The 115343-nt window shown below is 71.6% G+C and carries 109 protein-coding genes and 1 pseudogene (1 of these 110 running past the window's edge); 91 read left to right on the top strand and 19 right to left on the bottom strand.

Annotated features, from left to right (window positions below; all coding sequences use genetic code 11):
- Window positions 1–1859, top strand: partial view of a SpoIIE family protein phosphatase gene (locus tag ACIPXC_RS16920; RefSeq protein ID WP_401618295.1) — the 3' portion only. The gene continues 763 nt to the left of window position 1, outside the view; 1859 of the gene's 2622 nt are visible here — the last part of the coding sequence; its start codon lies beyond the left edge, outside the window; it ends in the stop codon at window positions 1857–1859.
- A gap of 479 nt (window positions 1860–2338) precedes the next feature.
- On the opposite strand, the gene ACIPXC_RS16915 is transcribed toward ACIPXC_RS16920, so the two are convergent.
- Window positions 2339–4003, bottom strand: a complete 1665-nt coding sequence (locus ACIPXC_RS16915) for a hypothetical protein (protein ID WP_401618215.1) — start codon at window positions 4001–4003, stop codon at window positions 2339–2341.
- A gap of 147 nt (window positions 4004–4150) precedes the next feature.
- Complete coding sequence (locus ACIPXC_RS16910) at window positions 4151–6346, bottom strand: elongation factor G-like protein EF-G2 (protein ID WP_401618212.1); 2196 nt, start codon at window positions 6344–6346, stop codon at window positions 4151–4153.
- Window positions 6347–6659: 313 nt separating this feature from the next.
- On the opposite strand from ACIPXC_RS16910, the gene pgsA reads away from it, so the two are divergent.
- The 15 genes from pgsA to ACIPXC_RS16835 all read left to right on the top strand — a co-directional run bounded on the left by pgsA (window position 6660) and on the right by ACIPXC_RS16835 (window position 22049).
- Window positions 6660–7322, top strand: a complete 663-nt coding sequence (gene pgsA / locus ACIPXC_RS16905; RefSeq protein ID WP_401618209.1) for a phosphatidylinositol phosphate synthase — start codon at window positions 6660–6662, stop codon at window positions 7320–7322.
- Window positions 7322–8227, top strand: coding sequence for a phosphatidylinositol mannoside acyltransferase (locus ACIPXC_RS16900; protein WP_401618206.1), 906 nt, complete (start codon window positions 7322–7324; stop codon window positions 8225–8227). The genes pgsA and ACIPXC_RS16900 overlap by 1 nt, the downstream gene beginning before the upstream one ends.
- The gene (locus ACIPXC_RS16895; protein ID WP_401618203.1) at window positions 8224–9387 is read left to right on the top strand and encodes a glycosyltransferase family 4 protein; all 1164 of its coding nucleotides are present in this window, start codon (window positions 8224–8226) and stop codon (window positions 9385–9387) included. The genes ACIPXC_RS16900 and ACIPXC_RS16895 overlap by 4 nt, the downstream gene beginning before the upstream one ends.
- 369 nt (window positions 9388–9756) lie before the next feature.
- Window positions 9757–10299: a membrane protein gene (locus ACIPXC_RS16890; protein ID WP_030965176.1), complete on the top strand. Its 543-nt coding sequence runs from the start codon at window positions 9757–9759 to the stop codon at window positions 10297–10299.
- A 158-nt stretch (window positions 10300–10457) separates the two neighbouring features.
- On the top strand, window positions 10458–11375 hold the full coding sequence (gene pdxS / locus ACIPXC_RS16885; protein ID WP_030656154.1) for a pyridoxal 5'-phosphate synthase lyase subunit PdxS: 918 nt from the start codon (window positions 10458–10460) through the stop codon (window positions 11373–11375).
- A gap of 7 nt (window positions 11376–11382) precedes the next feature.
- The gene (pdxT, locus tag ACIPXC_RS16880) at window positions 11383–11976 is read left to right on the top strand and encodes a pyridoxal 5'-phosphate synthase glutaminase subunit PdxT (protein ID WP_183067594.1); all 594 of its coding nucleotides are present in this window, start codon (window positions 11383–11385) and stop codon (window positions 11974–11976) included.
- 57 nt (window positions 11977–12033) lie between these two features.
- The gene (locus ACIPXC_RS16875) at window positions 12034–12786 is read left to right on the top strand and encodes a YebC/PmpR family DNA-binding transcriptional regulator (protein WP_046780386.1); all 753 of its coding nucleotides are present in this window, start codon (window positions 12034–12036) and stop codon (window positions 12784–12786) included.
- A 169-nt stretch (window positions 12787–12955) separates the two neighbouring features.
- Window positions 12956–13486, top strand: a complete 531-nt coding sequence (ruvC, locus tag ACIPXC_RS16870) for a crossover junction endodeoxyribonuclease RuvC (protein ID WP_401618197.1) — start codon at window positions 12956–12958, stop codon at window positions 13484–13486.
- Window positions 13483–14106: a Holliday junction branch migration protein RuvA gene (gene ruvA, locus ACIPXC_RS16865; RefSeq protein ID WP_401618194.1), complete on the top strand. Its 624-nt coding sequence runs from the start codon at window positions 13483–13485 to the stop codon at window positions 14104–14106. Before ruvC ends, ruvA begins: the two co-directional genes overlap by 4 nt.
- A 69-nt stretch (window positions 14107–14175) precedes the next feature.
- A complete protein-coding gene (gene ruvB, locus ACIPXC_RS16860) occupies window positions 14176–15249 on the top strand; it encodes a Holliday junction branch migration DNA helicase RuvB (RefSeq protein ID WP_401618191.1) in 1074 nt (357 codons plus the stop codon).
- 165 nt (window positions 15250–15414) lie between these two features.
- On the top strand, window positions 15415–15858 hold the full coding sequence (gene yajC / locus ACIPXC_RS16855) for a preprotein translocase subunit YajC (RefSeq protein ID WP_401618188.1): 444 nt from the start codon (window positions 15415–15417) through the stop codon (window positions 15856–15858).
- A 152-nt stretch (window positions 15859–16010) separates the two neighbouring features.
- Complete coding sequence (gene secD, locus ACIPXC_RS16850; protein ID WP_401618185.1) at window positions 16011–17789, top strand: protein translocase subunit SecD; 1779 nt, start codon at window positions 16011–16013, stop codon at window positions 17787–17789.
- 3 nt (window positions 17790–17792) lie between these two features.
- On the top strand, window positions 17793–18851 hold the full coding sequence (gene secF, locus ACIPXC_RS16845) for a protein translocase subunit SecF (RefSeq protein WP_401618182.1): 1059 nt from the start codon (window positions 17793–17795) through the stop codon (window positions 18849–18851).
- On the top strand, window positions 18848–19402 hold the full coding sequence (locus ACIPXC_RS16840; RefSeq protein ID WP_401618179.1) for an adenine phosphoribosyltransferase: 555 nt from the start codon (window positions 18848–18850) through the stop codon (window positions 19400–19402). The genes secF and ACIPXC_RS16840 overlap by 4 nt, the downstream gene beginning before the upstream one ends.
- A gap of 193 nt (window positions 19403–19595) precedes the next feature.
- Complete coding sequence (locus ACIPXC_RS16835; RefSeq protein ID WP_401618176.1) at window positions 19596–22049, top strand: RelA/SpoT family protein; 2454 nt, start codon at window positions 19596–19598, stop codon at window positions 22047–22049.
- Between the two features lie 76 nt (window positions 22050–22125).
- Here ACIPXC_RS16835 and ACIPXC_RS16830 read toward each other — a convergent pair whose 3' ends face one another.
- Complete coding sequence (locus ACIPXC_RS16830) at window positions 22126–23355, bottom strand: DUF349 domain-containing protein (protein WP_401618173.1); 1230 nt, start codon at window positions 23353–23355, stop codon at window positions 22126–22128.
- A 190-nt stretch (window positions 23356–23545) separates the two neighbouring features.
- Window positions 23546–24331 (bottom strand): peptidylprolyl isomerase, encoded by a 786-nt coding sequence (locus ACIPXC_RS16825; protein ID WP_401618170.1) that lies wholly within the window; start codon window positions 24329–24331, stop codon window positions 23546–23548.
- 153 nt (window positions 24332–24484) lie between these two features.
- On the opposite strand from ACIPXC_RS16825, the gene ACIPXC_RS16820 reads away from it, so the two are divergent.
- From ACIPXC_RS16820 to ACIPXC_RS16800, 5 genes are all read left to right on the top strand, one after another.
- Window positions 24485–25213 carry an MBL fold metallo-hydrolase gene (locus ACIPXC_RS16820; protein ID WP_401618167.1) on the top strand — a complete coding sequence of 243 codons (729 nt, stop codon included), beginning with the start codon at window positions 24485–24487 and terminating at the stop codon, window positions 25211–25213.
- A gap of 10 nt (window positions 25214–25223) precedes the next feature.
- On the top strand, window positions 25224–26483 hold the full coding sequence (hisS, locus tag ACIPXC_RS16815; RefSeq protein WP_401618164.1) for a histidine--tRNA ligase: 1260 nt from the start codon (window positions 25224–25226) through the stop codon (window positions 26481–26483).
- 113 nt (window positions 26484–26596) lie between these two features.
- A complete protein-coding gene (locus tag ACIPXC_RS16810; RefSeq protein ID WP_401618161.1) occupies window positions 26597–27214 on the top strand; it encodes a vitamin K epoxide reductase family protein in 618 nt (205 codons plus the stop codon).
- A gap of 70 nt (window positions 27215–27284) precedes the next feature.
- Window positions 27285–28643: a replication-associated recombination protein A gene (locus tag ACIPXC_RS16805; protein ID WP_401618158.1), complete on the top strand. Its 1359-nt coding sequence runs from the start codon at window positions 27285–27287 to the stop codon at window positions 28641–28643.
- Window positions 28644–28676: 33 nt separating this feature from the next.
- A complete protein-coding gene (locus tag ACIPXC_RS16800) occupies window positions 28677–28940 on the top strand; it encodes a hypothetical protein (RefSeq protein WP_401618155.1) in 264 nt (87 codons plus the stop codon).
- A 46-nt stretch (window positions 28941–28986) separates the two neighbouring features.
- Here the strand turns inward: ACIPXC_RS16800 and ACIPXC_RS16795 are convergent, their stop codons facing one another.
- Window positions 28987–29712 carry a DUF2470 domain-containing protein gene (locus ACIPXC_RS16795; protein ID WP_401618292.1) on the bottom strand — a complete coding sequence of 242 codons (726 nt, stop codon included), beginning with the start codon at window positions 29710–29712 and terminating at the stop codon, window positions 28987–28989.
- 241 nt (window positions 29713–29953) lie between these two features.
- Between ACIPXC_RS16795 and rpsD the strand changes: the two genes are divergently transcribed.
- Window positions 29954–30565: a 30S ribosomal protein S4 gene (gene rpsD, locus ACIPXC_RS16790; RefSeq protein WP_030026606.1), complete on the top strand. Its 612-nt coding sequence runs from the start codon at window positions 29954–29956 to the stop codon at window positions 30563–30565.
- Between the two features lie 86 nt (window positions 30566–30651).
- Here the strand turns inward: rpsD and ACIPXC_RS16785 are convergent, their stop codons facing one another.
- Window positions 30652–32895, bottom strand: coding sequence for an ATP-binding protein (locus ACIPXC_RS16785; RefSeq protein WP_401618152.1), 2244 nt, complete (start codon window positions 32893–32895; stop codon window positions 30652–30654).
- A 161-nt stretch (window positions 32896–33056) separates the two neighbouring features.
- Here ACIPXC_RS16785 and ACIPXC_RS16780 point away from each other — a divergent pair, with 161 nt between their 5' ends.
- From ACIPXC_RS16780 to nusB, 15 genes are all read left to right on the top strand, one after another.
- Window positions 33057–33497, top strand: coding sequence for a DUF948 domain-containing protein (locus ACIPXC_RS16780; RefSeq protein ID WP_401618150.1), 441 nt, complete (start codon window positions 33057–33059; stop codon window positions 33495–33497).
- Window positions 33498–33505: 8 nt separating this feature from the next.
- Window positions 33506–33850, top strand: a complete 345-nt coding sequence (locus tag ACIPXC_RS16775; protein ID WP_401618148.1) for a DUF6167 family protein — start codon at window positions 33506–33508, stop codon at window positions 33848–33850.
- The gene (alaS, locus tag ACIPXC_RS16770) at window positions 33850–36519 is read left to right on the top strand and encodes an alanine--tRNA ligase (RefSeq protein ID WP_401618145.1); all 2670 of its coding nucleotides are present in this window, start codon (window positions 33850–33852) and stop codon (window positions 36517–36519) included. The genes ACIPXC_RS16775 and alaS overlap by 1 nt, the downstream gene beginning before the upstream one ends.
- A 2-nt stretch (window positions 36520–36521) precedes the next feature.
- Window positions 36522–36992, top strand: a complete 471-nt coding sequence (gene ruvX / locus ACIPXC_RS16765) for a Holliday junction resolvase RuvX (protein WP_030028999.1) — start codon at window positions 36522–36524, stop codon at window positions 36990–36992.
- Between the two features lie 128 nt (window positions 36993–37120).
- On the top strand, window positions 37121–38875 hold the full coding sequence (mltG, locus tag ACIPXC_RS16760; RefSeq protein WP_401618142.1) for an endolytic transglycosylase MltG: 1755 nt from the start codon (window positions 37121–37123) through the stop codon (window positions 38873–38875).
- A gap of 6 nt (window positions 38876–38881) precedes the next feature.
- A complete protein-coding gene (locus ACIPXC_RS16755; protein ID WP_401618139.1) occupies window positions 38882–39709 on the top strand; it encodes a shikimate dehydrogenase in 828 nt (275 codons plus the stop codon).
- 113 nt (window positions 39710–39822) lie between these two features.
- The gene (locus tag ACIPXC_RS16750) at window positions 39823–40014 is read left to right on the top strand and encodes a hypothetical protein (RefSeq protein WP_401618136.1); all 192 of its coding nucleotides are present in this window, start codon (window positions 39823–39825) and stop codon (window positions 40012–40014) included.
- 133 nt (window positions 40015–40147) lie between these two features.
- Window positions 40148–41332 carry a chorismate synthase gene (aroC, locus tag ACIPXC_RS16745; RefSeq protein ID WP_401618133.1) on the top strand — a complete coding sequence of 395 codons (1185 nt, stop codon included), beginning with the start codon at window positions 40148–40150 and terminating at the stop codon, window positions 41330–41332.
- Complete coding sequence (locus ACIPXC_RS16740; RefSeq protein WP_401618130.1) at window positions 41329–41847, top strand: shikimate kinase; 519 nt, start codon at window positions 41329–41331, stop codon at window positions 41845–41847. The genes aroC and ACIPXC_RS16740 overlap by 4 nt, the downstream gene beginning before the upstream one ends.
- Complete coding sequence (gene aroB, locus ACIPXC_RS16735) at window positions 41844–42935, top strand: 3-dehydroquinate synthase (RefSeq protein WP_401618128.1); 1092 nt, start codon at window positions 41844–41846, stop codon at window positions 42933–42935. The genes ACIPXC_RS16740 and aroB overlap by 4 nt, the downstream gene beginning before the upstream one ends.
- Window positions 42932–43372, top strand: coding sequence for a type II 3-dehydroquinate dehydratase (aroQ, locus tag ACIPXC_RS16730; RefSeq protein WP_401618125.1), 441 nt, complete (start codon window positions 42932–42934; stop codon window positions 43370–43372). The genes aroB and aroQ overlap by 4 nt, the downstream gene beginning before the upstream one ends.
- Window positions 43373–43465: 93 nt before the next feature.
- On the top strand, window positions 43466–44236 hold the full coding sequence (locus ACIPXC_RS16725; RefSeq protein ID WP_401618122.1) for an AAA family ATPase: 771 nt from the start codon (window positions 43466–43468) through the stop codon (window positions 44234–44236).
- A 171-nt stretch (window positions 44237–44407) separates the two neighbouring features.
- Window positions 44408–45514 (top strand): aminopeptidase P family protein, encoded by a 1107-nt coding sequence (locus ACIPXC_RS16720; protein WP_401618119.1) that lies wholly within the window; start codon window positions 44408–44410, stop codon window positions 45512–45514.
- A 59-nt stretch (window positions 45515–45573) separates the two neighbouring features.
- Window positions 45574–46140: an elongation factor P gene (gene efp / locus ACIPXC_RS16715; RefSeq protein ID WP_030026187.1), complete on the top strand. Its 567-nt coding sequence runs from the start codon at window positions 45574–45576 to the stop codon at window positions 46138–46140.
- A gap of 2 nt (window positions 46141–46142) precedes the next feature.
- Window positions 46143–46577, top strand: coding sequence for a transcription antitermination factor NusB (nusB, locus tag ACIPXC_RS16710; RefSeq protein ID WP_030965741.1), 435 nt, complete (start codon window positions 46143–46145; stop codon window positions 46575–46577).
- Window positions 46578–46774: 197 nt separating this feature from the next.
- Here nusB and bldD read toward each other — a convergent pair whose 3' ends face one another.
- Window positions 46775–47275 (bottom strand): transcriptional regulator BldD, encoded by a 501-nt coding sequence (gene bldD / locus ACIPXC_RS16705; RefSeq protein WP_401618115.1) that lies wholly within the window; start codon window positions 47273–47275, stop codon window positions 46775–46777.
- A gap of 287 nt (window positions 47276–47562) precedes the next feature.
- On the opposite strand from bldD, the gene pyrR reads away from it, so the two are divergent.
- The 14 genes from pyrR (at window position 47563) to ACIPXC_RS16635 (ending at window position 64190) form a co-directional block, all read left to right on the top strand.
- A complete protein-coding gene (gene pyrR, locus ACIPXC_RS16700; RefSeq protein ID WP_386461697.1) occupies window positions 47563–48138 on the top strand; it encodes a bifunctional pyr operon transcriptional regulator/uracil phosphoribosyltransferase PyrR in 576 nt (191 codons plus the stop codon).
- Between the two features lie 129 nt (window positions 48139–48267).
- Entirely contained in the window at window positions 48268–49257 is a 990-nt protein-coding gene (locus ACIPXC_RS16695; RefSeq protein ID WP_401618112.1) for an aspartate carbamoyltransferase catalytic subunit, read from the top strand.
- A 2-nt stretch (window positions 49258–49259) separates the two neighbouring features.
- Window positions 49260–50546: a dihydroorotase gene (locus tag ACIPXC_RS16690; RefSeq protein WP_401618109.1), complete on the top strand. Its 1287-nt coding sequence runs from the start codon at window positions 49260–49262 to the stop codon at window positions 50544–50546.
- Window positions 50543–51124 carry a hypothetical protein gene (locus tag ACIPXC_RS16685; RefSeq protein WP_392575875.1) on the top strand — a complete coding sequence of 194 codons (582 nt, stop codon included), beginning with the start codon at window positions 50543–50545 and terminating at the stop codon, window positions 51122–51124. The genes ACIPXC_RS16690 and ACIPXC_RS16685 overlap by 4 nt, the downstream gene beginning before the upstream one ends.
- Window positions 51121–52269 carry a glutamine-hydrolyzing carbamoyl-phosphate synthase small subunit gene (gene carA, locus ACIPXC_RS16680; protein WP_401618106.1) on the top strand — a complete coding sequence of 383 codons (1149 nt, stop codon included), beginning with the start codon at window positions 51121–51123 and terminating at the stop codon, window positions 52267–52269. Before ACIPXC_RS16685 ends, carA begins: the two co-directional genes overlap by 4 nt.
- The gene (gene carB / locus ACIPXC_RS16675; RefSeq protein ID WP_401618103.1) at window positions 52262–55570 is read left to right on the top strand and encodes a carbamoyl-phosphate synthase large subunit; all 3309 of its coding nucleotides are present in this window, start codon (window positions 52262–52264) and stop codon (window positions 55568–55570) included. The genes carA and carB overlap by 8 nt, the downstream gene beginning before the upstream one ends.
- An 89-nt stretch (window positions 55571–55659) precedes the next feature.
- Window positions 55660–56784, top strand: coding sequence for a quinone-dependent dihydroorotate dehydrogenase (locus ACIPXC_RS16670; protein ID WP_401618100.1), 1125 nt, complete (start codon window positions 55660–55662; stop codon window positions 56782–56784).
- Window positions 56781–57620: an orotidine-5'-phosphate decarboxylase gene (gene pyrF, locus ACIPXC_RS16665; RefSeq protein WP_401618098.1), complete on the top strand. Its 840-nt coding sequence runs from the start codon at window positions 56781–56783 to the stop codon at window positions 57618–57620. Before ACIPXC_RS16670 ends, pyrF begins: the two co-directional genes overlap by 4 nt.
- Window positions 57621–57947: 327 nt before the next feature.
- Window positions 57948–58271, top strand: coding sequence for an integration host factor (locus ACIPXC_RS16660; protein ID WP_030008746.1), 324 nt, complete (start codon window positions 57948–57950; stop codon window positions 58269–58271).
- A 61-nt stretch (window positions 58272–58332) separates the two neighbouring features.
- Window positions 58333–58896, top strand: a complete 564-nt coding sequence (gene gmk / locus ACIPXC_RS16655) for a guanylate kinase (protein ID WP_386461703.1) — start codon at window positions 58333–58335, stop codon at window positions 58894–58896.
- A gap of 74 nt (window positions 58897–58970) precedes the next feature.
- Entirely contained in the window at window positions 58971–59243 is a 273-nt protein-coding gene (gene rpoZ / locus ACIPXC_RS16650; protein ID WP_004948662.1) for a DNA-directed RNA polymerase subunit omega, read from the top strand.
- A 129-nt stretch (window positions 59244–59372) separates the two neighbouring features.
- A complete protein-coding gene (gene coaBC, locus ACIPXC_RS16645; protein WP_401618094.1) occupies window positions 59373–60587 on the top strand; it encodes a bifunctional phosphopantothenoylcysteine decarboxylase/phosphopantothenate--cysteine ligase CoaBC in 1215 nt (404 codons plus the stop codon).
- A 197-nt stretch (window positions 60588–60784) separates the two neighbouring features.
- On the top strand, window positions 60785–61993 hold the full coding sequence (metK, locus tag ACIPXC_RS16640; RefSeq protein WP_401618091.1) for a methionine adenosyltransferase: 1209 nt from the start codon (window positions 60785–60787) through the stop codon (window positions 61991–61993).
- 67 nt (window positions 61994–62060) lie between these two features.
- A complete protein-coding gene (locus ACIPXC_RS16635) occupies window positions 62061–64190 on the top strand; it encodes a primosomal protein N' (RefSeq protein WP_401618088.1) in 2130 nt (709 codons plus the stop codon).
- A 148-nt stretch (window positions 64191–64338) separates the two neighbouring features.
- On the opposite strand, the gene ACIPXC_RS16630 is transcribed toward ACIPXC_RS16635, so the two are convergent.
- Window positions 64339–64893: a hypothetical protein gene (locus tag ACIPXC_RS16630; protein ID WP_401618085.1), complete on the bottom strand. Its 555-nt coding sequence runs from the start codon at window positions 64891–64893 to the stop codon at window positions 64339–64341.
- Between the two features lie 251 nt (window positions 64894–65144).
- Between ACIPXC_RS16630 and fmt the strand changes: the two genes are divergently transcribed.
- The 10 genes and pseudogenes from fmt to ACIPXC_RS16580 all read left to right on the top strand — a co-directional run bounded on the left by fmt (window position 65145) and on the right by ACIPXC_RS16580 (window position 73317).
- Window positions 65145–66089 (top strand): methionyl-tRNA formyltransferase, encoded by a 945-nt coding sequence (gene fmt / locus ACIPXC_RS16625; protein WP_401618082.1) that lies wholly within the window; start codon window positions 65145–65147, stop codon window positions 66087–66089.
- 114 nt (window positions 66090–66203) lie between these two features.
- Complete coding sequence (locus tag ACIPXC_RS16620; RefSeq protein WP_401618079.1) at window positions 66204–67679, top strand: RsmB/NOP family class I SAM-dependent RNA methyltransferase; 1476 nt, start codon at window positions 66204–66206, stop codon at window positions 67677–67679.
- A gap of 400 nt (window positions 67680–68079) precedes the next feature.
- Window positions 68080–68448: a DUF6507 family protein gene (locus ACIPXC_RS16615; RefSeq protein WP_401618288.1), complete on the top strand. Its 369-nt coding sequence runs from the start codon at window positions 68080–68082 to the stop codon at window positions 68446–68448.
- Window positions 68445–68777 carry a hypothetical protein gene (locus ACIPXC_RS16610; protein WP_401618077.1) on the top strand — a complete coding sequence of 111 codons (333 nt, stop codon included), beginning with the start codon at window positions 68445–68447 and terminating at the stop codon, window positions 68775–68777. Before ACIPXC_RS16615 ends, ACIPXC_RS16610 begins: the two co-directional genes overlap by 4 nt.
- Before the next feature lie 339 nt (window positions 68778–69116).
- Window positions 69117–69814: pseudogene (locus ACIPXC_RS16605) on the top strand (DUF6177 family protein).
- Between the two features lie 292 nt (window positions 69815–70106).
- The gene (gene rpe, locus ACIPXC_RS16600) at window positions 70107–70793 is read left to right on the top strand and encodes a ribulose-phosphate 3-epimerase (protein WP_401618074.1); all 687 of its coding nucleotides are present in this window, start codon (window positions 70107–70109) and stop codon (window positions 70791–70793) included.
- A 105-nt stretch (window positions 70794–70898) separates the two neighbouring features.
- Window positions 70899–71948 (top strand): sugar-binding transcriptional regulator, encoded by a 1050-nt coding sequence (locus ACIPXC_RS16595; RefSeq protein ID WP_401618071.1) that lies wholly within the window; start codon window positions 70899–70901, stop codon window positions 71946–71948.
- A gap of 127 nt (window positions 71949–72075) precedes the next feature.
- Window positions 72076–72297, top strand: coding sequence for a CarD family transcriptional regulator (locus ACIPXC_RS16590; protein ID WP_386461718.1), 222 nt, complete (start codon window positions 72076–72078; stop codon window positions 72295–72297).
- 49 nt (window positions 72298–72346) lie between these two features.
- A complete protein-coding gene (locus ACIPXC_RS16585) occupies window positions 72347–72832 on the top strand; it encodes a ribonuclease domain-containing protein (RefSeq protein WP_401618068.1) in 486 nt (161 codons plus the stop codon).
- Window positions 72829–73317: a barstar family protein gene (locus ACIPXC_RS16580; protein ID WP_401618065.1), complete on the top strand. Its 489-nt coding sequence runs from the start codon at window positions 72829–72831 to the stop codon at window positions 73315–73317. The genes ACIPXC_RS16585 and ACIPXC_RS16580 overlap by 4 nt, the downstream gene beginning before the upstream one ends.
- Window positions 73318–73415: 98 nt before the next feature.
- On the opposite strand, the gene ACIPXC_RS16575 is transcribed toward ACIPXC_RS16580, so the two are convergent.
- The 5 genes from ACIPXC_RS16575 to ACIPXC_RS16555 all read right to left on the bottom strand — a co-directional run bounded on the left by ACIPXC_RS16575 (window position 73416) and on the right by ACIPXC_RS16555 (window position 76879).
- Window positions 73416–73886: a group II truncated hemoglobin gene (locus tag ACIPXC_RS16575; protein ID WP_401618062.1), complete on the bottom strand. Its 471-nt coding sequence runs from the start codon at window positions 73884–73886 to the stop codon at window positions 73416–73418.
- On the bottom strand, window positions 73883–74212 hold the full coding sequence (locus ACIPXC_RS16570; protein ID WP_401618059.1) for a putative quinol monooxygenase: 330 nt from the start codon (window positions 74210–74212) through the stop codon (window positions 73883–73885). The genes ACIPXC_RS16575 and ACIPXC_RS16570 overlap by 4 nt, the downstream gene beginning before the upstream one ends.
- Window positions 74213–74284: 72 nt before the next feature.
- Entirely contained in the window at window positions 74285–74794 is a 510-nt protein-coding gene (locus ACIPXC_RS16565; protein ID WP_401618056.1) for a hypothetical protein, read from the bottom strand.
- A 55-nt stretch (window positions 74795–74849) separates the two neighbouring features.
- A complete protein-coding gene (locus ACIPXC_RS16560) occupies window positions 74850–76583 on the bottom strand; it encodes an FAD-dependent oxidoreductase (protein ID WP_401618053.1) in 1734 nt (577 codons plus the stop codon).
- Window positions 76580–76879 carry a UBP-type zinc finger domain-containing protein gene (locus tag ACIPXC_RS16555; RefSeq protein ID WP_401618051.1) on the bottom strand — a complete coding sequence of 100 codons (300 nt, stop codon included), beginning with the start codon at window positions 76877–76879 and terminating at the stop codon, window positions 76580–76582. Before ACIPXC_RS16555 ends, ACIPXC_RS16560 begins: the two co-directional genes overlap by 4 nt.
- Window positions 76880–77140: 261 nt before the next feature.
- Between ACIPXC_RS16555 and ACIPXC_RS16550 the strand changes: the two genes are divergently transcribed.
- The 28 genes from ACIPXC_RS16550 (at window position 77141) to ACIPXC_RS16415 (ending at window position 105910) form a co-directional block, all read left to right on the top strand.
- Entirely contained in the window at window positions 77141–77965 is an 825-nt protein-coding gene (locus ACIPXC_RS16550; RefSeq protein ID WP_030964488.1) for a type 1 glutamine amidotransferase domain-containing protein, read from the top strand.
- Window positions 77966–78007: 42 nt separating this feature from the next.
- Window positions 78008–79648, top strand: coding sequence for a thiamine pyrophosphate-binding protein (locus ACIPXC_RS16545; protein ID WP_401618047.1), 1641 nt, complete (start codon window positions 78008–78010; stop codon window positions 79646–79648).
- A gap of 75 nt (window positions 79649–79723) precedes the next feature.
- Complete coding sequence (locus tag ACIPXC_RS16540; RefSeq protein WP_401618044.1) at window positions 79724–80158, top strand: nuclear transport factor 2 family protein; 435 nt, start codon at window positions 79724–79726, stop codon at window positions 80156–80158.
- A gap of 40 nt (window positions 80159–80198) precedes the next feature.
- Window positions 80199–80654, top strand: a complete 456-nt coding sequence (locus ACIPXC_RS16535; RefSeq protein ID WP_030964493.1) for a nuclear transport factor 2 family protein — start codon at window positions 80199–80201, stop codon at window positions 80652–80654.
- Window positions 80655–80670: 16 nt separating this feature from the next.
- Window positions 80671–81042, top strand: a complete 372-nt coding sequence (locus ACIPXC_RS16530) for a nuclear transport factor 2 family protein (RefSeq protein WP_401618041.1) — start codon at window positions 80671–80673, stop codon at window positions 81040–81042.
- Window positions 81043–81052: 10 nt separating this feature from the next.
- Window positions 81053–82672 carry a GMC family oxidoreductase gene (locus ACIPXC_RS16525; RefSeq protein ID WP_401618038.1) on the top strand — a complete coding sequence of 540 codons (1620 nt, stop codon included), beginning with the start codon at window positions 81053–81055 and terminating at the stop codon, window positions 82670–82672.
- Entirely contained in the window at window positions 82665–83303 is a 639-nt protein-coding gene (locus ACIPXC_RS16520) for a DJ-1/PfpI family protein (RefSeq protein ID WP_401618035.1), read from the top strand. Before ACIPXC_RS16525 ends, ACIPXC_RS16520 begins: the two co-directional genes overlap by 8 nt.
- A complete protein-coding gene (locus ACIPXC_RS16515) occupies window positions 83303–83749 on the top strand; it encodes a VOC family protein (RefSeq protein WP_401618032.1) in 447 nt (148 codons plus the stop codon). The genes ACIPXC_RS16520 and ACIPXC_RS16515 overlap by 1 nt, the downstream gene beginning before the upstream one ends.
- Window position 83750: 1 nt before the next feature.
- On the top strand, window positions 83751–85574 hold the full coding sequence (locus ACIPXC_RS16510; RefSeq protein ID WP_401618029.1) for an AGE family epimerase/isomerase: 1824 nt from the start codon (window positions 83751–83753) through the stop codon (window positions 85572–85574).
- A gap of 37 nt (window positions 85575–85611) precedes the next feature.
- Complete coding sequence (locus ACIPXC_RS16505; protein WP_401618027.1) at window positions 85612–85956, top strand: STAS domain-containing protein; 345 nt, start codon at window positions 85612–85614, stop codon at window positions 85954–85956.
- Window positions 85953–88100: a glycogen debranching protein GlgX gene (gene glgX, locus ACIPXC_RS16500; RefSeq protein ID WP_401618024.1), complete on the top strand. Its 2148-nt coding sequence runs from the start codon at window positions 85953–85955 to the stop codon at window positions 88098–88100. The genes ACIPXC_RS16505 and glgX overlap by 4 nt, the downstream gene beginning before the upstream one ends.
- A 16-nt stretch (window positions 88101–88116) precedes the next feature.
- The gene (locus ACIPXC_RS16495; RefSeq protein ID WP_030964503.1) at window positions 88117–88428 is read left to right on the top strand and encodes an STAS domain-containing protein; all 312 of its coding nucleotides are present in this window, start codon (window positions 88117–88119) and stop codon (window positions 88426–88428) included.
- On the top strand, window positions 88425–88898 hold the full coding sequence (locus ACIPXC_RS16490) for an ATP-binding protein (protein WP_401618021.1): 474 nt from the start codon (window positions 88425–88427) through the stop codon (window positions 88896–88898). The genes ACIPXC_RS16495 and ACIPXC_RS16490 overlap by 4 nt, the downstream gene beginning before the upstream one ends.
- On the top strand, window positions 88880–90139 hold the full coding sequence (locus ACIPXC_RS16485; protein ID WP_401618018.1) for a PP2C family protein-serine/threonine phosphatase: 1260 nt from the start codon (window positions 88880–88882) through the stop codon (window positions 90137–90139). The genes ACIPXC_RS16490 and ACIPXC_RS16485 overlap by 19 nt, the downstream gene beginning before the upstream one ends.
- Entirely contained in the window at window positions 90140–90883 is a 744-nt protein-coding gene (locus ACIPXC_RS16480) for an AAA family ATPase (protein ID WP_401618015.1), read from the top strand. It begins immediately after the preceding gene.
- Window positions 90884–90952: 69 nt separating this feature from the next.
- Window positions 90953–91693, top strand: a complete 741-nt coding sequence (locus ACIPXC_RS16475) for a type 1 glutamine amidotransferase domain-containing protein (RefSeq protein ID WP_401618012.1) — start codon at window positions 90953–90955, stop codon at window positions 91691–91693.
- 70 nt (window positions 91694–91763) lie between these two features.
- Entirely contained in the window at window positions 91764–93248 is a 1485-nt protein-coding gene (locus ACIPXC_RS16470) for an aldehyde dehydrogenase family protein (protein WP_400740913.1), read from the top strand.
- A 31-nt stretch (window positions 93249–93279) separates the two neighbouring features.
- Complete coding sequence (locus ACIPXC_RS16465; RefSeq protein WP_401618009.1) at window positions 93280–93894, top strand: NADPH-dependent F420 reductase; 615 nt, start codon at window positions 93280–93282, stop codon at window positions 93892–93894.
- Window positions 93891–94403 (top strand): (2Fe-2S)-binding protein, encoded by a 513-nt coding sequence (locus ACIPXC_RS16460; protein WP_401618285.1) that lies wholly within the window; start codon window positions 93891–93893, stop codon window positions 94401–94403. Before ACIPXC_RS16465 ends, ACIPXC_RS16460 begins: the two co-directional genes overlap by 4 nt.
- Window positions 94404–94408: 5 nt before the next feature.
- Complete coding sequence (locus ACIPXC_RS16455; protein WP_401618006.1) at window positions 94409–96814, top strand: xanthine dehydrogenase family protein molybdopterin-binding subunit; 2406 nt, start codon at window positions 94409–94411, stop codon at window positions 96812–96814.
- A complete protein-coding gene (locus tag ACIPXC_RS16450) occupies window positions 96811–97644 on the top strand; it encodes an FAD binding domain-containing protein (RefSeq protein ID WP_401618003.1) in 834 nt (277 codons plus the stop codon). Before ACIPXC_RS16455 ends, ACIPXC_RS16450 begins: the two co-directional genes overlap by 4 nt.
- Before the next feature lie 90 nt (window positions 97645–97734).
- Window positions 97735–98955: an MFS transporter gene (locus ACIPXC_RS16445; protein WP_401618001.1), complete on the top strand. Its 1221-nt coding sequence runs from the start codon at window positions 97735–97737 to the stop codon at window positions 98953–98955.
- The gene (locus ACIPXC_RS16440; protein WP_401617998.1) at window positions 98952–100481 is read left to right on the top strand and encodes an ATP-binding protein; all 1530 of its coding nucleotides are present in this window, start codon (window positions 98952–98954) and stop codon (window positions 100479–100481) included. The genes ACIPXC_RS16445 and ACIPXC_RS16440 overlap by 4 nt, the downstream gene beginning before the upstream one ends.
- 12 nt (window positions 100482–100493) lie before the next feature.
- Window positions 100494–100835 (top strand): nuclear transport factor 2 family protein, encoded by a 342-nt coding sequence (locus tag ACIPXC_RS16435; protein WP_401617994.1) that lies wholly within the window; start codon window positions 100494–100496, stop codon window positions 100833–100835.
- Between the two features lie 103 nt (window positions 100836–100938).
- The gene (locus tag ACIPXC_RS16430; protein ID WP_401617991.1) at window positions 100939–101583 is read left to right on the top strand and encodes a TMEM175 family protein; all 645 of its coding nucleotides are present in this window, start codon (window positions 100939–100941) and stop codon (window positions 101581–101583) included.
- A 73-nt stretch (window positions 101584–101656) separates the two neighbouring features.
- Entirely contained in the window at window positions 101657–102973 is a 1317-nt protein-coding gene (locus tag ACIPXC_RS16425) for an IS701 family transposase (protein WP_401617988.1), read from the top strand.
- Complete coding sequence (locus tag ACIPXC_RS16420) at window positions 102973–104151, top strand: XdhC family protein (RefSeq protein ID WP_401617985.1); 1179 nt, start codon at window positions 102973–102975, stop codon at window positions 104149–104151. The genes ACIPXC_RS16425 and ACIPXC_RS16420 overlap by 1 nt, the downstream gene beginning before the upstream one ends.
- Before the next feature lie 316 nt (window positions 104152–104467).
- The gene (locus ACIPXC_RS16415; RefSeq protein ID WP_401617982.1) at window positions 104468–105910 is read left to right on the top strand and encodes a GuaB1 family IMP dehydrogenase-related protein; all 1443 of its coding nucleotides are present in this window, start codon (window positions 104468–104470) and stop codon (window positions 105908–105910) included.
- 123 nt (window positions 105911–106033) lie between these two features.
- Here ACIPXC_RS16415 and ACIPXC_RS16410 read toward each other — a convergent pair whose 3' ends face one another.
- The 6 genes from ACIPXC_RS16410 to ACIPXC_RS16385 all read right to left on the bottom strand — a co-directional run bounded on the left by ACIPXC_RS16410 (window position 106034) and on the right by ACIPXC_RS16385 (window position 112608).
- On the bottom strand, window positions 106034–107281 hold the full coding sequence (locus ACIPXC_RS16410; RefSeq protein WP_401617979.1) for a sensor histidine kinase: 1248 nt from the start codon (window positions 107279–107281) through the stop codon (window positions 106034–106036).
- A complete protein-coding gene (locus ACIPXC_RS16405) occupies window positions 107278–109008 on the bottom strand; it encodes a cation acetate symporter (RefSeq protein WP_401617976.1) in 1731 nt (576 codons plus the stop codon). The genes ACIPXC_RS16410 and ACIPXC_RS16405 overlap by 4 nt, the downstream gene beginning before the upstream one ends.
- 95 nt (window positions 109009–109103) lie before the next feature.
- Window positions 109104–109379 carry a hypothetical protein gene (locus ACIPXC_RS16400; protein WP_401617973.1) on the bottom strand — a complete coding sequence of 92 codons (276 nt, stop codon included), beginning with the start codon at window positions 109377–109379 and terminating at the stop codon, window positions 109104–109106.
- 227 nt (window positions 109380–109606) lie between these two features.
- Window positions 109607–110431: a LytR/AlgR family response regulator transcription factor gene (locus tag ACIPXC_RS16395; protein WP_401617970.1), complete on the bottom strand. Its 825-nt coding sequence runs from the start codon at window positions 110429–110431 to the stop codon at window positions 109607–109609.
- 126 nt (window positions 110432–110557) lie between these two features.
- Window positions 110558–111514, bottom strand: coding sequence for an SCO0930 family lipoprotein (locus ACIPXC_RS16390; protein WP_401617967.1), 957 nt, complete (start codon window positions 111512–111514; stop codon window positions 110558–110560).
- 116 nt (window positions 111515–111630) lie between these two features.
- Entirely contained in the window at window positions 111631–112608 is a 978-nt protein-coding gene (locus tag ACIPXC_RS16385) for a GDSL-type esterase/lipase family protein (RefSeq protein ID WP_401618282.1), read from the bottom strand.
- Window positions 112609–113296: 688 nt separating this feature from the next.
- On the opposite strand from ACIPXC_RS16385, the gene ACIPXC_RS16380 reads away from it, so the two are divergent.
- Both ACIPXC_RS16380 and ACIPXC_RS16375 read left to right on the top strand, forming a co-directional pair.
- The gene (locus ACIPXC_RS16380) at window positions 113297–114787 is read left to right on the top strand and encodes an amino acid permease (protein ID WP_401617964.1); all 1491 of its coding nucleotides are present in this window, start codon (window positions 113297–113299) and stop codon (window positions 114785–114787) included.
- A gap of 10 nt (window positions 114788–114797) precedes the next feature.
- Complete coding sequence (locus ACIPXC_RS16375; protein ID WP_030027017.1) at window positions 114798–115253, top strand: Lrp/AsnC family transcriptional regulator; 456 nt, start codon at window positions 114798–114800, stop codon at window positions 115251–115253.
- Window positions 115254–115343 lie beyond the last annotated feature (90 nt).

The following is a 115343-nucleotide window of genomic DNA, read 5'->3' as shown; positions in this document are numbered from 1 at the left end:
TCGGCACCGACGTCACCCGCCGCCACCTCGCCGCCCGCGAGGCCGCCGGGGTACGACGCAATCTCGCCCTGCTCAACGAGGCCGGGCACCGCATCGGGAACTCCCTCGACCTGGAGACCACCGCCCGGGAACTGCTCGACGTCACCGTCCCCGGCTTCTGCGACCTCGCCGCCGTCGACCTCTACCAGGGGCTGCTCCTCGGCGACGACGACCGGCCCGCACGGCCACAGGGCCCCGGCGTCCCCAGCCTGCCCGGCCAGGGCCCGGCCCGTACCCCCTCCGCCCCGCTGCGCCGGGTGGCCTTCGCCTCCGCCGTCTCGGACGCACCGCTGTCCGGCCCCGGCGCCCTGGTCGCCGTGGGCGACATCCACCGCTACCCGGCGGCCTCACCGGGCGCGCTGGCCCTGCGCACGGCACGGCCGCGGCTGATCGAGGGCGGCGGGCCGGAAGACCTCGTGCAGTCCACCCTGGTGGTGCCGATGGTCGCCCACGACACCGTGGTCGGCCTCGCGCAGTTCTCCCGTACCAAGGGCAGCGAGCCCTTCGGCGAACGGGACCGGGCGGTGGCCGTGGAACTGGCCGCCCGGGCCGCCGTCTGCATCGACAACGCCCGGCTGTACCGGCGCGAGCACGAACGGGCGCTCATCCTGCAACGCAGTCTGCTGCCCCCCGGTGACCCGGAGGCCGCCGGCCTGGACATCGCCTGCCGGTACCTGCCGGGCAACGCGGCGACGGAGGTCGGCGGCGACTGGTTCGACGTCATCGAACTCCCCGGCCACCGCACCGCCCTGGTCGTCGGCGACGTCATGGGCCGCGGCCTGCGCGCCGCCGTCGCCATGGGCGAACTGCGCACCGCCGTACGGACCCTGGCCCTGCTGGACCTCGAACCGGCCGAGGTGCTCACCGCACTCGACGAGATCGCGCGCGGGCTCGGCGCCCCCGGCGGCTCCCAGCAGGCCTCCCGGGCGGCCCTGCACTCCCGGGACTCGGACCGCTCGGAGGTGTACCTCGCCACCTGCGTGTACGCGGTCTACGACCCGGTCACGCGGCGCTGCACCATCGCCAACGCCGGCCACATGCCGCCCGTCCTGGTGTCACCGAACCAGCACGGCCCGGAGGAGGACCGGGAGCCCATGCCCGCCCTGCTGCTGGAGGTGCCGACCGGACTGCCGCTCGGAGTCGGCGGCGAGCCGTTCGAGGAGGTCGAGGTCGAGCTCCCCGAGGGCGCCCTGCTCGCCCTCTACACCGACGGGCTCGTGGAATCCCGGGACCATCCCCTGGAGGAAGGTCTGCGCGGACTGCGCGAGGCCCTCGCGGACTCCGTCCGCCCCCTGGAGGACGTCTGCGACCACGTGCTGAACACCCTGGACACCCGGCACGGCGAGGACGACATCGCCCTGCTGATGGCCCGGGTGCAAGGGCTGCCCGTGGACGCCGTCGGCGACTGGCAACTGCCGCGCGAGGCCCGCTCGGTGGGCCGGGCGCGGGAACTGGCCCGGGCGAAACTGCCGGCGTGGGGCCTGGAAGGCCTGCTGGACACCACCGAGCTCCTGGTCAGCGAACTCGTCACCAACGCCCTGCGCTACGGCGAGGGCGAGATCCGGCTCAGGCTGCTGCTGGACCGGACGCTCGTGTGCGAGGTGTGGGACGCGAACCTCGTCCAGCCGCGGCGCCGGCGCGCCCGCGACACCGACGAGGGCGGCCGGGGCCTGCAACTGGTGGGCATGCTCTCCGCCGGCTGGGGCACCCGGCGCACCCACCGCGGCAAGACCGTGTGGTTCGAACTGCCCCTGCCCGGAGCCGCGGAGGAGGCCGTCTCGGAACTCTCCGCGGAACAACTGCTGAACATGTACGGCTGACCGCACCCGGCCGCGGGACTCCACCCCGCGGCCTCACTCCCGGCCGGCCGGGCGTCTTCGCGGCCCCGGCCAGTGCGGTGACCGCGAGGGTTCACCGGGTCGCGGCGCACCGGGTCGCGGCGCCTGGACACCGCACCCGGCCGCGCTGTCGGACCCCGCGCGTACGTCCGGTACGAGCCGCGGACCTGCGCCGTGCGCGGCACCGCACCGACCACCGCGCCCCGGCAGACCCTCACGGCCACAGCACCAGGTCCTGTCGTCAAAGCGGCGCGGGCCGGGCGGGACTGCGAGGACACGTCCCTAGGGCCTGTATTGAGTTGCCCCGCGGCGTCGCGACGCCCGGCACGCACCCTCGGCGCACGAGCCGAATGTCCTAGTAGCTCCGCTACGAGGATATTCGTCCCGCACGCCGAGGGCACGCACCGAACGCCGCTCCTTGCTCCACGGGGCAACTCAATACAGGCCCTAGTGCTGTGACCCTAGGCGTCGTAGACGTCGGCCTTGCGCGGTGCGGGCTCCTGGATGAGCCCGCTCATGATCGAGGAGCGGTTGGTGAAGCGCTCGGTGTCCACGCCGTTCTCCTCCAGGACCTTGAAGGTCGCCGTGTGGATCGCCCTCAGGACCGGAGCCACCGTGCGCAGGGCGTCGTCGGCCATGAACCGGTGGCGCCACATCGAGCTCGCCCAGACGTGGCGCAGACCGAAGGGCTCGGGCAGCACCAGCTTGCCGCCGAAGAAGTCGAGGATCGGCGGGTACCAGGTCAGCGGCGCCCGCACGGCCAGGCGCACCACCTCCTGGGCGTCCACCAGTGCCAACGGCTTCTCCACGGTCTCCCAGAAGCGGATGCTCTTGGGCACCTCCACCACCGGCGCCTTGGACTTGGTGGTGAACAGGCCGTGCACGGGACCCAGGGCGTGCGCGGTGACGTCCACGCGCAGGGTCTTGTAGAGCACGGTGACCGTGACCAGCATGTTGATGATCAGCTGGCCGTCCCAGAGCGGGTACTGGATGCCCAGGTAGTGCCGGTTCCCCGCGTTGAACTGCTGCTCGTTGCAGATGCGGGTGACCTCGTGCGGCTTGACGAGGAAGGCGTCGACGTTCTCACCGGTGGGGCGGGCCACCTCCGCGGCGCCCTCGCCGACCGGAGTGACGATCCAGTGCTGGATCGCGGCCGGCGGGAAGCCGCCGGTGTGCAGCGGGCCCCGCTCCAGCTTGCGCAGCTGGGCGTCGATGGCGCGGATGACGTCCCAGGCCCGGAAGGGGTGGATCTCCTTGTCCTCGTCCTTCGGCGCGAGCTCCTCGGCCATCTGCCAGTTGCCCCAGCGGGTGCCCATCCCGAGGATGCCCTTGGGGCCCGCGTAGAAGACCTGGTTGCTGCGGTCCTCCGCGGTGAGCTTGGCGAGCTGGTGGCGCAGGTCCTCGCGGGCCTTCTCGTCGGGGTTGCCGGGCACGGCCTCCGGGATCTTGGCCGCGACGCCGCCGCCGGACAGCAGCCCGTCCCAGCGTTCGCGCAGGTCGCGGGCGGTGGACTCACAGGTGCGGCGGGCGAGCAGCCAGCCCAGGGCGGGCGCGATGATCATGCCGCGTGCGTAGAGGCCGAGGAAGCCGGTCAGTGGCAGCCTGAACATCAGGACGGCCACCACGACGCCCACGCCCACCAGGAGCGCGGTCCCCAGCCAGGAGTGCCTGCCTTCCTTGGCGGCCAGGGACTTGCGGAGCTGGAAGAGGCCCAGCCACAGCAGCAGACCGGGCAGGAACAGCACCCCGCAGACCAGCATGATCACCCTGAGCCTGCGGTCGCGCTCCTTGCGGATGCGGGACGCGGCCAGGCAGTGCTCCACGACCGTCTGCGGGTCGGCGCCGAAGGACTGGATCAGCGGCTTGCGGCCGGAGCCCAGGGTGCGGGCCTCGACGGCCCGGCAGAAGGCCTCGCCGAGGCTGGGTTCGAAGAGCGAGAGCTTCGGGGGCTTCACCGTGGCCGGGTGGTTCTCGCTGTTGGCCCCGAGTATCGCGTCGAGCCGGGTGTCCTCACCGCCGTCGCGGTACGCGGCCGAGGCGAGGGCGTTGGTCGCCGCCGTCTGCCCGCCGCCGTTCTGCAGAGGAATCTGCGCGCCGGGCCTGAAGTCGAATCCGTCGTCCGCCACCGCTGCCCCCACCCCATCGCTGTGCGTTCCTGCTGTTTTCGTGCGCCGACGAGCCTATCGGCGGATCTCGCCCCACGGTCATGGGACAGGGAAATGCCGCCCACCGCAAGCCGGTTGGATGGGCGGCACCCCCCGGTGCCACAACAATCAGGTTCCCTTCTCCGCCTGTTCGCGCACCTTCTCCGCGATCTGCGGCGGCATGGGCTCGTGCCGGGCGTAGGCGCGGGCGAAGCGGCCGGTGCCGTGCGAGACCGAGCGCAGCTCGACGGCGTAGCGGCCGATCTCGATTTCGGGGATCTCGGCGCGGACCCGGGTGCGTCCGGACCCGGCCTGGTCGGTGCCGACGACGCGGCCGCGGCGGCCCGCGAGATCGCTCATGACGGGCCCGACGTACTCGTCGGGGATCAGGACGTCGAGCTCGGCGACCGGTTCGAGCAGGTCGATCCGGACCTCGGCGGCGGCCTCGCGCAGGGCGAGCGCGCCGGCGGTCTGGAAGGCCGCGTCCGAGGAGTCCACCGAGTGCGCCTTGCCGTCGAGGAGGGTGATGCGTACGTCGACCAGCGGGTAGCCGGCCGCGACCCCGCGGGCGGCCTGGCTGCGCACGCCCTTCTCCACGGACGGGATGAACTGGCGGGGCACCGCGCCGCCGACGACCTTGTCGACGAACTCGATGCCGCTGCCGGGCGGGAGCGGCTCCACCTCGATCTCGCAGATGGCGAACTGGCCGTGTCCGCCCGACTGTTTGACGTGCCGGCCGCGGCCTGCCGCCTTGCCGCCGAAGGTCTCGCGCAGGCTCACCTTGTGCGGGACGGGATCGACCTGGACACCGAAGCGGGTGCGCAGCCGCTCCAGGGCGACGTCCTGGTGGGCCTCGCCGAGGCTCCACAGGACGACCTGGTGGGTGTGCGGGTTCTGCTCCAGCCGCATGGTGGGGTCCTCGGCGACCAGCCGGGCCAGGCCCTGCGAGAGCTTGTCCTCGTCGGCCTTGCTGTGGGCCTCGATGGCCAGGGGGAGCAGCGGGTCGGGCATGGTCCAGGGCGCCATGAGCAGCGGGTCGTCCTTGGCGGAGAGGGTGTCGCCGGTCTCGGCCCGGCTGAGTTTGGCCACGCAGGCCAGGTCCCCGGCGATGCACCGGCCGAGGACGCGCTGCTGTTTGCCGAAGGGGGCGGTGAGGGTGCCGATCCGCTCGTCGACGTCGTGATCCTCGTGCCCCCGGTCGGTCAGGCCGTGTCCGCTGACGTGGATGGTCGCCTCGGGGTTCAGGGTGCCGGAGAAGACGCGCACGAGGGAGACGCGGCCGACGTAGGGGTCGGAGGAGGTCTTGACGACCTCGGCGACCAGGGGACCGGCGGGATCGCACGTGACGTCGGGGCGGGCGGTGCCGTCGGGGCGGGTGACGGTGACGGCGGGGCGCTCCAGGGGCGTCGGGAAGCCGCCCGTGATCAGTTCGAGGAGTTCCACGGTGCCGAGGCCCTGGCGGGCGCCGTCGGCGGCGGGAGCGGCCATCAGGACGGGGTGGAAGGTGCCGCGGGCCACGGCCCGCTCCAGGTCGTCGATCAGGGTTTTGGGGTCGATGTCCTCGCCGCCGAGGTAGCGGTCCATGAGGGTCTCGTCCTCGCTCTCGGCGATGATCCCCTCGATCAGGCGCGAGCGGGCCTCGGTGATGAGGGCGAGCTCGGCCGGGTCCGGGTCGCGTGCCACGCGCTCGCCGGAGGCGTACTCGTACACGCGCTGGGAGAGCAGGCCGAGCAGGCCGGTAACGGGGGCGTGCCCGTCCGGGCCGGCGGGGCCGTGCAGGGGGAGATAGAGGGGGATGACCGCGTCGGGGTCGTCCGCGCCGAAGATCTCGCCGCAGACCGCGGTCATCTGCGTGTAGTCGGAGCGGGCGGCCTCCAGGTGGGTCACGACGATGGCGCGGGGCATCCCGACGGCCTCGCACTCGTCCCAGACCATCCGGGTGGCGCCGTCGATCCCGTCCGAGGCCGAGACGACGAAAAGGGCCGCGTCCGCCGCGCGCAGACCGGCCCTGAGTTCCCCGACGAAGTCGGCGTATCCGGGGGTGTCCAAGATGTTGATCTTGATCCCGTCCCATTCGACGGGGACGAGGGAGAGCTGGATGGAGCGTTGGCGCCGCTGTTCGATCTCGTCGTAGTCGGAGACGGTGGCGCCGTCCTCGACCCGTCCGGCCCGGTTGACCGCTCCGGCGGTCAGGGCGAGGGCCTCGACCAGTGTGGTCTTGCCGGATCCGCTGTGGCCGACCAGCACGACGTTCCGTACGGAGGACGGTCGGTCGGCCGTCAGTGCCCTGCCGGCGGCTCCGGCTTGGTGTGATGTGGCTCCCATGGTGCTCGTGCCTCCCGGTGGTGACGGTGAGGAGGGTGGGTTCCTTGTCCCCACGCATGAGGAATGCGCGGTTCTACGAGCTTTGCACCGCTGTCACGCGGCGTCCATACGTCGTACCGCGGACGTACAGGGGGCGTCCCCGTGACGTATCGGGGGCGTACCCGTGACGTACCCCCGACGGTTCGCGGCACGAAGTACGCCTTACGGAGCGAGAACCGGTGGGTGCGCGGCGTTCCGGCGGCGGCGTGCTGGCTACGATGGGCCAGCCGGTGGCCGTGGTGGCCGTGCGGCCCAGCGACCCTCCGGGAAGGCCATGCTGAACAAGTACGCGCGTGCATTCTTCACGCGTGTTCTCACGCCATTCGCCGCATTTCTGCTCCGGCGGGGGGTGAGCCCGGACGCGGTCACCCTGATCGGCACGGCCGGAGTGGTGGCGGGCGCGCTGGTCTTCTTCCCCCGCGGGGAGTTCTTCTGGGGCACCATCACGATCACCCTCTTCGTCTTCTCCGACCTCGTCGACGGGAACATGGCCCGCCAGGCCGGGGTCTCCAGCAGATGGGGCGCCTTCCTCGACTCCACCCTCGACCGGGTCGCCGACGCGGCGATCTTCGGCGGTCTCGCCCTCTGGTACGCCGGGTCCGGCAACGACAACGCGCTGTGCGCGGTGGCGATCTTCTGCCTGGCCAGCGGCCAGGTGGTGTCGTACACCAAGGCGCGGGGCGAGTCGATCGGCCTGCCGGTGGCCGTCAACGGGCTCGTCGAACGCGCCGAGCGCCTGGTGATCTCGCTGGTCGCGGCCGGTCTGTCCGGACTGCAGACCTTCGGGGTGCCGTCCTGGATCGGGGTCCTCCTGCCGATCGCCCTGTGGGTCGTCGCCGTCGGCTCGCTCGTCACGCTGATCCAGCGCGTGGTCACCGTACGCCGCGAGGCCGCCGAGGCCGACGCCGCGGCCGCCGCCGAGGGGGGCGCCGCCTGATGGGCGCCGTACAGGACAAGCTGGTCGACGGGCTGTACGGACTCGGCTGGGCCGGGGTCAAGAAGCTGCCCGAGCCGGCCGCCGTGGCGCTGGGGCGGCGGATCGCGGACTTCGCGTGGAAGCGCCGCGGCAAGAGCGTGCTGCGGCTGGAGTCGAACCTGGCCCGGGTGGTGCCGGACGCCGGTCCGGAGCGGCTGCGCGAGCTGTCCAAGGCCGGCATGCGCTCGTACATGCGGTACTGGATGGAGTCCTTCCGGCTGCCGGCCATGGACCCGAAGCGTTTCGGCACGGACGTCGAGTTCAAGGACGAGCACATCCTGCGCGAGGCCCTCGCCTCCGGGCGCGGGGTCGTCGTCGCCCTGCCGCACCTGGCCAACTGGGACCTCGCCGGGGCCTGGGCCATCGGCCACATCGGCGTGCCGTTCACCACGGTCGCCGAACGCCTCAAGCCCGAGACCCTCTACGACCGCTTCGTGGCCTACCGCGAGAGCCTGGGCATGGAGGTCCTGCCGCACAGCGGCGGCGCCGCCTTCGGCACCCTCGCCCGGCGGCTGCGCTCCGGCGGCCTGGTCTGCCTGGTCGCGGACCGGGACCTGTCGGCCTCCGGGGTCGAGGTGGACTTCTTCGGCGCCACCGCCCGCATGCCCGCCGGACCGGCGCTGCTGGCCCAGCAGACGGGTGCGGTGCTGCTCCCGGCCACCCTGTACTACGGCGACACGCCGAAGATGTACGGCCGGATCCACCCCGAGGTGGAGGTCCCGAAGGCCGGGACCCGGGCGGAGAAGACCACCGCCATGACCCAGGCGGTGGCGGACGCCTTCGCGTGGGGGATCGCCGAGCACCCGGAGGACTGGCACATGCTCCAGCGGCTCTGGCTGGACGACCTCGAGGAGCGCACACAGTGAAGATCGGCATCGTGTGCCCGTACTCGTGGGACGTGCCGGGCGGCGTCCAGTTCCACATCCGGGACCTGGCCGAGCACCTGATCGGCCTCGGGCACGAGGTGTCCGTGCTGGCCCCGGCCGACGACGAGACCCCGCTGCCGCCGTACGTGGTCTCCGCCGGGCGGGCCGTGCCGGTCCCCTACAACGGGTCCGTGGCCCGGCTGAACTTCGGCTTCCTGTCGGCGGCCCGGGTGCGGCGCTGGCTGCACGACGGCACCTTCGACGTGATCCACATCCATGAGCCGGCATCGCCCTCGCTGGGACTGCTCTCCTGCTGGGCGGCGCAGGGGCCGATCGTGGCCACCTTCCACACCTCGAACCCGCGCTCCCGGGCGATGATCGCCGCGTACCCGATCCTGCAGCCCGCGCTGGAGAAGATCAGCGCGCGGATCGCGGTGAGCGAGTACGCGCGGCGCACGCTGGTGGAGCACCTCGGCGGGGACGCGGTCGTGATCCCGAACGGCGTGGACGTGGACTTCTTCGCGAAGGCCGAGCCCAAGGCGGAGTGGGGCGGGCAGACGCTGGGCTTCATCGGCCGCATCGACGAGCCGCGCAAGGGCCTGCCGGTGCTGATGGCGGCCTTCCCGAAGATCGTGGAGGCCTGCCCGGACGTACGCCTGCTGGTCGCGGGCCGCGGTGACGAGGAGGAGGCGGTGGCCTCGCTCCCCGCCGACCTGCGCCCGCGCGTGGAGTTCCTCGGCATGGTCTCGGACGAGGACAAGGCACGGCTGCTGCGCAGCGTCGACGTGTACGTGGCCCCGAACACCGGCGGCGAGAGCTTCGGCATCATCCTGGTCGAGGCGCTGTCGGCGGGCGCCGCGGTGCTGGCGTCCGACCTGGACGCCTTCGCGCAGGTCCTGGACCAGGGCGGGGCCGGAGACCTCTTCGCCAACGAGAACGCGGACGCGCTGGCGGCGGGGGCGATCGCCCTCCTGCGGGACCCCGAGCGCCGGGCGCGGCTCAGCGCCAGCGGCTCGGCGCACGTGCGCCGCTTCGACTGGTCCACGGTCGGGGCCGACATCCTGGCCGTCTACGAGACGGTGACGGACGGCGCGGCGGCGGTGGCCGCGGACGAGCGCGTCCCGCTCCGCACCCGCCTGGGCTTCTCGAAGGACACGTAGGCCGTCTGACCGGCCGGAGCCAGGGACCGGGCCGGGCACGGGCGGTCCGTCAGCCGACGCTGACCGTCCGGTCCGGCCGTCCGCCGGGTGCCACGGTCACCTCGTGGACCTCGTGGACCTCGTGGACCTCGTGGACCTCGCCCCGCGCCGTGGTCGTGCGCACCCGGTCGCCCTCCGTCCACACGGCCTCGGCGAGTCCGCTCCCAGGCCGACTGCCGTCGCGAGCGGCAGGTGGGCCGAAGGCCTGCCGAAGCGTGTGAGGTTCATGATCCCCCGAACGGCGTCGGTCACGCGGCCCGAGCGGGCGGATGGGCCGGTGGCCAGGCCCGATGGGGGCCGGGGGCCCGCGGAGCGGTAGGGTCGCGCAGCGTGATCGAAACCCTTGTCTGGATCGCCCTGGCCCTCGCCGTCATCGGCGTCTACCTCAGCTGGACCGCCGGCCGGCTGGACCGGCTGCACTCGCGGATGGACGCCGCGCGGGCCGCGCTCGACGCCCAGCTCGTCCGGCGCGCCTCCGTGGTGCTGGAGGTGGCCACCTCCGGGGCGCTCGACCCCGCCTCCTCGCTCGTGCTGTACGAGGCCGCGCACGCCGCCCGGCAGGCCGAGGAGGACCACCGTGAGGTCGCCGAGAGCGAGCTGAGCCAGGCTCTGCGTGCGGTCTTCGCCGACGCCGACCAGGTCGAGGTGCTGAAGGCCGCTCCCGGCGGGGCGCAGGCCACCGAGGAACTGGCGGCGGCCGTCCGCCGGGTGCCGATGGCCCGCCGTTTCCACAACGACGCCGTACGGGCCGCCCGCGCGCTGCGCCGCCACCGCAAGGTCCGGTGGTTCAGACTGGCCGGACACGCGCCGTTCCCGCTGGCCTTCGAAATGGACGACGAGCCTCCGGCGGACCTCGCGGACCGGCCGACCTGACCTCGGCCCGGCACCTCTAGGGCCACGAGGGACAAATGAAAGAGCCACTGGCTCCATATTGGCCCTTGTAGTGGACTGATCCTCTGGGGTTTCCTCGGCCGAGTAGTAGGCCGAGTAGTAGGCGCAGTACCCGTCTTCCTTTCGAGTGAGGTCAATCCGTGAGCACGCTTCCCACCTCCCCCCAGTCCGCCGAGTCGGCGATCGGCACCTCGCGCGTCAAGCGCGGCATGGCCGAGCAGCTCAAGGGCGGCGTGATCATGGACGTGGTCAACGCCGAGCAGGCGAAGATCGCCGAGGACGCGGGCGCCGTGGCCGTCATGGCCCTGGAGCGGGTCCCCGCCGACATCCGCAAGGACGGCGGCGTCGCGCGCATGTCCGACCCGAACATGATCGAAGAGATCATCGAGGCCGTGTCCATCCCGGTGATGGCCAAGTCCCGCATCGGTCACTTCGTCGAGGCCCAGGTCCTGCAGTCCCTCGGCGTCGACTACATCGACGAGTCCGAGGTCCTGACCCCGGCCGACGAGGTCAACCACTCCGACAAGTGGGCGTTCACCACCCCCTTCGTCTGCGGCGCCACCAACCTGGGCGAGGCCCTGCGCCGCATCGCCGAGGGCGCGGCCATGATCCGCTCGAAGGGCGAGGCCGGCACCGGCAACGTCGTCGAGGCCGTCCGCCACCTGCGCCAGATCAAGAACGAGATCGCCAAGCTGCGCGGCTTCGACAACAACGAGCTGTACGCCGCCGCCAAGGAGCTGCGCGCCCCGTACGAGCTCGTCAAGGAGGTCGCCGAGCTCGGGAAGCTCCCCGTCGTGCTGTTCTCCGCCGGTGGTGTCGCCACCCCGGCCGACGCCGCCCTGATGCGCCAGCTCGGCGCCGAGGGTGTCTTCGTCGGCTCCGGCATCTTCAAGTCGGGCGACCCGGCCAAGCGCGCCGCCGCCATCGTGAAGGCCACCACCTTCTTCGACGACCCGAAGATCATCGCGGACGCCTCCCGCAACCTGGGCGAGGCCATGGTCGGCATCAACTGCGACACCCTCCCCGAGGCCGAGCGCTACGCCAACCGCGGCTGGTAGTCCCGACATGACGAACACCCCCGTGATCGGTGTCCTGGCCCTCCAGGGCGACGTACGGGAGCACCTGATCGCCCTGGCCGCGGCGGACGCCGTGGCCAGGCCGGTCCGGCGCCCCGAGGAGCTCGCCGAGGTCGACGCCCTGGTGATTCCCGGCGGCGAGTCCACGACGATGTCGAAGCTCGCCGTGCTCTTCGGCATGCTGGAGCCGCTGCGCGAGCGCGTGGCCGCCGGCATGCCCGTGTACGGCACGTGCGCCGGCATGATCATGCTGGCGGACAAGCTCCTCGACGGCCGGGACGACCAGGAGACCCTGGGCGGCATCGACATGATCGTGCGCCGCAACGCCTTCGGTCGCCAGAACGAGTCCTTCGAGGCGAAGATCGACTTCGCGGGCATCGAGGGCGGCCCGGTCGAGGGCGTCTTCATCCGCGCCCCGTGGGTCGAGTCCGTCGGCGGCGCGGCCGAGGTGCTCGCCACCTACGACGGCCACACGGTCGCCGTGCGCCAGGGCAACGTCCTGGCGACCTCGTTCCACCCCGAACTGACCGGCGACGACCGCGTCCACGCGTACTTCGTCGAGATGGTGCGCGCCGGGCTGTGACGAGCTCCCGGTAGGATCGAAGACGAACACTGTTGGTGACGCGAAGGAGACAGGCGGATGTCCGGCCACTCTAAATGGGCTACGACGAAGCACAAGAAGGCCGTGATCGATGCCAAGCGCGGCAAGCTCTTCGCGAAGCTGATCAAGAACATCGAGGTCGCGGCGCGCATGGGCGGCGCCGACATCGACGGCAACCCGACGCTCTTCGACGCGGTCCAGAAGGCCAAGAAGCAGTCGGTCCCGAACAAGAACATCGACTCCGCGGTCAAGCGCGGCGGCGGCCTGGAGGCCGGCGGCGCCGACTACGAGACGATCATGTACGAGGGTTACGGCCCGAACGGTGTCGCGGTGCTCATCGAGTGCCTCACCGACAACCGCAACCGCGCCGCCTCCGACGTCCGCGTCGCCATGACCCGCAACGGCGGTTCCATGGCCGACCCGGGCTCGGTCTCGTACCTGTTCAACCGCAAGGGCGTCATCGTGCTGCCCAAGGCCGAGCTGAGCGAGGACGACGTCCTCGGCGCGGTCCTGGAGGCCGGTGCCGAAGAGGTCAACGACAACGGCGACACCTTCGAGATCATCAGCGAGGCCACCGACCTGGTCGCGGTCCGCACCGCGCTCCAGGAAGCCGGCATCGACTACGACTCGGCGGACTCCAGCTTCGTCCCGACCATGCAGGTCGAGCTCGACGAAGAGGGCGCCCGCAAGATCTTCAAGCTCATCGACGCGCTGGAGGACAGCGACGACGTGCAGAACGTCTTCGCCAACTTCGACGTCTCGGACGAGGTCATGGAGAAGGTCGACGCGTAACGCTCGCGAGCCGAGCGGAAGCGGCGGGCCGGTGGGACACGTCCCACCGGCCCGCCGTCGTTGTCAGTGGCAGCGGTTAGCCTGACGGCGTCGGCGATCACCGTCGGCGCCCCGCGGCCCGCTCGGCCCGCGGAGGCGGCACGGCCGTGCCGTGAGGAGGGGAGGGCGAGTGCGCGTACTGGGCGTGGACCCGGGGCTGACGCGATGCGGCGTCGGCGTCGTGGAGGGCGTCGCGGGCCGTCCCCTCACCATGCTCGGGGTGGGGGTGGTACGGACGCCGGCCGACGCGGAGCTCGGCCACCGGCTCGTCGCCGTCGAGCAGGGCATCGAGGAGTGGCTCGACGCGCACCGGCCCGACGTCGTCGCCGTGGAGCGGGTCTTCAGCCAGCACAACGTCAGCACCGTGATGGGCACCGCCCAGGCGAGCGCCGTCGCGATGCTGTGCGCCGCCCGCCGCGGGATACCGGTCGCGCTGCACACCCCCAGCGAGGTCAAGGCCTCCGTCACCGGCAGTGGCCGGGCCGACAAGGCCCAGGTCGGAGCCATGGTCACCCGGCTGCTGCGGCTGGCCGGGCCGCCCAGGCCCGCCGACGCCGCCGACGCCCTCGCCCTCGCCATCTGCCACATCTGGCGGGCCCCCGCCCAAAGCCGCCTCCAGCAGGCGGTCGCCCAGCACGTCTCGAAAGGCCGTACCCGATGATCGCCTTCGTCAACGGCGCGGTCGCCGCGCTCACCCCCAACCTCGCCGTGATCGAGGTCGGCGGAGTGGGCATGGCCGTGCACTGCACGCCGAACACCATCGCCGGCCTGCGCGTCGGGGAGCAGGCCCGGCTGGCGACCTCCCTCGTCGTCCGGGAGGACTCGCTGACCCTGTACGGCTTCGCCGACGACGACGAGCGCCAGGTCTTCGAACTGCTCCAGACCGCGAGCGGGGTCGGCCCCCGGGTGGCGCAGGCCATGCTCGGCGTGCACACCCCGGACGCCCTGCGGGTGGCCTTCGCCTCGGGTGACGCCAAGGCGCTGACGGCGGTGCCGGGCATCGGGCCGAAGGGCGCACAGAAGCTGCTGCTGGAGCTCAAGGGCAAGCTGGGCGCCCCCGCCCCGGTGGTCGGCGCCCAGCGCGCGGTGGCATCGGGGCCCGCCCCGTGGACCGAGCAGCTCACAGCCGCGCTGATCGGCCTCGGCTACGCGTCGCGGGAGGCGGAGGAGGCCGTAGTGGCGGTGACCCCGCAGGCGGAGGCGGCCCTCTCCGCCGGCGGCCCGGCTCCGGTGCCCCAGCTGCTGCGCGCGGCCCTGCAGACCCTCAACCGCGCCCGCTGACCCTTCCACCGCTGCGCCGGCACCGCCCCCGCACCGACCCCGCACAGACGCAGAAGGCAGACTGACACCGTGAACTGGGACGACGAGACCGACACCACCGAGCCGGACCGGCTGGTAGCGGCGGCAGCCGACGGTGAGGACACCGCCGTCGAGGCGGCCCTGCGCCCCAAGGACCTCGGCGAGTTCGTCGGCCAGGAGAAGGTCCGCCAGCAGCTGGACCTGGTCCTGAAGGCGGCCAAACAGCGCGGGGCCACCGCGGACCACGTCCTGCTGTCGGGTGCGCCCGGCCTGGGCAAGACCACCCTCTCCATGATCATCGCCGCCGAGATGGGGGCACCCATCCGGATCACCTCCGGCCCCGCCATCCAGCACGCCGGCGACCTCGCCGCGATCCTCTCCTCCCTCCAGGAGGGCGAGGTCCTCTTCCTCGACGAGATCCACCGCATGTCCCGGCCCGCCGAGGAGATGCTCTACATGGCCATGGAGGACTTCCGCGTCGACGTGATCGTCGGCAAGGGCCCCGGAGCCACCGCGATCCCGCTGGAGCTGCCGCCCTTCACCCTCGTGGGTGCCACCACCCGGGCCGGACTGCTGCCCCCGCCGCTGCGGGACCGGTTCGGCTTCACCGGCCACATGGAGTTCTACGCCCCCGAGGAGCTGGAGCGCGTCGTCCACCGCTCCGCCCGCCTCCTCGACGTCGAGATCGACACCGCCGGCGCGGCCGAGATCGCCGGGCGCTCCCGCGGCACCCCGCGCATCGCCAACCGCCTGCTGCGCCGCGTGCGCGACTACGCCCAGGTCCGGGCGGACGGGGTGATCGACCGGGAGGTGGCCGCCACCGCCCTCCAGGTGTACGAGGTGGACGCCCGCGGCCTCGACCGACTGGATCGAGCCGTTCTGGAGGCACTCCTGAAGCTGTTCGGCGGCGGCCCCGTGGGGCTGTCGACCCTCGCCGTGGCGGTGGGGGAGGAGCGGGAGACCGTGGAGGAGGTCGCGGAACCCTTCCTGGTCCGTGAGGGCCTGCTCGCGCGCACCCCCCGCGGACGGGTCGCGACCCCCGCCGCATGGGCTCACCTGGGGCTTGTCGCACCGCAGCACGGCGCCGGTGGATCAACCGGGCAACAGGGCCTGTTCAGGGCCTGACGGCGCGGAGGTTCGCCCGGTCGGGAACGCCGGTGCCATGCTGGGCGTTGTTCCATCGGTGCGGACTCGCCTAGACTCCGCCGATGCCGACCCTTCGGGTCGGTGTGCCCACCCCCGTAGAAAAGGCCGCCGTCCGCGTGCGGTCGTGCGAAGGATTTCCGTCCCGTGAATCTCGTGACACTCCTCCCGTTCATCGTGCTCATCGGGGCGATGTTCCTGATGACCCGCTCCGCGAAGAAGAAGCAGCAGCAGGCCGCGCAGATGCGCGACCAGATGACGCCCGGCACCGGGGTCCGCACCATCGGCGGCATGTACGCCACGGTGAAGGAGATCGGTGACGACACGGTCACCCTGGAGGTGGCTCCCGGCGTCCACGCGATCTACGCGAAGAACGCCATCGGCGCCGTACTGGAGGACGCGGAGTACAACCGCATCGTCCACGGCTTCGACGACGTGACGACCGACACGCCCGTCGTCCCGGACGACGCCTCCTCCCTCACCGAGGACGAGGCCGAGGCGCCGAAGCTGGACCTGGGCAAGAAGGACGAGCCCAAGGGCGACGACAAGCCCGAGGACGGCAAGAACGACGGCGAGGCCGGCGCGAAGTAGCGCGCGGCCGTGTACCGTGCGGACGCCCGACCGGCACCCGCACGGTCCACGTCAGTGACACTTCTGCGGGGGGCAGGGGTCCCCACCACACATTTCGTGGCCGTCCACGCGCTGACCCGGCGCGGGACGGTTGGACAGGGAGAAACGACAAGGTGGCAGCACCGAAGAAGGGCCGGCGGCCCACGGGGGCTCAGGGGAGGCCGGGGCGCGCCCTGGCGATCATCCTGATCGCGATGGTGGCGCTCACCGCGGGGATGTTCATCTCCAAGCAGACGACTCCCCGGCTGGGCATCGACCTCGCCGGCGGCACGAGCATCACGCTCAAGGCCAAGAGCGAGCCCGGCAAAGAGAACGCCGTCAACGAGACCAACATGAACACGGCGGTCGGCATCATCGAGCGCCGTGTCAACGGACTCGGTGTCTCCGAGGCCGAGGTCCAGACGCAGGGCCGCGACCACATCATCGTGAACATCCCCAAGGGGATGAACGAGAAGCAGGCGCGCGAGCAGGTCGGCACCACCGCCCAGCTCTACTTCCGCCCGGTCATCGCGTTTGCGGACGGCGCCCCCGCCGCTCCCGAGGGCAGCCCGAGCCCGAACCCCTCCGCGAGCGGCTCCGGCGCTCCGAAGGCCCAGGACGGGAACACGACCAGCCCGTCCGCCACCCCGTCGTCCAGCGCCACTTCCCAGGGCCGCGCACTCAGCGAGGGCCTCAAGGCCCCGAACGCGCCCACTCCCACGCCGTCGGCGAGCGAGTCGAAGAAGGCAGACGACAAGGCGGCCCCGTCGCCGTCCGCGAGCGCCCCCGTGCCCGACCCGGCCGCCGCGGACCTGCAGGCCAAGTTCGCCGCGCTCGACTGCACCAACGAGGAGCAGCGCGCAGGCGTCGGCAAGGGCGTCAAGCCCACCGACCCGACGCTCGCCTGCGGCCAGCGCGGCGACCAGTGGGGCAAGTGGATCCTGGGCCCGGCCGCGGTCGAGGGCAAGGACGTGAAGAGCGCCAAGGGCGAGATCGACCCGCAGTCGGGTCAGTGGATCGTCACGATGAACTTCAACGACCACGGCGCCGACGCCTTCGCGAAGGTCACCGGCGAGCTGGCGGCCAAGCAGATGCCGCAGAACCAGTTCGCGATCGTCCTCGACGGCGACGTCATCTCGGACCCGTCCGTCAGCACCGCGATCACCGGCGGCAACGCACAGATCTCCGGTGGCTTCAACCAGCAGTCCGCGCAGGACCTGGGCAACATGCTGTCGTACGGCGCCCTGCCGCTGTCCTTCCAGGAGGACAGCGTCACCACCGTCACCGCCGCACTCGGCGGCGAGCAGCTGCGCGCCGGCCTGATCGCCGGTGCGATCGGCCTCCTCCTCGTGGTCGTCTACCTGCTGGTCTACTACCGCGGTCTGGCCTTCATCGCGATCATCAGCCTCCTGGTCTCCGCGATCCTGACCTACACGATCATGGCGCTGCTCGGTAAGGGCATCGGCTTCGCGCTGAACCTGCCGGCCGTCTGCGGTGCGATCGTCGCCATCGGTATCACCGCGGACTCGTTCATCGTGTACTTCGAGCGCATCCGCGACGAGATCCGCGAGGGCCGCACGCTGCGCCCGGCCGTCGAGCGCGCCTGGCCGCGTGCCCGCCGCACGATCCTGGTCTCCGACTTCGTGTCGTTCCTGGCCGCCGCGGTGCTGTTCATCGTCACCGTCGGCAAGGTGCAGGGCTTCGCCTTCACGCTGGGTCTGACCACCCTGCTCGACGTGGTCGTGGTGTTCCTCTTCACCAAGCCGATCATGACGCTGCTGGCGCGCACGAAGTTCTTCGCCAGCGGTCACCCGTGGTCCGGGCTGGACCCGAAGCGGCTGGGCGCCAAGCCCCCGCTGCGCAGCTCCCGGCGTACCGCCGCACCCGCCCCCGTCGAAGTAAAGGAGGCGTGAGAGATGTCGAAGCTGGGAGATCTCGGCGCCAAGCTGTACCGCGGCGAGGTCGGCTACGACTTCGTCGGCAAGCGCTTTCTCTGGTACGGCGTTTCCATCCTGATCACCATCACGGCGATCGTCGCCCTGGCCGTTCAGGGCCTCAACATGGGCATCGAGTTCAAGGGCGGTGCCGTCTTCACCACCCCGAAGACGACCTCCTCGGTCGCCGCGGTCACGGAGGCCGCGGAGAAGGCCTCCGGCCACGACGCGATCGTCCAGGAGCTCGGCACCGGCGGCATGCGCATCCAGATCTCCGGTCTGGACACCGACACCGCGACCGAGGTGAAGAAGGAACTGGCCACCGACCTCAAGGTCGCCGAGGCCGACATCAACGCCGACCTGGTCGGCCCCAGCTGGGGCGAGCAGATCGCGAACAAGGCCTGGACCGGCCTCGGCGTCTTCATGGTCCTCGTGGTGATCTACCTCGCCATCGCCTTCGAATGGCGCATGGCCGTCGCCGCGCTGATCGCCCTGATCCACGACCTCACCATCACCGTCGGCGTGTACGCGCTCGTCGGCTTCGAGGTCACCCCGGGCACCGTCATCGGTCTGCTGACCATCCTCGGTTACTCCCTCTACGACACCGTCGTCGTCTTCGACGGTCTGAAGGAGGGATCGAAGGACATCACCAAGCAGACCCGCTTCACCTTCAGCGAGATCGCCAACCGCAGCATCAACGGCACGCTGGTCCGTTCGATCAACACCACGGTCGTGGCGCTGCTCCCGGTCGCGGCCCTGCTGTTCATCGGTGGCGGCTTCCTGGGCGCCGGCATGCTGAACGACATCTCGCTGTCGCTGTTCGTCGGCCTCGCGGCCGGTGCGTACTCCTCGATCTTCATCGCGACCCCGCTGGTCGTGGACCTCAAGGAGCGCGAGCCGGCGATGAAGGCGCTGAAGAAGCGGGTGCTCGCCAAGCGCGCGTCCGCGGCGGCCAAGGGCGAGTCCGCGGACGTCGTCCACGGCTCCGATGAGGAGCCGCAGGTCGTGTCGCAGGGCCGGCAGCCGGGACGGCGACGTTGACCGCACAGCTGCCCGAGGACGTACGGTCCCTCCTGCTCAGCCGGATCAAGGACGTGGCGGACTACCCGAAGCCGGGCGTGCTGTTCAAGGACATCACGCCGCTCCTGGCGGACCCCGACGCGTTCGGCGCGCTGACCGGCGTGCTCGTCGAGCTGGCCGGGCACTACGGCGCCACGAAGATCGTCGGGCTGGAGGCGCGCGGTTTCATCCTCGCCGCCCCGGTGGCGGTGCAGGCCGGGATCGGTTTCGTGCCGGTCCGCAAGGCCGGCAAGCTCCCGGGCGCGACCCTCGCGCAGTCCTACGAGCTGGAGTACGGCACGGCGGAGATCGAGGTCCACGCCGAGGACCTGGCTGCGGGTGACCGGGTCATGGTCATCGACGACGTACTGGCCACCGGCGGTACGGCGGAGGCCTCCCTCTCGCTGATCCGGCGGGCCGGGGCCGAGGTCGCCGGCGTGGCCGTGCTGATGGAGCTGTCGTTCCTCCCGGGCCGGGCCAAGCTGGCCGGGTCCCTGGCGGGGGCCCCGCTGGACGCGCTGATCGTGGTCTGACCGCGCCCACCGGGCGTACCGGGCGGCGGGCATCCGGAATCCTCCGGGTGCCCGCCGTTCGCGTACCCGGGCGGCCCCGACAGGCTCGGCGAACGGGGTGACCGAACCCTCGCTACGATGGGTTATCCGGACCGGACACGGGCACCGGATCCTCTCCCGGACTCCGTCTGGGGGACCCCCGTGAGGAGCGCTCTTGCCAGACGAGGTCCAGCCAATCTCCGCCGCGCAGCCCGACCCGCAGGCCGAGCGGGCCCCGGCGGCCGCCGCCACGCCCCCGCCGGCGCCGCCGGCCAAGCCCGCCCCGGCCAAGCCGGCACCGGTCAAGCCCGCGCCGGCGAAGTCGGCCGCGTCCTCCAACCGGGTGCGGGCCCGCCTGGCCCGGCTCGGCGTGCAGCGCTCGAACCCGTACAACCCGGTGCTGGAGCCGTTGCTGCGCATAGTCCGCAGCAACGACCCGAAGATCGAGACGTCGACGCTGCGCCAGCTCGAACAGGCCTACCAGGTGGCCGAGCGCTGGCACCGCGGCCAGAAGCGCAAGAGCGGCGACCCGTACATCACCCATCCGCTCGCGGTCACCACCATCCTCGCCGAGCTCGGCATGGACCCGGCCACCCTCATGGCCGGTCTGCTGCACGACACCGTCGAGGACACCGAGTACGGCCTGGAGGACCTGCGCCGCGACTTCGGCGACGCCGTGGCGCTGCTCGTCGACGGCGTCACCAAGCTCGACCGGGTGAAGTTCGGCGAGGCCGCCCAGGCCGAGACCGTCCGCAAGATGGTCGTGGCGATGGCGAAGGACCCGCGTGTTCTGGTCATCAAGCTCGCCGACCGGCTGCACAACATGCGCACGATGCGCTACCTCAAGCGGGAGAAGCAGGAGAAGAAGGCCCGCGAGACCCTGGAGATCTACGCCCCGCTGGCGCACCGGCTGGGCATGAACACGATCAAGTGGGAGCTGGAGGACCTCTCCTTCGCGATCCTCTACCCCAAGATGTACGACGAGATCGTGCGCCTGGTCGCCGAGCGGGCGCCCAAGCGCGACGAGTACCTCGCCCTCGTCACGGACGAGGTCCAGGTGGACCTCAGAGCCGCCCGGATCAAGGCCACCGTGACGGGCCGTCCCAAGCACTACTACAGCGTCTACCAGAAGATGATCGTCCGCGGCCGTGACTTCGCGGAGATCTACGACCTGGTGGGCATCCGCGTCCTCGTCGACACCGTCCGTGACTGCTACGCGGCCCTCGGCACGGTGCACGCGCGCTGGAACCCGGTCCCGGGCCGGTTCAAGGACTACATCGCGATGCCCAAGTTCAACATGTACCAGTCGCTCCACACGACGGTCATCGGACCCAGCGGCAAGCCCGTCGAACTGCAGATCCGCACCTTCGACATGCACCGCCGCGCCGAGTACGGCATCGCCGCGCACTGGAAGTACAAGCAGCAGACCGTGGCGGGCACCTCCAAGGTCCGCACCGACGTCCCGCAGGCCGCCAAGGGCAGCGCCGGCCAGGACACCGTCAACGACATGGCCTGGCTGCGCCAGCTGCTGGACTGGCAGAAGGAGACCGAGGACCCGGGCGAGTTCCTCGACTCGCTGCGCTTCGACCTCTCGCGCAACGAGGTCTTCGTCTTCACCCCCAAGGGCGACGTCATAGCGCTGCCCGCCGGTGCCACCCCGGTGGACTTCGCCTACGCCGTCCACACCGAGGTCGGCCACCGGACGATAGGGGCCCGGGTCAACGGCCGGCTGGTCCCGCTGGAGTCGACCCTCGACAACGGCGACCTGGTCGAGGTCTTCACCTCAAAGGCCGAGGGAGCCGGGCCGTCCCGCGACTGGCTGGGCTTCGTCAAGTCCCCCCGCGCCCGGAACAAGATCCGCGCCTGGTTCTCCAAGGAGCGCCGCGACGAGGCCATCGAGCACGGCAAGGACGCCATCGCCCGGGCCATGCGCAAGCAGAACCTGCCGATCCAGCGCATCCTGACCGGCGACTCTCTCGTGACCCTCGCGCACGAGATGCGCTACCCGGACATCTCCTCCCTGTACGCGGCGATCGGCGAGGGGCACGTGGCCGCGCAGGGCGTCGTGCAGAAGCTGGTGGCGGCCCTCGGCGGCGAAGAGGCGGCCAACGAGGACATCGAGGAATCGATCCCGCCCGCGCGGGCCCGCAGCAAGCGGCGCAGCAACGCCGACCCCGGTGTCGTCGTCAAGGGCGTCGACGACGTGTGGGTCAAGCTGGCCCGCTGCTGCACCCCGGTACCGGGCGACCCGATCATCGGGTTCGTCACGCGCGGCAGTGGCGTATCGGTTCACCGCGCGGACTGCGTCAACGTCGACTCCCTCTCCCAGCAGCCCGAGCGGATGCTGGAGGTCGAGTGGGCGCCCACCCAGTCCTCGGTCTTCCTCGTCGCCATCCAGGTCGAGGCGCTGGACCGGTCCCGGCTGCTGTCGGACGTCACCCGCGTCCTGTCCGACCAGCACGTCAACATCCTGTCGGCGGCCGTCCAGACCTCCCGCGACCGGGTGGCCACCTCGCGCTTCACCTTCGAGATGGGCGACCCCAAGCACCTGGGCCACGTCCTGAAGGCCGTCCGGGGCGTGGAGGGCGTCTACGACGTCTACCGCGTCACCTCGGCGCGCAGGCCGTAGCGGCCGCAGCGCACGGACACGACGAGGGCCCGGAACGGATCGTCCGTTCCGGGCCCTCGCCGTGGTGGCGGCCGGATCAGCCGCCGAACTCCTCCAGGCCCTTCAGCGCCTGGTCCAGCAGGGCCTGCCGGCCCTCCAGCTCACGCGCCAGCTTGTCGGCCTTGGCGTTGTTGCCCGCCGCGCGCGCCGCGTCGATCTGCTCACGCAGCTTGTCGACCGCAGCCTGCAGCTGCCCGGTCAGACCGGCCGCACGGGCCCGCGCCTCCGGGTTCGTACGCCGCCACTCGCCCTCCTCGGCCTCCTGGATGGCCCGCTCCACGGCGTGCATCCGGCCCTCGACCTTCGGCCGGGCGTCGCGCGGTACGTGGCCGATGCCCTCCCAGCGCTCGTTGAGAGACCGGAACGCGGCCCGGGCCGCCTTCAGGTCCGTCACGGGGACGAGCTTCTCGGCCTCCTCGGCCAGCTCCTCCTTGAGCTTCAGGTTCTCGATCTGCTCGGCGTCACGCTCCGCGAACACCTCGCTGCGGGCCGCGAAGAACACGTCCTGCGCACCGCGGAAGCGGTTCCACAGGTCGTCCTCGGCCTCGCGCTGCGCCCGGCCCGCCGCCTTCCAGTCCGCCATCAGCTCGCGGTAGCGGGCGGCCGTCGGCCCCCAGTCGGTCGACTTCGACAGCGACTCGGCCTCCGAGACCAGCTTCTCCTTGGCCTTGCGGGCCTCCTCGCGCTGCGCGTCCAGCGAGGCGAAGTGCGCCTTGCGGCGCTTGGAGAAGGCGGAACGGGCGTGCGAGAACCGGTGCCACAGCTCGTCGTCCGACTTGCGGTCCAGGCGCGGCAGGCCCTTCCAGATGTCCACCAGCGCGCGCAGCCGTTCACCGGCGCTGCGCCACTGGTCGCTCTGCGCCAGCTGCTCGGCCTCGGTGACCAGCGCGTCCTTGGCCGCCCGGGCCTCGTCCGCCTGCTTGGCCTTGGCGACCTTGCGCTCCTCGCGCCGGGACTCCACGGTCTCGACCAGCTTGTCCAGCCGCACGCGCAGGGCGTCCAGGTCGCCCACGGCGTGGTGCTCGTCCACCTGCGTGCGCAGGTGGTCGATGGCCGTCTGGGCGTCCTTGGCGGACAGATCAGTGGTCCGCACCCGCTTTTCGAGGAGGCCGATCTCGACCACCAGGCCCTCGTACTTGCGTTCGAAGTAGGCCAGGGCCTCCTCAGGGGTGCCGGCCTGCCACGAACCGACGACCTGCTCGCCATCGGAAGTACGCACGTACACGGTGCCCGTCTCGTCGACTCGGCCCCACGGGTCGCTGCTCACAGCGCCTCCTCCACATGATGCCTGCGAGGGGGGTTCACCCCCTGGGCATCGTCCACAGTTTCCTGGGGCGGGCAGCGCCCGCCCTGCACAACGCCAACATAGGCGACCGCCGGGCCGGCTGTCCGCATCCCGCACGACGGAATATCGGCGTACGGGGGCGGGCCGGCCGGCCCCGGGGTCGCAGCACCCGTCAGTTCTGGGTGACGGAGCCCTTCTCGATCTTGACCTCTGTCTTCGGCGCACCGTCCTGGCCGCCGTCGACCGTGCCGGCCTTGGCGATCTCCTCCAGGACCTTCAGGCCCGCCGCGTCGATCTTGCCGAACGGCGTGAACGTCGGCGTCAGCGGGCTGTCCTTGTAGACCAGGAAGAACTGGCTGCCGCCCGATCCGGGCTGGCCGGTGTTGGCCATCGCCACGGTGCCGGCCGGGTAGACGACCTGGCCCTGCTCGTTCGGCTTGCCCAGGGAGTCCAGGTTCTCGTCGGGGATGTTGTAGCCCGGGCCGCCGCGGCCGGTGCCCTCCGGGTCGCCGCACTGGAGCACGAAGATCCCGCCGGCCGTCAGCCGGTGGCACTTGGTGTTGTCGAAGTAGCCCTTGTCGGCGAGCGACTTGAAGGAGTTCACGGTCTGCGGGGTCTTCGCCGCGTCCATCGCGAAGGTGATGTCACCCGCACTGGTCTTCAGCGCGAAGGTGTACGTGCCCTTCTGGTCGATGGCCATCTCCGGCGAGGGAGACTGCTTGGGCTCCGGAGGGGTCGCCGAGGCCGACGGGTCCGCCGCCGTGTCCTTCGTGTCCTTGTCCGAGTCGAAGACACCGCCCACGACCAGGCCGACCAGCGTCGCGATCACCACGGCCACCGCCGCGCCGATCACCGCCGCCCACTGGCGGTTCCTCTTGCGGGCCTCGGCGCGGCGCTTCTGCTGGCGCTCGTACTTCTCCCTGGCGAGCTGTCGCCGCCGCTGATCGCTCGTGACCACCGGGTCGTCTCCTTGTACGTGTCTGATACTGCTGTCCGGGCTGGGATAGGCCGTACCGTATATGGGTTCGCTGTGTGATGAGCGGCGCCGGTAGGCTCTGAGCAGCAGGATTGACGACCTGCGGCCCCCCTCCGACGACGATTGAGGACGAACGTGCTGATTGCCGGGTTCCCCGCGGGTGCTTGGGGTACCAACTGCTACGTGGTCGCCCCCGCCGCCGGTGAGGAGTGCGTGATCATCGACCCGGGCCACCAGGCCGCCCAGGGTGTCGAGGAGACGCTGAAGAAGCACCGGCTCAAGCCCGTCGCGGTCGTCCTGACCCACGGCCACATCGATCATGTGGCCTCGGTGGTCCCGGTGTGCGGAGCACACGACGTACCGGCCTGGATCCACCCCGAGGACCGCTACATGATGAGCGACCCGGAGAAGGCCCTCGGCCGCTCCATCGGGATGCCCCTCATGGGCGAGCTGACCGTGGGCGAGCCGGACGACGTCCGCGAGCTGGCCGACGGAGCCGCCCTGAAATTGGCCGGAATGGACTTCTCCGTGGCGCACGCGCCGGGCCATACCAAGGGGTCGGTGACCTTCCGGATGCCCGAGCTGGCCGCCACTCCACAAAACCAGGGGTGTCCGCCGGTCTTCTTCTCGGGCGACCTGCTCTTCGCCGGCTCCATCGGACGAACCGACCTGCCGGGCGGCTCCCACGCCGAGATGCTCGATTCGCTGGCCCGCGTGTGCCTGCCGCTCGACGACTCGACCGTAGTGCTGTCCGGCCACGGTCCCCAGACCACCATCGGCCGCGAGCGCGCGACCAACCCGTACCTTCGGGAGGTCGCCGCCGGGCTCGCAGACGGCACCGCCGCTCCACGACGAGGAATGTGACGAAAGCTTCGTGGCTACTTTCCAGGCCCCCAAGGGCACGTACGACCTGATCCCGCCGGTATCCGTGAAGTACCTGGCGGTACGCGAGGCCATCGCGGCCCCGCTGCGCAACTCCGGCTACGGCTACATCGAGACCCCCGGCTTTGAGGACGTGGGCCTCTTCGCCCGCGGCGTCGGCGAGTCCACCGACATCGTCTCCAAGGAGATGTACGCCTTCGAGACCAAGGGCGGCGACCAGCTCGCCCTGCGTCCCGAGGGCACCGCCTCCGTGCTGCGCGCCGCCCTGGAGGCGAGCCTGCACAAGAAGGGCAACCTGCCGGTCAAGCTCTGGTACTCCGGCTCCTACTACCGCTACGAGAAGCCGCAGGCGGGCCGCTACCGCCACTTCTCGCAGGTCGGCGCCGAGGCGATCGGTGCCGAGGACCCGGCGCTGGACGCCGAGCTGATCATCCTGGCCGACCAGGCGTACCGCTCGCTCGGCCTGCGCAACTTCCGGATCCTGCTGAACTCGCTGGGGGACAAGGAGTGCCGCCCGGTGTACCGGGAGGCGCTGCAGTCCTTCCTGCGGGGTCTCGACCTCGACGAGGAGACCGTCCGCCGGGCCGAGATCAACCCGCTGCGCGTCCTCGACGACAAGCGGGCCGACGTCCAGAAGAAGCTCGTCGGCGCGCCGGTGCTGCGCGACTACCTGTGCGACGCGTGCAAGGCGTACCACGAGGACGTACGGGCGCTGGTGACGGCTGCCGGCGTCGCCTTCGAGGACGACGAGAAGCTGGTGCGCGGGCTGGACTACTACACCCGGACCACCTTCGAGTTCGTCCACGACGGTCTGGGTTCGCAGTCGGCGGTCGGCGGCGGCGGCCGCTACGACGGCCTGTCCGAGATGATCGGCGGACCGGCGCTGCCGTCGGTGGGCTGGGCGCTCGGCGTGGACCGCACCGTCCTCGCGCTCCAGGCCGAGGGTGTCGAGCTGGACATCCCGGCGTCGACCTCGGTGTTCGCCGTGGCGCTCGGCGAGGCCAAGCCGACCGTGTTCGGCCTGGTGACGCAGCTGCGCAAGGCGGGCGTCGCGGCGGACATGTCGTACGGCGGCAAGGGCCTCAAGGGGGCCATGAAGGACGCGAACCGCAGCGGCGCCCGCTTCGCGGTCGTCGCGGGAGACCGCGACCTGGCCGAGGGCGTCGTCCAGCTCAAGGACATGGAGTCCGGCGAGCAGGTGGCCGTGCCCGTCGGCGAGCTGATCGACACGGTCAGGGCGCGCCTGGCCTGAACGGGCAGTGTGTCGGACGGGGCCGGGGATCCTTCCCCGGCCCCGTTCGTTCACAGGCTCGTACGGCACAATGGCCCGGGCCTTGATCACCTTGCAGATGTGGAGCGGGCGGGATGACGACACGAAGCACGGACACGGACACCGCCGGGGGGACGACCTTCGGGGCGAGCCGGGCGCTGGCCCTGCTGCTGGTGATCACGGGGGCTGCCGGCCTCCTCGCCGCCTGGGTGATCACGATCGACAAGTTCAAGCTGCTGGAGGACCCGGACTTCACACCGGGCTGCAGCCTCAACCCGGTCGTCTCCTGCGGCAACATCATGAAGAGCGACCAGGCGGCCGTCTTCGGCTTCCCGAACCCCATGCTCGGCCTCGTCGCCTACGGCATCGTGATCTGCGTCGGCATGAGCATCCTGGCCGGGGCCCGGTTCCGCCGCTGGTACTGGCTCACCTTCAACGCCGGCACCCTCTTCGGCGTCGTCTTCTGCGCCTGGCTGACCTACCAGTCGCTCTACAACATCAACGCGCTGTGCCTGTGGTGCTCCCTGGCCTGGGTCGCCACGATCCTGATGTTCTGGTACGTCACCTCCCACAACGTCCGTGCCGGGCTGCTGCCGGCGCCGGGCTGGCTGAAGAGCTTCTTCGAGGAGTTCACCTGGGTGCTGCCGGTGCTGCACATCGGCATCATCGGGATGCTGATCCTGACCCGCTGGTGGGACTTCTGGACCTCCTGACCTCCTGACCCGCGGACCCGTGGGACCGGCGGTGGGCGGCCGTGTCGGTGGACTCGCTTAGGCTTCCCGTGTGGAACCAGACCTGTTCACCGCCGCCGCCGAAGAGCGCCAGGAGAAGGACCCCGCGAGCTCGCCGCTCGCCGTGCGGATGCGCCCGCGCACCCTGGACGAGGTCGTCGGCCAGCAGCACCTGCTGAAGCCCGGATCACCGCTGCGGCGGCTGGTCGGGGAAGGGAGCGGCGGCCCGGCAGGCGCCTCCTCGGTGATCCTCTGGGGCCCGCCCGGCATCGGGAAGACGACCCTCGCCTACGTGGTGAGCCAGGCCACGCAGAAGCGTTTCGTGGAGCTCTCCGCGATCACGGCGGGCGTCAAGGAGGTACGCGCGGTCATCGAGGGGGCCAAGCGCGCGGCCGGGGGCTACGGCAAGGAGACCGTCCTCTTCCTCGACGAGATCCACCGCTTCAGCAAGGCCCAGCAGGACTCCCTGTTGCCGGCCGTCGAGAACCGCTGGGTCACGCTGATCGCGGCCACCACGGAGAACCCGTACTTCTCGATCATCTCGCCGCTGCTGTCGCGATCGCTGCTGCTGACGCTGGAACCGCTGACGGACGACGACCTGAGCGCGCTCATGCGGCGCGCCCTCACGGAGGAGCGGGGCCTGGCCGGGGCGGTGACCCTGCCCGAGGACGCCGAGGCCCATCTGCTGAGGATCGCCGGGGGTGACGCCCGGCGTGCGCTGACGGCGCTGGAGGCAGGGGCCGGTTCGGCCATCGCCCAGGGCGAGGACGAGATCACCCTGCGGACGCTGGAGGAGGCGGTCGACCGGGCGGCGGTCCGCTACGACCGCGACGGCGACCAGCACTACGACGTGGCGAGCGCGCTGATCAAGTCGATCCGCGGCTCGGACGTGGACGCCGCGCTGCACTACCTGGCGCGGATGATCGAGGCCGGTGAGGACCCCCGGTTCATCGCGCGCCGCCTGATGATCTCCGCGAGCGAGGACATCGGCCTGGCGGACCCCACGGCCCTGCCGATCGCGGTCGCCGCGGCCCAGGCGGTGGCGATGATCGGCTTCCCGGAGGCCGCGCTGACCCTTTCGCACGCCACCATCGCCCTGGCCCTCGCCCCGAAGTCGAACACCGCCACGACGGCGATCGGCGCCGCGCTGGCCGACGTACGGGCGGGCCTGGCCGGCTCCGTCCCGCCCCACCTGCGGGACGGGCACTACAAGGGCGCGGCGAAGCTGGGGCACGCGGTGGGATACGTCTACCCGCACGACGTGCCGGGCGCCATCGCGGCCCAGCAGTACGCCCCGGACGAGATCCACGGCAAGCGGTACTACGAGCCGACCCGCTACGGAGCCGAGGCCCGCTACGCGGACGTGGTGGAGAAGGTCCGCGAGCGCCTGCGCGGTACCGACCGCGGCTGAGGCCTCCCGCGCGGCGGTGCCCAGGCTGCCCGCGTGACGACGCACCTCCCCACCTGCGCCCGCTGCGGCGACGCGCTCGCCGACCAGGGACGCGTCGACTTCGGCTTCGACCTGCCCGAGGCCGCCCACGGCGCTCCCGAGGAGGCCCTCCACCGGCTCGGCGTGCGCGGCCTGCTCCGGGACAACGGGACAAGGGCAGCAGGACCGCCGACCAGTGGCGGCCGACGCGGGGGGCGTTCCGGTGCGGGTACGCGCGCCGCCGCACCGGCGTCAGGGCCGAGTGCGGGTTGTCCGTGACCGAGCCGGAGAAGCGGGCGTTCCAGGAGGTGCGGGCCCTCTGCCCTCAGTGCGCGGCGGCCGAGAAGAGGGCGCGCATCGCGCGGCGCAGGCCGCAGATGTCCGTCACCGGATCCGGGAAGTCGAAGCGGGCGTCGAAGGAACCGCCGGCGGCGGCGCGGGTGAAGCGGACGCGCAGGCCGACGCGGTCCAGGGCGAGCGGCACGGCGGTCATGTCCCGCGCCCCGCGGTCGCCGAGCAGGCCGCACAGCTCGCCGATCCGGTCGCCGTGGCAGGAGTGCAGGTGCTGGAGCAGCTCGGCCTCGTGCGGGGACACCGGGTCCGGCTCCGCCGAGGCCAGGTCCTCGGGGTCCACCTGCTCGGTGCCCCACAGGTCGTCCACCGTGATCTCGCCGACCTCCAGCCGCAGCATCATCCAGGCCGGGCGTCCCGTGCGGGGGGCGTCGAGGGACTCACCCAGGCCCAGCAGCTCGCCCACCGGGTGGCGCTCGGCGAGCAGCGCGGCGCAGGCCGCACGGTCGTCCCCGCGCACCGGCGTCAGCCACCCGGCCAGCCACGCACGGCCTCGGATACGATGTGGGACGGACACCGGCGCCACATCCGTGATCTCGATCACGGCGGTGAGGTCGTCGTCCTGGGCGTGAGCGGCTGCCCCGGCAGCCGCGGATTCCCCGGAAACAAGGAGAATCACGTCCCCGTCCGGGGTGACGGTCCGTGCGACCGGCAGCCCCGTCCCGAACTCCTCGGCACCGTGCCGGTCACGAGCACCGATCAGAGTGAGGGATACTGAGGCGTTGGACTCTACGAGGGTTCGTACGCGTTCGGCTCCGGTGAGCTGCCGAACGCCTTCCCTGGGACGCGGCTGACCTTGCTTATCGTCGGCGCAAGCGGATTCTGTTTCGTTGGAATCCGAACTGCGTTGCGCACTGGGCAGGGGGATCCCATGTGGTCGAGACATTACGTCCTCCTCGCTAAGGTAAGCCTCACCTAACTTACATGGAGGTAGGTTCCCCGTGAACCAGAAGCGACCCAAGGTCAAGAAGTCTCGCGCCCTCGGCATCGCCCTGACGCCGAAGGCCGTCAAGTACTTCGAGGCCCGCCCCTACCCGCCGGGCGAGCACGGCCGTGGCCGCAAGCAGAACTCGGACTACAAGGTCCGCCTGCTGGAGAAGCAGCGTCTGCGCGCTCAGTACGACATCTCCGAGCGCCAGATGGCCCGCGCGTACGACCGCGCCAAGAAGGCCGAGGGCAAGACGGGCGAGGCGCTGGTCGTCGAGCTTGAGCGTCGTCTCGACGCCCTGGTCCTGCGTTCGGGCATCGCCCGCACGATCTACCAGGCCCGCCAGATGGTCGTCCACGGCCACATCGAGGTCAACGGCGCCAAGGTCGACAAGCCGTCGTTCCGTGTCCGCCCGGACGACGTCATCACCGTGCGCGAGCGCAGCCGCGAGAAGGTCCCGTTCCAGGTCGCCCGTGAGGGTGGCTACGCAGGCGAGGGCGAGACCCCGCGCTACCTGCAGGTCAACCTGAAGGCCCTGGCCTTCCGCCTGGACCGCGACCCGAACCGCAAGGAGATCCCGGTCATCTGCGACGAGCAGCTCGTCGTCGAGTACTACGCCCGCTGATCTTCCGGCAGGCGTAGCCCTCACAGGCTGGTGGAAACCCGCCGTCCCCTCCGGGGGCGGCGGGTTTTCCGCTTCTCGCCCCACCCCTAGGGCTGGTCCGCCGGCGCCGTACTGCGCGAGACCCGGGGACCGGGCATCCCGCCGGGTGCGCCGGCCTGCCGCGGCGCCGACGCCGCCCCGCGCAGCGCCCGCACCACCAGCGACTGACGGTTCAGCTCCCGCCCCTCGGCCTCGTACGCCGCGTAGCGCTCGGCGCCCAGCAGCTCGCCCGCCCGCTCCCGGCACGCCCGCCGCGGGGCGTTGAAGTACCCCGAGCCGAACAGCTGCAGCCCCACCCCGCCCCACAGCGGCTCCGCGGCGCCCTGGAGCACCGCGGCCTCGGCCGGATCGCCCTCCGCGACCGTCACCAGCGCGAGCAGCTCCAGCGCCAGCACCAGCCCGACCAGGTCGTTGAAGGCGTGGTTGACCTCCACGCACTCCGTCAGCAGCCGCCTGGCCTCCCGCGTGCCGCCCGCCTCCAGGGCCGCGTACGCCAGCACGTAGAGCGCGTACGCCTTCGTCCAGAACTCCCCGCGCTCCTCGCAGATCTCCCGGACCTCCCCGCACAGCGCGAGCGCCCCCGGCAGGTCACCGAGGAACGCCAGCGCCATCCCCAGCTCCACCTGGCACATCAGCACGTTGCTGTTCAGCTCCCCGGCCGCCCGGTACTGCTCCAGCGCCTCGCCCAGCAGCTCCCGGGCCCGGGCCATGTCGTCCGACACCAGGGCCAGACAGCCCAGCCGGTGCACCGCGTACGCCGCCGCCACCCGGTTCCCGCTGCGCGCCGCCGCGTCCCGGCACTCGTGCAGGGCGCACATCGAGGCCGTCGCGTCGCCCTGCAGCGCCGCGACGTACCCCAGCACCCACAGGGCCTTCAGCCGTGAGCTCGTGCAGTGCGTCGCCGCCCCGCCAGCGGCGTCCAGGGTCCGGTCCAGCCAATGCCGGCCCTCCGTCAGACGCCCGCAGCCCGCCCAGAAGAACCACAGGGTGCCCGCGAGGTACTGGCCCAGGTGCAGCTCGTCCGGCTCGTCCAGGCAGCACTCCAGGGCCAGCCGCAGGTTCGGCAGCTCCACCTCCACCAGCGCGGCCACCTCGTACTGGCGCGGGCTGAACCAGTCCAGCTCGCACCAGGTCGCCAGCCCCATGTACCAGTCCCGGTGCCGCCGCCGCAGCCGGACCGCGTCACCCAGCGACTCCAGCCAGCCCGCCCCGTACAGCCGTACCGTCTCCAGCATCCGGAAGCGGACCCCCGCGGCCGTCTCCTCCCGGACCAGCAGGGACTGGGCGAGGAGCTCTCCCACCAGGTCCAGCACGCCCTCCACCGGCATGTCCGGGCCGGCGCACACGTACTCGGCGGCCTCCAGGTCGAACTGCCCCGCGAACACCGACAGCCGCGCCCACAGCAGCCGCTCCGCCGGCGTGCACAGCTCGTGGCTCCAGCCGATGGCCGTACGCAGCGCCCGGTGCCGGGGGAGCGCCCCGCGGGCGCCGCCCGTCAGCAGCCCGAAGGGGTCCTCCAGCCGGGCGAGCACCTGGGCCGGGGACAGCGTCCGCAGCCGGCCCGCCGCCAGCTCCAGGGCCAGCGGGATCCCGTCCAGACGCGCGCACAGCTCCACCAGCTCGGCCCGGTTGGCCCCGGTCACGGCGAACGCCGGGTCGGCGGCGGACGCGCGGGCCGCCAGCAGCTCCAGCGCCTCCTCGGCGACGGGCGGGGCGAGCGGGAACACACACTCCCCCTCCAGGTCCAGCGGGCGCCGGCCGGCCGCGAGCACCCGCAGGCCGGGGGAGCGCAGCAGCAGTTCCCGCACCAGAGCCGCGGTCTCCTCCACCAGGTGCTCGAAGCCGTCCAGGACCAGCAGCAGGTGCTGGTCGGCCAGGTGCTCGGCCAGCACCGCCCGGGGCGGCCGGGTGGTGTGGTCGGTCAGCCCGAGCGCCTCGGAGAGCGTCAGCTCCAGCAGTCCCGGATCCCGTACGCCGGCCAGCTCGGCCAACCGGACGCCGTCGCGGTGGCGTTCCGGCCCCGGCGCATGCGCCCCTCGTGCCCCTCGCGCTTGCGCCTCCTGCGCCTGCGGCACCTCCTCGGCGGCCTCCCGGGCCCCTCCGGCGGCCGCCCGGGCCGCCGCGAGCACCAGCCGGGACTTGCCGACCCCGCCCGCACCGGTCACGGTGACCAGCCGAGAGTCCTCCAGGAGGCGCCCCAGCGCGGCGAGTTCGGCACCCCGCCCGATGAACCCGCTCAGCTCCGAGGGAAGATTGTCCCGGCCGGTACGGCGAAGGGGTCTGTGTCGCATGGGACACGGAGCGTACTGGCCCGGATGCGTTGCGTCCAAGGCAGGTGCCCCCGACCCCGAATTCGGGTACGGCCGGGTATCCCCGGCGCGATAGGGTCGGAGGGTCGTTCGTAGGAATCGCCACTGTCGGTGATTCGGGTAGAGACAGAGAGCGGTGTGACGTGTCCGGTGTAGAGGTGGCCGGGATCATCGTGGCCGTCTTCTGGGCCATCCTGATCTCCTTCCTCGCCGTCGCCCTGGTGCGGCTGGCGCAGGTGCTCAGGGCGACCACCAGGCTGGTGTCCGAGGTGACCGAGCAGGCCGTACCGCTCCTGGCCGACGCCTCCAGTACCGTCCGCTCCGCGCGCACCCAGCTCGACCGGGTCGACGCGATCGCGAGCGACGTCCAGGAGGTCACCTCGAACGCCTCCGCCCTGTCCTCCACCGTGGCCACCGCCTTCGGCGGCCCGCTCGTGAAGGTCGCCGCCTTCGGCTACGGCGTCCGCAAGGCACTGGGCAAGGGGGACGCGGTCCCGGGCGGCGTGCCCCCGAGGGAATCGCGCCGTACTGTGATCGTTGGCCGAACGGTGCCGGCCGCCCGGCGCCGGAAGCAGAAGGGCTGAGACCGCCGATGTTCCGCCGAGCCTTCTGGTTCACCGCCGGCGCAGCCGCCGGCGTGTGGGCCACCACCAAGGTCAACCGGCAGCTCAAGAAGCTGACCCCGGAGAGTCTCGCAGCCCAGGCGGCGGACAGGGCCGTGGAGGCGGGTCACCGCCTCAAGGACTTCGCCCTCGACGTCCGAGCGGGAATGACGCAGCGCGAGGACGAGCTGAACGATGCACTGGGGCTCCACCAGGACCCCGACCGGCCCGACAACGTCACCGCCCTCCCCGGGCCGCGGCGACTGCGGGCCGTCCGGAACGACCAGATCAACCACCGACCAAAGCTTTCGTACAACCGGAATGAGGACCACTGATGGAGTCGGCTGAAATCCGCCGCCGCTGGCTGAGCTTCTTCGAGGAGCGCGGTCACGCCGTTGTCCCTTCGGCGTCGCTCATCGCGGACGACCCGACTCTGCTGCTGGTCAACGCGGGCATGGTCCCCTTCAAGCCGTACTTCCTCGGTGAGACCAAGCCCCCGGCCCCCCGGGCCACCAGCGTGCAGAAGTGCGTCCGTACGCCGGACATCGAAGAGGTCGGCAAGACCACCCGCCACGGCACGTTCTTCCAGATGTGCGGCAATTTCTCCTTCGGCGACTACTTCAAGGAAGGCGCCATCAAGTACGCCTGGGAGCTGCTCACCAGCTCCGTGGCGGACGGCGGCTACGGCCTGGAGCCCGAGAAGCTCTGGATCACGGTCTACCTCGACGACGACGAGGCCGAGCAGATCTGGCGCGAGAAGATCGGCGTGCCCGCCGAGCGCATCCAGCGCCTGGGCAAGAAGGACAACTTCTGGTCCATGGGCGTCCCGGGTCCCTGCGGCCCGTGCTCCGAGATCAACTACGACCGGGGTCCGGAGTTCGGCGTCGAGGGCGGCCCCGCCGTCAACGACGAGCGCTACGTGGAGATCTGGAACCTGGTCTTCATGCAGTACGAGCGCGGTGCCGGCGACGGCAAGGAGGACTTCCCGATCCTCGGCGACCTGCCGTCGAAGAACATCGACACCGGTCTCGGCCTCGAACGCCTCGCCATGATCCTGCAGGGCGTGCAGAACATGTACGAGACCGACACCCTGCGCGTGGTCATGGACAAGGCCACCGAGCTGACCGGCGTGCGCTACGGCGCCGCCCAGGGCACCGACGTCTCGATGCGCGTGGTCGCCGACCACATGCGCACCTCCGTCATGCTCATCGGCGACGGCGTCACCCCCGGCAACGAGGGCCGTGGCTACGTGCTGCGCCGCATCATGCGCCGCGCCATCCGCAACATGCGCCTGATGGGCGCCACGGGCCCCGTCGTCCAGGACCTCGTCGACGTCGTGATCAACACGATGGGCCAGCAGTACCCGGAGCTCGTCACCGACCGGGGGCGCATCGAGACCGTCGCCCTCGCCGAAGAGGCCGCCTTCCTCAAGGCTGTGAAGGGTGGCACGAACATCCTCGACACCGCCGTGGCCGAGACCAAGGCCGCCGGCGGCACGGTCCTCTCCGGCGACAAGGCGTTCCTGCTCCACGACACCTGGGGCTTCCCGATCGACCTCACCCTGGAGATGGCCGCCGAACAGGGCCTCTCCGTGGACGAGCCGGGCTTCCGCCGCCTGATGCAGGAGCAGCGCGACCGGGCCAAGGCCGATGCCAAGGCCAAGAAGACCGGCCACGCCGACGTCGCCGCCTACCGCGAGATCGCCGACGCGGCCGGCGCCACCGAGTTCACCGGCTACGCCACCAACCAGGGCGAGTCCACCATCGTCGGCCTCCTGGTCAACGGCGTCTCCGCGCCCGCCGCCTCCGAGGGCGACGAGGTCGAGGTCGTCCTCGACCGCACCCCCTTCTACGCCGAGGGCGGCGGCCAGCTCGCCGACCAGGGCCGGATCAAGCTCGACACCGGCGCCGTCATCGAGGTCCGCGACGTCCAGCAGCCGGTTCCCGGCGTGTCCGTGCACAAGGGATCCGTCCAGGTCGGCGAGGTGACGGTGGGCGCCTCCGCGTACGCCGCCATCGACGTCAAGCGCCGCCGGGCCATCGCCCGTGCCCACTCGGCCACGCACCTGACCCACCAGGCGCTGCGCGACGCGCTCGGCCCGACCGCCGCCCAGGCCGGTTCGGAGAACAGCCCCGGCCGCTTCCGCTTCGACTTCGGCTCGCCGAACGCCGTCCCCGGCTCGGTCCTCACCGACGTCGAGCAGAAGATCAACGACGTGCTCTCGCGCGAGCTCGAAGTGACCGCCGAGATCATGAGCATCGACGAGGCGAAGAAGCAGGGCGCCATCGCCGAGTTCGGCGAGAAGTACGGCGAGCGGGTCCGTGTCGTGACCATCGGCGACTTCTCCAAGGAGCTGTGCGGCGGCACGCACGTCGGCAACACCGCCCAGCTGGGCCTGGTGAAGCTGCTCGGCGAGTCCTCCATCGGCTCCGGCGTGCGCCGCGTCGAGGCCCTCGTCGGCGTGGACGCGTACAACTTCCTGGCCAAGGAGCACACGGTCGTCGCCCAGCTCCAGGAGCTGGTCAAGGGCCGTCCGGAGGAGCTGCCGGAGAAGATCTCCGCCATGCTCGGCAAGCTGAAGGACGCCGAGAAGGAGATCGAGAAGTTCCGCGCGGAGAAGGTCCTGCAGGCCGCTGCCGGGCTCGCCCGGAACGCCCAGGACATCAAGGGCGTCGCCCTGGTCGTCGGCCAGGTGGCGGACGGCGTCGGCGCCGACGACCTGCGCAAGCTGGTCCTCGACGTCCGCGGCCGCGTCCCCGGCGACCGCCCGGCCGTCGTGGCGCTGTTCACCGTGGCGAACGACCGCCCGCTGACCGTCATCGCCACCAACGAGGCCGCCCGCGAGCGGGGTCTCAAGGCCGGCGACCTGGTCCGTACGGCCGCCAAGACCCTCGGTGGCGGCGGTGGCGGCAAGCCGGACGTCGCCCAGGGCGGCGGCCAGAACCCGGCGGCCGTCCCGGAGGCCATCAGCGCCGTCGAGCGCGTCGTCGTCGAGACGGTCTGACGATGACTCTGCGCCGCGGCCGCCGACTGGCCATCGACGTCGGGGACGCCCGGATCGGGGTCGCGTCCTGCGACCCCGATGGGGTGTTGGCCACACCGGTGGAAACGGTTCCGGGCCGGGACATCCCCTTCGCCCACCGGCGGCTGCGGCAGCTCGTCGAGGAGTACGAGCCCCTCGAAGTCGTGGTCGGCCTCCCCCGCTCGCTCAGCGGGCGGGAGGGGCCGGCCGCGGCCAAGGTGCGCGCCTTCGCGAACGAACTGGCCAAGGGCATCAAGCCGGTGACCGTCCGTCTGGTGGACGAGCGGATGACCACGGTCACTGCGGCCCAGGGGCTGAGGGCCTCCGGCAGGAACGCGAAGAAGGGCAGGTCGGTCATCGACCAGGCCGCCGCTGTGGTGATCCTTCAGAACGCTCTTGAGACCGAACGGGTATCGGGTAATCCGCCTGGTGAGTGCGTCGAAGTGGTTGTCTGATCGCGATACGGTAACGTTCCGCGCGATGAGGCGGCATTCGAACAGCCGTCGATCACCGTCAAAGAGGCGGAACCGGTTGCCATGGATGACGGAGTCCGTGGCCTCCGTCTCGCGGCTCTAGGGGACCGATGACTGACTATGGCCGGGGCCGTGGCCCCGAACCCTGGCACCCTGAGGACCCCCTGTACGGGGACCAGGGGTGGACCGGGCACCAGACCCAGCAGGGCCAGGTGCCGTACGCCGGTGCGCCGCAGCAGGAGTACCGGCAGGAACCCCCGTACCAGCAGCCGTACCCCCAGCAGCCTCAGTACCAGGAGTACCAGCAGTACCCCGAGTACCCACAGCAGCAGCAGTACGCGCAGCAGCAGTACGCCCCGCCGCAGCAGGGGTATGCCCCGCAGCAGGCCGAGCACCCCCACCAGGCCCAGCAGCCGCAGTACACGCCGCAGCAGCAGCCGCAGCCCCAGCCCGAGCAGCCGGTCTACGACAGCCAGGGCTGGGACACCGGCCAGGGTCAGTACACGGCCGCGGTGCAGACCGACCCGTACGCGGGCGCGGACTACGCACAGCACCCGTCGGCCGGCTACCCGGGGGAGACCCCGGACCTCTACGGCACCGACGAGGCCTTCCCGCCGCCGCAGCCCCCGGGCCGGCGTCACCTGGAGCCGGAAGCGGTCGAGGAGGAGCCCGAGGGCGACCTCCGCGTCGGCGACGCCGGCCGGGACGGCGACGACGACGGTGACGACGACGAGCCCGATGGCCGTCGCGGCGGCCGTACCAAGGGCGGCAAGCCCAAGAAGCGCAGCGGCATGGCCTGCCTGATCGCGGCCGTGGTCATCCTCGGCGTGGTCGGCGGTGGCGGCTACTACGGCTACAGCTACATCAAGGCGAGGTTCGCGCCCGCCGAGGACTTCGCGGGCGAGGGTTCCGGCGAGCTGGTCGACGTCGAGATCCCCAAGGGCGCGGGCCTGGGGCAGATGGGCCGCATCCTCAAGGAGGCCGGCGTCGTCGCCAGCGCCCAGGCGTTCGTCGACGCGGCGAACGCCAACCCCAAGGGCAAGTCCATCCAGCCCGGCGTCTATCCGATGAACAAGAAGATGTCGGCTGCGGCCGCCGTCGCGCTGATGATCGACCCCACCAAGCTGAACGTGATCACCGTCACCGAGGGCATGCGCAACTCCAAGGTGTACGAGGTGATCGACAAGAAGCTGGGCAAGCCCGACGGCACCACCAAGGAGATCGCCCTGCGCGAATCCAAGAACATGGGGCTGCCCGCATGGGCCGGCAACAACCCCAAGCTCATGGACCCGCTCGAAGGCTTCCTGTTCCCCACGCGGTACGACCTCAGCAAGGACAGCACTCCCGAGTCGCTGCTCAAGCAGATGGTCAAGAACGCCTCCGACAAGTACGCGGAGCTGGGCATCGAGGCCAAGGCCAAGGAACTGGGGCTGGAGAACCCGCTGCAGGTCGTCACGGTCGCCAGCCTCGTCAACGCCGAGGGCAAGAACCACGACGACTTCCGCAAGATGTCCGAGGTCGTCTACAACCGCATGAAGAAGACCAACGACGTCACGAACCAGAAGATCGAGTTCGACTCGACGTACAACTACGCCAAGAACCAGAGCGAGATCAACTTCAACCTCAAGGAAGCCCAGGCGTTCAACAACCCGTACAACACCCACTTCATCAAGGGCCTGCCGGTCGGCCCGATCGGGAACCCGGGCATGGACGCGCTTACCGCTACGCTCGACCCGGATCACGGCGGCTGGATGTTCTTCGTGTCGGTCGACGGCAACACGACGACCTTCACCAGGACCTACGACGAGCACCTCAAGCTCGTCGCCGAGTTCCAGGAACGGCAGAAGCAGAAGAACGGCGGGTAGCAGGACATGACACGGATACGGGCCGCGGTGCTGGGTTCACCCATCGAGCACTCGCTCTCACCGGTACTCCACCGTGCCGCGTACCGGGAGCTGGGCCTCGTCGACTGGTCGTACGACCGGTTCGAGATCGACGAGGCCGCGCTCCCGGGGTTCGTGTCCGGGCTCGGCCCCGAGTGGGCCGGGCTGTCGCTGACCATGCCGCTCAAGCGGGCGGTCATCCCGCTGCTGGACGGCGTCAGCGACACGGCGGCCTCGGTCGAGGCGGTCAACACGGTCGTCCGCACCGAGGACGGCCGGCTCCTGGGTGACAACACCGATATCCCGGGCATCGTCGCCGCGCTGCACGAGCGGGGCGTGGAGAAGGTGTCCTCGGCCGCCGTCCTCGGGGCCGGGGCCACCGCCTCCTCGGCACTCGCCGCGCTCTCGCGGATCTGCACCGGCGAGGTCACCGCGTACGTCCGTTCGCAGGCCCGTGCCGACGAGATGCGGCAGTGGGGCGAGCGGCTCGGCGTGGCCGTCCGCACGGCCGACTGGTCGCAGGCGGCCGCGGCGCTCGAAGCCCCCCTGGTCATTGCGACCACCCCGGCCGGAGCCACGGACGAACTGGCCACGGCGGTCCCGGACACCCCGGGCACCCTCTTCGACGTCCTCTACGACCCGTGGCCCACCGCCCTGGCCGCCGCCTGGTCCGGGCACGGGGGCAACCTCCTCGGCGGGCTGGACCTGCTGGTGCACCAGGCGGTCCTCCAGGTCGAGCAGATGACCGGCCGCTCCCCGGCGCCGCTCGAAGTGATGCGGCGGGCGGGCCTCGCGGCCCTCTCCGGAGCGCACTGACGCTTCGCGCCGCCGGGACGGCCACCCTCTCGAGAGATCTTGGCGGAAACCGGCCTACTCGTCGGTAATATCACCCCCTACCCTGTTCACCTGCACCTTTACAGGGGGATGGGATGGACGGAACGGCCGCGGAACAGGTACTCGCGTCGAAGTGGGACATCCCCTTCGCGCTGTTCGCCATGATCAGGGTCGCCTTCGGGGACCTGCCGGTCTGGGCCAAGGCCGCCATCTTCGGACTCATCGGTTCCCTCGCGCTGTGGACGGCGGTCAGCTGGCTCCGTGAGCGCCGCCGCGAGGTCAGCTGACGGACCAGGCGTCCGACAGCTGGACCGGGGGCCGGTATCCCGGCCCGGACGTGGGAGGATTCGGGTGAGGCGGGTCCGGGCCGCGCACCCGATCGCGCCGTCGCAGTACCAGGCGCGAGCATGAGGAGCATCGTTGAGCAGGTTGCGTTGGCTGACCGCAGGAGAGTCGCACGGACCGGCACTGGTCGCGACGCTGGAGGGCCTTCCCGCCGGCGTCCCGGTCACCACCGAGCTGGTGGCCGATCACCTGGCCCGGCGCCGACTCGGCTATGGCCGCGGTGCCCGCATGAAGTTCGAGCAGGACGAGATCACCTTCCTCGGCGGCGTCCGGCACGGGCTGTCCCAGGGCGGCCCGGTCGCGGTCATGATCGGCAACACCGAGTGGCCCAAGTGGGAGACCGTCATGTCGGCCGACCCGGTCGACCCCTCGCTGCTCAAGGACACCGGCCGCAACGCGCCGCTGACCCGCCCCCGCCCCGGCCACGCCGACCTCGCGGGCATGCAGAAGTACGGCTTCGACGAGGCCCGGCCGATCCTGGAGCGCGCCAGCGCCCGTGAGACCGCCGCCCGTGTCGCCCTCGGCGCCGTCGCCCGCTCCTTCATCAAGGAGGTCGCGGGCATCGAGATCGTCTCCCACGTGGTGGAACTGGCCTCGGCCAAGGCGCCCTACGGCGTCTACCCGACCCCCGCCGACGTCGAGAGGCTCGACGCCGACCCGGTGCGCTGCCTCGACGCCGACGCGTCGAAGGCGATGGTCGCGGAGATCGACCAGGCCCACAAGGACGGCGACACCCTCGGCGGCGTCGTCGAGGTCCTCGCCTACGGCGTCCCGGTCGGCCTCGGCTCGCACGTCCACTGGGACCGCCGGCTCGACGCCCGCCTCGCCGCCGCCCTCATGGGAATCCAGGCCATCAAGGGCGTCGAGGTCGGCGACGGCTTCGAACTCGCCCGCGTGCCCGGCTCCAAGGCGCACGACGAGATCGTCTCCACCCCCGAGGGCATCAAGCGCACCTCCGGCCGCTCCGGCGGCACCGAGGGCGGCCTGACCACCGGCGAACTGCTGCGCGTCCGCGCAGCGATGAAGCCCATCGCGACCGTCCCGCGCGCCCTCGCCACCGTCGACGTGGCCACCGGCGAGGCGGCGGTGGCCCACCACCAGCGCTCCGACGTGTGCGCCGTCCCGGCCGCCGGTATCGTCGCCGAGGCGATGGTCGCCCTCGTGCTGGCCGACGCCGTCGTGGAGAAGTTCGGCGGCGACTCGGTCCCCGAGACCCGCCGCAACGTCCGGGCCTACCTCGACAACCTGCAGATCCGGTGACGGCCGGACCGCTCGTCGTCCTCGTCGGGCCCATGGGGTCCGGCAAGTCCACGGTGGGGACGCTGCTCGCCGAGCGGCTCGGCGTCCCCTACCGGGACACCGACGCCGACATCGTCACGGCCCAGGGCCGGCCGATCTCCGACATCTTCGTCGACGAGGGCGAGCCGTACTTCCGTGAGCTGGAACGGCAGGCCGTCGCGGCCGCCGTCGCCGAGCACACCGGAGTCCTCGCCCTCGGCGGCGGCGCCGTCCTCGACGAGGGCACCCGCACGCTGCTGACCGGCCTGCCCGTCGCCTACCTCTCGATGGACGTCGAAGAAGCCGTACGGCGCGTGGGCCTCGGTGCCGCGCGCCCGCTGCTCGCCGTCAACCCGCGCCGCCAGTGGCGCGAGCTGATGGAGGCCCGGCGCCCCCTCTACACCGAAGTCGCACGCGTCGTCGTGGCCACCGACGACCGCACACCCGAAGAGGTCGCCCAGGCGGTCCTCGACGCTCTGGAGTTGAAGGACGTATGACAGACCAGGTGACGCGGATCCACGTCGGCCCAAGCGCCGGCCATGACCCGTACGACGTGCTGGTCGGGCGGCAGCTGCTCGGCGAGCTCGGCTCCCTGATCGGTACGAAGGCCCAGCGGGTCGCCGTGATCCACCCCGAGGCCCTCGCCTCGACCGGTGAGGCGCTGCGCGACGACCTCGCCGACCAGGGCTACGAGGCGATCGCCATCCAGGTACCGAACGCCGAGGAGGCCAAGACGGCCGAGGTCGCCGCGTACTGCTGGAAGGCACTCGGCCAGTCCGGCTTCACCCGCACCGACGTCATCGTCGGCGTCGGCGGCGGAGCCACCACCGACCTCGCCGGCTTCGTCGCGGCCACCTGGCTGCGCGGCGTGCGCTGGGTCGCCGTACCCACCACCGTCCTGGCGATGGTGGACGCGGCCGTCGGCGGCAAGACCGGCATCAACACCGCCGAGGGCAAGAACCTCGTCGGCGCCTTCCACCCGCCGGCCGGAGTGCTCTGCGACCTGGCGGCGCTGGAGTCGCTGCCGGTCAACGACTATGTCAGCGGTCTCGCCGAGATCATCAAGGCCGGCTTCATCTCCGACCCGGTGATCCTCGACCTGATCGAGGAGGACCCGCAGGCGGCCCGCACACCCGACGGCCCCCACACCGCCGAGCTGATCGTGCGCTCCATCCGGGTCAAGGCCGACGTCGTCTCCAGCGACCTCAAGGAATCGGGGCTGCGGGAGATCCTCAACTACGGCCACACCCTCGCGCACGCCATCGAGAAGAACGAGCGCTACAAGTGGCGGCACGGCGCGGCCGTGTCGGTCGGCATGGTCTTCGCCGCCGAACTCGGCCGGCTCGCCGGCCGCCTCGACGACGCCACCGCCGACCGGCACAGGGCGGTCCTCGCCTCCGTCGGCCTGCCGCTGACCTACCGCGGCGACCAGTGGCCCAAGCTGCTCCAGACCATGCAGGTCGACAAGAAGTCCCGGGGCAACCTGCTGCGCTTCATCGTCCTCGACGGACTGGCCAAGCCGACCGTCCTGGAGGGCCCCGATCCGGCGCACCTGATCGCCGCCTACGGCGAGGTGTCGGCGTGAGCCGCCGCGTCCTCGTGCTGAACGGTCCCAACCTGGGCCGGCTCGGCTCGCGCGAGCCCGACGTGTACGGGGCCACCTCGTACGCCGGGCTGGTGGACAGCTGCCGCTCGCTGGGGCAGGAGCTCGGTTTCGACGTCGAGGTCCGCGAGACCAACGACGAGGGCGAGATGATCCGCTGGCTGCACGAAGCGGCGGACGGGAAGATCCCCGTGGTCATCAACCCCGGGGCCTTCACCCACTACTCGTACGGCATGCGGGACGCGGCCGCTCAGCGCACGGCGCCGCTGATCGAGGTGCACATCTCGAACCCGTACGCCCGCGAGGAGTTCCGGCACACCTCGGTCATCGCGGCCGTGGCGACCGGGACCGTGGCGGGCTTCGGGATCGGCTCCTACCGGCTGGCGCTGCGCGCGCTGGCGGACGAGACCGACGTCTGACACTCCCGCCCGGTGGCCGGGTGGACGGCCGGGCCCCCGCGGTCATATAACGTTCTCGCATCAGTGGCAGGAACGAGATGAAAGTGGCAGCGGATGCACCAAGGAGTGGGTGGCGGGGGCTGGGGGCAGCCGGGGCAGCGTCCTTCTGCGCCCCCGCAGCCGCCCATACCCCCGGCCCAGGGCTGGCCGGGTGCACACCCGCTCCCGCCGCCGGCCCGGCACCCGGCCCCGCCCCCGCCCCCGGTGGCGCCCGTGCCGGAGCCCACCGGGCACGTCCCGCTGCCGCCCGCGGTGGCGGGAACCGGCGGCGCCGTGCTCGCCGTCCTGCTGATCGGGCCCGCCGGCGCGGGCAAGACCACGGTGGCCCGGCACTGGGCCGGCACCCGGCCCGTGCCGACCGCCCACATCAGCCTGGACGACGTGCGCGAATGGGTCTGCTCCGGTTTCGCCGACCCGCAGGCCGGATGGAACGAGCACTCCGAGGCGCAGTACCGCCTCGCCCGCCGCACCTGCGGCTTCGCGGCCCGCAACTACCTGGCCAACGGCATCTCCTGCATCCTCGACGACGCCGTCTTCCCCGATCGTCCCGTGGTGGGCCTGGGCGGCTGGAAGCGGCACGTGGGGCCGACGCTGCTGCCGGTCGTGCTCCTGCCCGGCCTGGAGATCGTGCTGGAGCGCAACGCCGAGCGCTCCGGCAACCGCAGGCTCTCCGACGAGGAGGTCGCCCGCATCCACGGCCGGATGGCCGGCTGGTACGGATCCGGGCTGCCGATCATCGACAACTCCCAGCTCGATGTCGAAGGCACCGCCCGCGCCCTCGACGAAGCCCTGGCCAGAGCCCTGCCGGCGCACAGCGGCCGGTAGCCGTCCGGGGAGTAAACCCGGGGGAGCGCACCCGGCAGGGCAGGCCCCGGGAACGGTCGGCGACGGCGGCCCGCGAATCCGGCCCGCAGATGCCCCACGAGCGCCCCACGAGCGCCCCGTCCGGACGCGCTCACCAGGCCGGATCCGCGGGGCGCTCGTACGCTCGAAGACATGTCAGACGTGTACGCCGCCCGTCGGGGCCTGCTCCGCGACCGATGCGCCGCCGCGGGGAACGCCGCCGCGCTCATCACGCGTCCGGCGAACGTCCGCTACCTCTCCGGGGCGTCACCACTCGGCGCCGTCCTCCTCGTCGGACCGACCGAGGACGCCATGTTCTGCGCCGGCGCACCCACCGGCGAGGCCGACGAGGGGCGCCTCGACGAACACCTCCGGGTCACCGTGCTGGCCGGCCGCGGCGGGGACCCCGCCGTCGCGGCGGCCGACGCCGCCTCCTCCGTACGCGCCGACTCCCTCGCCGTGGAGGAGCACCACCTCACCGTCGCCCGGCACCGGGCCCTGCGGTCCGTCGCGCCCAGGCTGCGCCTCGCCGACCTCGGGACCGCGGTGGAGCAGCAGCGCCTCGTCAAGGACGAGGGAGAGATCGCCTGCCTGCGGATCGCCGCCGAGATCGCCGACCAGGCCCTGGGCGAGCTGCTGGAGTCCATCCTCGTCGGACGTACCGAACGCCACCTCGCCCTGGAGCTGGAGCGGCGCCTCGTCGACCACGGGGCGGACGGCCCGGCCTTCCCGACCTCCGTCGGCACCGGCCCGCACTCCGGCCGCTCCCGGCACCGGCCCTCCGACCGCAGGGTGGAGGAGGGGGACTTCCTCTCCGTCTGCCTGGGCGCCAACTACCGCGGCTACCGGTGCGAGATCGGCCGGACCTTCGTCATCGGCACGACCCCCGCCGACTGGCAGATCGAGCTCTACGACTGCGTCTTCACCGCCCAGCGGGCGGGGCGCGAGGCACTGCTGCCGGGAGTGGCGTACCGCGAGGTGGACCACGCGGCCCGCTCCGTACTGGACTCCGCGGGCCACTCGGAGGCCCTCGCTCCGTGGACCGGACACGGTGTCGGCCTCGAAATCGACGAGGACCCGCAGCTTGCACCTACGGCAATGGGTAAACTGGACGCTTGCGTGCCGGTCACCGTCGAACCGGGGGTTCACCTCCCCGGCCGGGGAGGTGTCCGGATCGATGACACGCTCGTCGTACGCCCCGAGGCGGACGGCGGTCCCGAGCTACTCACCATTACGACCAAGGAGCTGCTCGCACTCTAGCCCGCACTGCCGGGTGGTGCGTGCACCCGTGGTCTTCCAGTGCAGGAGATTCCGCAACCGTGGCTTCCACGAACGACCTCAAGAACGGCATGGTGCTCAAGCTCGACGGTGACCAGCTCTGGTCCGTCGTCGAGTTCCAGCACGTCAAGCCCGGCAAGGGCCCGGCCTTCGTGCGCACCAAGCTCAAGCACGTGCTTTCCGGCAAGGTCGTCGACAAGACCTTCAACGCCGGCACGAAGGTCGAGACCGCCACCATCGACCGCCGTGACATGCAGTTCTCGTACATGGACGGCGAGTACTTCGTCTTCATGGACATGCAGACCTACGACCAGCTGATGGTCGACCCCAAGGCCGTCGGCGACGCCGCCAACTTCCTCATCGAGGGCTTCACCGCCTCGGTCGCGCAGCACGAGGGCTCGGTGCTCTACGTCGAGCTCCCCGCCGCCGTCGAGCTCACCATCGAGCACACCGACCCGGGCGTCCAGGGCGACCGCTCCACCGGTGGCACCAAGCCGGCGAAGCTGGAGACCGGCCACGAGATCCAGGTCCCGCTGTTCGTCAACACGGGCGAGAAGGTCAAGGTCGACACCCGCACCAGCGACTACCTCGGCCGGGTGAACAGCTAACCGTGGCTGCCCGGAGCAACGCGCGCAAGCGCGCCTTCCAGATCCTCTTCGAGGCCGACCAGCGCGGGGTGTCCGTCCGCGAGGTCCTCGCGGACTGGATCCGCCACGCGCGGTCGGACGACCGGCAGCCGCCGGTCAGCGCCTTCACGATGGATCTCGTCGAGGGTTACGCCGACAAGGTGAACCGCATCGACGACCTGATCGTCACCTACGCCGTGGACTGGGACCTCGACCGCATGCCGGCCGCGGACCGGAACATCGTGCGACTCGGTGCCTACGAGCTGATCTGGGTGGACGACACCCCGGACGCCGTGGCCATCGACGAGGCCGTCCAGCTGGCCAAGGAGTTCTCGACGGACGAGTCCCCCTCGTTCGTGAACGGGCTGCTGGCCCGTTTCAAGGACCTGAAGCCGAGCCTGCGGCGCAGCGAGAGCTGACCGCACGCCGCCCCTCGGCAGCACCGGCACCGCCGTACGGAAGGGTCCGCAGCGCACGCGCTGCGGACCCTTCGTCGTCCCCGCTCCCGCCCGCGCCCGCGCCGCGGGGGCACAGGGACGAAAAACCGGTGGGTGCCGGACCCCGCAAGGGTCCGGCACCCACCGGTAAACGTTTCTGCTGGTGTGGCGCCCGAGGATCAGACCTCCTCGTGCGCCACCGCGCGACGGGCGTCCGCGTCCAGCACGCCCCAGCTGATGAGCTGCTCGGTCAGGACCGAGGGCGACTGGTCGTAGATGACGGCCAGGGTGCGCAGGTCGTCCTGGCGGATCGACAGCACCTTGCCGTTGTAGTCGCCGCGCTGGCTCTGGATCGTGGCCGCGTAACGCTGCAGCGGGCCGGCCTTCTCGGCGGGCACGCCCGCCAGACGCTCCAGGTCGAGGCGCAGCTTCGGCGGCGGCTCGGCCGCTCCGCCGGGAGTCGTGCCCGGCAGCAGCTCCTGCACCGGAACCCCGTAGAAGTCCGCCAGTTCGGCCAGGCGCTGGACGGTCACGGCGCGGTCCCCGCGCTCGTACGACCCGACCACCACGGCCTTCCACCGGCCCTGCGACTTCTCCTCGACACCGTGGAGGGAAAGGCCCTGCTGGGTGCGGATGGCGCGGAGCTTGGCCCCGAGCTGTTTGGCGTATTCGCTGGACATAACGCTCCCGGACGCTGTGACGCTGTGACTGCATGGACACTGCGACTACATAACTACGTGCGGCTCCGCCGCGCGGCTGGTAACTCACTGTGAGGTTACGCAGCGTTACTTGGGTGCGTCAAGCCGAATGGTCTCCATCCCCCCGCGAGGGCGGCGCCAGCTGCCCCGTGGGCGCCCCCGCGCCACCCCCGGGTGCCGGGTCACCACCGCCGCCCTGGTACCGTGGGAGACGTACATCAGACGTCCTTTAAGGTCCGTCCCGTGAGGCGGAGAAGGAGGTCCTTTTCATGGACGCTCAGCAGAATCCCGATTCCGCGCGCCCCGTACTGGAGGCGCAGGACATCGCCCGGGTCCTGACCCGTATCGCCCACGAGATCGTCGAACGCGCCAAGGGCGCCGACGACGTGGTGCTCCTCGGCATCCCCACCCGCGGTGTGTACCTGGCCCGCCGGCTGGCCGCCAAGCTCGAAGAGATCACCGGCACGAAGATCCCGGTCGGCTCCCTCGACATCACCATGTACCGCGACGACCTGCGGATGAAGCCCGCCCGCGCCATCGGCCGCACCGAGATCCCCGGTGACGACCTCGACGGCCGCCTCGTCGTCCTCGTCGACGACGTCCTCTTCTCCGGGCGCACCATCCGCGCCGCGCTCGACGCCCTCGGCGACCTCGGCCGCCCCCGCGCCGTGCAGCTCGCCGTCCTCGTCGACCGAGGCCACCGCGAACTGCCGATCCGCGCCGACTACGTCGGCAAGAACCTCCCCACGTCGCTGCGGGAGACCGTCAAGGTCCAGCTCCAGGAGGAGGACGGCCGTGACGCCGTGCTGCTCGGCCAGCGGACCGCCCAGGCGGCAGGGCAGTAGCCCACCACGACGACGGACCCCGGCGGGGTCCGCGCCGAGCCCTGCCCTGCCCGCCCGCACGCCTGCCCGTCGGGCCGCCGCACGTCAGTCCGCCCGCACCACGCCCTCCCGACCTACGGAGCCATCCAGATGAAGCGCCACCTCATCTCGGCCGCCGATCTCACGCGCGACGACGCCGTCCTGATCCTCGACACCGCCGAGGAGATGGCCCGCGTCGCGGACCGGCCGATCAAGAAGCTGCCCACCCTGCGCGGCCTCACCGTCGTCAACCTCTTCTTCGAGGACTCGACCCGCACCCGGATCTCCTTCGAGGCGGCCGCCAAGCGGCTCTCCGCCGACGTCATCAACTTCTCCGCCAAGGGCTCCTCGGTTTCCAAGGGCGAATCCCTGAAGGACACCGCGCTGACCCTGGAGGCGATGGGCGCCGACGCCGTCGTCATCCGCCACCACGCCTCCGGCGCCCCCTACCGGCTCGCGACCTCCGGCTGGATCGACTCCGCCGTGGTCAACGCCGGCGACGGCACCCACGAGCACCCCACCCAGGCCCTGCTGGACGCCTTCACCATGCGCCGCCGCCTGGTGGGCCGCGACGCCGGCCTCGGCAAGGACCTCTCCGGCCGCCGTATCACCATCGTCGGCGACGTCCTGCACAGCCGCGTGGCCCGCTCCAACGTCCAGCTGCTGCACACCCTCGGCGCCGAGGTCACCCTGGTGGCTCCGCCCACCCTGGTCCCGATCGGCGCCCGGACCTGGCCGTGCGAGGTCTCCTACAGCCTCGACGACGTGCTGCCGAAGTCCGATGCGGTGATGATGCTGCGTGTGCAGCGCGAACGCATGAACGCCGCCTTCTTCCCGACCGAGCGCGAGTACTCCCGCCGCTACGGCCTCGACGGCGACCGCATGGCCAAGATGCCCGAGCACGCCATCGTGATGCACCCCGGCCCGATGAACCGCGGCATGGAGATCACCGCCCAGGTCGCCGACTCCGACCGCTGCACGGCCGTCGAGCAGGTCGCCAACGGCGTCTCCACCCGGATGGCCGTCCTCTACCTGCTGCTCGGAGGCTCCGAGCCCGCCGTCACCACCACCCCCGCCGCCCGTACCGAGGAGAGCAAGTAACCATGAGCAAGATCCTTATCCGTGGCGCGAAGGTACTCGGCGGCGAGGCGCAGGACGTCCTGATCGACGGCGAGACCATCGCGGAGGTCGGCCAGAACCTCTCGGCCGAGGGCGCGACCGTCATCGAGGCCGCCGGCCAGGTCCTCCTCCCCGGCCTCGTCGACCTGCACACCCACCTGCGCGAGCCCGGCCGCGAGGACTCCGAGACCGTCCTGACCGGCACCCGCGCCGCCGCCTCCGGCGGCTACACCGCCGTCTTCGCCATGGCGAACACCTTCCCCGTCGCCGACACCGCCGGCGTCGTCGAGCAGGTCTGGCGCCTGGGCAAGGAGTCCGGCTACTGCGACGTGCAGCCCATCGGCGCCGTCACCGTCGGCCTGGAGGGCAAGCAGCTCTCCGAGCTGGGCGCCATGCACGAGTCCGCCGCCCGCGTCACCGTCTTCTCCGACGACGGCAAGTGCGTCGACGACGCCGTGATCATGCGCCGCGCCCTGGAGTACGTGAAGGCCTTCGGCGGCGTCGTCGCCCAGCACGCCCAGGAGCCCCGCCTCACCGAGGGCGCCCAGATGAACGAGGGCGTCGTCTCCGCCGAGCTCGGCCTGGGCGGCTGGCCCGCCGTCGCCGAGGAGTCGATCATCGCCCGCGACGTCCTCCTCGCCGAGCACGTCGGCTCCCGCGTCCACATCTGCCACCTCTCCACCGCCGGCTCCGTCGAGATCGTCCGCTGGGCCAAGTCCCGCGGCATCGACGTCACCGCCGAGGTCACCCCGCACCACCTGCTCCTCACCGACGAGCTCGTCCGCAGCTACAACGCGGTGTACAAGGTCAACCCGCCGCTGCGCACCGAGCGCGACGTCATGGCCCTGCGCGAGGCGCTCGCCGACGGCACGATCGACATCGTCGCCACCGACCACGCCCCGCACCCGCACGAGGACAAGGACTGCGAGTGGGCCGCCGCCGCCATGGGCATGGTCGGCCTGGAGACCGCGCTCTCCGTCGTCCAGCAGACGATGGTGGAGACCGGGCTGATCGACTGGGCCGGCGTCGCCGAGCGGATGAGCTTCGCCCCGGCCCGCATCGGCGGTCTCGACAACCACGGCCGTCCCGTCTCGGCAGGTGAACCCGCGAACCTGACCCTGGTGGATACCTCGTACCGTGGTGTCGTGGACCCCGCGCACTTCGCCTCCCGCAGCCGCAACACGCCTTACGAGGGCCGTGAGCTGCCGGGACGCGTCACTCACACCTTCCTGCGGGGCCGGGCAACGGTCGTGGACGGGACACTGGCGTGACACCTGCAGTAATCCAACTGGCCGCCGAGGCCGCCGAACGACAGTCGGCGGAGGTGACCGAAGTCGGCGCCCGCATCGCATGGGTGATCGGACTGGTCGTCTTCATCGCGTTCGTGTACTGGCTGATGCGGCAGGGCTGGAAATGGCGAGGAGCCCTGCAGAACGATCTGCCCGAGCTCCCCGCCGCCCCCGACGGTCTCCCCGAGCACCGGCTGGCACTCACCGGCCGGTACCACGGGTCCACCACCGCCGGACAGTGGCTCGACCGGATCGTCGCCCACGGGCTGGGCGTGCGCAGCCGGGTCGAGCTCACGCTCACCGACGCGGGCCTCGACGTGGTCCGACCGGGTGCAGGCGACTTCTTCGTACCCGCCGCGCAGCTGCGCGGCGCCCGCCTCGACAAGGGAATCGCGGGCAAGGTACTCACCGAGGGCGGTCTGCTCGTCGTCACCTGGGCGCACGGCGACAAGCTGATCGACTCCGGATTCCGCTCCGACCGCGCGGCCGAACACGCCGCATGGGTCGAAGCGATCAACCTCATGAACACATCCATCACGACGGAAGGCGCCGAACGATGACGACCTCCACCAGGGGAGCAGCCAAAGCTCCCGCCGTACTCGTCCTGGAGGACGGCCGCATCTTCCGCGGCCGCGCCTACGGTGCAGTGGGGGAGACCTTCGGCGAGGCCGTGTTCTCCACCGGCATGACCGGCTACCAGGAGACCCTCACCGACCCGTCGTACCACCGGCAGGTCGTCGTGATGACCGCCCCCCACGTCGGCAACACCGGCGTCAACGACGAGGACCCCGAGTCCTCCCGTATCTGGGTCTCCGGCTACGTCGTGCGCGACCCCGCCCGCATCCCCTCCAACTGGCGCTCCCGGCGCACCCTGGACGAGGAGCTCGTCCGGCAGGGCGTCGTCGGCATCTCCGGCATCGACACCCGCGCCCTGACCCGCCACCTGCGCGAGCGCGGCGCCATGCGCGTCGGCATCTTCTCCGGCGAGGCCTGGACCGGCATCCGCGACGAGGCCCTGCTGGCCAAGGTCCGCTCGCAGCCCGAGATGAAGGGAGCGAACCTCTCCGCCGAGGTCGCCACCAAGGAGACGTACGTCGTCCCCGCGATCGGCGAGAAGCGCTTCACCGTCGCCGCCGTCGACCTCGGCATCAAGGGCATGACCCCGCACCGCATGGCCGAGCGCGGCATCGAGGTCCACGTACTGCCCGCCACCGCCACCGTCGAGGACGTCTACGCCGTCAACCCCGACGGCGTGTTCTTCTCCAACGGCCCGGGCGACCCGGCCACCGCCGACGGCCCCGTCGCCGTCATGCGGGGCGTCCTGGAGCGCCGGACGCCGCTCTTCGGCATCTGCTTCGGCAACCAGATCCTCGGACGCGCCCTCGGCTTCGGCACCTACAAGCTGAAGTACGGCCACCGCGGCATCAACCAGCCGGTCCAGGACCGCACCACCGGCAAGGTCGAGGTCACCGCGCACAACCACGGCTTCGCCGTGGACGCGCCCCTCGACCAGGTCTCCGAGACCCCCTACGGCCGCGCCGAGGTCTCCCACGTCTGCCTGAACGACAACGTCGTGGAAGGCCTCCAGCTGCTCGACCAGCCGGCCTTCTCCGTCCAGTACCACCCCGAAGCGGCCGCCGGCCCGCACGACGCCGCGTACCTCTTCGACCGCTTCGTATCCCTGATGGAGGCCGAGCGTGCCTAAGCGCACCGATATCCAGTCCGTCCTGGTCATCGGCTCCGGCCCGATCGTCATCGGCCAGGCCGCGGAGTTCGACTACTCCGGCACCCAGGCCTGCCGCGTGCTCAAGGCCGAGGGCCTGCGCGTCATCCTGGTGAACTCCAACCCGGCGACGATCATGACCGACCCGGAGATCGCCGACGCCACGTACGTCGAGCCGATCACCCCCGAGTTCGTCGAGAAGATCATCGCCAAGGAGCGCCCCGACGCGCTGCTGCCGACCCTCGGCGGCCAGACGGCCCTCAACACCGCCATCTCCATGCACGAGCAGGGGGTGCTGGAGAAGTACGGCGTCGAGCTCATCGGCGCCAACGTCGAGGCCATCAACAAGGGCGAGGACCGCGACCTCTTCAAGGGCGTCGTCGAGGCCGTCAAGGCCAAGATCGGCTATGGCGAGTCCGCCCGCTCGGTCATCTGCCACTCGATGGACGACGTCCTGGCGGGCGTCGAGACCCTCGGCGGCTACCCCGTCGTCGTCCGCCCCTCCTTCACCATGGGCGGCGCCGGTTCCGGCTTCGCCCACGACGAGGACGAGCTGCGCCGCATCGCCGGCCAGGGCCTCACGCTCTCCCCGACCACCGAGGTGCTCCTGGAGGAGTCCATCCTCGGCTGGAAGGAGTACGAGCTGGAGCTGATGCGCGATCGCCACGACAACGTGGTCGTCGTCTGCTCCATCGAGAACTTCGACCCGATGGGCGTCCACACCGGCGACTCCATCACCGTCGCCCCCGCGATGACGCTCACCGACCGCGAGTACCAGCGGCTGCGCGACATCGGCATCGCGATCATCCGCGAGGTCGGCGTCGACACCGGCGGCTGCAACATCCAGTTCGCGATCGACCCGGTCGACGGCCGCGTCATCGTCATCGAGATGAACCCGCGCGTCTCGCGCTCCTCGGCGCTCGCGTCGAAGGCCACCGGCTTCCCGATCGCCAAGATCGCCGCAAAGCTGGCCATCGGCTACACCCTCGACGAGGTCCCCAACGACATCACCGAGAAGACGCCGGCCTCCTTCGAGCCGACCCTCGACTACGTCGTCGTCAAGGCCCCGCGCTTCGCCTTCGAGAAGTTCCCGGTCGCCGACGCCACCCTCACCACCACCATGAAGTCGGTCGGCGAGGCCATGGCCATCGGCCGCAACTTCACCGAGGCCCTCCAGAAGGCCCTGCGCTCCCTGGAGAAGAAGGGCTCGCAGTTCACCTTCGTCGGCGAGCCCGGCGACAAGGACGAACTGCTGGCCACCGCGGTCCGCCCCACCGACGGCCGTATCAACACCGTCATGCAGGCCATCCGCGCCGGCGCCACCCAGGAAGAGGTCTTCGCGTCCACGAAGATCGACCCCTGGTTCGTCGACCAGCTCTTCCTGATCAAGGAGATCGCCGACGAGCTCGCCGGCGCCGAGAAGCTGGAGCCCGAGCTCCTCGCCGAGGCCAAGCGCCACGGCTTCTCCGACGTCCAGATCGCCGAGATCCGCGGCCTGCGTGAGGACGTCGTCCGCGAGGTCCGCCACGCCCTCGGCGTCCGCCCGGTCTACAAGACGGTCGACACCTGCGCCGCCGAGTTCGCGGCCAAGACCCCGTACTTCTACTCCTCCTACGACGAGGAGTCCGAGGTCGCCCCGCGCACCAAGCCCGCGGTCATCATCCTGGGCTCCGGCCCGAACCGCATCGGCCAGGGCATCGAGTTCGACTACTCCTGCGTCCACGCCTCCTTCGCCCTCAGCGACGCCGGCTACGAGACCGTGATGGTCAACTGCAACCCCGAGACCGTCTCGACGGACTACGACACCTCCGACCGCCTGTACTTCGAGCCGCTGACGCTGGAAGACGTGCTGGAGATCGTCCACGCCGAGTCCCTCGCCGGCCCCGTCGCGGGCGTCGTCGTCCAGCTCGGCGGCCAGACCCCGCTGGGCCTGGCCCAGGCCCTCAAGGACAACGGCGTGCCGGTCGTGGGCACCTCGCCCGAGGCCATCCACGCCGCCGAGGACCGCGGCGCCTTCGGCCAGGTCCTCGCCGAGGCCGGGCTGCCGGCCCCCAAGCACGGCACCGCCACCACCTTCGCGGGCGCCAAGGCCATCGCCGACGAGATCGGCTACCCGGTCCTGGTGCGCCCGTCGTACGTGCTCGGCGGCCGCGGCATGGAGATCGTCTACGACGAGACCCGCCTGGAGTCGTACATCGCGGAGTCCACCGAGATCTCCCCGACCCGCCCCGTGCTGGTCGACCGCTTCCTCGACGACGCCATCGAGATCGACGTCGACGCCCTCTACGACGGCACCGAGCTCTACCTCGGCGGCGTCATGGAGCACATCGAGGAGGCCGGCATCCACTCCGGCGACTCGGCCTGCGCCCTGCCCCCGATCACCCTCGGCGGCTACGACATCAAGCGCCTGCGCGCCTCCACCGAGGGCATCGCCAAGGGCGTCGGCGTCCGTGGCCTGATCAACATCCAGTTCGCGATGGCGGGCGACATCCTCTACGTCCTGGAGGCCAACCCCCGCGCCTCCCGGACCGTCCCCTTCACCTCGAAGGCCACCGCCGTCCCGCTCGCGAAGGCCGCCGCCCGCATCTCGCTCGGCGCCACCATCGCCGAGCTGCGCGAGGAGGGCCTGCTCCCGAAGACCGGCGACGGCGGCACCCTGCCGATCGACGCGCCGATCTCCGTCAAGGAGGCCGTCATGCCGTGGTCGCGCTTCCGCGACATCCACGGCCGCGGCGTGGACACCGTCCTCGGCCCGGAGATGCGCTCCACCGGCGAGGTCATGGGCATCGACGCCGTCTTCGGCACCGCCTACGCCAAGTCGCAGGCCGGCGCCTACGGCCCGCTGCCCACCAAGGGCCGCGCCTTCATCTCCGTCGCCAACCGCGACAAGCGCTCGATGATCTTCCCGGCCCGCGAACTCGTCGCCCACGGCTTCGAGCTGATGGCCACCTCCGGCACCGCCGAGGTCCTGCGCCGCAACGGCATCAACGTCACCGTCGTGCGCAAGCTCAGCGAGGGCGAGGGCCCGAACGGCGAGAAGACCATCGTCCAGCTGATCCACGACGGCCAGGTCGACCTGATCGTCAACACCCCGTACGGCACCGGCGGCCGCCTCGACGGCTACGAGATCCGCACGGCCGCGGTGGCGCGCGGCGTCCCGTGCCTGACCACGGTCCAGGCGCTCGCCGCGGCCGTCCAGGGCATCGACGCGCTGGGCCGCGGCGATGTGGGCGTCCGCTCCCTCCAGGAGCACGCGGAGCACCTGACCGCGGCCCGCGACTGACACCCGTACAGCCCGGAATGGGGGAGGGGGACACCGGTTTTCACGACGGGTGTCCCCCTCTTCACGAGCGCAGAGGGATCCTCTCGACGATGTACAAGATCTTCTTCAACCTGGTCTTCAAGCGGATGGACCCGGAAGCCGCCCACTACATGGCCTTCCGGTGGATCCGCCTCGCGGCCCGCACCCCCGTGCTGCGCACGTTCGTGGCGGCCGCGCTGGCCCCGCGCTACGAGGAACTGCGCACCGAGGCCCTCGGCCTGCGCATGCACGGCCCCTTCGGGCTCGCGGCCGGCTTCGACAAGAACGCCGTCGCCATCGACGGCATGTCGATGCTCGGCTTCGACCACATCGAGGTCGGCACGGTCACCGCCGAGGCGCAGCCCGGCAACCCCAGGAAGCGGCTGTTCCGGCTGGTTCCGGACCGGGCCCTGATCAACCGCATGGGCTTCAACAACGAGGGCTCGGCGGCCGTCGCGGACCGGCTGGCGGCCCGTGAGGCCGCCCTCGGCCGAAGGCGCGGCAGGACCGTCGTGGGCGTCAACATCGGCAAGACGAAGGTCGTGCCCGAGGAGGAGGCCGTGGGGGACTACGTCACCTCCACCGAGCGCCTCGCCCGCCACGCCGACTACCTCGTCGTCAACGTCTCCTCGCCCAACACGCCCGGCCTGCGCAACCTCCAGGCCACCGAGTCGCTGCGCCCCCTGCTGACGGCCGTCCGCGAGGCCGCGGACCGCGCCGTCACCGACCGCCGCGTCCCCCTGCTGGTCAAGATCGCCCCCGACCTCGCGGACGAGGACGTCGACGCCGTCGCCGACCTGGCCCTGGAGCTCGGCCTGGACGGCATCATCGCCACGAACACCACCATCGCGCGCGACGGCCTCGGCCTGAAGTCCTCCCCGTCCCTGGTCAAGGAGACCGGCGGGCTCTCCGGCGCACCCGTCAAGGAGCGCTCCCTGGAGGTCCTGCGCCGTCTGTACGCCCGCGTGGGCGACCGCCTGGTGCTGGTGGGGGTCGGCGGCATCGAGAACGCCGAGGACGCCTGGCAGCGGATCCTGGCCGGCGCCACGCTGATCCAGGGCTACAGCGCCTTCATCTACGAGGGCCCGTTCTACGCCCGCGCCATCCACAAGGGCCTGGCCGCGCGCCTGGCCGCCAGCCCGTACGCGACGCTCGCCGATGCCGTGGGCGCCGAGACCCGAAAGGCCGCACAGTGACCCTGCCCCCCTTCGGCGCCCGCCTGCGCGCCGCGATGGACTCCCGAGGCCCGCTGTGCGTGGGCATCGACCCGCATGCCGCCCTGCTGGCGCAGTGGGGACTGGAGGACGACATCGCGGGCCTGGAGCGCTTCTCCCGCACGGTCGTGGAGGCCCTCGCGGAGTCGGTGGCGGTCTTCAAGCCGCAGGCCGCCTTCTTCGAGCGGTTCGGCTCGAAGGGCGTCGCCGTCCTGGAGCGGACCGTCGCGGACGCCCGCGCCGCCGGGACCCTGGTGGTCATGGACGCCAAGCGCGGCGACATCGGCTCGACCATGGCCGCGTACGCCTCGGCCTTCCTGGACCCGGCCTCCCCGCTGTTCTCGGACGCGCTGACGGTGTCCCCCTACCTGGGCTACGGCTCCCTGGGGCCGGCCGTCGACCTGGCCCGGGAGTCGGGCGCGGGCCTGTTCGTCCTGGCCCTGACGTCGAACCCGGAGGGCGCGGAGGTCCAGCGGGCGGTCCGCGACGACGGCCGCACCATCGGGGCCACGATGCTGGCGCACCTGGCCGCCGAGAACGCGGACGCCACCCCGATGGGATCCTTCGGCGCGGTGGTCGGCGCCACCCTGGGCGACCTGTCCTCCTTCGACCTGGACATCAACGGGCCGCTGCTGGCCCCCGGGATCGGCGCGCAGGGCGCGACCGCGGCGGACCTGCCGACGGTCTTCGGCAAGGCCGTGCGCAACGTGGTCCCGAACGTCTCGCGCGGTGTCCTGAAGCACGGCCCGGACGCGAACGCCCTGCGCGACTCGGCGCGGCGCTTCGCCGACGAGGTCCGCGAGGCCGTTTCCGCGTAGGGAAATGCCCGCCCGGACCTCCCGGATCCCCTCGTGGCACCCCGCTCCGCCTCCGCGCGGAGCGGGGTCTCGCACTTTCTGACGAAATTCGAACGCTCTTCATCGGACAAAACAGGGGTATTTTGTCTCTGATGTCCGGTTCAGCGGAGGCTGACCAGGACTTTTCGTTCGTTCTCGCTGACTGGAGCGGTGTTGGCCGCTAGTCTCCGAGCAGAGTGAACGCGCAGCGAACGAGTTCCATCGCTGTTCGGGAGCTCGCCTGGTGTGGTGCCCTTGGGTTCCCCACCGGTCCGTATCCGACAGTTCGACATCCGAGGTGACGTAGGCGTGGCTCTTCCGCCCCTTACCCCTGAACAGCGCGCAGCCGCGCTCGAAAAGGCCGCCGCGGCTCGCCGGGAGCGGGCCGAGGTGAAGAATCGACTCAAGCACTCCGGCGCCTCGCTCCAAGAGGTCATCAAGACGGGCCAGGAGAACGACGTCATCGGCAAGATGAAGGTCTCCGCCCTGCTGGAGTCCCTGCCTGGCGTGGGCAAGGTGCGCGCCAAGCAGATCATGGAGCGTCTCGGCATCTCCGAGTCCCGGCGTGTCCGAGGTCTCGGCTCCAACCAGATCGCCTCTCTGGAGCGCGAGTTCGGCAGCACCGGCGCCTGAGGCGTCGCCTGGCGTTCTCCCGGTGTTCTCAGGCAGTCCTGGGAACCTGGATAATCGCTCTATGGCAGCAGAGGTTCGTCCGCGGCTGACCGTGCTCTCCGGCCCCTCAGGGGTCGGCAAGAGCACGGTCGTCGCGCATATGCGCAAGGTTCACCCCGAGGTATGGCTCTCGGTGTCGGCCACCACCCGCAAGCCGCGGCCCGGTGAGCGACACGGAGTCCAGTACTTCTTCGTCAACGACGACGAGTTCGACAAGCTGATCGCCAACGGCGAGCTGCTGGAGTGGGCCGAGTTCGCGGGCAACCGCTACGGCACACCGCGCGGCGCGGTGCAGGAGCGCCTGGAGAACGGCGAACCCGTGCTGCTGGAGATCGACCTCCAGGGCGCACGGCTCGTCCGCGAGTCGATGCCCGAGGCCCAGCTGGTCTTCCTGGCCCCGCCGAGCTGGGAGGAGCTGGTCCGCCGGCTCACCGGCCGGGGCACCGAATCGGCCGAGGTGATCGAGCGCCGGCTCGCCGCCGCCAAGATCGAACTCGCTGCCGAGTCGGAGTTCGACGTGACCCTGGTCAACACCTCCGTCGAGGACGTGGCACGTGAGCTGCTAGCCTTGATGGAAGTTGTCTGAATCGTCGATCGATCTTCACCGAGATCACCCGACCCGGACGGCCCAAACTTTCATCCATCTTCGGAAGGTAGAGCGTGTCCTCTTCCATCACCGCGCCCGAGGGCATCATCAACCCGCCGATCGACGAGCTGCTCGAGGCCACGGACTCGAAGTACAGCCTCGTGATCTACGCGGCCAAGCGCGCGCGTCAGATCAACGCGTACTACTCGCAGCTCGGTGAGGGCCTGCTCGAGTACGTCGGCCCGCTGGTGGACACCCACGTCCACGAGAAGCCGCTTTCGATCGCGCTGCGCGAGATCAACGCGGGTCTGCTGACCTCCGAGGCCATCGAGGCCCCGGCCCAGTAAGGCCCCAGAGATTCCTTCACCACAGGCCCGGCAGAACATCTGCCGGGCCTGTGGTGTGTCATGGGTGGGTACGACGATCAGAGCCGAACGCGTCGGACGAGTCGAGAGTGTCAAAAGGGGTGTGCGCGGATGGGTAAGCCGAAGGTCGTGCTGGGCGTCAGCGGCGGGATCGCCGCCTACAAGGCCTGCGAGCTGCTGCGCCGGCTGACCGAGTCCGGGCACGACGTGCGGGTGGTGCCCACGGCGGCCTCCCTGAACTTCGTCGGCGAGGCCACCTGGGCCGCCCTGTCCGGGAACCCGGCCTCCACCGAGGTGTGGGAGACCGTCCACGAGGTGCCCCACGTGCGCATCGGCCAGGGCGCCGACCTCGTCGTCGTCGCCCCCGCCACCGCGGACATGCTGGCCAAGGCCGCCCACGGGCTCGCCGACGACCTGCTCACGAACACACTGCTCACCGCCCGCTGTCCGGTGGTCTTCGCCCCCGCTATGCACACCGAGATGTGGGAGCACCCCGCCACCCGGGAGAACGTGGCCACCCTGCGCCGCCGCGGGGCCCTCGTCATCGAGCCCGCCGTGGGCCGGCTGACCGGCAAGGACACCGGCAAGGGGCGGCTGCCCGACCCCGAGGAGATCTTCGAGGTGTGCCGGCAGGTCCTGCGCCGCGGGGTGGCCGAGCCGGACCTGACCGGCCGCCACGTCGTGATCAGCGCCGGCGGCACCCGCGAGCCGCTCGACCCGGTGCGCTTCCTCGGCAACCGCTCCTCCGGCAAGCAGGGCTACGCGCTCGCCCGCACCGCCGTCGCCCGCGGGGCCCGGGTCACCCTGGTGGCGGCCAACACCGCCCTGGCCGACCCCGCCGGGGTGGACGTCGTACGCGTGGGGACGGCCGTACAGCTGCGGGAGGCCGTGCTCAAGGCCGCGGGGGACGCCGACGCCGTGGTCATGGCCGCGGCCGTGGCCGACTTCCGGCCGGCCGAGTACGCCGGTGGCAAGATCAAGAAGAAGGACGGGGAGGACCCCGCCCCGGTGGCCCTCGTGCGCAACCCGGACGTCCTCGCCGAGGTCTGCGCCGACCGGGCGCGGGAGGGCCAGGTGGTCGTCGGCTTCGCGGCCGAGACCGACGACGTGCTCGCCAACGGCCGTGCCAAGCTGCGCCGCAAGGGATGTGATCTTCTCGTCGTGAACGAGGTCGGCGAGACGCGCACCTTTGGATCGGAGGAGAACGAGGCGATCATCCTGGCCTCCGACGGGTCGGAAATCCCGGTGCCCTACGGTCCCAAGGAAGCCCTCGCCGAAGTGATTTGGGACCAGGTTACGCGGCGGTTCACACAGCGACGCGCCTGAGCCGATTCCCCTTCACTCGGTCACCTCCGTGCGCAAGAATGTCAGTGCCGCAGGTCACACGGCTCCCACAAGGCGAGACGGATGGTCCGGGCAACGGTGGCGACCGATAAACTGCACCCGGAACGTGATCGGGCGCAGCCCCCGATGTGGTTCCGCCAAATGATCAGCCAGCAGCCGCTGCAACCCCAGGGAGCGTTGTGTCCCGTCGTCTGTTCACCTCGGAGTCCGTCACCGAGGGCCACCCCGACAAGATCGCTGACCAGATCAGCGACACGATCCTCGACGCACTCCTCACCGAGGACCCGACCTCGCGCGTCGCCGTGGAGACCCTCATCACCACGGGTCTCGTGCACATCGCGGGTGAGGTGACGACGAAGGCCTACGCGCCGATCGCGCAGCTCGTCCGGGAGAAGATCCTCGAGATCGGCTACGACTCCTCGAAGAAGGGCTTCGACGGCGCCTCCTGCGGCGTGTCGGTGTCCATCGGCGCACAGTCCCCGGACATCGCGCAGGGCGTCGACACCGCCTACGAGAAGCGGGTCGAGGGCGACGAGGACGAGCTCGACAAGCAGGGTGCCGGCGACCAGGGCCTGATGTTCGGCTACGCCTGCGACGAGACCCCCGAGCTGATGCCGCTGCCGATCCACATCGCGCACCGGCTCTCGCGCCGCCTGTCCGAGGTCCGCAAGAACGGCACCATCCCGTACCTGCGCCCCGACGGCAAGACCCAGGTCACCATCGAGTACGACGGCGACAAGGCCGTCCGCCTCGACACCGTCGTGGTCTCCTCGCAGCACGCCTCCGACATCGACCTCGACTCGCTGCTCGCACCCGACATCCGCGAGTTCGTCGTCGAGCACGTCCTGGCCCAGCTCGTCGAGGACGGCATCAAGCTCGACACCGAGGGCTACCGCCTCCTCGTCAACCCGACCGGTCGCTTCGAGATCGGCGGCCCGATGGGCGACGCCGGCCTCACCGGCCGCAAGATCATCATCGACACCTACGGCGGCATGGCCCGCCACGGTGGCGGCGCCTTCTCCGGCAAGGACCCGTCCAAGGTCGACCGCTCCGCCGCCTACGCGATGCGCTGGGTCGCCAAGAACGTGGTCGCCGCCGGCCTCGCCTCGCGCTGCGAGGTCCAGGTCGCGTACGCCATCGGCAAGGCCGAGCCCGTCGGACTCTTCGTCGAGACCTTCGGCACCGCCAAGGTCGAGGTCCAGAAGATCGAGGACGCGATCGGTGAGGTCTTCGACCTGCGCCCGGCCGCGATCATCCGCGACCTGGACCTGCTGCGCCCGATCTACGCCCAGACCGCCGCCTACGGCCACTTCGGCCGCGAGCTGCCGGACTTCACCTGGGAGCGCACCGACCGCGTCGAGGCGCTGCGCGCCGCCGCCGGTCTGTAGGCACCACGCAGGACCACCCGCGACAAGGCCCCGGACCCAGGTCCGGGGCCTTGTCGCGTGGGCCCGCATGTCAGAGCGATTTGGTAAGAATGCTGATGTGAGCAGCGCGAACGATTCCCCGCCGGAGCAGCTCGCACTGATCCGGGAGATGGTCGCCGAGGCGAAGGCCAAGGCGCCCAAGGCGAAGCCGCGTACCTGGCGGGGAGCCGCCCTGGCCGAGGAACTGCCCGTCGCCCGCGTCCTGGTGAACAAGGGCGTGCTCCACCTCGACCGCACCTTCGACTACGCCGTGCCCGCCGAGCTCTCCGAAGCCGCCCGGCCCGGTGTCCGCGTCCGCGTCCGCTTCGGCGCGGGCTCCCACCAGGTCCACGGAGGCCGACGCGAGGGCGGCGGCCTCATCGACGGCTTCATCGTCGAACGCCGCGCCGAGTCCGACTACAACGGCGCCCTCGCCGCCCTCGCCCAGGTGGTCTCGCCCGAGGTCGTGCTCAGCCCCCGTATGCTCGCCCTCGCCCGCGCCGTCGCCGACCGCTACGCCGGCAGCCTCGCCGACGTGCTCCAGCTCGCCCTGCCCCCGCGCAACGCCCGTGCAGAGGCCAAGCCCTCCCCGCAGCCACTGCCGCCGCCCGCCGCCCCCGAGCCCGGCGGCTGGGAGCGGTACGGAGCCGGCCCCGGCTTCCTGCGCGCCCTCGCCACCGGCGGCACACCGCGCGCGGTGTGGACCGCCCTGCCCGGCCCCGGCTGGGCCGACGAACTCGCCCGCGCCATGGCCGCCACCCTCGCCTCCGGGCGCGGCGCCCTCGCCGTCCTCCCCGACGGCCGGACCGCCGGCCGGGTGGACGCCGCCCTGACCACCCTGCTCGGCGAGGGACGGCATGCCCTGCTGACCGCCGAGTCCGGGCCCGAGAAACGCTACCGCCAGTGGCTCGCGGTCCACCGGGGCTCCGTCCGCGCCGTCATCGGCACCCGTGCCACGATGTTCGCCCCCGTCCGTGACCTCGGACTGGTCGCGATCTGGGACGACGGCGACGCCGGCCACAGCGAGGACCGCGCCCCCTTCCCGCACGTCCGCGAGGTGCTGGAGCTGCGCGCCGTCAGCGACGGCTGCGCCTTCCTCGCCGGCAGCACCGGCTGCACCGTGGAAGCCGCCCAGCTCGTCGAGTCGGGCTGGGCCCGCCCGATCGTGGCGGCCCGCGAGACCGTACGGGCCCACGCCCCCCGGATCCGTACCGTCGGCGACGAGCTGCTGGCCCGCGACGAGGCGGCCCGCGCCGCCCGACTGCCCAGCCTGGCGTGGGAGACCGTACGGGAGGGACTGAGGACCGGGCCCGTCCTCGTCCAGGTGCCCCGCCGGGGCTACGTGCCACGCCTGGCGTGCGAGCGCTGCCGGACACCCGCCCGCTGCACCGTCTGCGCCGGACCGTTGGAGGCCCCCGACGAACGGGACCTCACCTGCGGCTGGTGCGGCCGCGACGAGCCGTCCTGGCACTGTGAGGAATGCGGGTCCTTCCGGCTGCGCGCCCAGGTCGTCGGCGCCCGGCGTACCGCCGAGGAACTGGGCCGGGCCTTCCCCGCCGTGCCCGTGCGGACCTCCGGCCGCGACCACGTCCTCGACGAGGTGCCGGCCGGGCCCGCACTCGTCGTGAGCACCCCCGGCGCCGAACCGATGGCGGCGGGCGCCGGGTACGCGGCCGCGCTGCTGCTCGACGGCTGGGCCATGCTGACCCGCCCCGACCTGCGGGCCGGCGAGGACGCCCTGCGGCGCTGGATCGCCGCCGCCTCCCTCGTCCGCGCGGACGGCCAGGTCGTGGTGGTCGCCGAGCCGACCCTGCGCCCCGTACAGGCGCTCGTCCGGTGGGACCCGGTGGGCCACGCCGTACGGGAGCTCGCGGAGCGGGCCCAGCTCGGCTTCCCGCCCGTCTCCCGGATGGCGGCGGTCGCGGGGCGGGGCGAAGCGGTGGAGACCTTCCTCGCCGGCGCCGGGCTGCCGCCCGACGCCGAGATCCTCGGCCCGGTGCCGCTGCCCGGACGGCGCGGGGAGCCGTCCCCGGGGGAGCGGGCCCTGGTCCGGGTCCCACCGGGCAGCGGAGCCGCCCTCGCGGCAGCCCTGAAGTCCGCGCAGGCGGCGCGCCTGGCCCGCGGTGTTCCCGCGGCGGACGCGGTGCGGGTCCGGATCGACCCGGCGGACATCGGCTGACACCGGCTGACGCCGCCCGGCTGCTCCCGGTGGCCCCGAACGCCGAAGCCCCGGCGGGGACCCGTGAGGGCGTCCCGGCCGGGGCGGTCGTACGCGGGGCGGCCCGGAGCCGGCCGTCGGGGGTCGGCGTCCCGGCGGCGGGACGGCGTCAGCCGTTGCGCGGCCCGGGGAAGGCCGGGGAGCGCGGAACCTCCCCGAGTCCGCGACCGGCAGGACCGCCGGCCGCGGCAGCGGCCTGGGCCTCCTCGCGCACCGGCTGCGGCGGCACCGAACGGGCGGCCGGGACGGTGGGCAGCGGCCCGAGGGTCCGAGTGGTCGTCCCCTCGGCCGACGGCTCCGCCGCCTCCGTGGACTGCGCCCGCCGGGCACCGTAGCGGCGGTGCACCGCCTGCTTGGTGACACCGAGCGCCGAGCCGACCGCGTCCCACGAGAACCCGAGCGAGCGGTCGAAGTCCACCGCGGCGGTGACCAGCGTCTCCACACTGTCGCGCAGTTCCTGGGCGAGGCGGACGGTGGGCGCGGGCGCCCGGCCGTAGACGACGAAGCCCGTGGAGGGGCCCGAGCGACGCGGGCGGTACACGTTCCCGAGCTGGGCGGTGAGCGTACGCAGGGCATCCACCTGCCGGCGAACCCGCTCGATGTCCCGTACCAGAAGGTGCAGGCTGGCCCGGGCTTGGGCGTCGTGGGTGGCGTGGTCGGCCATGAAGAAGCCTCTCGAACCGGTGCTGAAGGGCGGACCGGGCCGCAGACATCGTTCGCACGCGGCCCGTTTCGGTCAATCTCTCTTGACCAACGCGCCACCCGCCGTGCAGGTCACGCTGTGGGGGCGTGTCGGCATATGCGAGTGGCGCGCGCGTGTACGCACGCCCCCTCGGGACCACGAGTGGGGCGTCCGGCTGACGCCCCATAGACTGGTGCGCTGCTGACAGCCGACATAGCGAGGTAGGACCCCCAGTGAAGCTCGTCTTCGCAGGCACCCCCGAGGTCGCCGTACCCGCCCTGGACGCCCTGATCGCCTCCGGGCGGCACGAGGTCGCGGCCGTCGTCACCCGGCCCGACGCACCGGCCGGCCGCGGCCGGCGGCTCGTCGCCAGCCCGGTCGCCGAACGCGCCGAAGAGGCCGGCATCGAGGTCCTCAAGCCCACCCGGCCGCGCGACCCCGAGTTCCAGGCCCGGCTGCGCGAGATCGCCCCCGACTGCTGCCCGGTCGTCGCCTACGGGGCCATCCTCCCCAAGAGCGCCCTCGACATCCCGCGCCACGGCTGGGTCAACCTGCACTTCTCCCTGCTGCCCTCCTGGCGCGGAGCCGCCCCCGTCCAGCACTCGATCATGGCGGGCGACCAGCTCACCGGCGCCTCCACCTTCCAGATCGAGGAGGGCCTGGACTCGGGCCCGGTCTACGGCGTGCTCACCGAGGAGATCCGGCCGAGCGACAACAGCGGCGACCTGCTCACGCGGCTCGCGTTCGCCGGTGCCGGACTCCTCGCCGCCACCATGGACGGCATCGAGGACGGCACCCTGCGCGCCGTCGCCCAGCCCGTCGACGGGATCTCCCTCGCACCCAAGATCACGGTGGAGGACGCCCGGATCGACTGGACGGCCCCCGCGATGCGCGCCGACCGCGTCGTGCGCGGCTGCACGCCGGCCCCGGGCGCGTGGACCGTCTTCCGGGGGGAGCGGCTCAAGCTGATCTCGCTGGGCATGGTCGCCGACCGCACCGACCTGGAGCCGGGCGCGCTGTCCGCGACCAAGAACAACGTCCACGTCGGCACCGGCTCGCACGCCGTCGAGCTGCTCTGGGTCCAGCCGCAGGGCAAGAAGCCGATGCGCGCCGCCGACTGGGCGCGCGGGGTGCGGATCGCCCCCGGCGAGCGGCTCGGCGGGGCCGACGTAGGCTGAGCAGTGCGGCCGTGTCGCCCGCCCGCGACACGCCGGGACCGCACCCCCGCCCTCCCGGCGGCCGCAGCACCTCGAAGTATTTCGTAGCACTCGTACATCCGGAGCACCTTTCACGTGAGCGAACAGCCCCGTCAGCCCCGCCGCAGGCCCGCCCCCGCAGGAGCGGGCGGCAAGCAGGCCAAGCCGTACCGCCGGCCCCAGAAGGACCCCGTCCGGATGCTGGCCTTCGAGGTGCTGCGGGCCGTGGACGAACGCGACGCCTACGCCAACCTCGTCCTGCCGCCGCTGCTCAGGAAGGCGCGCCAGGACGAGAAGTTCCAGGCGCGCGACGCGGCACTGGCCACCGAGCTGGTCTACGGGACGCTGCGCCGCCAGGGCACCTACGACGCGGTCATCAAGGCCTGCATCGACCGCCCCCTGCGCGAGGTGGACCCGCCGGTCCTGGACGTCCTCTCCCTCGGCGCCCACCAGCTCCTGGGCACCCGGATCCCCACCCATGCGGCCGTCTCGGCGAGCGTGGAGCTGGCCCGGGTGGTGCTCGGCGACGGACGCGCCAAGTTCGTCAACGCCGTGCTGCGGAAGATCGCCGCGCACGACCTGGACGGCTGGCTGGAGCGGGTCGCGCCGCCGTACGAGGAGGACGCCGAGGAGCACCTCGCCGTCTACCACTCGCACCCCAGGTGGGTCGTCAGCGCCCTGTGGGACGCGCTGGGCGGCGGGCGCGCCGGGATCGAGGACCTGCTGGAGGCCGACAACGAGCGGCCCGAGGTGACCCTGGTCGCGCGTCCCGGCCGGTCCACCCCGCAGGAGCTGCTGGAGGCGGTGGGCGAGGAGTCGGCGCTCCCCGGCCGCTGGTCGCCGTACGCCGTCCGGATGGCCGAGGGCGGCGAGCCGGGCGCCCTGGAGGCGGTGCGCGAGGGCCGCGCCGGCGTCCAGGACGAGGGCAGCCAGCTGGTGGCGATGGCCCTCGCGGCCGTCCCCGTCGAGGGCCGTGACGAGCGCTGGCTCGACGGCTGCGCCGGACCGGGCGGCAAGGCGGCCCTGCTCGGCGCGCTCGCGGCCGAGCGCGGGGCGTTCCTGCTGGCCTCGGAGAAGCAGCCGCACCGGGCCCGGCTGGTGGAGCGGGCCCTCGCGGGCAACCCGGGCCCGTACCAGGTCATCACGGCGGACGGCACCCGGCCGGCGTGGCTGCCCGGCTCCTTCGACCGCGTCCTGATGGACGTGCCGTGCTCTGGCCTCGGCGCCCTGCGCCGCCGCCCGGAGGCCCGCTGGCGCCGTCGCCCGGAGGACCTGGAGGGCTTCGCGCCGCTCCAGCGCGGGCTGCTGCGGCAGGCGCTGACGGCGGTGCGGGTCGGCGGGGTCGTCGGTTACGCGACGTGCTCGCCGCACCTGGCGGAGACCCGCGTCGTGGTGGACGACGTCCTCAAGGGCCGCGGCGCCGGTAACGCACCGGTGTCCGCCGAACTCATCGACGCCCGGCCCTTCATGGCCGGCGTCCCCGCCCTGGGCGACGGCCCGGACGTCCAGCTGTGGCCCCACCTGCACGGCACGGACGCGATGTACCTGGCCCTGCTGCGCCGCACGGCGTAGCCGCGCCCGGCCCCGCGCCGTACGGCCCGACGCCCCCGCGACGACGTCCTTGGGTTCTATCGATCCCCGCAACACCCTGGAGTTCAGGGAGTTGCGGGGATCGTGGATTTCGAGGCTTTGAAGGCGAGGTTCTTCGAGGCGTTGGACCGGGAGAACGGCAGTGTGGCGGGAGCTGCCCGGGCGGTCGGGGTCGTGAATCGGCGTGGGGTCGTTCCATGCTCGGTCACAACTCCGTGAGGATGGCCGACAGGGCGGAATGACCCTCATTCACTTTGCAGACAGCAATGCCCGGTTGATAGAAGTGGATCACCTGTGCGGGTGGGGGCGATGTCGTCGGCCGACGTCGGGGCACTGGAGAGAAGCGTTGTGAGGAACGGGGGACAACGCGTCTACGTGGGACATCAAGCCGGCCGGCGTACAAGGCGTACTGAACAAGACCGCCGAAGCGGGCAGCAAGTTCGAGGAAGAGTTCACGTCGTACGGCGACGGCCTGGTCGACGCCGCGACGTGGGCGGGCACGATGGTGCTGGGCGGGACCGAGCTGCCCAAGGAGGGCGCGTTCGGCCCTGTGGCCCAGGCATTGCTTGAGTTTCAGCAGCGAACGGAAAACGACCTGAAGTTCCTTCCCGTCCGGACGGGCAAGTCCATCACCGGTGCGCGCCTGGCCACCGAGGAGTACGTCAAGGGCGACCTGCAGATGGCGAAGAACAAGCAGGAGGAGTACTCCAAGGCTCCGACCGCGGAAGAGCTGAAGGGTCCCAAGCAGTGATCGACATCGGGAAGATACCGACCTTCACCGGCAACCTGGACACCCTGGAGACGCACGCGGCCGCGCTCAAGACGACCGCCTCCGGCATCCGCGGCACCGGCAGGGGCGTGCACAACGCCTTCCAGGTGCTGGACCCGGTCTATGACGCCCCCGAGCAGGAGGAGTTGCTCAACTCGACGATTCCCGTGCGGGACAAGGCGGATGCCTTCGCGACGAAGCTGGAGTCCGTCAGCGGGGCGCTGACGGGTTTCGCGTCGAGCGCCCGTCCGCTGGTGGACAGGATGAAGCAACTCCGCATCGACGCGGAGAAGTTCGTCGCGGACAACTAGGATGACGAGGACTGGCAGCAGGACCAGGGCAAGATCGACGAGAACGCGCGCCTCGTCCGCGAGGTCGGCGTGACCTGGGTGGGCGTTCCAGGGCGTCGAGCGCGATGCTGCCAACAAGATCACCACCCTGGTGGGCGGCACGCACTTCGTCGTCGACGACGGTTCCCACAAGGCCGGCATGTACGGCTTCAAGGCGAGCGACGTCAAGGACGCCGAGGGGACGCCTTGGGGGTGGTGCAGGACGAGCGGTGCGGCTACTACGACGGGCTCACGGGCGCCGTACTCACCTGACAGGACGACGCCTTCGCCCCTGCCCGGGGCGAGAACGGCGAGACGCCGGTGGCGGAAGCCTTCACGGAGTCCGCGGCCGGACCCACCGGTGAGCGTCAGCTCAGCGTCTCCTTCCGTACCCTGCACCGCCCCACGGCGGACCTCGTCCTCGGCGGCGCGCTCGAAGCCGCCTGGCAGGCGCTGACGGGTGGCCCGCCGGCCGGCTGGGGGCCTCCGAGCCCGCAGGCCTGAAGTGGTCGCGGCGCCAGCTGACCGAGCTGGCCTACGAGCGGGCCCCACGCTCCACCTGGACCGTTGTCGTCGGCCCGCCGGACCGGCCCGCCGTCGCCACACTCCGCGTGATCCGCACCCCGGAGGGGGTGGAGGAGGACATCACCCTCACCCTGGGCTACGGCCAGGGCGAGGAGATACCGTTTGCGGCCCTTCCGGGGCTGGCAGAGGAACTGGTGACCCGGTACGGGCTCACGACCATGCTCTGCCGGCTCCGCGAAGCCCGCCGGGACCTGTGCGCCCCGCCCCACTACGAGCACCCGCCGCTGCCGTACGCCTTCGTACTCGGCCCGGCGGAGGTCCAGGAGGCAGGGCGGGGCACCGCGAGCAGGACACCGCTGGAGGAACGCCCGGTGCAACTGGGCCCCAGCGCCCGGCCGGGCTTCTACTACGCACTGGGCGACGCCGAGACCGCCGAGAGCTGGGAGGCGTTGGAACGGCTCCTGCGCCACCTGCGCGGAGCACCTCCGGCGTAGGGGGCGACACCGGCGCAGGGCGTGAGGCGGGGCGGTGACGTGGGGGCGGTGATGTGGGGGCGGGAGCAGTTCCCGCTTCCCACGCCACCCCGCCCTCGCCCCGCCGCGCCCTCGCCCCGCCGTGCCTTCCGCCTCCGCCCCGCCGCTCCCCTGGCGGCACCTTCGGCTCGGGCCGAAGTAGATCTGTAAGGGTAGCTTAAGGGTCTTTCGCCATTCCTTTAGCGTCACTGTGTAGATCCTGACTTGCGGGGTCGTGGCCGGAACCGGCCGCAGGCATGGCAGGCTTGGGGGCATGGCCGCTCAGATTTATCCCAGCATCCTGTCCGCCGACTTCGCCCGTCTCGCCGAGGAGGCGAAGGCCGCCGAGGGGGCCGACTGGCTGCATGTCGACGTCATGGACAACCATTTCGTCCCGAACCTCACCCTCGGCATGCCGGTCGTGGAGTCCTTGAGCCGGGCCACGGACATCCCGCTGGACCTGCACCTGATGATCGAGAACCCGGACCGCTGGGCTCCGCAGTACGTGGAGGCGGGCGCGGGCTCGGTCACCTTCCACGCCGAGGCCGCGGCGGCGCCCGTGCGCCTCGCGCGGGAGATCCGGGCCAAGGGGGCGCGGGCCTCCATGGCCCTCAAGCCCGCGACCCCGATCGAGCAGTACGAGGACATCCTCCCCGAGCTCGACATGCTCCTGATCATGACGGTCGAGCCCGGCTTCGGCGGCCAGCCCTTTCTCGACATCATGCTTCCCAAGATCCGCCGTACCCGTGAGCTGATCGCCAAGCACGGCCTGGAGCTGTGGCTGCAGGTCGACGGCGGAGTGTCGGCCTCGACCATCGAGCGCTGCGCCGAGGCCGGCGCCGACGTCTTCGTGGCGGGCAGCGCGGTCTACGGGGCGGTCGATCCGGCAGCCGCCGTCCGCACGCTGCGTGACCAGGCGGGTGCGGCGATCGCAGCGGCACCGTGGGCTTGCGACCACTGAGCCGAGCATTGATGGACGGCTCGGTGAACGGGAGCTGTCCAGGCTGATCAACGGCCGTCGGATCTGACAGGATGAACGACGAGTCGAGAGTGTGAACACGAGAGTGTGAACAGCAGTGAGGAGAGCGCGGTGTCTGCAATGTCGGCGGGACGGTCAGCCCTGCGGATGGGACCCGCGGAGCTGGTGCAGGCGGCGGCCATGGCGCGCCGCTTCTACCTGGAGGGCAAGTCCAAGATCCAGATCGCCGAGGAGTTCGGCGTGAGCCGCTTCAAGGTGGCCAGGGTGCTGGAGACCGCCCTCGAACGCGACCTCGTGCGCATCGAGATCCGCGTACCGGCCGAGCTCGACGCCGAGCGGTCGGACGCGCTCCGGTCCCGGTACGGGCTCCGGCATGCCGTCGTGGTGGAGTCGCCCGCCGACACCACCGAGGACGCCCCGGACCCGGAGAACCTGGGCGCGGTCGCCGCCGACCTGCTGGGCGAACTGGTCAGCGAGGGCGACGTACTGGGCCTCGCGTGGGGCCGGTCGACCATCCACATGGCCGCTTCCCTGCACCGCCTGCCGCAGTGCACCGTGGTCCAGCTGACCGGGGTGTACGACGCGGGGACGGCGGAGCGCGGTTCGGTCGAGGCCGTACGCAGGGCCGCGCAGGTGTCGGGCGGCGACGCGCACCCGATCTACGCGCCCATGCTGCTCCCCGACCCGGCGACGGCGGCCGCGTTGCGCAGCCAGACCGGGATCGCGCGCGCCTTCGACTACTTCGACAAGGTGACGGTCGCGGCCGTCTCCATCGGTTCCTGGGAGCCGGGCATCTCGACCGTCCACGACATGCTGACGGACGAGGAGCGGGCGCACTACGCCTCGCTGGGTGTCGCGGCCGAGATGTCCGCCCACCTCTTCGATGCCGAGGGGCGGCGCGTCGGCCGGGACCTCGGCGAGCGGTGCATCACCGTCGAGGCGGACCGGCTGCGGCGGATCCCCGAGGTCGTGGCCATCGCGGGCGGGCTGCGCAAGGCCTCCGCGATCGGCGCGGTGCTGCGGTCGGGGCTGGTGACCAGCCTGGTCACGGACACGGCGGTCGCCGACTACCTGCTGACCGAGTCGGCTCCGGGGCTGCGGCCGGCGCTGGACCGCGCCGACCCCGACGACCTCTAGGGGCAGGCGGGGAGCCGCCGACGGACACGGCGTCACAGGCGCCGGCGGTGTTCATGGTGCGGATGGTGCCGGGATCGAGACCTGAAGGGCCGTCGCGAGACGGCCCGCTGGGCGCATACTGACTCCGATGACAAAATCAGCAGTGCCTCGCCGCCATTTGCCGTCCAGCCCGTTCAAGGCCCCCGTGGAACAGCCCGTCCGGCAGTTCAACGTCGGGGACCGGGTCACCCACGACGAGCACGGCCTCGGCCGTGTCGTCGGAATCGAGGAGGGGATCGCCGTTCTCGTCGACTTCGGTTCGGTCCAGAAGCGCATCCTGAGTCCCTACAGCAAGATGGCCGCGCTCTGACGCGACCGAGCGATTCGCGGGCGAATCGGATCTTTGGCACGATCGGTGCATGATCTTCCGGAACGTGCCCCGATGGCTGCTGCGTTCGCTGGGGGCCGTGTTCCTCTGTGTCGCGCTCGTCGCCGTGGCGGGCTGCGGGGCTCGGGGACCCGGCCCCGCCGTCGTCAGCGGCAGTGCCGACCTCGGCGCGGCTCCCAGCGGGCCCGCCCGTACGGACCCCGGCGGTGAGCCCGATGCGGTTCCGGGCTGGGCGCGCGGGATGGCCGTGGTACGGGCCGACGCGCTGCCGCGGCAGGCGCGGGACACCCTCGCGCTGATCGACAAGGGCGGCCCGTACCCGTACCGGCAGGACGGCACCGTCTTCGGGAACTTCGAGAAGGTCCTGCCGCGCCAGAAGCGCGGCTACTACCACGAGTTCACGGTGCGCACGCCGGGGGAGCGGGACCGCGGTGCCCGGCGGATCGTGACGGGTGAGGGCGGGGAGTTCTACTACACCGACGACCACTACCAGACCTTCAAGGCGGTTCTCCGATGACCCTCGCACCGCGGCCGCTCGCCCCGGCGCTCGCCGCCGCCGAGGAGGCGGGCTGGACGACCCTGCGGCTGGACCTGGACGGGGTACGGGGCAAGGCCGGGCTGATGGCGCGGTGCGGGGAGGCCTTGCGGCTGCCGCAGTGGTTCGGCGGGAACTGGGACGCGCTGGTCGATGTCCTGCAGGACCTGACCTGGTTGCCGGAGGCCGCGGGGCGGCTGGTGGCGGTGACCTCGTGGCAGGAGTACGCGGGGGCGCGGCCTGCGGAGTGGGAGACCTTCGTGGAGGTGCTGGAGGAGGCGGTGGACTTCTGGCGGGGGAGCGGGGGCGGTGAGCCCGCGTTCGTGGTGGTGCTGGCCGCACCGGAAGCCGGGGCCGGGCCGGAAACCGGGCCCGGGCCGGAAGCCGGGGCCGGGCCGGAAACAGAGGCTGGGCCGGTATCCGGGGCTCCGCCCCGGAACCCCCGCCCCGAAGGCCGGCGGGGCTGAGGGAGCGGGGCTCGGCCCCGGCCTCCCCGGCCCCGCGCCTCGTGCGGCGGTGGAGCCGGGTGGGGCGGGCGGGGCGCGGCCGGCCCGTCCCGGCGTGCTCAGTCCGTCCTGGGGATCCAGGGCGGGGTCTGACCCCAGGACCAGACCGGGATCTCGGCCGCGTCGACCGGCGGGGGGTTGGGGCCCGAGTAGATCAGGGCCATGCGGGTCCCCCACTCGATGTAGTAGGCGAACACCCCGCGGAACTCGGGGTCCGTCGGGAGGCCGACTTCGTCGGCCGTGTCCATCAGCAGGTCCACCCAGCGGCGCCGCTGCTCCTCGGTGATCGCCCGGCCCAGGTGCTTGGTGGCCATGTGCTGGTGGCCGCCGTGCTGGGCGGTGTAGTCCGCCGGGCCGCCGAAGACCTCCGACAGCCAGACCGCCACGTGCTGCGGGTGCTCCGAGTCCATGCCCGCGAAGACCGGGGCCAGGATCTCGTCCTGGAGGGCGTGGGCGTAGAAGGCGTCCGTGAGGCGGTTCATCGCCTCCGCCCCGCCCATCCACTCGTAGATGGTGGGTGTGGTGCTCATCGCTGTCCGGCGCCCTTCCCCGTGCCCACGACGCCCGTCACGAGGTAGTGCTGCATCTCCTCGATGGCCGTCACGTACGGGCGGATCGCGCTGAAGAAGGCGGGGAAGTGCTCCCCCTTGCGGAAGCCCTCCAGGTGGTCCTTGACCGAGGTCCAGCGGATCCGCAGGATGTAGCGCTCCTTCTCCTCCTCGCACCGGGCGAGTTCGTAGTCGATGCACTCGGGCGAGGCGGCCAGGGACTCGGCCGCCCGGGCGTACGCGTCCTCGAAGGCCTGCTGGTCGTCCAATGCGATCCGGTAGCGGATGTATTCGACGGTGGTCGTCATGGTGCGTACCTCTCCCTGGGTGTAGGTCTCGGTCAGCCTTACGCGATCACACGTCGCCATGGGGCGGATTCGTCATTCGGACCCGGACTTCATGGAGTCGGTCGTGCCGGAGGCGTCGGGACCCTGCGCGCGGACCCGGCCGACCCGGTCCAGGGACTCGCGCAGTTCCGCCAGCCAGCTGTCGGTGTTGCGCCCGACGAGGCGCACGCACCAGGCCAGTGCGTCGGCCCGGCTGCGGGCGACGCCGCCGGCCACCAGGGTGTCGAGGACCTGTCGCTCGGACTGGCGCAGCCGGGTCATGACGGGGACGGCGAGGTGGGTGAAGAGGGTCGTCTCGTCACCCACCCGGACCCCCCAGGCGACCTTGCGGCGGTAGAGCTCCTCGGCCTCGCGGGCCACCTCGATGCGCTGCTCGCGGGTGCGTATCCGGAACTCCCGTACCGACTCGGTCGCCGGGACGGTGCCGACGACCGTGATCTCCTCGCGGTCGGTGGTGACCGAGACGAGGGACTCGTACACGTCGACCGGCAGGCGCTCGGCGAACCAGGCGCGGAGCTGTTCGTTCTGCTCGGTTGTAATCATGTAATCAACGTTGCATCCGCCCCGGCCTTGATCGCAAGGACCGGGGCGTTCGCTCTCAGCCCATCGAGCGGTACCGGTGGATCAGCGAGACGGCCATGGCCCCCTCGCCCACCCCCGAGGCGACCCGCTTGACCGAGTGGGCGCGGACGTCGCCCGCGGCGAAGACACCGGGCACGCTCGTCTCCAGCGGGTAGGGGGCGCGCTCCAGGCTCCACTCGGCCGGGAGCTCGCCGCCGTTCGCGATCAGGTCCGACCCGGTGAGGACGAAGCCGTGCTCGTCCCGTTCGACGACGCCGGCGAGCCAGCCGGTGTGCGGGCGGGCCCCGATGAAGGTGAACATGAAGCGCGCCGGGATCTCGGTGTCGCGGCCCGTCTCCGCGTCGTGGAGGGTCAGCCGTTCGAGGTGCTCGTCGCCGTCCAGCCGGACCACCGTGGTGTGGACCCTGACCTCGATGTTCGGGGTGCGTTCGATCTCGTCGATCAGGTAGCGGGACATGCTCGCGTCCAGGGAGGACGCGCGCACCAGGATCGTCACGCGGGCGGCGTACTTGGCGAAGTGCACGGCGGCCTGCCCCGCCGAGTTCGCCCCGCCCACGATGAACACGTGCTGGGAGATGCAGGCCGAGCTCTCGGTGGTCGCCGCGCCGTAGTAGAGGCCGGCCCCCTCGAAACGCTCGGCGCCCGGCGCGTCGAGCCGGTTGTACGAGACACCGGTCGCGAGCAGGACCGTCTCGGCGGAGATCTCCGTGCCGTCGGCGAGGGTGAGGATCTTCGCCGGGTCGTCGCGGGTCAGCGAGACGACCTCCACCGGGTGCAGGATCTCGGCGCCGAACCGGGAGGCCTGGATGGTCGCCCGGCGGGTCAGGTCGCCGCCCGAGAGGCCCGAGGGGAAGCCGAGGTAGTTCTCGATCAGGCTGGAGGTGCCGGCCTGGCCGCCCGGAGCGCGGGAGTCCAGCATCAGCGTGGACAGGCCCTCGGAGGCCGCGTAGACACCGGCTGCCAGGCCCGCGGGGCCCGCGCCGACGATGACGCACTCGTAGTGCGGGCGGGAGGCGGTGGTGGCCAGGCCCAGGCGCTGGGCGAGCTGGGTGTCGGTCGGCGCCGAGAGCACCGACCCGTCCGGGAAGCGGACCAGGGGCAGGGCGCCGTCGGGCTGGGCGGCGATCAGGGTCAGCGCCTCGGGGTCCCGCTCGACGTTGAGGAAGCGGAACGGCTGGCCGTTGCGGGTGAAGAAGTCCCGTACGGCGTGGGTGCCGGGGGAGACCAGGTGGCCGGCGACGATGATCCCGTCGTAGGCGGGCCGGTAGGTCGCCAGCCAGTCCGAGAGCAGGTCGTCCAGGACGGGGAAGAGCCGCTCGTGCGGCGGGTCCCACGGTTTGAGCAGGTAGTAGTCCAGCCGGACCCGGTTGATGGCGGTGATCGCGGCGTCGGTCTCGGCGTACGCGGTCAGCAGCACCCGGCGGGCGTCCGGGAAGCGGCTGACCGCCTCCAGCAGGAACTCGACGCCGGTCACGTCGGGCATGCGCTGGTCCACGAGGAACAGGGCCGGGTCGTGGCCCCGCTCGTCGAGGGAGTCGAGGATCTTCAGGGCGTCGGCGGCCGAGGAGGCGCCGAGGACCCGGTAGCGGTCTCCGTAGGCGCTGCGCAGGTCCCGGCGGACGGCGCGCAGCACCTGCGGGTCGTCGTCGACGGCCAGGATCACCGGCTTGCGGCTCTCCGCACGCTCGGTGGCGGCCGGGGACGCGGCGGGGGCGGCGGGTGCGGGGGAGCTCTCCCGGGCCGTGCTCATGCGAGGTCCAGCATCTGCTGGTCGGTGTAGCACCAGGCCCAGTCCTCGCCCGGCTCGTGGGAGGCCGCGATCGGGTGCTCGGTGGTCCGGTAGTGCCGGGTGGCGTGACGGTTCCTCGACGAGTCGCAGCATCCGACGTGTCCGCAGGTCAGGCACAGCCTCAGGTGCACCCAGGTGTCGCCGGCGAGGAGGCACTCCTCACAGCCCGCCGCGGTGGGCTCCACCGGGCGTATCCGATCGATGTGTGTGCACAGCAGGTCCATCGTCATCGTCGCCGTCCCTCTCCTCGTGCTCATGCTCGTCACAGCAACACGGCTCGCGCGCCCGCGATTCACGGCGCGTCCAGACCTTAGGCCGGGCCCCGCGAAATGGTTCACCGATTCAGCCGAAGTCAGGTAGTCCTGGAGGTACTTCATGACGTCCGAGAACGACTTCCTGAAGTGCCGCCGTCGCCCGTACCGCTACCTCACGAAGTCGCATGCCGGGGCTTTGACGAAGGCCCCGGGCCCGGCCAGTGTGGGGAACGCCAACGACAACAGGCGGCGCTGGAGGAATACGTGAGCAGAAAGATTCTGGTCATTGTCTCCGAACACGGTTACTGGGCCGAAGAACTGATAGGGCCCGTCTCGAAGTTCGACGAGCGGGGCTACGAGGTCATATTCGCCACGCCGACCGGGAAGCGTGCGCACGCGCTTCCGCCGAGCCTCGACGCGAAGTACATCGACCCGCCCCTCGGACGCTCGGTGACCACCGAGGAGAACGCCAGGCTGGGACGCGAGTTCGAACAGTCGAGCCGGCTGGACTCACCGCTCGACATCGAGGCGTGGGTGCCCGAGCGCCCGTACACGAGCGACGCGGCCTACCTGCCCAAGCTGGAGCAGTACCACCGCGACCTCGACAAGCTCGACGCCGACATCGCCGGATACGACGCGGTCCTCATCGTCGGCGGCAGCGGCCCGATCGCCGACCTCGCCAACAACGAGCGCGTGCACGCCCTGATCCTGGCCTTCCGGAAGGCCGGCAAGGTCGTGGCCGCCGAGTGCTACGGGGTCGCCTGCCTGGCCTTCGCCCGGGACTGGGACGACCGCAGGAGCATCATCTGGGGCAAGCACGTGACCGGCCACTGCAAGGAGTACGACTACAAGGACGGCACCGGATTCCTCGGTACCGACTTCAACATGGGGCCGCCGCCGTACCCGCTTGAGTACATCCTGCGCGACGCGACGGGGCCGCGCGGCGCGTACCACGGGAACTTCGGCAAACCCGTCTCGGTGATCGTCGACTTCCCCTTCGTCACCGGACGTTCCACCCCCGACTCCTATCTGACGGGACAGAAGATCGTGGAGGTCCTGGAGGACGGGCTCACCCGATACGGCTGGTAGTCCCGGAAAACGCCGGGAAATCGAATGGTCGAGGGGGAATTCATGGAAGCCACTCCCGGACGGGAAAGGCTGATCGAGCAGTTCAAGGCCGACGGCCTGAAGGTGATGTTCGGAAATCCGGGGACGGTGGAACAGGGATTCCTCGACGCGGTGGACGCGGCGGCGGACTTCGGTTACGTCCTCGCCCTCCAGGAGACCGTGGCCGCCGGCATCGCCGACGGGTACGCCCGGGCGACCGGCGGCGCGGCCCTGCTCCAGCTCCACTCCGGGGTGGGCCTCGGCAACGGCATCGGGATGCTCTACCAGTCGCTGCGCGGCCACACCCCGCTCGTCGTCGTCGCCGGCGACGCCGGGGTGCGCTACGACGCCATGGACGCGCAGATGGCGTCCGACCTGGTGGCGATGGCCAGGCCCGTGACCAAGTACGCGACCCGCGTCACCGATCCGCGCTCGGTGCTGCGCACGGTCCGGCGGGCCGTGAAGATCGCACTCACCCCGCCCCGCGGGCCCGTGTTCGTCGCGCTGCCGATGGACGTGCTGGACGAGCTGAACTCCGAGCCCGTGCTGCCGGCCACGGTCCCGCTCACGGACGTGGCGCCCTCACCGGCGTCGGTGGGCCGGGCCGCCGAACTGCTCGCCTCCGCCGAGCGGCCGGTCGTGCTGGTCGGGGACGGGGTGGCGCTCTCCGGGGCGCAGCGCGAGCTGGTCGCCGTCGCCGAGCTGCTGGGCGCCGACGTGTACGAGGTCGACTCCTCCGAGGTGAACATCGCGGCCTCGCACCCGCTGCGGCGCGGCCAGACGGGCCACATGTTCGGCCCGCACAGCAAGGAGCTGATCGGCGACGCCGACGGGGTGCTGATCGTGGGCACCTACGTCTTCCCTGAGGTGTTCCCCGAGCTGGAGAGCCCCTTCCGGGCGGGAGCGAAGGTCGTCCACATCGACCTCAACGCCTACGAGATCGCCAAGAACCATCCGGTGGACCTGGGCCTGGCCGCCGACCCCCGGCAGGCGCTGCACGCGCTGGCCGGGGTGCTGCAGCGGCAGCTGACCCCGCAGCGCCGGGCCGCCGCGGCCGCCCGGCTCGACGTACGGACCCGGGAGCGGGCCCGGGCGGCGGGCTCGGCCGCCGAGGACGACGGCACGCCGATGGCCGTCTTCCTGCGGACCCTGGCCGAGCGCACCGGCGGGGACCTGATCGTCTTCGACGAGGCGCTGACCACCTCGCCGCTGGTCACCCGGTACCTGCCGGCGGAGCGCCCCGGCGACTACCACCTCACCCGGGGCGGATCGCTCGGCGTGGGCTTCCCGGGGGCGGTCGGCGCGAAGCTGGCCCGTCCGGAGCGGCTCGTCGTGGGCTTCGCGGGCGACGGCGGGTCCATGTACACCTACCAGGCGCTGTGGACCGCGGCCCGGCACGGCATCGACGCGAAGTTCGTCGTCTGCAACAACCGCAAGTACCGGCTGCTGGACGACAACATCGCCCAGTACTGGCGGGAGCGGGACATTCCCGAGCACGGTTTCCCGGGCTCCTTCGACCTCTCGCACCCCGAGATCGACTTCGCCGGACTGGCCCGCTCGCTCGGCGCCGACGGGATGCGGGTGGAGAAGCCGGACGAGGCGGTCGCCGCGGTGGGCCGGATGCTGTCCCACCCCGGGCCGTTCCTCGTGGACGTCCAGATCTGACCGCATGCGAACGGAACAGACGCGACAGGCGCGACAGGCGCGACAGGCGCAACAGACGGAACAGGAGGAGACCGCATGCCCGCCGAGCGGCAGCTGACCGAGGACACGATCCGCACGTTCGCCGAGAACTGGTACGTGGCGCTGGACCAGCACGTGGGCCTGGCCGATGTGCTCGCCCTGATCACCGAGGACCTGGAGTTCAAGGTCCCCGAGGACACCTTCCTCGGACACGAGGGCTTCGGCCGCTGGTACGAGGCCGTCACCCACCGCTTCTTCGACGAGGTCCACACGGTCACGAAGGTGGAGCCCGTCATCGAGGGCGACCGGGCGGTCGTCCGGGTCCTCGTCAACTGGCAGGCCAGGATCTGGGACCCGCCGGCCGCCCGCAGCCAGTGGCTCGGCTTCGACGCCGACCAGACCTGGACGGTGGTCGCCGGCCCCGACGGACCGCTGATCCAGCAGTACACCGTCAACGACCTGGCGCCGATGCCCGGTTCCGGCTCCCTGTGACCGCGACCGCCACCGCGACCGCGGTGAAGGAGGAGCGACGATGACCGAAGTGACGCGGGAGCGGGTCCGGGAGGCCTACGCGGCCCTCGGCTCCGGCGACCGGGCACGGATCCTGGAGTACTACTCCGAGGACCTGCGCTGGCTGGTCCCGGGCAACCACCCGCTGGCCGGCTGGTACGAGAGCCTGGACGCCTTCCTGGAGCTGATGGGGCAGACCCACAAGCTCACGGGCGGCACCTTCCGGATGGACCTGGAGGCGGTGCTGGTCGGCGAGGACTGCTCGGCCGACGTGTGCCGCAACGTCGCCCTGCGGGCCGGCGCGGCCGACGCGAGCGGGTCCCCGTACGAGCGGATGGACTACCCGGTCTTCCACTTCATGCGGTGGCGGGACGGCCGGATCGTCGAGGGCCGCGACGGGCTCTTCGGGGACTCGGCGACCGCCTTCAGCCAGTTCTGGGCGCCGTTCGCGCCGGACGGAACCCGCAGGGACCGATAGAGGGGGGATGAGCGCGATGGACGCACGACAGATCCTGCAGAAGTACTACGAGTACGCCAACGCCGGGGACTGGGAGCGCTGGTGCGACCTGTTCGCCGAGGACCAGGTCATGGACGAGCAGCTCGCCGGCCACATCGAGGGTCTGGAGGTGCTCCGCTCGATGATGAAGGGCATGGGGACCATGTACCGGGTCTTCCGCAACGAGCCCGTGCACTTCCTCGTCGACGGCGAGAAGGCCGCGGCCGTCTCCCACCTGACCGCGGTCAGCGCCTCGGGCGAGCCCATCGAGGCCGAGGTCATGAACTTCTTCCGGATCGCGGACGGAAAGATCGCCTACATGGCGAACTACCACGACACGGTCCCCTTCCAGGTGCTGAGCCAGGACTGAGGCGGGAGGCGTGAGCGTGGAAGAGTACGACTACATCGTCGTGGGCTCGGGCACCGCGGGCAGTGTGCTGGCGAACCGGCTCTCGGAGGACCCGGACGTCAGCGTCCTCGTCCTGGAGGCGGGCGGCTCCCGGATCCCGCCCGAGGTGGACGACCCGTCCTCCTGGTACAAGCTCCTCGGCGGGCCGGTGGACTGGGGTTACACCAGCACACCGCAGCCGGGGCTCGACGGCCGCCGTACCTACGAGCCGCGTGGCAAGGCCCCCGGCGGCAGCAGCAACCTCTACATCATGATGCACATCCGGGGCCACGCCTCGGACTTCGACAACTGGGCCTACCAGGGCGCGGCCGGCTGGGCGTACGAGGACGTGCTCCCGTACTTCGCCCTGCTGGAGCGCCAGGAGGACGTCACCGCCCCCACCACCGGCACCCGCGGCCCGCAGCGGGTCACCAACGCCGGGCTGCACGGCCCCAACCCGGTCTCCCGCGCCTTCATCGACGCGGCCGTCGAACTGGGCCACGAGGAGATCGCCGACTTCAACACCGACGGGCCCCGGCGCGGCCTGTTCGGCACCGGCTGGCACCACATCGACGTCGCCGACGGCCGCCGCCAGGGAGCACTGGCCGCCTATCTGGAGCCGGCCCTCGACCGGCCGAACCTGACCCTGCGCACCAACGCGCAGAGCACCCGGCTGCTCTTCGACGGGGACACCTGCACGGGCGTCGAGTACGTGCAGCTCCAGCCTCCTGCGACGCTTTCGGACAGTGATGTCCCCGGCCGGACCGTCCGCGACGGCCACAGCCGTGTCGCCGCGCCCGGGCCGCACACCGTACGGGCCCGGCGCGAGGTGCTCGTGGCCGCCGGGGCGATCGAGTCGCCGAAGCTGCTGCTGCTCTCCGGCATCGGCCACCCCGAGCAGCTGCGCGAGCACGGCATCGAGGTCACCGCGGCCCTGCCCGGGGTCGGCGAGAACTTCCACAACCACGTCCTGACCGGGCTGATGGCCGAGGTCACCCAGGAGCTCCCGCCGCCCGCGCAGAATCTTTCCGAGAGCGCTCTGTTCCTGTCCTCGCAGCCGGGGCTGCCCGCCCCCGACCTGCAGATCGCCTTCGTCCACGTGCCCTTCGACGTGATCGTCGGCAAGGACCACCCGAACACGGTGAGCATCCTGCCCGGTGTCGTACGCCCGGTCTCGCGCGGCTGGATCAGGCTGGCGAGCGCCGATCCGCTGGCCCACCCGCTGATCAACCCGAACTACCTGGGCGACCGCTGGGACCTGGAACGCATGGTGCAGGGCGTCAGGATCGCCCGGGACATCTTCGCGACCTCGGCGTTCTCACCCTGGTACAAGCAGGAGCTGCAGCCCGGCCCCGGCTACACGAGCGACGACGACCTGCGGACCTTCGTGAAGCAGAAGTCGGAGAGCTACCACCACCAGGCCGGCTCCTGCCGCATGGGCATCGACGACTTCTCCGTCGTCGACCCGCAGCTGCGGGTTCACGGCGTACGGAACCTGCGCGTGGTGGACGCGAGCGTGATGCCCGCGGTCCCGTCGGGCAACTGCCACACCGCCATCGCGATGATCGCCGAGCGTGCGGCGGACTTCCTGAGGGGGACCTCCCGTGTCTGATGCCGTCCTGCGCGAGGGCGCCCTGTCGGGGACCCGGATCGCGGTCCTGGTCGAGAGCGACTACTACGAGCCGGAGATCTTCTACTACCGGCACCGGTTCGCCGAGGAGGGCGCCGAGGTCGACTTCCTGACCCGGCTGTGGGGCAACGGCTCCCTCACCTTCACCGGGCACGAGTACCGGGCCCCCTTCACCGTCGACCGGTCCCTGGAGGGGCTGAGCGACGAGGAGCTGCGCCGGTACGCGGCGATCATCGTGCCCTCGGGCATGGTGGCCGACCGGCTGCGCTACACCGAGGACGTGGACGTCCTCGCCCCGGCGACCGAGCTGCTGCGCCGGGCCTTCGAGGAGCCGACGGTCCTCAAGGGGATCATCTGCCACGGCATGTGGCTGGCGTCCTCGATCCCCGGGAAGATCCGCGGCCGCAAGGTGGTCTGCCACAACAACCTGATCGGCGACGTCCGCAACATGGGCGGGGAGTACGTCGACGAGGACGTGGTCGTCGACGGCGACCTGGTCACCGGCCGCACCGGCGCGCACCACCACCTGTTCGCCCGCCGGATCATCGAGCTGATCGCGGCCGGCCGGGGCCGGGGAGCCGTCCCGCAGCCACCGCTGGGAGGTGCCCCCTGATGCCGGGCGCCGCGGACCTGCCGATGGAGTGGTCGCACGTCGGTTTGAACTGCGTGGACCAGAAGACCACCGAGGACTTCTACACCCGGTACTTCGGCTTCTCCCGGGCCCGGGTGGTCGACCTCGGGGAGTCCCGGATCGTGTTCCTGCGCAAGGGGGACGCGTACCTGGAGCTCTTCGCGGCGGACACCGCTCCGGCCCGCACGGCGCACGACGACGGGCCGCAGGCCCCGGGCCGGATGCGCCACCTGGCGTTCCGGACCGACAGCGTGGACGCCTTCCTGGCCGACCTGGGCGACGCGGCGGAAGTGACCCTGGGGCCGCTGGACTTCGACGACTTCATCTGCGGCTGGCGGACCGTGTGGGTCCGCGACCCCGACGGGGTGATCGTCGAGGTGAGCCAGGGATACGAGGACGACAGCACTCACGACAAGGACGGTGCATGACATGGCGGACGCCGTGAGCTTCTCCTTCTCCGACACCATCGCGGGCTACGTCGTCCGCTTCGACTCCGGTACCCGCCTGCTGCGGCTGAAGACCTCGGACGACCGCGAGTTCGCCGTCTCGCTGGCCGGTGACCCCAGCGCGGAGCTGGTCCGCAACCTGGACGAGCCCTACATCGACGCCTCCGGGCACATCGACGAGATGCTCTCGCCGGGCCGGTTCCTCTTCGTCCACGGCGTCCACTACCCGGAGCACGGCGGCCGGTTCGACGCCAAGCGCCTGGTGTTCCTGGGCCGCGGGGCCGAGGACTACCGCTTCGAGGAGGGCAGCTGGTGGATCAAGCAGATCGAGTCGCTGGCCGACTTCTACAAGCGGGCGCAGTTCGGCGACGGGCCGGTGGACTTCACCGAGTACCGCACCGAGATCCGGCTCGGCGGTGACAAGACCGCCAGCCACGTCCAGGAGACCGACACGATCTCCCGTCTGGTCTACGGGATGGCCTCGGCCTACCTGCTGACCGGCAAGGACGAGTACCTGGAGGTCGCCGAGCGGGGCACCGAGTACCTGCGCAAGCACATGCGGGTCGTGGACGGCGAGGAGGACGTGGTCTTCTGGTACCACGGCATCAGCGTCGACGGGGACAGCGAGCGCAAGCTGTTCACCTCGGAGTTCTCCGACGACTACGACGCGATCCCGATGTACGAGCAGATCTACGCGCTGGCCGGCCCGATCCAGACCTACCGGGTCACCGGCGACATCCGGATCAAGAACGACGCGGACGCCACGATCCGGCTGTTCGACAAGTTCTTCTTCGACCCGGAGCTGGGCGGCTACTACTCCCACATCGACCCGATCCTGTTCAGCGCGGACCACGAGTCCCTCGGCGAGAACGCCGAGCGCAAGAACTGGAACTCGGTTGGCGACCACGCCCCCGCCTACCTGATCAACCTGTACCTGGCGACGGGCGACCAGAAGTACGCCGACTTCCTTGAGTACACCTTCGACACGATCGCGGACAAGTTCCCGGACTACAAGAACAGCCCCTTCGTCCAGGAGCGCTTCATGCGCGACTGGTCGCACGACAAGGCGCACAGCTGGCAGCAGGACCGCGCGGTCGTCGGCCACAACCTGAAGATCGCCTGGAACCTGATGCGGATGAACTCGCTGAAGGCCAAGCCGGCGTACGAGGAGCTCGCCAGGAAGATCGGCGAGATCATGCCGGCGGTGGGCAGCGACGTGCAGCGCGGCGGCTGGTACGACGTCGTGGAGCGCGTGAAGCAGGGCGACCAGGAGGCGTATCGTTTCGCCTGGCACGACCGCAAGGCCTGGTGGCAGCAGGAGCAGGCGATCCTCGCCTACCTGATCCTGAACGGCACGGTCGGCGGCGACGCGAACCTGCGCGAGGCCCGGCAGGCGCAGGCCTTCTACAACACCTTCTTCCTCGACCACGACGAGGGCGCCGTCTACTTCAACGTCCTGGCCGGCGGGACGCCGTACCTGCTCGGCACCGAGCGGCTCAAGGGCAGCCACTCGATGTCCATGTACCACTCGGCGGAGCTCTGCTACCTCGCCGCCGTCTACAACAACCTGCTCATCAACGGCCGGGAGATGGACTTCCACTTCCAGCCCGACCCGACCGGCCTGCCGGACCGGATCCTGCGCGTCTCGCCCGACCTGCTGCCCGCCGGCGCGGTGCGGATCGCGTCCGTGGAGATCGACGAGAAGCCCTACACCGACTTCGACGCGGAGGCGCTCACCGTGCGCCTGCCCGACGTCCAGGGCCGGGTCAAGGTCAAGGTCCGGCTGCGGCCCACGGCCAAGCAGTAGCGCTCAACGGGGGGCGCCCCAACCAGAGGGGAAGGCAATGACTCTCAACGTCAAGGAACGCCGGAACAAGACGGGCACCGTGCTCGTCGCCACCGGCGAGATCAACAGCGAGACGTCCGGCACGCTGCTCCAGGCCCTGCTGCCGCTGGTCCGCGAGGGCAAGCCGCTGCGGATCGACCTCACGGCGGTGACCTACGTCTCCAGCGCGGGCCTGCGCACCCTGCTCGTCGTCTACCGCGAGGCCCAGCACGCCGGCGTGGCCGTCACCCTCTACGGGGTGAGCGAGGAAGTCAGGTTCGTGATGTCGGCGACCGGATTCCTCGACTTCTTCGAGACCGGCGAGGCCGCCGCGGCCGCCGCCAGGGCCAGGGCCGCGCGATGAGCGAGACCCGGTCCGAGCAGGTCCTGCGCGTCGACGCGTACCCGACCCACGAGGTGGGCGGGTACCGCGTCCGCGCGGGCAAACCGTTCCCCTTCGGGGCCAACGTGGTTCCCGGCGGCGTCAGCTTCTCCGTCTTCTCCGACCAGGCCACCTCCATGACCCTGGTCATCTACGAGCGCGGAGCGCCCGAGCCGATGGCCGAACTGGAGTTCCCGGAGGAGTTCCGCACCGGCAGCGTGTTCGCCATGACCGTCTTCGGCCTCGACCACGAGAACATCGAGTACGGGTACCGGGCCGACGGCCCCTACGACCCGGTCACCGGCCACCGCTTCGACGCCCGCCAGGTCCTCTCCGACCCCTACGCCCGGCTGATCGCGGGCCGTGACGTGTGGGGAGTGGAGCCGGACTACAGCCGCGGCTACCAGTACCGCTCCCGCGTCTGCCTCCAGGACTTCGACTGGGGCGACGACACCCCGCTGGGCATCCCCGCCGAAGACCTCGTCGTCTACGAGGCCCACGTGCGCGGCTTCACCCGGCACCCCAACTCGGGCGTCACCGCACCCGGCACGTTCGCCGGGCTGCGCGAGAAGATCCCGTACCTGAAGGAACTCGGGGTCAACTGCATCGAACTGCTGCCCGTGTTCGAGTTCGACGAGAGCGACAACCCGCGCTCCAACCCGGAGACGGGCGAGAAGCTCTTCGACTACTGGGGTTACAACACCGTCTCCTTCTTCGCGCCCAAGGCCGGCTACGCGGCCACCGGACGCTACGGCATGCAGGGCGACGAGTTCCGCACCCTGATCAAGGACCTGCACGCGGCCGGCATCGAGGTCATCCTCGACGTCGTCTTCAACCACACCGCCGAGGGCAACGAGCAGGGGCCGACGATCTCCTTCAAGGGACTCGACAACGCCACCTACTACATGCTCACGCCCGAGGGGTACTACTTCAACTTCAGCGGCACCGGCAACACGGTCAACTGCAACCACCCCGTCGTGCGCAACTTCGTCCTCGACTGCCTGCGCCACTGGGTCGCCGACTACCACATCGACGGGTTCCGCTTCGACCTCGCCGCCATCCTCGGCCGGTCCCTGGACGGCACCCCGCTGCCCAACCCGCCGCTCCTGGAACTGCTCGCCTACGACCCGGTCCTGCGGCACACCAAGCTCATCGCCGAGGCCTGGGACGCCGGCGGCCTCTACGAGGTCGGCAACTTCCCGGCGTACGGCCGCTGGGCGGAGTGGAACGGCAAGTACCGCGACACCGTGCGCCGCTTCCTCAAGGGCGACCCCGGGGTCACCGGCGAACTGGCCACCCGCATCGCCGGCTCGCCCGACCTCTACTCCAGCCGCGGCACCGCCGCCTCGGTCAACTTCCTGACCGCGCACGACGGCTTCTCCCTCGCCGACCTGGTCTCCTACAACGACAAGCACAACGAGGCCAACGGCGAGGGCAACAACGACGGCGCCAACGACAACAACAGCTGGAACTGCGGCGCCGAGGGTCCCACCGACGACCCGGAGATCAACGCCCTGCGCACCCGGCAGATGAAGAACGCCCTCGCCATCCTCCTGACCAGCCAGGGCATCCCGATGCTGCTCTCCGGCGACGAGGTCGGCAGGACCCAGCAGGGCAACAACAACACCTACTGCCAGGACAACGAACTGTCCTGGTTCGACTGGGACCAGGTCGACGACAACGCCGAACTGCTCCGCTTCACCCGCGAGATGATCGCCTTCCGAAAGCGCCACCGCGAGCTGCGCTCCACCTGCCACCCCACCGGACGGGTCCGGGACACCCTCGGCCTGCCCGACATCAGCTGGCACGGGGAACGGGCCTGGCAGCCCGACTGGTCGGCCGACAGCCGGCTGGTGGCGGTCGCCCGCTGCGGCGCCGGCGACGACGACGTGGTGTACGTGGCCATGAACGCGCACTGGGAGTCGCACGACCTGGAACTCCCGGCCCTGCCCGGCGGACGCAGCTGGCACCTGTTCGCCGACACCGGCGCCGAGGCGCCGTACGACATCCACACCCCGGGGGCCGAGCCGGAGCTGGACAACGCCGGCAAGTACCTGATCGGCCCGCGGTCGGTGGTGATCCTCGTGGGCCGCACGAACGACCCCGACGCATCCGACACGCCCTGACCGAAGGAGACCTGACATGCCGCTTTCCGTGTCCCTGAGCATCGAGGGCGACACCACCGTGATCGAACTGTCGGGCGAGCTGGACGCCAAGACCGCGCCGGACTTCCACCGCACCATCGAGAAGGCCGCCGGACACGGCACCACCACCGTCGAGATCAGGATGGCCGGCGTCGGCTACATGGCCAGCGCCGGACTGCGCTCCCTGGTCTTCGCCCAGCAGAAGGTCGCCGACGACGTCACCATCAAGGTGGTCGGTGCCATCGAGCCCGTCTCCCGGACCATCCGGACGGCCGGACTCGACCGCAGCATCGTCCTCTCCGACGAGTGACGACCGTGAGTGACATGGTCGAGCTGGCGAGGACGCCCGCGGTCCTGGAGGTGCCCGCGACGGTGGGGGCACTGGGCGACGTCGCCGCGTTCGTCCTGCGGCTGGCCGGACGGGCGGGGCTGGACAGGCACGCCGCCTACCGGCTCCGGCTGGCCGTCGACGAACTGGCCACGAACATCGTGATGCACGGGTACCGGGGCGGCGACGGACGGATCACCGTCCGCGGCCGCTCCGGCCCGGGCGGGGTGCAGATCACCATCGAGGACTCCGCCCCCGCCTTCGACCCCGTCGCGGGCCGCCTGCCGCCCTGCCCGGGGGTCCCCCCACAGGACCGGCGGATCGGCGGCCTCGGCATCCACCTCGCCCTGACCAGCGTGGACGAGTTCGCCTATGCGCACAGGGACGGCCGCAACATCAGCACGCTGACCGTGAAGGCTGAGGGGACGGACCCATGCCCTCCACGACCGTGATCATCCTCGACGCGCACCCGGCACCACCGCCCGAACTGCTCGACGCCCTGCGGACGATGGACGCCTCACTCGTCAGCCGCACGCTGACGGAGCTGCGCGAGGGCCCGCTGGAGCTGCTGCCCGTCGCCGACGTGCTGCTCGCCCCGGCCGAGTCCGACGGGGACGCCGTACGGACGGCCGTACGCCGGCTGCGCCGCTGGGCCGGGGCCCCCATCGTGGTCGTCTGGACCGTGACGGAGTTCGCCGCGCTGGAGGAGCACGTCCGGATCGGGCACGACTACCTCGTACCGCCCTTCCTCCCCGCCCTGGTCGGGGCCCGGCTGCACAGCTGCTCGGAGCGCGCCGGACTCGGCCGCACCCTGCGGGAGGCCGACGCCCGCGCCGAACTCATGGGCTACGAGAAGGAACTGGAGATCGGCCGGGAGATCCAGGCGGGCTTCCTGCCCGAATCGCTGCCCGTCCCCGACGGCTGGGAGATCGACGTGCGCTTCCGGCCCGCCCGGCAGGTCGCCGGGGACTTCTACGACGTCTTCGAGATCTCCCGCGGCCGCCGGCTGGCCTTCGTCGTCGCCGACGTCTGCGACAAGGGGGTCGGCGCCGCCCTCTTCATGGCGCTCATCCGCTCCCTGCTCCGGCACACCGCGCAGAACAGCGGACTGCAGCACCTGGTCGCCGCCGGACGGGCCGGCGGCAGCCGGCGGATCCCGGTGGTCGGTGCCACACCCCTGCTCAACGCGGTCACCGCCACCAACGGCTACCTCACCAACAACCACCTGCGGCAGGGGTACTTCGCCACCCTGTTCTTCGGGGTGCTCGACCCGCTCACCGGCAGCCTCGTCTACATCAACGGCGGCCACAACCCGCCCCTGCTGCTGCCCGCCGACGGCAGTCCGCCCGCCGCACTGGACATCACCGGGCCGGCCGTCGGGGTCCTGCCCGACTGCGTCTACACGCTCGGCTACGCCCAGCTCGACCCGGGCGACACCCTCTTCGTGTTCACCGACGGAGTGCCCGAGGCCCGCTGTCCGAACGGCAGTTTCCTCGGCGACGAACGGATGCTGGAACTGCTCGCCGGACCACCGGTCAGCGGCAGGGACGTGGTCGACCGGATGGACCTCGCGGTGCGCGCGCACACGGGCACCGCCGAACAGCACGACGACGTCACCATGCTCGCCCTGCACCGGCCGCGTACGGCGCGGGGGCCGTACGCGCCCGGACCCGGCCACCGGGTGGTGGCCTAGATGGCCCGCACCATCGTGGCGCACTCGCACCGCGGCGGGACGGGCAAGTCCTCCGTCCTGGCGAACCTCGCGCTGCTCATCGCGGCCGGGGGACGCCGGGTGGGCGTCGTGGACACCGACATCCAGTCACCCACCCTGGACCTGCTGTTCCGGCTCGGCCCCGGACCCTCGCTGGCCGACTACCTGCTCGGCCGGTGCGAGATCGAGGCCACCGCCCAGCGGGCCGGCGTGCCCGGGCTGTACGTCGTACCGGCCCGGAGCGGGACCGCGGCGCTGCGGGAACTGATGGCCGGCGGCTACGACGTGGGCCTGCTCCCGGAGGGCTTCGACCGGCTCACCGGCCACTACGCGCTGGACGTGCTGCTGCTCGACACCCACGCCGGGCTCAACAACGAGTCGGTGACCGCGATGGCGAGCGCCGACGTACTGATGATCATGGCCCGGGCGGACCGGATCGACCTCTCCGGGGTCGAGGAGACCATCGCCCTCGCCGGGCGCCTGGCCTGCCGCCGCACCCTGGTGCTCAGCATGGCACCCGCGGGCATCGACCGGGAGGCGGCCCGGCAGCGCTCGGAGGAGGTCTACGGGGCACCCGTGGCCGGAATCCTGCCCTACTCGCCGGAAATGGCCTCCTTGTACGGCGAGCGCATATTTGCAGAAGCCCATCCCGACCACCCCCTGGTCGGTGAATTCCGCACCATCATCTCGGCGTTGGACGCACGTGACGAAGTATCGCGGGCCTGACGTCACCCCCTTACGCCCCCTGCGGGGGGCGTGTTGAATCGGCAGCGCATCCAGACCAAGGAGAGAATCATGAAGATTCTCGTCGTCATGACGGCCAAGGCGACCCTGCACCTGCTGGACGGTGAACAGCATCCCTCGGGATTCTGGGCAGAGGAATTCGTCGTTCCCTTCTCGCTCTTCAAGGCGGCCGGTCACGACGTGGACGTGGCGACGATCGGTGGCCGCGCCCCCACGGTCGACCTGACGAGCATCGACCCCCAGTTCCTCCAGTGGGTCCGGCCCCAGGGTTCCCCCGACGAGGACGCGGCCAACGCCGCCGAGTACGTCCGGGTCATCGAGAACACCCCCCAGCTGAAGGCGCCCCTGGCCCTGGAGTCCCTCACCGAGAAGGACGTCTCCGACTACGACGGCGTCTACGTCAGCGGCGGCCACGGCGCGATCGGCGACCTGCCCAAGTCCGACGAACTCGCCCAGATCCTGCGCTGGGTCATCGCCCAGGACAAGCCCCTCGCCACCGTCTGCCACGGCCACACCTCGCTGCTCGCGCTGCGCGACGGCGAAGGCCGCTGGCCGTTCGAGGGCTACCGGATGACGGCCTTCTCCCACGACGAGGAACTGGTCACCAACATGGCCGGCCGGCTCCCCCTGATCCTGGAGGTCGAGCTCACCCGGCTCGGCGCCCGCTACGAGAAGGCCGACGCGATCTGGGACTCGCACGTCGTCGTCGACCGCAAGCTGACGACCGGCCAGAACCCGTACTCCTCAAAGGCCCTCGCGGAGACGTTCTTGAGCCAGCTCGCGAAGGGCTAGGGGGTGTCCGGCGGATCAGGGCCGGACACCCTCTCCCCGCCCGCCCCGCAACCGACACCGGAAGGCAGCCATGACCAAGCGTGAGCTGAGCGGCCCGCCCCTCGCCAACCCCGGGAAACTGTTCATCGGCGGCTCATGGGTACCGGCCCGGGACGGACGCACCGAGCCGGACGTCAGCCCCGTGGACGGACAGGAGATCGTCCCGGTGGCCCAGGCCGCCGCGGCCGACGCGGACGCGGCCGTGGCCGCCGCCCGCACGGCGTACGAGGAAGGGCCCTGGAGCAGACTGTCCGCCCAGGAGCGGGCGCTGCGGCTGAACCGGGTCGGTGAGCTCATCGAGCGCGACCTGGAGGAGATCGCCCTGCTGGAGACCGTGGACATGGGCAAGCCGTTCGCGTTCTCCAGCACGGTCGACGCCCCCATGGCAGCCCAGCTCATGCACTACTACGCCGGGGCCGTGACCCGCGTCGACGGCTCCTCCCGCGCCCCGGCCGGCGGGCAGCTCGCCTACACCCTGCGCGAACCGCTGGGCGTGGTCTGCGCGATCACCCCGTTCAACTTCCCGCTGCTGCTGTCGATGACGAAGATCGCACCGGCGCTGGCGGCGGGCAACACGGTCGTCCACAAACCCTCCCCGGCCACCCCGCTCACCGCGCTGAAGATCGCCGAGCTCTTCCAGGAGGCGGAGATCCCCGACGGGGTGCTCAACGTGGTCACCGGCCCCGGCGTGGAGCTGGGCGAGACCCTCACCGACCACCCCGGCATCGACAAGATCGCCTTCACCGGTTCCACCGTGGTCGGCCAGTCGATCATCCGCCGGGCGGCCGGCACCCTGAAGAAGGTGACGATGGAACTCGGCGGCAAGTCCGCCAACATCGTCTTCGCCGACGCCGACCTCGACGCCGCCGAGGAACTCGCCTTCTTCGGCATCTACTACAACAAGGGCGAGATCTGCACTGCCGGATCCCGGCTGCTGCTCCAGCGCCCCATCCACGACGAGCTGGTCGAACGCCTCGTACGCCGGGCCGCCGCCCTCAAGCCCGGCGACCCGCGCGATCCGGCCACCCTCTTCGGGCCCCTGGCCCACCGGGGCCAGTTCGACAAGGTCAGCTCCTACATCGAGATCGGCGAGAAGGAGGGCGCGGTCCTGCGGACCGGCGGCACCGGCTGGACCCCCGAGGGGGCCTCCGCCGAGGGCCTCTACTTCCTCCCGACCGTCTTCACCGGCGTCGACAACGGGATGCGCATCGCCCAGGAGGAGATCTTCGGCCCGGTCCTGTCGATCATCCCCTTCGACACCGAGGAGGACGCCGTACGCATCGCCAACGACAGCGCGTACGGCCTCGCCGCCGGCGTCCACACCAAGGACCTGCGCCGCGCCCACCGCGTCGCCTCCCAGATCAAGGCCGGCACGGTCTGGGTCAACTGCTACAACCAGTACGACCCCGCGGTGCCCTACGGCGGCTACAAGGCCTCCGGCTTCGGCCGCGAGTGCGGACCCGAATCCCTGGAGAGCTACACCCAGACCAAGTCGGTCTGGATCGGCATGGACTGACAGCGGCGGACCCCCTTCCCGAGGAGCGGCAATGCGGACAGGCATCATCGGCACCGGGCGGATCGGCACGGTCCTCGCACGGATCCTCGTGGCGGCGGGCCATCAGGTGGTCCTCGCGGGCGCCCGGGGCCCGCAGGCCCTTGGCCCGCTCGTGGCCGAGCTGGGACCGGCGGCCTCGGCGGCGCACCCCGCCGAGGCCGCCGCCCAGGCCGAACTCCTGGTGCTGATGGTGCCCTTCGAACGCGTCCGGGGACTGCTCCCGCCGCGCGTCGTGCAGGACAAGGTGCTGGTGGACGCGACGAACGCGTTCGGCGGCCCCGGCGCCCCCGCCGACCTCGGCGGGCGCGCCTCCAGCGACCTGGTCGCCGAGTGGTACCCCGAGGCCCGGGTCGTGAAATCACTGAACACCATGCATTTCGAAACCCTCGCCGTCGCGGGAACCGCCCCCGGAGAGCGCCTGGCGCATTTCACCGCGGGCGACGACGCGAAAGCGAAGGAAATCGTCGCCGGAATCATCACAGATCTCGGATTCGCCGCGGTCGACACCGGTCCGCTGCACTCCGGTGGAATTCTCCAACAGCCCGGCGGGCCCCTCTTCAACCGGCCCCTCACGGAAGCGCAGGCGCTGGCATGGATATCACGCTGAACGTGAACGGAAGACCCGAGCGGTTCTCGGCGCCGCCGAACGAACTGCTCGTGGAACGGCTCCGCGACGGCCTCGGCCTGACCGGCACCAAGGTCGGCTGCGACACCGGCCAGTGCGGCTCCTGCGTGGTCCGCCTCGACGGCCGTTCCGTCAAGAGCTGCCTGGTCCTCACCGCCTCCGCCGCCGGCGGCGAGGTCGCCACCATCGAAGGCGTCACCACCCGCGGCGGGGAGTTGTCCGCCCTCCAGGAGGCCCTGCGCCAGGAACACGGCACGCAGTGCGGCTTCTGCACCCCCGGCATGGTCATGGCCCTCGGCGAACTCGTCGACGCCACCGCCGACGGCCCGGCCCCCACCGAGCCCGAGATCCGCGAGTGGCTCACCGGCAACCTGTGCCGCTGCACCGGCTACCACAGCGTCGTACGGGGAGTGCAGCGCGCCTGCGCGGCCGGCCGCGACGAGGTGCCCGCCGGCTCCGCCGCATCCACCGCAGCCGCACCGGAGGTGTGAGGGACATGACCACAGTGACGGGGGACGCCCCGGCCGACCGGGGCGGCGTGCTCGGGCAGCCGCTGGACAGCCGCGAGGATCCGCAGCTGCTGCGCGGCGAGGCCACGTACGTGGCGGACATCGACCTGCCCGGCACCGCGCACATGGCCATCCTGGGCAGCCCGGTGGCGCACGCGAGCATCCTGTCCATCGAGACCAAGGCCGCCGAGCAGCTGCCCGGCGTGCTCAAGGTGGTCACCGCGGCCGACTTCACCGACGTCATGCCGCTGCCCTGCATCTGGGTCCCCGGCGGCGTCGAGAGCCACTTCCCGCCGCACCCCTACGGGCTTCCCGGCGCCCGCCCGGTCCTCACCGGCGACACCGTCCGCCACGTCGGCGACCCCGTCGCCGCGGTCGTCGCCGAGACCCCGCGGCAGGCCGCCGCGGCACTGGCCGCCATCGCCGTCGAGTACGAGCCGCTGCCCGTCGTCACCCGCGCCGACGAGGCCCTCGCCGACGGCGCGCCCCAGCTCCACGAGGCCGTCCCGGGCAACCTCAACGCGTACTGGACCTGCGGCGACAAGGACCGCACCGACGCGGCCATCGCCGCCGCCGAGGTCACCGTCGAGCTCGACCTGGTCAACCAGCGCACCATCAACAGCCCCATCGAACCGCGCGGCGCGGTGGGCGACTACGACCCGGCCACCGGCGAGTACACCCTCTACGCCTCCACCCAGGGCCCGCACAACCACCGCTTCCTGCTCTCCGCCCTGGTCCTCGGCATCCCCTTCAACAAGCTCCGGGTGATCGCCCCGACCGTCGGCGGCAGCTTCGGCACCAAGGGCTACCTGTACCCCGACATGCCCCTGGTCCTGCTGCTCTCCAAGGCGCTCGGCCGGCCCGTGAAATGGGTGGACACCCGTACCGGGCTGATGAACTCCACCGTCCAGGGCCGCGACCACCGCCAGCACGTCACCCTCGCCGGCACCCGCGACGGCCGCATCACCGCGGTGCGCTGCACCAGCCACGCCAACCTCGGCGCGTATCCCTCGACGATCGGCCCCGGCGTCGCCACCGCCCTGATGGGCCGCTCCATCAGCGGCATGTACGACATCGACGCCGCCTTCTGCGAGGTGTACGCCGCCTTCACCAACACCGTGCCCCTCGGGGCGCAGCGCGGCAGCGGACGCGCCGAGGCCGCCTTCCTCATGGAGCGGCTCGTCGACCGGTACGCCTCCGAGATCGGCATGGACCCGGCGGCGGTGCGGCGCAGGAACCTGGTGCCGAAGGAGAAGTTCCCCTACGACAACGGTCTCGGCTGGACCTACGACTCCGGGGACTACCGGCTGAACTTCGACAAGGCCGTCGAACTGTCCGGCTACGCCGACATGCCCGCCCGGAAGGCGCAGGCCCGCGCCCGCGGCAAACGCCTCGGCGTCGGCATCGCCACCTACGTCGCGGTCTGCGGCGTCGGCCCCTCCACCCGGATGTCGCAGGAGGGCATGCTCGGCGGCACCTGGGAGAGCGCCAACATCCGCGTCCACCCCACCGGCGAGGTCACCGTCACCGTCGGCTCCGCCTCCACCGGCCAGAGCCACGGCACCGTCTTCGCGCAGGTCGTCGCGGAGGAGCTCGGCATCGACCCCGCGACCGTCCAGGTCCACGAGGGCGACACGCAGAAGGCCCCCTACGGACAGGGCACCTACGGCTCCCGCTCCTACAGCATGGCCGCGCCCGCCGTGGCCCTCACCGCCCGCAAGCTCAAGGCCAAACTGGTCCGGGCCGGCGCTGTCTTCCTGGGCGTGCCCGAGGACAGAGTCGTCTACAAGGGCGGGGGCGTCCACGAGGAGGGCAACCCGGAGAACGCCAAGACCCTCGCCGAACTGGCCATGGCCATGTGGTACGGCTGGGGACTGCCCCCGGAGATCGAGCCGGCGCTGGACGAGACCACCCACTTCGATCCGCCGGACTTCAACTACCCCTTCGGCACGCACGTCGCCGTTGTCGAGATCGACGAACTGACCGGCGAGACCGAGGTGGTCGCCTACACCGCGGTCGACGACGCCGGCAACATCGGCAACCCGAAGATCGTCCAGGGGCAGATCGAGGGCAGCATCGTGCACGGCCTGGGCCAGGCCCTCATGGAGGCCGCCGAGTACGACGAGAACGGCCGGCTGCTCAGCTCCGACCTCGGCCACTACGCCCTGCCGCGCGCGGCCGACGTGCCCTTCTTCGCGCTCGACAGGACCGTCACGCCCAGCCCGCACAACCCGCTCGGAGCCAAGGGAGCGGGCGAGATCGCCACCGTCCCGCCCGCCGCGGCCGTGGTCAACGCCGTCGTCGACGCCCTCTGCGACCTGGGCGTCCGGCACATCGACATGCCGCTCACCCCCGAGAAGGTCTGGCGCCGCCTGAGAGGGGAATCCCAGTGATCCTCACCGAGTTCGACTACGCCCGCCCCGCCGGCCTCGACGAGGCGCTCGCCCTGCTGGCGGGGACCCGCGGCGCCCGGGTGCTGGCCGGCGGCCAGAGCCTGCTGCCCGACCTGCGTGCCGGAACCGACGACGCCCGCCTGCTCGTCGACATCCGGCGGCTGGCCGAGCTGCGCGGCACCACCCGCACCCCGGACGGACGCCTGCTGCGCGTCGGGGCCCTCACCACGCTCGCCGACCTGGCAGCCGACCCGCTGGTACTCGCCGGAGCACCCGAACTGGCCGCCGCGGCCCGCTCCAACGGCGACCCTCAGGTCCGCAACCTCGGCACGGTCGGCGGCAACCTGGCCGCCGCCGGGCGGCCCACCGACCTGCCGGTCGCCGCCGTCGCCGCCGACGCCGTCGTCGAACTGGCCGGGCCGGGCGGCCGCCGCACCACCCTCCCGGCCGAGGAGTTCGCCGCCGCCGGCGCCCCCGCCGGCGAGCTCCTCACGGCCCTGCTCGTGCCCGCAGCCGGACCGGCCGCGGCCTTCGAGAAGTCCGCCGACCGCGCCACCCGCTACCCGGTCTGCGCCACCGCCGTACGGATCACCCCCGACGGGCCGCGCATCGCCGTCACCGGCGCCACCCCCCGGCCCCTGCGCCTGCGCGGGGTCGAGGACCGGCTGCGCGGGGGCCCGTACGACACGGAAGCCGTACTCGCCGCGTTCCGCGCCGAACCCCGGGAGCTGTTCGTCCCCGGGCGCGGCACCTCGGCCGAGTACCTCGGCCATCTCGCGGGGGTCCTCACCGCCCGAGCACTGCAGAGGGCCGAGCGGGCCCTCGCCTGACCGACCGACCACGGGCCCCGCCCGGGGCCCATCACGGGGGAGTTGAGTGAAGCAGTGGCCGAACCGTCCCGAACGACCACGGAGGTGTCCGTGCACCCAGCCGCCCGCGCGGCCGGCGCGCCCAGAGGCTCCGGCTTCTGGGTGGTGGGCGCCGTCCTGGTGCTGCTGATGCTCTCCTCCTCCGTGCCGTCCGCCCTCTACGTGCTCTACCAGCAGAAGTGGGGCCTGTCCTCCGGCACGATCACGGTGGTCTTCGCCCTGTACGCCGTCACCGTGCTGGCCGGGCTCCTGCTCTTCGGCTCCCTCTCCGACACCCTGGGCCGGCGCCCGGTCCTGGGCGCCGGACTGGTCCTGGCGATCGTCTCGATGGCCCTGTTCGCCGGGGCCCAGGGGCTCGGACTGCTCCTCGCCGCCCGCGCCGTGCAGGGGCTCGCCGTGGGCCTCGCCACCGGTGCGATGGGCGCGGCCCTGCTGGAACTGGGCCCCGCCTCGCGCCCGGCGCTGGGAGCCCAGGTCAACAGCGCCGGACCGACCATCGGGATCGGGCTCGGCGGGATCGGTGCCGGACTGCTCGTCCAGTACGCGCCCGCCCCGACCGTCCTCAGCTATCTGCTGCTCATCGGGGCCTTCGCGGTCACTTTGGTGGGAGTCGTCCGCATGCCGGAGAGCGCTCCCGGCGCCGGCGGCCGGCTGCGGGTGGTCCCGCACCGGATCCACGTACCGGCGGGCGCCCGGGGCCGCTTCCTGGTCCTCGTCCTGACCATCGTCGCCGTCTGGTCCGTGGGCGGCTTCTACCTCTCGCTCGGCCCGCACCTGGCGCTGTCCCTGCTCCGGTCCACGAACTACCTCGTCGGCGGGGCCACGGTCGCGCTGCTCGCCGGCGCCGCCACCGTCGCCCAGCTGATGCTCGGCCGCACCGCGGCGCTGCGGACCGCCGTGCTCGGGCTGCTCGGCATGCTCACCGGACTCGGGACGGTGCTGCTCGCGCTGGGCCTCGGTTCGGCCCCCGTGTTCCTGGTGGCCACGGCCGTCCTCGGCAGCGGCTGGGGAGCCGCCTTCCTCGGTGCCTTCCGGGCGCTGAGCGCACTGGCGCAGCCGGCGCACCGTGGTGAACTGACCGCCGCCGTATACGTCTTCGCGTACCTCGCGATGAGCGTTCCGGCCGTGCTCGCCGGGATGCTCACCAACATCCACGGGCTGCACCGGACCTCGGTGGGCTTCATGGCCGCCGTCGCCGCGGTGTGCGCGGTGGCCCTGCTGGCCACCGTACGGATGGCCGCCCGCACCAGACTCGAGAGGAGCGCCGCATGAAGCCGCCGGAGCTGCGCTCCGCCCTGCGGGCGCTGGAGGTCTTCGCGGGGATCACCGAGGAGCAGCTGGACTGGCTGGTGTCGGTGTCCCGGCCGCGGGTCCTCGCCGACGGGGAGGTGCTCTTCCGGGACGGGGAGGAGGCCACCGGTTTCCACGTACTGCTCTCGGGAGGGCTCGTCGTCACCAAGGTCGTCGACGGCCGCGAGGAGGTGCTCACCCGGCACTCCACCGAGGAGGAGGGTGCCGCGGCCGAGGACCACGACGGCAAGCCCCCGGCCGCCCACCGCTTCACCGGCGAGCTGCCGCTGCTGACGGACGGCGCGTACGTGGCCACCGCCGCCGCGAGTGGGCCGTCGACCACGGTCGTGGCCTATCCCAAGGCGGTCTTCTTCGAGATGCTCACGCGCTGCCACGGGGTGGCCGCCGTGCTGATCCCCGTCCTGGCCTGGCGCATCAAGTCCTCCGAGGTCCAGGCCCGCAAACGCGCCACCGTGGAGGCGCTGGGCACCCTCGCGGCGGGGCTCGCGCACGAGCTGAACAATCCGGCGGCGGCGGTCGCCCGGGCCGCGCAGGAACTGGCCCCCGCCCTGGAGCGGCTCACAGGGACGGCCCAGGACTGGGGCGCGGCCGCCACTCCCGCCGAGCGTGCGGTCCTCGACCGGGTCACCGGGGAGCTGGACGCGCTGCCACCGCCGGTCACCACCGACCCGCTGGCCCAGGCCGACGCCGAGGAGGAGATCGCCGACTGGGCGGAGGGGGCCGGCGCCGGACGGTCCGGTCTGCTCGGCTCGGGCGTCTCCGACCTCGGACTGGACCTGGGCTGGCTGCTGGAGCGGACGGAGAGCATCGGCAAGGAGGCCCTCGCCCGCGCCCTCGACCACCTGGCGGCGCTGCTGGAGATCCGCTCGCTCGCCGCCGAGCTGCGGGCGGCGGGCCCGAGGATCTCCCAACTCGTCTCCGCCACCCGGGATTACGCCAATCTCGACCGGGCGCCCGAGCAGCGCTTCGCGGTGACCGAGGGACTGGAGAACACGCTGGTCGTGCTGCGTGCCAAGCTCGAAGGCATCAGCATCGTGCGTGCGTACGAGCCGGACCTGCCCGAACTGACTGGCTATCCGAGCGAGTTGAACCAGGTGTGGACCAACCTCGTCGACAACGCCGTCGAGGCCATGGAGGGCGCCGGCGTGCTGACGCTGAGCGCCCGGGCCGAGGGCGTCTGCATGGTCGTGGAGGTCGCCGACACCGGCCGGGGCATCCCCGAGGAGTCCCTGCCGCGGATCTTCGAGCCCTTCTACACGACCAAGGACGTGGGCAAGGGAACGGGCCTGGGGCTGCACCTCAGCTACCGCATCGTGACCCAGCGCCACCGCGGGTCGCTCACGGCCCGTTCACGTCCCGGCGAGACCCGGATGGTCGTGCGGCTGCCCTTTGCGGGCGGCGCCGAATCCTGCGCCCCACCTGCGCACACAACCGATACCGCACAGGAAACCGCGTCCGCGCGCACTCCGGGCGCCCCTCCCAGTTGAAACGGAGTCGACATGACCAAGTACGACATCTCCACGCTGCACCCGGTGTTCGTCCGTCAGATGGAGGCGCTGGCCGCCCTGGACATCGAGGCGGTGATGAAGAACTACACCGACGACGCGGTGCTGCTGCGCTTCGAGGGCGTCTCGGTGGGCATCGACGCGGTCCGTGAGACCTTCACCGGCTACCTCTCGGTGAAGCCCACGCTGGTGGAACTCCAGGAGTACATCGAGACCGAGGACACCATCTTCTACCGGGCGATCATGAACCTGAACGGTGAACCGGAGCACGCGTTCGGGACACTCGTGGTCCGCGATGGCCGAATCTGGCGCCAGACGGCCGGCTTCGGCGGCTGAGACCGGGAATCTGGGTAGCGTGTGCGGGGAGGGGCGGGAGAACGCTCTCTCCCCGTATGCGCGGCCCACGGGGCGCGCGTCGTGATAGGGCAAAGGGGAGGTCATGGAAAACGAAACCGGGCGGGTCGAGGCATTCAGCGACGGCGTATTCGCCATCATCATTACGATCCTCGTCCTGGAATTAAAGGTTCCGGAAGAAACCGGGTCCGAGTTCTGGCACGGCGTCCGCGAACAGTGGCCCCATTACGCCGCCTATGTGGTGAGCTTCCTCATCATCGGTGTGATGTGGGTGAACCACCACACCATCTTCAGTCACCTCAAGCGGATCGACCGTCCGCTGTTGTTCCTGAACCTCATGGTGCTGATGGTGGTCTCGGTGATCCCGTACACCACCAACGTGCTCGCCGAGCACCTCACCGAAGGCGGCTCCGCCAACCCGGCCGCCGTGCTCTACAGCCTCGTCACCGTGGCCTACGCCTCGGCGTTCCTGCTCTTCTGGTGGTACGTCACCCGGGTCGGGCACCTCTTCCACGAGCAGGTGGACAAGGACGGCGCACGGGCCACGCGGGTGCGTTTCGGCCTCGGCGCCATCGCCTACCCCTGCACGGTCGTCCTGGCCTTCTTCTCCGCACCGCTCACACTTGTCGCGCACTTCCTGATCGCGATCTACTATGCGGCGAACCAGATCCCCATCCCCCTCGTGGTAGAGGAAGAGCGGCTCGAATCTGCCAGCGACCTCAGGAAGTAGCCGCAGGGGCCTACGTCCGTTCTCCGCGGTCACGTAGGGTATTGGATCTAGCTGGTCGCGGGGGAGGCACCAGATGGCTCGCGCAGTCCTGCCGGAGGATTCCGTCAAGGAAGTCCCCGAATTGATCGATGTCATGATCTCTCTTCTCTTTGAGTCCTTACCCCGGCGGGACCAGCGAAACTGGGCCCGCGTTTATCTCAACGGCCTCGTGCGGACCAACGGGAAGAAAACAATCCGTAACATCGCCGGAACGGGAGCGAGTTCCGTCGAGCAGAGCCTGCAGCAGTTCATCAGCAAGTCCCCCTGGGACTGGACGCCCGTACGGCGCTCCCTCGCCCAGCACCTCGAACGCACCGCACAGCGCCCGCTGGCCTGGGTGCTCCAGCCCATGGTCATCGAGAAGGCCGGCGACCGCTCGGTCGGCGTCGGCCGGCAGTTCGTCCCCCAGCTCGGCCGCACCGCCAACTGCCAGCAGGCCAGCGGAATCTGGCTCGCCTCCAGCGACGCCAGCTTCCCGGTCGAATGGACCCTCACCCTCCCCGGGCCCTGGACCAGCGAACTCATGCGCCGCCGAAGGGCCGGCATCCCGGACACCGCCCGCTCCCTCACCCCCGCCCAGGACGCCGTACACGCCGTCCAGCGGATGGCCGCCACCTGGCAACTCCAGCGCCGGCCCGTGGTGATGGAGGTCGCCAACGGCGATCTGCCCCAGAGCATCGACTCGTTCGCCCTCCAGGACATCCCCTTCGTCTTCAAGGTGGACGGCTCGCTGCCCGTCTCCTTCGGCGGGGCGGGCCGCCACAAGCCCGGCCCGCACACCGCCCCCGCACGCGAACTCATCGACTCCCTGCGCTCCCAGCGCCGTGTCGTCGAATGGACCCGGCACGGCCGGGCCGAAGGAGCGGTGACCCTGCTGACCTCGGCCCCGGTCTTCGCCACCCCCTGCGAGGACCGCCCCGCGTCCGCCCCGCCCACCCCGCTGCTGCTGGTCGGGGCCTGGACCGAAGCGGCCCTGCTCCCCTCCGAGTTCTGGATCACCAACATAGGAGACCGGCCGCTCGCCCAGCTCTTCCTGCTCGCCAAACTCACCGACCGGGTCTCCCTCGACTTCACCGAGACCTGCGAACCGGTCGGCATCCGCGACTTCGAAGGCCGCTCCTTCCGCGGCTGGCACCACCACGCCACCCTGGCGAGCGTCGCCCACGCCGCGAAACTGCTCTCCGCACGCCCCCACGCCCGCGACCCGTACCCCGGCCCCGCGCGCCCCGCCACCCTCGCCCGGCAGGCCACCGCCGCCCTGCCCCGGCCCGCCGCAGCGCGCCCGGCCACCCCGGCCGTGCTGCCGCCGCACCTGTCCGGACAGACCCCGCGCCGCGAATACATCCGCTGATGCTCGACATCGCCGCGGAGCTACGCGCGTGGTGCGCCGCGCGCCGGGAATTCGCGCTGGCCACCGTGGTCGCCGTCAGCGGCAGCGCGCCGCGCGGCCCCGGCGCCTCGCTCGCCGTCGACGACCGCGGCACCGCGCTCGGCTCCGTGTCCGGGGGCTGCGTGGAATCCGCCGTCCACGAACTCTGCCTCGACGCGATCGCCACCGGCCGGGGCGGCCTGCACCGCTTCGGCTACAGCGACGACGACGCCTTCGCCGTGGGCCTGACCTGCGGGGGAGTCCTCGACGTCCTGGTCACCCCGGTGCGCGGCCGCGACCCGGTACGGCCCGTCCTCGGCTCGGTCCTCGACGCCGCCGCGGACGGGTCCCGGGCCGCCCTCGCCCGCGTCGTCTCCGGTCCGCCGCGCCAGCTCGGCCGGGCCCTCGCCGTCCACGCCGACGGCTCCTACGAGGGCGGACTCGACGGCGGCGCCGCCCTCGACCGGGCCGCGGCCGTCCGGGCCCGCGCCCTGCTCCTCGCCGGACACACCGGCACCGCCGAACTCGGCACCGCCGGCGGGCTGTGCGGCGAGCCCCTGACCCTCCTCGTCGAATCCGCCGCCCAACCGCCCCGGCTGATCGTCTACGGGGCCATCGACTTCGCCGCAGCCCTGGCCCGGATCGGCGCCTTCCTCGGCCACCGGGTCACGGTGTGCGACGCCCGGCCCGTCTTCGCGACCCCGGCCCGCTTCCCCGACGCCGACGAGGTGGTCGTCGACTGGCCCCACCGCCATCTGGCCGCCGAGCGGGACGCGGGCCGGCTGGACTCCCGTACCGCCGTCTGCGTCCTCACCCACGACGCGAAGTTCGACGTACCGCTGCTGGAGCTGGCCCTGCGGCTGCCGCTCGGCTACGTCGGCGCCATGGGATCGCGGCGCACCCACGCCGAACGCGTCGGACGGCTGCGCGAGGAAGGGGTCACGGACGCCGCCCTGGCCCGGCTGCGTTCCCCCATCGGCCTCGACCTCGGCGGCGCCACCCCCGAGGAGACCGCACTGGCCATCGCCGCCGAGTTCACGGCCCTCCGGCACGGCGGCTCGGCCGCCCCCCTGACCGCCACCACCGGCCCCGTCCACCGCCGACCGGCCCCCGCACCCGCTCCCCGCGCCGGGGCCGCCCTCGGCCCGCCCCGCCCCTGACGCGCTCCACGACCCGGTGGACTCGGCGGACGAGTGGAGGGCCTGCCCGTCTTCGTGGCCCTGCTCCCCGTCCCCGGACGTCCCCGGACCGTCCCTGCCCTTCCGCTGTGGCCCGGACGGGTGCATCCTGCCCCGGGGGAGCGGTCCGCCGCACCCCTGCGGGACCAAGGTCCCGTAGGAAGACACCACACGGTCCGCGGTGCCTTGGACGATCGGCCCGGGCGGCATGAACCCCGGGTCGTGGGAGAATGAAGTACGTGCGTTTCCTCGGCTGCACCCTGTCGAGGCACCTCCGATTGACTGGGATGTTCAGCACGTGCGTTTCCTCAATGACCTGAAGCCGCCGTACGACCTCACGTACGACGATGTGTTCATGGTGCCGAGCCGCTCCGCGGTCGGTTCCCGCCAGGCCGTCGACCTCTCCTCGCCTGACGGGACCGGCACCACCATTCCCCTGGTCGTGGCGAACATGACCGCGATCGCAGGCCGCCGGATGGCCGAGACCGTCGCCCGCCGCGGCGGCATCGTCGTCATCCCGCAGGACATCCCGATCGAGGTCGTCACCGACGTCATCTCCTGGGTGAAGACCCGCCACCTCGTGCTCGACACCCCGATCACGCTGGCGCCCACCCAGACCGTCGCGGACGCACTGTCCCTGCTGCCCAAGCGCGCCCACGGCGCCGGTGTCGTCGTCGACGGCGAGGGCCGCCCGGTCGGCGTCGTCACCGAGCACGACCTGACCGGTGTCGACCGCTTCACCCAGCTCTCCGAGGTCATGTCGAAGGAGCTGCTGCTCATCGACGCCGACATCGACCCGCGCGAGGCCTTCAACCAGCTCGACGCCGGCCACCGCAAGCTGGCCCCGGCCGTCGACGAGGACGGCAGGCTCGTCGGCATCCTCACCCGCAAGGGCGCCCTGCGCGCGACCCTCTACACCCCGGCCACCGACGCGAACGGCAAGCTGCGCATCGCGGCCGCCATCGGCATCAACGGCGACTTCGTGGCCAAGGCCAAGCAGCTGCTCGACGCGGGCGTGGACACCCTCGTCATCGACACGGCGCACGGCCACCAGGAGTCGATGATCAACGCGATCAAGGCGGTCCGCGCCCTGGACCCGCAGGTCCCGATCGTGGCCGGCAACATCGTCGCCGCCGAGGGCGTCAAGGACCTCATCGACGCCGGCGCGGACATCATCAAGGTCGGTGTGGGCCCCGGCGCCATGTGCACCACCCGCATGATGACCGGCGTGGGCCGCCCGCAGTTCTCCGCGGTGCTGGAATGCGCGGCCGAGGCCAGGAAGTACGGCAAGCACGTCTGGGCCGACGGCGGCGTCCGCCACCCGCGCGACGTGGCGATGGCGCTGGCCGCCGGCGCCTCCAACGTCATGATCGGCTCCTGGTTCGCCGGTACGTACGAGTCCCCGGGCGACCTCCAGCAGTCCGCCGAGGGCCGCCTGTACAAGGAGTCCTTCGGCATGGCCTCCGCCCGCGCGGTGCAGAACCGCACGAGCGAGGAGTCGGCCTACGACCGCGCCCGCAAGGGCCTGTTCGAGGAGGGCATCTCCACCTCGCGCATGTTCCTCGACCCGGCCCGCCCGGGCGTAGAGGACCTGATCGACTCGATCATCGCGGGCGTCCGCTCCTCCTGCACCTACGCCGGTGCCGGCTCCCTCGCGGAGTTCGAGGAGAAGGCGGTGGTCGGCATCCAGTCCGCCGCCGGCTACGCCGAGGGAAAGCCGCTGCACGCCAGCTGGAGCTAGGAGCCGGCGCCTCCCGCAGCTCGCCTCGGCCCCCGGGCCCGTCCACCGCGGACGGGCCCGGGGGCCGAGGGCGTTCACAGGCCCCCGGCGGGTTCAGGCCCGGGGCGGGTTCACCGGGCGGCTTCAGGCCTGGGGCGGCAGAACCTGCCCCGACGGGGAACTGTGCACGCCCGCACGGTACTTGGGGATGCGCACCGTCACCTTCATGCCGGCGCCCACCCCCGTCTCCATCACCGGACCGTACGCGTCCCCGTACACCTGCCGGATCCGCTCGTCGACGTTGGGCAGCCCCACCCCCGACGAGGACCCCGCCCGCTCCCCGGCCAGGATCCGGCGCAGCAGCGCCGGATCCATCCCGACCCCGTTGTCCTCGACGGTGATCACCGCGTCGGGTCCCGCGTCCTGCGCCGTGATCGTGATCCGGCACTCCTCGGTGGAGTCCTCCAGCCCGTGCTTGACGGCGTTCTCCACCAGCGGCTGCAGACACAGGAACGGCAGCGCCACCGGCAGCACCTCCGGAGCCACCTGCAAGGTCACCTTCAGCCGGTCACCGAACCGGGCCCCCGCCAGCGCCAGATACTGCTGGATGGAACGCAACTCGTCGGCCAGCGTGGTGAATTCCCCGTGCCTGCGGAACGAGTACCGGGTGAAGTCCGCGAACTCCAGCAGCAGTTCCCGCGCACGCTCCGGGTCGGTCCGCACGAACGAGGCGATCGCCGCCAGCGAGTTGAAGATGAAATGCGGGGAGATCTGCGCCCGCAGCGCCTTGATCTCCGCCTCCATCAGCCGGGTGCGCGAGCGGTCCAGCTCCGACAGCTCCAACTGCACCGACACCCACCGCGCCAGCTCCGTCGCGGCCCGCACCAGCACCGCCGACTCCCGTGACCCGTACGCCACCAGCGCCCCCAGCACCCCGTCCTCGCCGGTCAGCGGGGCGAACACGGCCCACTTCAAAGGACAGTCGGGCCGCTGGCACTCGGTCCGCACGCTCTCGCTGCGCCCCGACTCCAGCATCACCGCCACCCGGGCCATCGCCCGGCGCTGGTGGTGGTCGGCCCCCGGACCGTCCCACGCCAGCACCGCCTCCCGGTCCGTCAGGCACAGCGCCTCCGTGCCCAGCAGCGACCGCAGCCGCCGGGCCGCCTTGCGGGCCGCGTCCTCGGTCAGCCCCGCCCGCAGCGGGGGAGCGGCCAGCGAAGCCGTGTGCAACGTGTGGAAGGTGGCCCGCTCCACCGGCGTCCCCAGATCCAGGCCCGCGAGGCGCTCGCCGCGGCGCGCGTGCCAGCGTCCCGCCGCCCAGCCCACGCCCAGCATCAGAGCCGCGCCCGCCACCGCCGGCACGGCGATCAGGACCTGTCCCGCCCCGGTCACCGCCGTCCCCCCGCCCGGTCCCCGGCCACGACCTCCGGCAGGTGCAGCCGGGCCAGCGTGGCCGCCGTACCGGCCGGGATCCGCGAGCGGGTGGCCAGCGACACCACCACCATCGTCAGGAACCCGAGCGGCACCGACCACGCCGCCGGCCAGGCCAGCATCGTGTGCGTCCAGCCCGCCGGAGCCAGCCCGGCCCGCGTCGCCAGTACCGCGCTCAGCGCCGCCCCGCCACCCGTGACCAGCCCCGCCACCGCACCCGGCGGCGTCAGCCTCCGCCACCAGATGCCCAGCACCAGCAGCGGGCAGAACGACGAGGCCGACACGGCGAACGCCAGCCCCACCGCATCCGCCACCGGCACCTGTGTGACCGCCATGCTCACCCCCAGCGGCACCAGGATCGCCGCCAGCGCCGCCCAGCGGAAACTGCGGGCCCCGCACTTCGGCAGCACGTCCTGGTGCAGCACCCCCGCCACCGCCATCGTCAGCCCCGACGCCGTCGACAGGAACGCCGCGAACGCGCCCCCGGCCAGCAGCGCCCCCAGCAGTTCCCCCAGCACGCCGCCCAGCATCCGCTCGGGCAGTACCAGCACCGCCGCGTCCGCGTCACCGGTCAGCGCCAGCTCCGGGGCGTAGATCCGGCCCAGCGCCCCGTACACCGGCGGCAGCAGGTAGAAGGCGCCGACCAGCCCCAGCACCACCAGCGTCGTGCGCCGCGCCGCCCGCCCGTTGGGGCTGGTGTAGAACCGCACTGCCACGTGCGGCAGCCCCATCGTCCCCAGGAACGTGGCCAGGATCAGCCCGTACGTGGCGTACAGCCGGTACTCCCGCAGTTCCCCGGACGGTGGTTCCGACCAGGTGCCCACCCCCGCACCCGGTTCCTTCCGCGCGTCCGGTACCGGCGTGTCCGGGGCGAACTCCAGCCGCGTGCGGGCCCGTACCGCGTGCTCGCCGACGGCCAGCACCAGCGGCTCCGCCGTATACGGGCGCCCGTCCACCTGCCCGGTCACCGTCACCGCGAGCGGCTCCTTCACCGACAGCCGCACGTCCTGCGCGAGCGTCACCGACGTGGCCTCGCGGAAGACCGCCGGGGCGTCGAAGGTCGCCCGCGGCGCGCCGTCCCCGGCCCACGCGGCGATCAGGAAGAACGCCGGGACCAGCAGGGCGGTGAGTTTGAGCCAGTACTGGAAGGCCTGCACGAAGGTGATGCTGCGCATCCCCCCGGCGGCCACCGCGACGCTGACCACGCAGGCCACGACCAGCCCGTCGGCCCAGTGCGGGGCCCCGGTGAGGATCTCCAGGGTCAGCCCGGCCCCCTGCAGTTGCGGCAGCAGGTACAGCCAGCCCACCCCGACCACGAACAGCACGGCGATCCGGCGCACCGTGCGGGACTCCAGCCGAGCCTCCGCGAAGTCGGGCAGCGTGTACGCGCCGGAGCGGCGCAGCGGGGCCGCGACCAGGGCCAGCAGCACCACGTACCCGGCGGTGTAGCCCACCGGGTACCAGAGCATCCCGGGCCCCTGGAGCAGCACCAGACCCGCCACCCCGAGGAACGACGCCGCCGAGAGGTACTCTCCGCTGATCGCCGCCGCGTTGAGCCCCGGCCCCACTGTGCGCGAGGCCACGTAGAAGTCCGAGGTGGTCCGCGATATCCGCAGGCCCAGTGCGCCGAGCAGGAGCGTGACCAGGACGACGACGGCGACCGCGGTCAGCGCGTACGTCTGGTTCACCGGGGCGGTCCTTCGGACGGGGAGGGGTGACCGGAGTCTACGCAGGCCCCCCACCGGGCGACAGGCGCGATTCGGACCCTGCCGGTCCGGCGCGCTCAGACGGTCGGGTCGCGGTGTTCGGCACAGTCGCGCAGGGCGATCTCCAGCTCCACGTACGACTCCTCCGCACGCCGGAAGGCCAGCTTCAGCGCCGCCTCCGCGCGCGGCGGGACCTGGTCGCGGGCGCCCTCGCAGGACTCGTAGAGGATGTCCGCCCAGCGGGCGGCCGCGCTGCGCAGCAGGGCGAGCAGCGCCTCGGCCTCGGCGGGCCCGGCCGGCTGCCTCCGCGGCAGCCCGCTCAGGGCGTCGACCAGCGCCTGGACCTCGGACATCTCGCTCCTCCCGCGCCGGGAAGATCCACGATACGCAGCGCCGACGGCGTCGGCGGGCCGTCCGCGCCACCGGTGCGGCAGGCGGCTCCCGCGGATCGCCGTACGCCCCTCCCGCTGCGGTGAACGGCATCCGCGCGCGCCCGGCGGTCGCCCGGCGGTCGCCCGATGGGGTCCGGCGGGGTCCGGCGGCGGTCGACGTGCCCGGCGGCGCCCGGCGGCGACCGGTTTCAGCCGGTCGCGTGCCGCATCAGCAGGTCCCGCAGCTCCCGCGCGTGCCTGCGGCTCACCTGGAGTTCCGCCGACCCGACCCGGACCGTGGTGGTGCCCGATTCCAGCCGGAGCTCGTCGATCCGGGCCAGCGCGACCAGATGGCGGCGGTGGATCCGTACGAATCCGCGTGCCGCCCACCGCTCCTCCAGCGTGGACAGCGGGATCCGCACGAGATGGCTGCCCTCGTCGGTGTGCAGGCGGGCGTAGTCGCCCTGCGCCTCGACGTGGGCGATGTCCGCGATCGCCACGAAGCGGGTGACGCCGCCCAGTTCGACGGCGATCTGCTCCGGGCCCCGGTCGGGCACGGCCGCCTCCGGGGCCGGCCGGGGCGCCGCCACCACGGCCGGCGGACCCACCGCCGGCGCGGCGGCCACCGGCACCTCCTCGGCCCGGCCCGACTGGACGCAGGCCCGCCGCACGGCCTCGGCCAGCCGCTCCGGGCGCACCGGTTTGAGCACGTAGTCCACGGCCTTCAGATCGAAGGCCTGTACGGCGAAACCCTCGTGGGCGGTGACGAAGACGATCAGCGGCGGCCGTGCGAACCCGGTCAGCAGCCGGGCGATGTCCAGTCCGGTCAGACCGGCCATGTGGATGTCGAGGAAGACCACGTCGATGCCGTCGGGCCCGTCGGGACCGGACTCCAGCGCCCGGGTGACCCGGCGCAGGGCCTCGGTGGCGTCCGAGGCGCCCTCGGCGCTGCGCACCCGGGGATCCGAGCGCAGCAGGTAGAGGAGTTCCTCCAGGAGCGGCTTCTCGTCGTCGACAGCGAGCACACGCAGCATGCGGCCGAGTCTATGACCTGACCGGCGTGCTCCGGAGGGCGGAGAACAGAGCGCGGCCCCTGCCCGGGGGGAGGTGGGGCAGGGGCCGCGCGGACCGTGGTGGGGGGTCGGGGGGGACCGGACCGGCTACTGGACGGTGATCAGCTTGCCGTCGGGGGAGACGGCGTACCAGGTGCCGCCCACGCCCTGCCCGTTGGTGTCACCGGGCTTCTTGTCGCCCGAGAAGGTGTAGACGGGCCAGCAGTCGACGGTCTGCTGCTGCTTGCCGTCCGGGCGGTCCATGACCCGGTAGTTCTTCTCCGTGATGCCCTTGGCGTTCGCCTTGTCCACCGGGGGCACGACCGGCCACTTGGTCAGGCAGTCGCCGACGCAGTTGGAGACCATCGGCCAGGCGGTGTCCTTCTTGAAGCGGTAGACGGTCATGCCCCTGCCGTCGACGATGTGCTCGCCGAGCTTCGGGTCCTTCGCCACGGACAGGCCGGGCGCCGGCTCCGCGGGGGCCGCCCCGCCCGGGGCGGGCGAGGCGGCGGCCGGGGGAGCCTCGTAGGGCGCGGCCTCGGCCTTGGCCGGGGCACCCTTCGCCGCCTTCTTGCCGTCCGGGCCGAAGGCGAACCACACCCCGCCGACGCCCTGCCCGTTGACGTCACCCGGCTTGGCGTCCTTGTTGAAGCGGTACGCGGGCCAGCCCGCCACCGTCAGCTGCTTCGTGCCGTCGCCGCGCACCACCTCGCCGAGCAGCGACGCGTCCATGCCCGCGGCGGCGGTGACGTCACCGGCCGCGACCACGGGCCAGGTCTTCGCGCAGTCGCCCTCGCAGTTCGACTTCGGCGGGTTGGCGGTGTCCTTGTCGAAGCGGTAGAGCGTCAGGCCCGCGCTGTCGGTCAGGACGGGGCCGGCCTTCTCGGTGGTGGAGACGGCCAGTTGTCCGCCGGGCTGGTTGCCCGGGCCGGCCGCCGCCGGGGCGGCGGCGCCGACGGGCTGGGCCGTGTCCGATGCCTTGTACTCCGACGGGCCGCAGGCGCTGGCCGCCAGGACGACGGCTACTGCGGCCGCGGCGAAGGTGGTTGCGCGCTTCATGCCCATGTTGATCTCTCCCACATCGTGTCTGTCGTGCCGTCGCCCCCAGCGGCGGCAACTGTGCACAGGACACGCCCCGGTGGTCGGGATCCGTTCACCGCGTCCGGTGTGGGCTGTTTCACTCACCCCGCGCCGAACCCGGTGCGCCGCAGGGCCGTGGCCACAGCGAGGCCGAGCGCCCGGTGTCCGGAGTCGTTGGGGTGCAGCCCGTCCGCGAGGTGCTCGGGTCCGAGCAGGTCGCGGCCCGGGAGGACGGCGAGCCGGTCGTCCCCGGCGGCGATCCGGTCCCCGGCGGCGCGCTCCATCGCGTCGCGCAGGGCGCCCAGGGTGGCGCCGAGCCTGTTCGGGGTGCGTTCGGCGTCGGGCCGCAGCACGGGGGAGACCAGCAGCAGGGGGGTCCGCGGGTGCCCCTGGCGGAGCAGTTCGAGGAAGGCGCGCGTGGTCTCGTACAGCAGGGGCGCCGAGAAGGGCACCCGGGACCAGCAGTTGGTGCCGAAGGCGAGGGTAAGGACGTCCGCCGGCAGGGTCGCGAGCTGTTCGGCGGTGGCCAGTTCGCCGCGCGCGGCGCCCGCGTAGCCGAGGTTGACGGTGTCCCAGCCGAGGGCCCGGCCGGCGACGGCCGGCCAGCCGTGGGCGGGGCGGGTGGACCACCAGCCCTCGGTGATCGAGTCGCCGTGCACCACCCAGCGCGGTGCCGGCGGCGCGGGCGTGAGGGCGCCGCCGATCCCGCGCAGGCCGAGTACGAGGGGTGACTGGTTCTCGGGCGGGTGGAGGGTGAAGGGACCGCGGAAGGGGCCGTCGCCGGCCCCGAGCCCGATGCGTACGACGGCCTCCGCGGCCGGTTCGGTGAACACCTCCGTGACCACTCCGTGGCGGTCCCACAGGGCGAAGCCGTGCGCGAGGTCGCGCAGGGAGTCCGTGGGGCCGGGCACGGTGGCCCGGTAGCGGATCTCGACGGCCCGCGCGGTCTCGGTGGTGAACTCCAGGCGTACCCCGATGGGCAGGGTGGCCCGCTCACCGGTGTCCCAGGGCAGCCGCATGGTGTCCGCCGGGTCGGCGCGCACCGGACGGCCCTTGTCCAGCCAGGCGACCCCGCGCAGGAAGGGCTGCGGGTCCTGCCACCCGCCCGGGACCTCGTCGCGGTCCCCGCCCCGCCGCTGTCCCGGCGCCGCCCCCCGCCCCCACCGGCCGGTGGGCTCCTGCCGCGGTCCGGGCCGGTCCTCGTCGTGCACCGGTGCGCTCACCCTTCGCCTCCGATCGTCGGATACGGGAACTGCCTGCCGGCCCGGCCGTCGCCCACGAGCGTGTTCCCCGTCACGTACGAGGACGGCGGCGGGGCGGGACGTGCGGGGCGGTCGCCCGGGGGTCCGGGCGGCCCCGGGGCCATCGCGTTCACCCGTACCCCGCGGCGTTCGCCCGTACCCCGCGCGGGCCCGGTTCCACCGCGGACCTCCGGATCCACGGCGGCACGCTGCGGCAGATCTGACGAAGTGTCAAGAAAGGATGCCGTCGGTGGGCTGCGCAGCGATCGATCATCCATACGCAACAAACAACTGTCAGTGACCGATCCGCGCAATGATCGTGCGCCAATGTGCAAGGATGGTCCATTACGGGCGGTATCACTCAGCTCGTAGGCTCACTCGCTGTACGTGGAGTGGCGCGGATCGCCTGCTCGGCGGTCCCCCTTGCCAGGCCCTTCCCCTCGTCGGGCCCTGTCCTGCTCCGGACCGTCGCGGTCGACGCCTCATCCCCGACCTCTGTCGATCCGCAGTGACAAGGAGTCCCCTCGTGCTCGACCACGGCCAGGCGCCACCGCTCGCTTCCGAGCCCCGCACGCCCGCCAACCCGCTGCTCCGCCGCAAGCCGGTCGAGCTGCTGGTCTCCGAAGGCGGCCAGGGTGAGGGCGGCGCGCTCAAGCGTTCGCTCACCATGTGGCAGCTGACCATGATCAGCATCGGCGCGACCCTGGGCACCGGCATCTTCGTCGTCCTCGGCGAGGCCACCCCGGTGGCCGGCCCGGCCGTCTTCATCGCCTTCATCATCGCGGGGCTCACCGCCCTGTTCTCGGCGCTCTCCTACGCCGAGCTCGCGGGCTCGATCCCGGTCTCGGGCTCCTCGTACTCCTACGCCTACGCCACCATGGGCGAGCTCATAGCCTGGGTCTGCGGCTGGTGCCTGATCCTGGAGTACGGCGTCTCGGTCGCGGCCGTCGCCGTCGGCTGGGGCCAGTACCTCAACGAGCTGCTCGACGGCACGCTCGGCCTCACCATCCCCGAGGGCTTCTCCGCCCCGCTGGGCGAGGGCGGCTACATCAACCTTCCCGCGCTCGTCGTGGTGCTCCTGTGCATGGTCTTCCTGCTCCGCGGCGCCAAGGAGAGCGCCCGGATCAACACGATCATGGTCGTCGTCAAGATCGTGACGCTGGCGCTGTTCATCGTCATCGGCTTCATGGGCATCAAGGCCGGCAACTACACCCCGCTGGCCCCGCTCGGCGTCACCGCCATCAGCGCCGCCGCCTCCATGCTCTTCTTCTCCTACATCGGCTTCGACGCGGCCTCCACCGCCGGTGAGGAAGCCAAGAACCCGAAGAGGGACCTGCCCCGCGCGATCATGCTCTCGCTGCTGATCGTCACCGCGATCTACTGCCTCGTCGCGCTGGTCGCCGTCGGCGCCATGCCGTGGCAGGAGTTCGAGGGCAGCGAGGCCGCCCTGGCCCAGATCATGGAGAACGTCACCGGCCACTCCTTCTGGAGCGTCATCCTGGCCGCCGGTGCGGTCGTCGCCATCGCCAGCGTCGTCTTCGCCGTGCTCTACGGCCAGACCCGCATCCTCTTCGCCATGTCCCGCGACGGCCTGATGCCGAAGGCCTTCGCCAAGGTCGACGAGAAGACCGGCACCCCGAAGGTCAACACGATCATCGTCTGCCTCTTCTGCGGACTGCTCGCCGCGTTCATCCCGCTGGGCGAGCTGGCCAACGCCACCAGCATCGGCACGCTGTTCGCCTTCGGCCTGGTCAACGTGGCCGTCGTCATCCTCCGCCGCACCCGCCCCGACATGCCCCGCACCTTCAAGGTCGCCCTCTTCCCGGTCACCCCGATCCTGGGCTTCCTCTTCTGCGGGTACCTCATGATCGAGCTGCCGATGGCCACGTGGCTGTGCTTCGGTGGCTGGATGGCGGCCGGGCTCGTGATCTACTTCTTCTACGGCATGCGCCGCTCCAGCCTGGCCACCGTGGCCGCCGTGGCCGCCTCGGCCGCGGAGGTCGCTGAACAGAAGTGATTCACCCCCCGTGCGACTGAACGATCTCGACGAACGCATCGTGCACGCCCTCGCCGAGGACGCCCGCCGCTCCTACGCGGACATCGGCTCCGAGGTCGGGCTCTCCGCCCCCGCCGTGAAGCGGCGCGTGGACCGGCTGCGCGCCGAAGGCGCCATCACCGGATTCACCGTCCGCGTCGACCCGGCCGCCATGGGCTGGGAGACCGAGGGCTTCATCGAGATCTACTGTCGCCACAACACCTCGCCGGACGACATCCGGCGAGGACTGGAGAGATACCCCGAGGTGGTGTCCGCGTCGACCGTCACCGGCGACGCGGACGCCCTCGTCCAGATCTTCGCCTCCGACATGCGCCACTTCGAGCGGGTTCTGGAACGCATCGCGGGCGAGCCCTTCGTCGAACGCACGAAGTCCGTCCTCGTCCTGTCCCCGCTGCTGCGCCGCTTCACCTCCGGCGCCCCGGCCTAGGGCCTGTATTGAGTTGCCCCGCGGCGTCGCGACGCCCGGCACGCACCCTCGGCGCACGAGCCGAATGTCCTAGTAGCTCCGCTACGAGGA

This window comes from Streptomyces sp. NPDC090021 (assembly GCF_044748225.1).
Classification (GTDB): domain Bacteria; phylum Actinomycetota; class Actinomycetes; order Streptomycetales; family Streptomycetaceae; genus Streptomyces.
This window is presented reverse-complemented; position numbering and strand designations above follow the sequence as displayed.

Excerpts from the sequence above, each read along its gene's own strand:
- ACIPXC_RS16910 (WP_401618212.1), bottom strand. The coding sequence starts at position 6,346 with ATGGGAGCCACATCACACCAAGCCGGAGCCGCCGGCAGGGCACTGACG.
- pgsA (WP_401618209.1), top strand. The coding sequence starts at position 6,660 with ATGCTGAACAAGTACGCGCGTGCATTCTTCACGCGTGTTCTCACGCCA.
- ACIPXC_RS16900 (WP_401618206.1), top strand. The coding sequence starts at position 7,322 with ATGGGCGCCGTACAGGACAAGCTGGTCGACGGGCTGTACGGACTCGGC.
- pdxT (WP_183067594.1), top strand. The coding sequence starts at position 11,383 with ATGACGAACACCCCCGTGATCGGTGTCCTGGCCCTCCAGGGCGACGTA.
- ACIPXC_RS16875 (WP_046780386.1), top strand. The coding sequence starts at position 12,034 with ATGTCCGGCCACTCTAAATGGGCTACGACGAAGCACAAGAAGGCCGTG.
- ruvA (WP_401618194.1), top strand. The coding sequence starts at position 13,483 with ATGATCGCCTTCGTCAACGGCGCGGTCGCCGCGCTCACCCCCAACCTC.
- secF (WP_401618182.1), top strand. The coding sequence starts at position 17,793 with ATGTCGAAGCTGGGAGATCTCGGCGCCAAGCTGTACCGCGGCGAGGTC.
- ACIPXC_RS16810 (WP_401618161.1), top strand. The coding sequence starts at position 26,597 with ATGACGACACGAAGCACGGACACGGACACCGCCGGGGGGACGACCTTC.
- ACIPXC_RS16785 (WP_401618152.1), bottom strand. The coding sequence starts at position 32,895 with ATGCGACACAGACCCCTTCGCCGTACCGGCCGGGACAATCTTCCCTCG.
- ACIPXC_RS16775 (WP_401618148.1), top strand. The coding sequence starts at position 33,506 with ATGTTCCGCCGAGCCTTCTGGTTCACCGCCGGCGCAGCCGCCGGCGTG.
- alaS (WP_401618145.1), top strand. The coding sequence starts at position 33,850 with ATGGAGTCGGCTGAAATCCGCCGCCGCTGGCTGAGCTTCTTCGAGGAG.
- ruvX (WP_030028999.1), top strand. The coding sequence starts at position 36,522 with ATGACTCTGCGCCGCGGCCGCCGACTGGCCATCGACGTCGGGGACGCC.
- mltG (WP_401618142.1), top strand. The coding sequence starts at position 37,121 with ATGACTGACTATGGCCGGGGCCGTGGCCCCGAACCCTGGCACCCTGAG.
- ACIPXC_RS16755 (WP_401618139.1), top strand. The coding sequence starts at position 38,882 with ATGACACGGATACGGGCCGCGGTGCTGGGTTCACCCATCGAGCACTCG.
- ACIPXC_RS16750 (WP_401618136.1), top strand. The coding sequence starts at position 39,823 with ATGGACGGAACGGCCGCGGAACAGGTACTCGCGTCGAAGTGGGACATC.
- aroB (WP_401618128.1), top strand. The coding sequence starts at position 41,844 with ATGACAGACCAGGTGACGCGGATCCACGTCGGCCCAAGCGCCGGCCAT.
- ACIPXC_RS16725 (WP_401618122.1), top strand. The coding sequence starts at position 43,466 with ATGCACCAAGGAGTGGGTGGCGGGGGCTGGGGGCAGCCGGGGCAGCGT.
- ACIPXC_RS16720 (WP_401618119.1), top strand. The coding sequence starts at position 44,408 with ATGTCAGACGTGTACGCCGCCCGTCGGGGCCTGCTCCGCGACCGATGC.
- bldD (WP_401618115.1), bottom strand. The coding sequence starts at position 47,275 with ATGTCCAGCGAATACGCCAAACAGCTCGGGGCCAAGCTCCGCGCCATC.
- pyrR (WP_386461697.1), top strand. The coding sequence starts at position 47,563 with ATGGACGCTCAGCAGAATCCCGATTCCGCGCGCCCCGTACTGGAGGCG.
- ACIPXC_RS16695 (WP_401618112.1), top strand. The coding sequence starts at position 48,268 with ATGAAGCGCCACCTCATCTCGGCCGCCGATCTCACGCGCGACGACGCC.
- ACIPXC_RS16690 (WP_401618109.1), top strand. The coding sequence starts at position 49,260 with ATGAGCAAGATCCTTATCCGTGGCGCGAAGGTACTCGGCGGCGAGGCG.
- carA (WP_401618106.1), top strand. The coding sequence starts at position 51,121 with ATGACGACCTCCACCAGGGGAGCAGCCAAAGCTCCCGCCGTACTCGTC.
- ACIPXC_RS16670 (WP_401618100.1), top strand. The coding sequence starts at position 55,660 with ATGTACAAGATCTTCTTCAACCTGGTCTTCAAGCGGATGGACCCGGAA.
- gmk (WP_386461703.1), top strand. The coding sequence starts at position 58,333 with ATGGCAGCAGAGGTTCGTCCGCGGCTGACCGTGCTCTCCGGCCCCTCA.
- coaBC (WP_401618094.1), top strand. The coding sequence starts at position 59,373 with ATGGGTAAGCCGAAGGTCGTGCTGGGCGTCAGCGGCGGGATCGCCGCC.
- ACIPXC_RS16635 (WP_401618088.1), top strand. The coding sequence starts at position 62,061 with ATGTCAGAGCGATTTGGTAAGAATGCTGATGTGAGCAGCGCGAACGAT.
- ACIPXC_RS16630 (WP_401618085.1), bottom strand. The coding sequence starts at position 64,893 with ATGGCCGACCACGCCACCCACGACGCCCAAGCCCGGGCCAGCCTGCAC.
- rpe (WP_401618074.1), top strand. The coding sequence starts at position 70,107 with ATGGCCGCTCAGATTTATCCCAGCATCCTGTCCGCCGACTTCGCCCGT.
- ACIPXC_RS16590 (WP_386461718.1), top strand. The coding sequence starts at position 72,076 with ATGACAAAATCAGCAGTGCCTCGCCGCCATTTGCCGTCCAGCCCGTTC.
- ACIPXC_RS16585 (WP_401618068.1), top strand. The coding sequence starts at position 72,347 with ATGATCTTCCGGAACGTGCCCCGATGGCTGCTGCGTTCGCTGGGGGCC.
- ACIPXC_RS16580 (WP_401618065.1), top strand. The coding sequence starts at position 72,829 with ATGACCCTCGCACCGCGGCCGCTCGCCCCGGCGCTCGCCGCCGCCGAG.
- ACIPXC_RS16575 (WP_401618062.1), bottom strand. The coding sequence starts at position 73,886 with ATGAGCACCACACCCACCATCTACGAGTGGATGGGCGGGGCGGAGGCG.
- ACIPXC_RS16570 (WP_401618059.1), bottom strand. The coding sequence starts at position 74,212 with ATGACGACCACCGTCGAATACATCCGCTACCGGATCGCATTGGACGAC.
- ACIPXC_RS16565 (WP_401618056.1), bottom strand. The coding sequence starts at position 74,794 with ATGATTACAACCGAGCAGAACGAACAGCTCCGCGCCTGGTTCGCCGAG.
- ACIPXC_RS16560 (WP_401618053.1), bottom strand. The coding sequence starts at position 76,583 with ATGAGCACGGCCCGGGAGAGCTCCCCCGCACCCGCCGCCCCCGCCGCG.
- ACIPXC_RS16555 (WP_401618051.1), bottom strand. The coding sequence starts at position 76,879 with ATGAGCACGAGGAGAGGGACGGCGACGATGACGATGGACCTGCTGTGC.
- ACIPXC_RS16545 (WP_401618047.1), top strand. The coding sequence starts at position 78,008 with ATGGAAGCCACTCCCGGACGGGAAAGGCTGATCGAGCAGTTCAAGGCC.
- ACIPXC_RS16540 (WP_401618044.1), top strand. The coding sequence starts at position 79,724 with ATGCCCGCCGAGCGGCAGCTGACCGAGGACACGATCCGCACGTTCGCC.
- ACIPXC_RS16535 (WP_030964493.1), top strand. The coding sequence starts at position 80,199 with ATGACCGAAGTGACGCGGGAGCGGGTCCGGGAGGCCTACGCGGCCCTC.
- ACIPXC_RS16530 (WP_401618041.1), top strand. The coding sequence starts at position 80,671 with ATGGACGCACGACAGATCCTGCAGAAGTACTACGAGTACGCCAACGCC.
- ACIPXC_RS16515 (WP_401618032.1), top strand. The coding sequence starts at position 83,303 with ATGCCGGGCGCCGCGGACCTGCCGATGGAGTGGTCGCACGTCGGTTTG.
- ACIPXC_RS16510 (WP_401618029.1), top strand. The coding sequence starts at position 83,751 with ATGGCGGACGCCGTGAGCTTCTCCTTCTCCGACACCATCGCGGGCTAC.
- ACIPXC_RS16505 (WP_401618027.1), top strand. The coding sequence starts at position 85,612 with ATGACTCTCAACGTCAAGGAACGCCGGAACAAGACGGGCACCGTGCTC.
- glgX (WP_401618024.1), top strand. The coding sequence starts at position 85,953 with ATGAGCGAGACCCGGTCCGAGCAGGTCCTGCGCGTCGACGCGTACCCG.
- ACIPXC_RS16495 (WP_030964503.1), top strand. The coding sequence starts at position 88,117 with ATGCCGCTTTCCGTGTCCCTGAGCATCGAGGGCGACACCACCGTGATC.
- ACIPXC_RS16485 (WP_401618018.1), top strand. The coding sequence starts at position 88,880 with ATGCCCTCCACGACCGTGATCATCCTCGACGCGCACCCGGCACCACCG.
- ACIPXC_RS16480 (WP_401618015.1), top strand. The coding sequence starts at position 90,140 with ATGGCCCGCACCATCGTGGCGCACTCGCACCGCGGCGGGACGGGCAAG.
- ACIPXC_RS16475 (WP_401618012.1), top strand. The coding sequence starts at position 90,953 with ATGAAGATTCTCGTCGTCATGACGGCCAAGGCGACCCTGCACCTGCTG.
- ACIPXC_RS16470 (WP_400740913.1), top strand. The coding sequence starts at position 91,764 with ATGACCAAGCGTGAGCTGAGCGGCCCGCCCCTCGCCAACCCCGGGAAA.
- ACIPXC_RS16465 (WP_401618009.1), top strand. The coding sequence starts at position 93,280 with ATGCGGACAGGCATCATCGGCACCGGGCGGATCGGCACGGTCCTCGCA.
- ACIPXC_RS16455 (WP_401618006.1), top strand. The coding sequence starts at position 94,409 with ATGACCACAGTGACGGGGGACGCCCCGGCCGACCGGGGCGGCGTGCTC.
- ACIPXC_RS16440 (WP_401617998.1), top strand. The coding sequence starts at position 98,952 with ATGAAGCCGCCGGAGCTGCGCTCCGCCCTGCGGGCGCTGGAGGTCTTC.
- ACIPXC_RS16435 (WP_401617994.1), top strand. The coding sequence starts at position 100,494 with ATGACCAAGTACGACATCTCCACGCTGCACCCGGTGTTCGTCCGTCAG.
- ACIPXC_RS16430 (WP_401617991.1), top strand. The coding sequence starts at position 100,939 with ATGGAAAACGAAACCGGGCGGGTCGAGGCATTCAGCGACGGCGTATTC.
- ACIPXC_RS16425 (WP_401617988.1), top strand. The coding sequence starts at position 101,657 with ATGGCTCGCGCAGTCCTGCCGGAGGATTCCGTCAAGGAAGTCCCCGAA.
- ACIPXC_RS16420 (WP_401617985.1), top strand. The coding sequence starts at position 102,973 with ATGCTCGACATCGCCGCGGAGCTACGCGCGTGGTGCGCCGCGCGCCGG.
- ACIPXC_RS16400 (WP_401617973.1), bottom strand. The coding sequence starts at position 109,379 with ATGTCCGAGGTCCAGGCGCTGGTCGACGCCCTGAGCGGGCTGCCGCGG.
- ACIPXC_RS16395 (WP_401617970.1), bottom strand. The coding sequence starts at position 110,431 with ATGCTGCGTGTGCTCGCTGTCGACGACGAGAAGCCGCTCCTGGAGGAA.
- ACIPXC_RS16390 (WP_401617967.1), bottom strand. The coding sequence starts at position 111,514 with ATGGGCATGAAGCGCGCAACCACCTTCGCCGCGGCCGCAGTAGCCGTC.